Origin of the sequence: Marinomonas ostreistagni (assembly GCF_016461785.1) — a bacterium.
In the GTDB taxonomy this organism is placed as follows: Bacteria; Pseudomonadota; Gammaproteobacteria; order Pseudomonadales; family Marinomonadaceae; genus Marinomonas; species Marinomonas ostreistagni_A.
On sequence record NZ_JAEMUH010000012.1, the window covers coordinates 57,672 to 171,526 of the forward strand.

Genomic DNA, 113,855 nt, shown 5'->3' on the forward strand with positions numbered 1-113,855 from the left:
TTGTTCTCTCTACATTAGAAAGCAGACACATCTTGCCGTACAACTGGCCTTTAGATGTGTCTTCTGTTGCGAAAAAGTCGGCTTAGTTAATGCCGCCCATGCATAGATATTTCACTTCCACGTACTCGTCGATACCGTACTTGGAACCTTCACGGCCACTGCCAGACTCTTTCACACCACCAAATGGCGCAACTTCGCTGGAAATAATGCCTTCGTTAATACCGACCATGCCGTATTCCAAACCTTCAGAAACACGCCAGATACGACCGATATTTTGGGAATAGAAGTAAGATGCCAAACCAAATGGGGTATTGTTTGCCATCTCAACTGCTTCTTCTTCTGTGCTAAAGCGGAACAACGGAGCCACAGGACCAAAGATCTCACTAGAGAAGATCGTCATGTCTGGTGTCACACCCGTTAGGATCGTTGGCTCGAAGAATTGCTCGCCCGCTTGCTCTGCTTTCGCGCCACCAACCAATGCTTTCGCACCTTTGCTAACGGCATCGTTCACAAGCTCTTCAACCTTGTTAACCGCCGCTTTATTGATCAAAGGACCGATGTTTACGCCTTCAGTGAAACCGTTACCTGTTTTGAATTCGGCTACGCGCTTCGCCAGTTTCTCAGCAAAGGCATCGTAAACGCCGTCTTGTACAAGGATACGGTTCGCACAAACACATGTTTGGCCTGCGTTGCGGTATTTTGATGCGATAGCGCCTTCTACAGCGGCATCAAGGTCTGCGTCGTCGAATACGATGAATGGTGCGTTACCGCCCAGCTCCATTGACGTACGTTTAACCGTTTGTGCACACTGAGATAGCAACAATTTGCCCACTGGCGTTGAACCAGTGAAGCTCAATTTACGCACGATTGGGTTGCCGGTTAGGACGCCACCAATTGACTTTGCATCAGTACCTACCACGACGTTTAGAACACCTGCTGGGATGCCCGCTTGGTGCGCAAGTTCAGCCAGTGCAAGCGCACAAAGAGGTGTTTCTTCAGATGGCTTGATGACGATCGTACAGCCCGCAGCTAGCGCTGGACCTGCTTTACGAGTGATCATGGCAATTGGGAAGTTCCAAGGTGTGATCGCTGCAACAACGCCAACAGCTTGCTTAACCGTCAAAACGCGCTTGTCGTTTGCGAAAGTTGGGATCACATCTCCGTACAAACGGCGTGCTTCGTCAGCAAACCAGTCGATGAAAGACGCGCCGTACAGCACTTCGCCTTTCGCTTCAGCGAACGGTTTACCTTGCTCTAGAGTCATTAGCTTTGCTAGATCTTCTTGGTTATCAAGAATCAGCTGGTTCCACTTACGTAGAAGCGTTGCACGCTCTTTCGCCGTTTTGCCTTGCCAAGCTTTTTGTGCCGCATTCGCCGCTTCGACAGCACGAGTTGTTTCGTCCGCTGCGATATCAGCCACGTCAACAATGTGCTCACCTGTTGCAGGGTTGATCACCGCGAACGTTTTACCAGAATCAGCCGCTACCCACTCACCGTTTACGTACGATTGGTTTTTCAGTAGGTTTGGTTGAGCTAATGTTACTTGCATAATAACTCCAGACTCATAATGAGATGTCAGTGTTCGAACCTTTACAGTTCGTAATGGATTGATAGTAGGAGATCCACCTTGGTTGGAAAATGTGAAGCTATCAATGCTTTGTTTGGTGTTGTTCAAACTTTTACACAGAATCTTCAAGGTTGGAGTTATCTAATCTGTATTTTGATATACTGCCACGAATAATACTGTGCGATAGGTTGAGAGGGAGTAGCGGCCGGACAGCGTTATCGTATTGAGAGTTTAAATTAAGAGGTGAGTTAAGTTGGCCCAAAAGAGAGCTGTTGTTCGTCAAAGTTTACCCGATGTGATCGTTGCCGATTTGCGTAAACGTATTCTCTCTGGCGAGTTAGAAGAAGGCGCTCTGATTCGACAGGAATTACTTGCTGAAGAATACGATGTATCACGCATGCCCATTCGTGAAGCTCTAAAACGTTTGGATGCAGAAGGTCTATTGGTGTTCAAAAATAACCGCGGCGCTACAGTAACCAAACACACCCTCGAAGAAATCGCAGAAATCTTCGATGTTCGAACCCTACTTGAAGTGGACTTGTTTGCCCGTGCCATTCCAGCAATGACTGAAACACACTTCTCTGAATGTGAAGCCATACTTAAAGAAATGGATGATTCTTATAAAACGGGAAATGTCGCCGACTGGGGGCCATTAAATGCTGAGTATCATGGCAAATTGTACGAAGCGGCGGGCCGTCATTTAACAGAGCAGCTGTTAGAGCGTGTGACATTACAAGCAAACCGCTATGTGAGTATGCACATCGGTAAGCTTGATAAGCGCGATAATGCAAGTCATGACCACCATTCATTGCTCAAACTGGCTCGCCAAGGTGATATTTTGGGTGCTACTGCGTTACTACGTACGCATTTGGTGAATACTAAAAACCAAGTGATCGAACTGATCACGCAGACTCGCCAAAACGATTAACCCGCTTTATTAATTTCTTACAAATGAGCTTCTGAGACGGCCCGCGCTGAGAAGCTCTTCTCCTTTCGATTTACTTGCCACCTGTACTGTGTGAATAAGGCTTGTCAGGCATGGCAAAATAGTGAACAATTTAATTGGATACAAAATACATTAAAAATTGGAGTGAAAACTCATGTCGTTCACGCCCCATGGAAAACATCTAATCGCCGGCCAATGGGTCAGCTCAGCGCAACAATTTAACTCAACCCCAGCCAATGGAGACGCTTTCTCATTCTCTGTTGGGTCTGTTGACCTTGTCGGTCAGGCTGTACAAGCCGCTGAAAGTGCCTTTTACGAATACAGTGCCACGTCTAGAGCGCAACGTGCAGTATTTTTAAATACTATTGCCGATGAGATCGAAGCTCGTGCGGAAGCGGTGACTGAAATCGGTACATCGGAAACGGGGTTACCTGTGGCGCGACTAGAAGGTGAGCGTGGTCGAACCTGTGGTCAACTGAGATTGTTTGCGCAGCATATTCTTGATGGTGAGTACTTGGATCGTCGTCATGACCAAGCCTTGCCGGAGCGTCAGCCGTTACCGCGAGCGGACCTTCGTCTAATCCAGCGTCCGGTTGGCCCTGTTGCTGTATTCGGTGCCTCGAACTTTCCTCTTGCCTTTTCAACGGCGGGGGGGGATACCGCTTCTGCGTTGGCGGCGGGTTGTCCGGTCGTCGTAAAAGGACACCCTGCACACCCTGGGACAACAGAAATCATTGCCGAAGCGCTTCATGCTGCGGTGGAACGTTGTGCCATACCTGCTGGGGTGATCAGTGTGGTTCAAGACAGTGGTGAAAGTTTCGATGTCGGTAAGGCTCTCGTAGAGCATCCACTCATTAAAGCAGTTGGTTTTACCGGATCGCTGCGTGGTGGCCGTGCTTTATTTGATTTATGTGCCGCACGACCTGAACCAATTCCATTCTTTGGTGAGCTGGGCTCTGTTAACCCTATGTTTTTGTTCGAGAATGCCATCTCAAATCGAGGTGAAACTCTGGCCAAAGGCTGGGCGGGGTCATTAACCATGGGCGCGGGTCAGTTCTGTACCAATCCTGGTGTTGCGGTGTTGGTCAAAGGTGAGGCGGCGGATAAGTTTGTTACTACTGCAAAAGAGGCATTAGCATCTGTACCTGCTCAAACCATGCTGACTGACGGTATCGCCGACGCTTACCGTTCCGGTCAAAAGCGCATTGCCGCAAGCGCTGGTGTACGTGAAGTTCTGTCTACTAGTTGTGATTTGCGTGATGCAACGCCCTACTTGTATCAAACCACTGCAAAAGAATGGCTCGCAAATGAAGCCTTAGCGGAAGAAGTGTTTGGCCCATTGGGAATGATCGTAATCGCCGAAGACCAAGCAGAAATGCTGGCCATCGCGTCAAACTTAGAAGGGCAGCTCACCTGCACAGTGCATTTAGATGATGCCGACATTGATGCCGCAAAACGCTTTATGCCAATCCTAGAGCGTAAGGCTGGCCGTGTTCTGGCGAATGCGTTCCCGACAGGTGTAGAGGTGTGTGACAGCATGGTTCATGGCGGACCTTACCCTGCCTCTACTAACTTTGGAGCAACGTCTGTTGGTTCGATGGCGATTCGTCGCTTCCTTCGTCCTGTGTGTTTCCAAGATATTCCTGCGGCACTCTTACCGGAAGACTTAAAATAGGTCAGAGGTAAGTGCTTGATAAGGCGCCGTCATACTGTGACAGCGCCTTTTCCATCACTTAGACGTTAGATTGACGATTGATACTGATCTAACAGGGTCTTCAAATGCCGTAACCCTATTTCAAAGTGTGTTTGATCTGGGATCGACATGAGCGACAGCCGAATGCTTTGGCTGTAGCTTTCGTTGTAACAGAAGAAGCGCCCGTTACTCAGAAACATGCCTCGTTCTTTGGCAGTGTTCACAAACTCATCCGTATTGACGTGCTCTGGTAGCGTCAGCCAAATGTGAAAGCTGTTGTATTGGCTTTCTAGTCGCTCTCCCTCAAGAATAGTACGAGCAATGACTTGCCTTTGTTCAGCAATTTTCTTTTGATCTTTTGCCAACTCAAAGGCGACACCTGAGCTAATCAGTTGTGCGGCAACTTCGAAAGTCATCGGTGAAGCCAGCCATACCATAGAGCGGATATGAGCGGCCAACTTATCGACTTGGCTTTGTGGCGCTTTGACGAAACCAGTTCGCAACCCAGGACTAATCGCCTTTGATAAACTGCTGATATAGAAGCTTTTCTCAGGGATGAAATTCGTGATTGGAGCAATCACTTCGGTATTGAGAAAACTGTAAATGTCGTCTTCTACTAGCCATGTATGATGTCGTTGGATCACACTAGCAATGGCTTTACGTCGCTCCAGAGACAGCGTTCTAGTCGTTGGGTTTTGGTGTGATGGCACAATCACCACCAAGCTGGGTTGATGTTGCGCGCAGACAGCTTGTAAGTGACTAGGTGACATTCCTTGTTCGTCTAGTTCTACGCCAACCGCTGTGCGTCCAAGCATGTTGATGATCGATAAGATACCAGGGTAGGTTTGTGCTTCTACGGCAATACTGTCACCCGGCTTGGAATAAAGCTCAATCAGTGTCGATAACGCATGCTGTGCACCATTGGTTAGTAAGACATGTTCTGCTGAGCGGATTTGCAAACCACTGGATTGTTGTAACCACTTCATACCTGCTTGCTTATGGGCGCTGCAGCCCGTATTTTCAATGTAACCAAAGAGTTCTGGCTTTAATGCTTCGCGGAAGCATTGACTCATCGCATTGTGTATCTGCTCCATTGCGCTGCCCAAGCACGGTTGGAGAATCGAAAAATTCCATTCATCTTCGACCAGTTGCGACTGTATTGCCTGTTTCAGTGTCGAGCGGCTTTTGACAAAGCTACCACGGCCGACAAATGACTCGATATGTCCCTGCTCTGCAAGGTATGAGTAAGCCTTCGCGACGGTGACTGCGGTGGTGCTGTATTCTTCTGCGAGTGCCCGATGGGCAGGAAGTTTATGCCCTTCATGGTAGTGACCTATGTCAATTTGATGAATGATGGCATCTGCAATTTCCAGATACTTAGCCTTTGCCATAAAAGCTCCACAGAGTTAAAGATGAGTGTGATCATAATAAAGCAATGATGTGAACTAGGCTTTAGGTCGAGATAAAATTTTTCAAAAAACTAAATTGACATATGTCATTTAATTGAATTAACCTTTGTCATTATCAACGTGATATTTAGTAAAGGAGTCCACTATGAGCAAACAGCAGGTCGCATTTTTAGGATTAGGAGTGATGGGATTCCCCATGGCGGGCCACTTGGCAAAGGCTGGATACAATGTGACGGTTTATAATCGTACTTTCAGCAAAGCAGAACGTTGGACAGAAGAGTACAACGGTCATGCTGCTAAGACTCCTGCGGAAGCCGTCCATAATGCTGACATTGTCTGTATTTGTGTGGGCAATGATAATGATGTTCGAAGTGTCGTATTGGGCGACGATGGTGTTTTAGCCGGAGTAAAAGCTAATGCTATTGTCATCGACCATACGACGACCTCTGCAGTATTGGCAGAAGAGCTAGACAAAGCGTGTGAAACCGCAGGCGTTCATTTCATGGATGCACCTGTTTCGGGTGGACAGGCTGGTGCTGAAAACGGCGTATTGACAGCCATGTGTGGTGCTCAGGCAGCTGTTTTTGATACAGCGGCTCCAGTTATCAGCAGTTATGCGCAAAAAGTTGAGCGCATGGGGCCGGTTGGTCAAGGGCAGCGTTGTAAAATGGTTAACCAAATTTGCATTGCTGGGATTTTAAATGGCTTAAGCGAAGCCCTAGCGGTGGCTCAGAAAGCCGATTTGGATATCAGGAAAGTAGTGGATACATTGCAGCATGGCGCAGCAGGCTCGTGGCAAATGGTTAACCGCATGGAAACCATGGCCAAAGATGAGTTTGATTTTGGTTTTGCCATTGATTGGATGCGTAAAGACTTGGGGATTTGTTTGGATCAAGCGGCCCGTTATGGCCTTGATCTGAAAATGGTGAAAGAGGTGGATCAGCACTACGCTTCTTTACAACAAGAAGGCTTGGGTCGAATGGACACCTCTGTATTGGTTAAAGCCATCATTAAGTAAAAGAAAAGCGGTGTGGGATGTCCTACACCGCTTTTTGGTTGCCCCTTCCATTCCTACCTGTCGGAGCAACGAACCTGGTATCCTGCTTAAGTCGATGGATTTAAGCCTTGAGCGCGACTAAATCGTCGTAAAGCGCTTTGGGGATTTCCACTGCGTCACGTTCCGTGTTAAACGCCTGTGCGGCTTGGCGACGCTGAGAAGGTAGACGTGCCCCTTGGTCGATGACGTCCGCAAATAAGCGTTCCGCTCGGTCATTGTTTTCGGCCACTCGACCGCCACTCAATAAATATGGATCGAAGGCAAGGATGATTTCACCATGATAAGGTGCTTCTGGTTTGCCGCCAGCAGCTTCCATACTTTCTTTGCTGGTGAGGTCATCGATCAATGGGCCAGCCATCAATTCAATCATCAGTGAAAGCGCAGAGCCTTTATGGCCACCAAAGGTCAACATGGCACCGTCCATTGCAGCCTCGGCATCGGTGGTTGGTTGTCCGTCTTTATCTATTGCGACACCTTCTGGTAATGGCTTACCGGCGCGTCGATATAACTCAATTTCACCTCGTGCGAACTGACTGGTAGCAAAATCGAATGTAAACGGTGCTTTACCTTGGCGTGGCCAACTGAATGCAAACGGATTTGTACCCAATAAGCCGCGTGTGCCGCCAGCTGGAGCCACCCAAGCGTGACTTGGCAGCATGGCCATGCCGGCTAAGCCTGCTGCGGAGAGCATTTCCACTTCGGGCCAAAGCGCAGAAAAGTGGAAGCAGCGATTGATGGCCAGAGCTGCGACGCCGTTTTTCTTCGCTTTTTCAATCAACATAGGCATCGCGGCTTTCATTGCCAGTAATGAAATTGCGTCATTCGCGTCGGCTCGAACCACTGCGGGGCCAGCATCGGTAATGGTCGGTTCTGCTGTACCGCTGGCACGTCCGGAACGAATGCTTTCTATACACATAAATAAACGATACAAACCGTGGGAATGACAATCGCCAAGTTGGTTCGTGTAGATGATGTCGGTAATGGCTTGAGCATGAGCTTCATTGAAGCCATTGCTGGTTAGTACAGACTCACTTAGCTTGCGTACTTCCGCCAAGCTAAGGGTAATGTTCTCGCTCATGGAATCTCCGTCCGTCACAGGGTGTTGTTATAGGATTAAAGCATACTACGTATACTGGATACAAAGTTTACGAAAAGCGTTGTGCGGAGTACGCAGACATCGAAATACTGGGATTTTGTCCCATGGCTAAGTCGTAAACCAATTCTGCGGTGCCTGCTGCTTGAGTCAGGCCCAAATGCCCATGGCCAAAAGCATAGATAACCCTCGAACAGTCTTTGGCGAAGCCGATCACTGGCAAGCTGTCTGGCATTGAGGGACGAAAGCCCATCCATTGTTCGCCCTGCTCTGTTTTGAGCCCTGGCAAAAATTTCGCCGCTTTATCCAGTAGGACCTTAGAACGTTGGTAATTGGGCGAGAGAGAGAGTCCACCTAACTCCACTGCCCCACCAATACGGACACCGTCTCCTGCTTTGGTCACCACAAAGCCATGATTACTAAAGGTAATGTGGGTCTTCAGCTCAAAAGCACCCGCTGGCAAAGTTGTGTTGTACCCTCTTTCTGTATCAAGGGGCACATTGTCACCTAATTGCGAAGCGAGTTGCTTTGACCAAGCGCCCGCAGCGACCACCAGTTGATGTCCTTGGAAGCAGTGGCCTTCGGTAAATACCACTACGTGATCGGTTTGAGGTGCGATGGCGTTAACCTTATGACACTGGATCTCACCACCTTTCTCTTTAAAAGCGTTAGCAAGATGCTCGGTCCAAGTTTTTGGATGGACAACGTTTTTCCACTCTGGGGTAAAACCCGCATGAGTAAAGCGTGGATCAATGCCGGGTTGAATCTTGGCGATGGCTTCTGGGCTCTCGAGTAGCTCAAATTTGACACCATGAGCCTTGCGCGTTTGCCAGCTTGGCCAAGCGGCTTGAAACTCGGCTGCGCCTTCATATAGCTGTAGCTGGCCTTCTCTGCGAATGAGGTGTTCCCCATCAACCGCTTTAATTTGACGTTCTAAGGCGGCTTTTGACAGTTCCATCAAGTCGGCTTGGGCTTTGAGCGCCGCGGCATAACGGTCCTTCCAGCTAGCACGCCAAAAATGCAGCATCCAAGGTAAGATTTTAAAAGCATAGGCTGGGCGAATCGACAAAGGCCCAAGTGGGTCGAGTAACCATTTTGGGGCTTTGCGCATAATCCCCGGTGTCGCTAATGGAATGACATCGGCAAAGGCAAACGCACCTGCATTGCCTGCGGAGGTTTCAGCGGCGACACCTTTGCTGTCTAACACCAGAACTCGCTTGCCTTCTTGTTGTAATTTTAACGCACTACTAATGCCGATAATGCCGGCACCAATGACGATCACGTCATACATAGGAAAATCACTCACAGCCCACCTCAACGAGAAAAATCCGATATAAAAACGATTAACCGCGTGCCATCACACGGTTAATGTCACTCCATGGCGCAGTGGATCGGTGGGGTTCACGACCATTTTCGCCTCACGAGTAATAAACGCTTGGCCAGTGATGGAAGGGATAATACCGCCCACTTTGCTGCCTGGTTGGTAACATAAGGTGTAGCCACTGCCAATGGTGCTTTCTTGGTAAATTTCCTCGCCAGGCGCTAAACGGTTATCGGCCGCCAAACAGGACAAGCGCGCTGAACTACCCGTACCACAAGGCGAGCGGTCATAGGCATCATCTGGACACAATACGAAGTTACGGGTGTGACCCTTATCCGTTAACGCCGGTCCATAGAACACAATATGGTCAATAATGCCGCCATGTTCCCCTTCGATGCCGTTGGCATAGATGGTTTCACGAACTTTGATACCGACTTCTGTGAGGGTGCGGATATTGTTGGGCAGAACAGGGGTTGGACTGTCATCGACAATAAAGAACCAGTTGCCACCGTAGGCAATGTCCCCTACTACTTTTCCCACGCCTTCTACCTCCAGCTCGATGCCTTTCTTAAAGCGGTAACTTTCGATGTTTTGCACAGTAACGGTGTTTTTGTCGCTTAACGTGACTTCGACAATGCCTACTGGCGTCTCGATCTTGTGGGTGCCGACACCGATCTTGCCAATATGAGCTAGCGTTGCGGCTAGGCCAATGGTGCCGTGACCACACATACCAATAACGGCCGCGGCATCAAAGTAAATCACGCCGGTGACACAGCTCGGATCGGTAGGCTCTACCAATAGCGCGCCAACCATGGCTTCTTGTCCGTAGGGCTCTACTACTAAGGAACGGTAAAAATCCTTATGTTCTGTTGCAAGACGTTTCGCCCGATCAGACAAAGGCCCTGATCCAAGATCAGGGCCTCCTTCTAAAATAACTCGGGTCGGTTCACCTTCTGTATGGCTATCGACAACTGTTAGCATTCAGCGATCACTCCACCTTGTTTAGACCAATCGGCAAACCAAGCTTTGAACAGCGAGTACTGTTGCTCACAGTAGTGACGCTGAGCATCGTTCAGTTCATCCGTTTCGTTGAAGTGTAAGCGATACTCTTCTTCACCGTTTAGCACAAGTAGATATTTGAAGAACAACACCAATTCAGGGCCTTCGTCGAAGCTTGCTAATACGCTGAATGCTTCTTCTAATTCCTTCGCGCGAACACGAGCTTCAGCGTTGCCTTTTGCTGCTAGGCGAGAAAGATTTGCCAGTAGCAACACCTCTTTTGGTAATGCCGTACCGATACCCGTGATAGCACCCACCGCACCACAGTTAACGAAACCATGGAACACGGCCGTATCCACACCCACCATCAACAAGACTTCATCGTCTTTCGAGGTAATGTTTTCTGCTGCGTAACGCAAATCTGCGTCGCCACCAAATTCCTTGAAACCGATGAGGTTTGGATGCTCAGAACGAAGGCTGAAGAATAGGTCTGCGCGTGTTGCAAAGCCGTATACTGGGCTGTTGTAAATAATGGCTGGCACATCTGGCGCGGCGTCTAGGATCGCTTTGAAGTGATGACGTTGAGCTGCAATCACGGAACCGCGAGACAATACGCGAGGAATCACCATCAAGCCGGCTGCGCCTACTTTCTGAGCATGTGCAGCATGCGCCACGGCAGATTTCGTGTTGATCGCCCCTGTACCCACAACTACTGGAATGCCTGCTTTGACTAGACGCTCCACTCCTTCCATACGCTCTTCATCAGTCAATAGAGGCCAATCCCCCATGGAGCCGCAGTAAACAACGGCTGACATACCCGCAGCGATCATTTCATGACCTTTTTTAACCAATGCATCGTAATCTGGTGTGCGGTCTGCTTTGCAAGGTGTCATTAGAGCTGGCATTACGCCATTGAATACGTCTTTGTTCATGGAGGCATCCTCAAGGGAAAAGTAATTATGTATTTTGTATCCAAAATTACGCTTCAGTCATATCAGAGTCAATAATGTTGTCCGAAAAAATTAAAAATAGGCAAAGTTGAGTAACAAGGTCGTCTTTTAAATGGGGTATTTATCTGTAGGAAAGTCTGAAAAATTAATCATTTAGCCTAGAAAGTAGGATTATTTCTCTATCTTCTGATAGGGTTTTAATGGTTAAAAAATGATTAAGCACAGCATAAGGAGCGAGTGAAATGGATATGCAGTCCACCTTAGATGCCCCTACAAAACCAGAGAACCCGACAAGAGTTAAGATTCTGGATGTGGCCGAACAAGCGATCATTCAACATGGCTATAAGTCGATGAGCTTTCGCGATGTGGCAGCTGCGGTGGGGATCAAGAGTGCAAGTGTTCACTACCACTTTCCAACTAAAGGTGACCTGGCTGCTGCCGTGATGCGTCGTCATAGAGAAACCTTTGAACAAGGTTTAAAGCAGCCTAAGAAAAAACGACAAGCGGCGCAAAAAGCGCTCAATAAGTTTATTGATGCCATGGCAAAAGAAACGGTCAAGCAAGATGTCTTAGGTCTATCAACGGTTCTGACGGCAGAGAAAAGCTTGTTAGATAAAGCAACCAAAGCGGAGCTAATGGCTTTCTATGAACTAAAAATGGATTGGTTATCTACCGTGGTGTCGTACATGAAAAAAGACTGGATGCCGACCGAAGAAGCGCGCGCCTTCGCTAGCCAAATTCTTGCCAGCTTACATGGTGCGACAGTTGTGGCGTGCGCGACTGGGAAGGTTGAAGAGTTTGAATTAGCGGTTGCTCCTTGGCGTACCTTGGTGGATCGTATTTAAGCTTATTGCATTTCAGTCATTCTGTGTTGCCCGGTAAGAATGCTAGAATGCTGAGACTTTGTATGAACGGATTGGAGCCCAGTGTGAGTGTATTAACTGAGGATAAAATTGCTGCCGTCAAAACCTATTTGATGGGATTACAAGATCGAATCTGTCAGCGTCTTGAAGCGTTTGAGCCGGAGGCTCGCTTTCATGAAGACGCTTGGCAACGTGATAACGGTGGCATGGGGCGTACACGCGTGTTAGCGGGTGATGTGATCGAGAAAGGTGGGGTCAACTTCTCCCACGTCCGAGGCGACCGTTTGCCACCGTCTGCTACAGCAGATCGTCCAGAATTAGCTGGTGGCAGTTTTGAAGCCATGGGCGTTTCTTTAGTCATTCATCCGAATAACCCTTATGCCCCAACCTCTCACGCTAACGTGCGCTTGTTTGTGGTTCACAAAGAAGGTCTCGATCCCGTATGGTGGTTTGGCGGCGGCTTCGATCTGACACCATATTACGGTGACGATGCAGACTGTATCCAATGGCACCAGCAAGCCTTTGACTCTCTCGCACCATTTGGTGAGGAGTATTACGACCGCTTCAAAGCCTGGTGTGACGAGTATTTCTTCTTGAAACATCGCCAAGAGCATCGTGGCATCGGCGGGGTTTTCTTTGATGATTTCAATGAGTTACCGTTCGAAGAGAGCTTTGCCTTGATGCAAGCGGTCGGCAACGGCTACATCGAAGCTTACGAGCCAATCCTTGCTAAACACAAAGATACACCATTTGGTGAGCGCGAGCGTGACTTCCAATTGCACCGTCGCGGTCGTTACGTGGAGTTTAATCTGGTGTTTGACCGTGGTACCCACTTTGGTTTGCAAAGCGGCGCAGGACGAACAGAATCGATCCTGATGTCGTTGCCACCGGAAGTAAAATGGACATATGGTTATGAGCCTGAAGAAGGCAGCCCTGAGGCAGCGTTGACGGATTATTATCTCACCGGACGTGATTGGCTAAATCGCCACACAGCGTAAAGGGTTTTACTAAGTAATATTATTCTGAGTTAGAGGTTCTAAAGTGCAACAGCTTGCGGTTATTGGTAATCCAATCGAACACAGTAAATCCCCAGAAATCCATCATGCGTTTGCTGAGCAGCTGGGGCTGGCGGTGAACTATCGTAAAATCTTGGGCGATTTAGAAGGCTTTGAGCAGCAAGTGCGTGACTTCTTTGCCGACGGTGGGGTGGGCATGAACGTCACCGTTCCTTTCAAGCAGCGTGCCTTTGATATGTGCGAAAAGCTGAGCAAGCGCGCTGAGCAGGCCGGCGCCGTGAATACCCTGATGATGGGTAAAAATGGCGAACTCTACGGTGATAACACGGATGGCGCAGGTATGGTACGCGACATCGTCAAAGTGCTTGAACAACCACTGAAAGACAAACGCATTTTGGTAATCGGTGCCGGTGGGGCTGTGCGCGGCGTGTTAGGTCCAGTGATGGCACAAAACCCTGATGTCGTAGTGATTGCGAACCGAACGGTCGCGAAAGCCGAAGAACTGGCACAGCTTTTCAACTGCGACTTTTCAAGCTTTGATGACCTAAAAGGACCTTTCGATATTATTATCAATGGTTCTTCTGCCAGCCTTGGCGGCGAGCTTCCTCCTTTGCAAGATAGCCTCGTGAACGATAAAACTTGGGTCTACGACATGGTCTATGGCGCGGAACCAACCGTATTTATGCAGTGGGCCTTTGCTCGTGGTGCACAAGGTGCCGACGGTTTAGGAATGTTGGTTGGCCAAGCGGCGGAAGCCTTCTTTATGTGGCTGCACCAGCGCCCAGCTCAAGCACCAGTGATTGAAAAGCTTCGTGCTGAGATGTAAGGCAGTCGGCTGACTTTTAGATCACAAACTCTCTTTGTACTGACTGAACGGCACATCCATGTGCCCATCAGTCAGAGCCGTCATCCTGACGACTGTGCTCAGATGAGTTTATGATCTTATCTCAGCATTGCTTATAACACTGCTCGAACCAATAAAATGCTTTTTGGCTTAAGCAATCAATCGTAGAGCCGCCGTCAGGATGACGGCATCGGCTAATCAGCACAGGGATGTGCTGTTGAGCCGACTCGTAGATGATTGTTAAGACAGAGTGCAAAAGTCATTCTCGGAGGTACTATGAAAGCACAATGGTTCGCATCGGTAGCCGATATTGGCTACGAGCGCTGGCAACAAGCCATTGGCGAGACCTCATACCCTTTTGCGCAATATGCGTTTTACCAAGCTTTGGAAGAACATGCCTGTCTAGGCGATGGCACAGGGTGGTATCCAGAGTACTTATTGGTGATGGAAGACGATGACGCGCCATTAGCCATTGCCCCAACCTTCTTGAAAACCCATTCCCATGGGGAATTCGTGTTCGATTGGTCCTGGGCCGATGCTTATCAACGCTACGGTTATCAGTACTATCCTAAGCGTGTGTGGGCGGTGCCTTATTCTCCTGTGACGGGCCCACGCTTATTTACCCATCTTGATCCTACCGGGCATTCCGAAGAATACGTCGCTTTGTACGCAGCGTTGGCACCGGTGCTGACTCAAGCCAACCAAGAGCGAGAGTTTTCCAGCTGGCATTTGCTGTTTTGCCACGAGCACTTGGCCGAGCATCTAGGACAATCCGATGAGTATCTGCACCGTATTTCTTGCCAGTTCCATTGGTTTAACAAAGGTTATCAGTCCATGGAGGACTACTTTAGCCACTTCTCCAGCCGTAAGCGTAAAAGCGCCCGCAAAGAGCGTGACAAAATCGCTCAGCAGGGCCTTCGTTTAGAGCGCAAGCTTGGTCCTGAATTAACGCCTGAAGAAGTGCAATTCTTCTATATTTGCTATCAAAGCACCTATGCCAAACGCGGTCAGACGGGTTATTTAAGCGAAGCCTTCTTCCAACAACTGGTGAAAAGCATGGCCGAGCAGATCCTATTGGTGCTGGCGTATAAAGGCGATCAACCGGTAGGAGCTTCTTGGTGTTTCTTCGACGATCACTCACTTTACGGCCGATATTGGGGTTGTATCGAAGAATTTGACTGCCTGCACTTCGAAGCCTGCTACTACCAAGGCATCGAGTTCTGCATCGAAAAAGGGTTACAGCATTTTGATCCAGGCACTCAAGGGGAACACAAAATTGCCCGTGGCTTTGAACCTGTGTTTAGCCACAGCGTACACTATATCGACAACCCCGGCTTTCGTGATGCGATCGGCAATTTCTGCAAAGAAGAAGCCGAAGCCGTGCGTGAGTACCATCAAGATACCCACGAACTATTGCCGTTTAAAAAAAGTGTCTAACACTCGTGCTTTAACTCGTTCAGTCGCCTTTTGACAAAAGAGGTAAGCTCATTCTGAAGAAGAAGATTTTCCTCAGATGTACCTACTTCTATGAGGAAGTCCCCATCTGCGATATTGTAATCGCAAGAGGTGCCCGAAGAGCCTCCAGGTACTGCCTGCGAACTACTGCAATAACCTAGATAATAGTCATCCAGTTTATCTGGAATAGCTCTAGTGAGAAAAGGCTGTTGCGATAGCGTATGCCAAATGATGAAAGGAGGGGGGGAGCTAAATGAGCTTACTCTGTAAACGCCAAGCTCTTCATCATGCTCAATAGATGCTTCGCTGTAAGACTCAGAAAGTCTTAAAACATCTGCATGGTAATTTGGACTGGTGACACGCTCTTGCTCGAAACTATTGGACATCATCACATTGACTTTTAAATTCGCCTCAAACTCACCATTCTTCGCATTATAAGATTTGATAGCCTGTTTGACTTCGACAGCTGGGATAAAGAACTGGAAAGAGCCTCGATGAGGCTCATCGTCAAGTCCGATCATGGTAAAGAGCGATCCCTTCGTTAGATCCAAGGTGTCGTAATGGCTAGGAAGGCAAAATGTTTCGTAGCCAAGGTGTAACTCCTTTGCTACTAGTTGAGAGGTTGTGACAGATAGTATGGCGACACTACTCAGTATTGTGCGGATCATAAGTTAGTTTCCCTGCGTCGCGCCCACTTTAGGGCCTGTAAAGTCACAGGCACGGCACCAAATTGGACGATACAAGCTTGCAGGAAGATTAAAAAGCGTGCCGCCAAACAACCAAGAGCCATCTGAACCGAGTAAACTGGAACCAATACCATGTTTCAGAAATACGTCGTGGTGATATTGAGCGACTTGCTCTGGATTTAATAACCCAGGAACATTGCCACTGCACTTTTCATAATCTCTAGTGACCGCCTTACCATGCTCGATCATTAAATCCACGCCCAGCTGATTTAGCTTAATCGGATCATTGCTTAAGCCAGTTAGTAAGTTGGCTACTCTGCCATTTACACCGGAATTATTGAGGATGGGAAGCGCAACATCGGCGATAGGATCTCCAACTTGCTTACGTAGAGTCCAAAAGGTTTTACGGTCCGCTCGCAGAATGGCTTGCTCTTGCTCAGCAGTGATTCGTTGATCCTTGTATTCGAACAGCCGGTGGTTTTGTTCTGTGAGTGCAATATCACCATTTTTATCCATATAAGCATTCGATAATGCCCGTTAATCTAATTAACTCACCAGAGCTAATTTTTGCTCTATGGCATGAATAAACAAAATTTCCAACTGTAATTCCTTTTACTTAAACTGATCATTTAACAACCGAATATATTAGATGGGCAAGCCTAAGCGAGTGCTCTGGGGAGGTCAATTGTGTACGGGCGTCTTTACTATTTCTTTGTAAAACTTGAGATTAGATGAGAAGCGGATAAGAAATAGCCTTTCAAACTAGAAAGGCTATTAAAACGCAGTCCATTCCCGCGGGAACCGCGGTCCTACAGTAAGTTTTTTTGCTTTAAAAACTTTGATGTGGGCCAAAGACTTCGTAATGGATACGATCATCGCTGACACCAAGACCTAGCAGCTGCTCTTTGATAAACATCATAAAGCCTACTGGGCCACACAAGTAGAAATCACCCTCCGCCAATGGCAGGATTTCAGAGATCTGTCCTAGCTGCATTTGGCCCGCCAAGACACGCTCTGCGTTCTCTGGTGCGCCGTGTTCCAACCAAGTGTAGTGCGTGAGGTTCAGCGTCTCAGTCAAACCTGCCACATGCTCTGCAAACGAGTGTTGCTGTGGGTTACGGCAAGCGTGTAGGTAGAAAATTGAGTTCTGGCTACCTTGACTTAAGGTATCAAGCATGGCATTCATTGGAGTTAAACCAACGCCTGCGGAGATTAAAACCACTGGGCGCTGGCGTTCTTGGTAATGGAAGTCACCCGCTGGTGGCATGAGTTCTACTTCATCGCCCTCTTCGATGCTGTCGTGTAGGTAGTTGGAAACCACGCCATTTTTTACGTCTCCTAGCTCACGTTTGACGCTGATGCGGTAGCTTTGACCATTTGCAGCCGTAGAAAGACTGTACTGGCGGATCTCATCAAACTCATGGTTGTTCGGGTGAACCTTGATACCTAAGTACTGACCAGGCAGGAAGTCCACCACATTACCACCGTCAACGGGTACAAAAGTAAAGCTTGTGACCAATTCAGATTCAGTTTGCTTTTTGGCAACGCGGAATTTTCGGAAGCCCTCCCAGCCACCGTTTTTCGCAGCATTGGCTTTGTACAGGTCGCCTTCGATTTGGATAAATATATCAGCCAGTTGTTGGTAGGCCGCGCCCCATGCTTCTTCAATCGCTGGGGTGAAGGCGTCGCCTAGTAGCTCACGTAGGGTTTCAATCAGATGGTGGCCGACGATAGCGTATTGATCCGCTTGAATGTTAAAGCTGGTGTGTTTATGAGCAATGCGCATCACCGCGCCAGTGAGCACTTCTAGGTTATCGATATGAGTAGCGTAAGCGGCAATAGCATTAAATAGCGCGGCTGGCTGGCGGCCTGTGGCTTGGTGTGACATGTTGAACACGTCTTTTAGCTCAGGGTTATGGGTAAACATACGGTTGTAAAAGTGTTCAGTAATGGCGGTGCCAGCGGATGCTAGAACAGGAATGGTTGCCTTAACGGTATCGATATGAGTTTGAGAAAGCATTTAACGTCTCCACTGTAAGTAGGTGCTTCAAGGGCTCTAAACATGAGCTATTTGATTTACTTATAGCGAATTTAATGCCAAAAAATAAAACCTATAAAAATCATATATTTAATGTTTTTTTAAAGTCTGATTTATGTCAAATTGACATTTTTTATAAAGTGTCATTTCAAATCTTTCGAGTCATAATGACTCTTATCTGATAAATACGAGTAATGTCATGATTTCCACGGATGCTTTGCTGCGTTTTGCTCTGGATTTGGCCAGCGCTGTTACCCTAGAAGATCGCTTTGAGCGACTGATTCGCGCTATACGCGCAGCTGTTGATTGTGATGCGGTGGTCTTGTTAGAGCGTAAAGGTGATTTGCTATTGCCACTGGCCCAGCAGGGCTTGATGGACGATGTGATGGGGCGTCGCTTTAACATTAGCGAGCATCCACGTTTTACTGAGATCTGCGATGCGTATCAACCGGTACGCTTTCCGACTGGCTGCACCCTTCCCGATCCCTACGATGGCATGGTGTCGGGTTTTGATGATGGCCTGCCCGTCCATGCCTGCATGGGCATTCCTTTGTACGTGCAAGGCAATATGCTTGGGGTGGTGACGCTCGACAGTATGACGCCTGGAGCGTTTGATTCGATTGATGCCCGAGCGTTGGAAATCGTCGGTACCATGGCTGCGATGAGCTTAAATACCGCCATGTTATTGGCGCGTTTGGAGCGTAAGTCGAAACATGCCGAAGAGTTGCTTGTTGAGCTCAGTGAAGACGCCTTGAACAAAGAAGCCACGGAAATGATCGGCCAAAGTCAAGCCATGCTGACTTTGAAGCAGCACTTGGAGCTGGTCGCTCCTGCGGATTTGGCAGTATTGATCGAAGGCGAAACCGGTGTGGGTAAAGAGTTGGTCGCGCGTACCCTGCATCGTGCTTCGAAACGCGCTCAAGCCCCCATGGTGTACGTAAACTGCGCTGCGATACCAGAAAACCTGATTGAGAGTGAGCTGTTTGGTCATGTTAAAGGGGCGTTTACTGGCGCGGATCGTGACCGTGTTGGTAAGTTCACCTTAGCTCACGGTGGCACTTTGTTTCTTGACGAAATTGGTGAGCTGCCTTTGGAAGCCCAAGGCAGCCTGTTAAGGGCGATTCAAAACCAAGAAATCCAGGCAGTAGGCAAAGACAAGGTCGAATACGTGGACGTGCGCATCATCGCTGCCACTAACCGAGATCTCAAACAAGAAGTGGCGGAAAAGCGCTTTCGTGCCGACCTGTATCATCGCTTGAGTGTGTTTCCGATTGCTGTGCCGCCGTTGCGCGAACGCAATGGAGATGTGCTTCTATTGGCGGGATTTTTCGCAGAACAATTGCGTCGTAAGTTCGGCCTGCAGCAATTAACCCTTTCCCCTAAAGCCAGTGAGTGGCTGAAAGTGTATCGTTGGCCAGGCAATGTTCGCGAGCTAGAACATGTCTTGTCTCGTGCGGCGCTATTGGCAAAAAATAATACTAATCAAGGGATTACAAGAATTGAGCCCATGCACTTAACAGGGCTAGTGGATGCGTTTGAGGTGCCAAAAGAACCCTTTCAAGAGCTACCCGACAAAGTAAGGTTAGATACAGCTGAGATTCAAGATCTAAAACAGGCAACAGAAGATTTTCAACGTCAAACCATCCAACAGGCGTTGGATCAGGCGGGGCTGAATTGGGCTCAAGCTGCACGATCGCTGGCGATGGATCGCGCGAACTTGGTTCGTTTGGCCAAACGTTTAGGCATTGAAGTCACGAAACAACGTAACTCATAACACTAGCGCGCTTATTCAGGCCCTTGGCCGTGCATCGCTTGGCTAACCTGTTGAATACGACCTGCCGGTACGCTAAACGCTGAGATTAAATAAGCTCGTAACGCTTCCGGATAGCCTAGATCACTGATGGCATCGGACATGCAGTTAAGCCACATCAGGCGCTCTTTATCGTTCACCTTTAAATGGGCGTGGGCCCGTGGCAAAGCGATTTGACCGTATTTTTGAGCGTACATTCGCTCACCGCCCATCCAGCCGTGCAGAAACAACACCAATTTATCAATAGAGGTATCGATAGGCTGTGGGTGCATATCAAATAACGGACGGTAGTCTGATGTTTCCGCCATGATGCGGTAAAAGTTATGCACCAGCTTCGTTAAGCCTTCCATGCCCCCTACTGCTTGCAGAGTCGCATCGCCCTCACCGAATGCCGGCTGAGTTGAAGCCTCAGTCATCTTGTTTGTTCGCCGCTGCTTTTTCTGACTTTTCTTTATCCATTTTAATCGAGTTACGGTAGCCACCGAGCGCCGCCAATGCACCGATGATTAAGCTCATGTAAAATGGAATCTCAAACAGCATGGTAATACTGATAAAGACACAGCCTACTGCAAGGCCTTCTAAAATCGGCTTTAATGTTTTTTTCATAACCATTCCCCAAAATTTTCGCCGCCGAGTTTAGCAAAATACCGACCATTTTAAAGCAAATTGTGGAAAAAACGCTCAGTTATCCAGATGTCAATACATTTTGATACAGACGAAATTTTTTCTGCGTGTTTGTGGATAAGGGCGCTTTTGTGGATATAAAACCACGAAGTTATTCTATTAGCAGTTGAAAACTGTCTAATATAAGCGATTTTGTGTATAACAGGCGATAATGTCCACAGGCTGATTGTTGTGTTAGTGGCGAATAGAGAAAATTAGTTATCCACAATTAGTGGGTATTCACAGATTAGCAATTTTCGAGGCTTAGCTTGAGTTTTCAACAGCTTGTAAAACGCTTTAAACGAGACGGTGAATTGAACCGCAAGATCTGGCATATGGCGTGGCCACCAATGGTGTCTAACATCACTACGCCTTTATTGGGTTTAGTCGACACTGCGGTGGTGGGGCATTTAGGTACCGCAATTCATCTTGGTGCGGTTGCGATTGGTGCGAGCATCTTTAGTTTCTTGTTTTGGGCATTTGGTTTTTTGCGCATGGGCTCTACTGGACTAACGGCTCAAGCGCTGGGCCGTGAAGATGGCCAACAAGTGCGAGCCTTGTTATTGCAGTCCCTTGCGATGGGGATTGGGATTGGTTTGCTGCTGATTGTGTTCCAAGCCCCCATTATCGAATTGGCGATCTACTTTATGGCGCCGAGTGCAGAATTAGAGCCTTGGGCACGCGCTTATTGCGAAGCTCGTATTTACAGTGCTCCTGCTGTGCTGGCGGGTTATGCCTTGATGGGGTGGTTCTTTGGCGTGCAATACTCCAAAGGCCCTCTTTGGATGCTATTGGTGATTAACTTAGCCAACATGGTGCTCGATTATGTGGCGGTATATCAATGGGAAATGGCCAGTGTTGGTGTTGCCTGGGCGACTGTCGTGTCGCACTATTTGGGTGTGGTGTTTGCGCTGGTATTGGCTGCGAAGCAGTTACAGCGTTTTGATGGTCATGTACCACTAGTTGATCTTTCGAAGTGGCTGACTTATATCGAATTGGTACAGGTAAATCGTTACTTGTTTGTGAGAACGGTCCTGCTACTGATAGTAATGACTTTTTTTACTGCTCAGGGTGCACGTCAAGGGGACGCCATACTTGCGGCCAACGCAGTGCTGATGACCTTTTTAATGATTATTTCCAATGCCTTGGATGGTTTTGCCTTTTCCGTGGAAGCCCTATGTGGCGAATATCTTGGCCGTAAAAACCGCGATCTGTTTCAAAAAGTTATCCGCTTATCAACCTATTGGGCAGTCGTCGCAGCCGTATTTCTGATGCTGATCTTCACTGCCTTTGGCGGTTTAATCATTGATTTGCTGACCAGCGTGGAGTCGGTTCGAGCGCAAGCAAAACTGTACCTACCTTGGTTGATTGCTTTTCCTCTGTTGGGTATTTGGTCCTACATGCTCGATGGCATTTTCATCGGCACCACTAGTGTGAAGCAGATGCAAAACACCATGATTATCAGCGTGTTAGGGATCTTCTTCCCATTATGGTTTATCACCCAAGGGCTGGGTAACCATGGCTTATGGCTCAGCATGGCACTGTTCTTTATTGCCCGCGCCGCGACACTGTGGTGGTGTTATCGTTGTAACCTTATAAAAGGCTTGTGGTTCAGCGATTAGCGTTTTCACTGCGTCGCAGGGAGCGTTGTATCCGCGATTCCTCGCGGCGCATCTTCAATAAATGGTCTTCGACAAAGACTAAATGCGAGTGCACGGCAGCGCGGGCTTCTTCAGGTTTACCTGCCATGATCGCTTCATAAAGCGCTTTGTGTTGTGTCATGACTTGCCCGCGAGCCGCTTTCTTCTCAAACAAATTGCTTAAATTGGCGGAAATACTGTTCTCTAAAATCGCGAATAAGCTGCGTAGGGTGTGCAATAACACGACATTGTGGGCGCATTCTGCGATCGCCATATGAAATTCAGCGTCTAGCTTGGATTCTTGCTGAGCATCCTGCTGGCGGTTTGCTTCTAATAAGGCTTCATAACGCTGAGTGAGCATCGCCTTGTCCGCATCGGTCGCACGCAGCGCCGCATAGTAAGCCGATAACCCTTCCAAAGCATCGCGAAACTCTAATTGATCATACAAAAACTCATCATGTGAACTTAACAGGGCTTGCAGCGGGTCGGTAAACGAAGAACCGATCTGGTCGGATACGTAAGTCCCTCCACCGTGCTTGGTGGCCACCACGCCGCGAGCAGCCAGTTTTTGTATTGCTTCTCTTAACGATGGGCGTGACACCTCAAAGCGTTCTGCTAATTCTCGTTCTGGCGGTAATTTTTGCCCTGCTTTAAACGTACCGTCCAAAATCATACTTTCTAGCTCTTGCATGATGAGATCGGATATTTTGGTCTGTTTTGCTCGCTGAAAGGGGCGCTGAGTCATATTTTTCTCTTACTAGACGTATTGTTTTAAAAGATAAAATCATTATTGGTATGACCAATATTAAGTTTATCAACAGGGAAATAGGATTTTGTTAATAACCATAAAATTGGTAAAACCAGTAAAAATATAGCCTAAAAGTCGCTAATTTCTTATAAATATGGAGTTTGACAATTTATAAAAAGCTTTCTATTGTCATGCAAAATAACAAAGGTAAATTGGTATTACCAATTTATTTGATAAGGAATGCCAACCCTTATCTTATGACGGATGCTTCTATGAAATCGCAATATCAAGCCTTGTACACCCAACTCGCTCAACGCATCGACGAAGAGCGTTTGATCCATGACCCTTTGCGTACCCTTGCCTACGGAACCGATGCCAGCTTTTATCGTATGGTGCCGCAATTGGTGGTGCGCGTGCACAACGAAGATGAGGTTCGCTTCGTACTGCAATGTACCCGAGCGCTGGATATCCCAGTCACGTTTCGTGCAGGAGGGACGAGCTTATCAGGTCAAGCGGTGACGGATTCGGTGCTGATTCAGCTATCAGATCAATGGAAAGGCTACCGCATTCACGATCATGGTCATGCCGTATCGTTACAGCCCGGCATCATCGGCGCTCGTGCCAATCAATTACTGGCGCCTTATCAGCGCAAGATCGGCCCTGATCCAGCGTCGATTAATGCCTGCATGATCGGCGGTATTGCGGCGAATAACGCCAGTGGCATGTGTTGTGGTACCTCGCAAAACAGCTATCACACTGTGAAAAGCATGCGCATTATCTTTGAAGATGGCACATTGCTCGATACGGCGGATGAGAACAGTTGTGCAGCATTTCGAGAAAGCCACGCAGATTTGCTATCAGAATTAGAAACACTTGCTTATGGTGTGCAAAATAACAGCGATTTAGCAGATAAAATCAGACACAAATATAGGCTTAAAAACACCACTGGGTACAGTCTTAACAGTTTGGTGGATTTTACCGATCCATTCGATATTCTGATGCACTTAATGATCGGCTCAGAGGGGACTTTGGGCTTTATCAGTGAAGTGACCTACCACACGGTGGAAGAGCATCCGATCAAGGCGGCAGCTCTGATCTACTTCCCCGATATGGAAACCACGTGTCGTGCGGTGACTGTGTTGAAAAGTACGCCCGTATCCGCAGTGGAGCTGATCGACCGTGCTGGCCTTCGTACCGTAGAAGGCAAACCTGGCATGCCAGAGATGCTCAAAGACCTTGGCGATGAGGTAGCGGGGTTACTGGTGGATGTACGTGGCTCAACAGCGGCAGAGCTAGAGCAAAAAGTGACTGAGATAACACGGTCTCTACAGGGGATGAATGCACTGTATGAGATTGAATTTACTCAAGAAAAAGGCTTATACGACACCTATTGGAAGATCCGAAAAGGCATGTTCCCAGCTGTCGGTGCGGTACGTAAAGTCGGCACTACGGTGATTATCGAGGATGTGGCGTTTCCCGTGGAACAATTGGCGGAAGGCGTATTGGAGCTTCAAGGTGTGTTCCAAAAATACGGCTACAGCGAAGCCATCTTGTTTGGCCATGCATTAGAAGGCAACCTGCATTTTGTCTTTACTCAAGGGTTTGACGATCCTGCGGAAGTAAAACGCTACGAAGCCCTAATGGACGAAGTCGCCCAGTTAGTCGCGGTGAAATACAACGGCTCCTTGAAAGCGGAACACGGCACTGGCCGCAATATGGCGCCGTATGTGTTGCTTGAGTGGGGGCAACAAGCCTACGACATTATGTGGCAATTGAAAAAAGCCTTTGATCCTAAAGGCTTACTCAACCCTGATGTTATCTTGACACACAACGCCAACATTCACGTTGAGAACCTTAAGCCAATGCCACAGGCAAACGATAAAGTGGATACTTGTATCGAATGTGGCTTCTGTGAGCATGCATGTCCTTCCAGAGCACTGACCTTAACGCCGCGCCAGCGTATTGTATTGTGGCGTGAAATTCAGCGTTTGGAGCGCTCAGGTGAATCGCCAGAACGTCTGGCAGAGCTACGCGAAGAATACGCTTACCAAGGTATCGACACCTGCGCCGCTTGCGGTCTATGTTCGATGCAATGCCCCGTTGGTATCAATACCGGCGATCTGACCCGTGAACTGCGTCATGATCGCTATGATGACACCAAAGTCGGCTACTGGGTGGCGGATCACTTTGAAGGTGTCACTAAGACTGCTCGTGCTGGCCTTGCGGTGGCTGGCGGCATGCGTAATATCTTGGGTAACGGTGGTATGAAAGCCGTGACTGGCGTTGCCAATAGTTTAACGGGCGGTGTGGTTCCAAAATGGCACCCACAAATGCCAAGCGCTGCGTCCATGCCAAAGCAGCGTATTGCCATCACCCAAGCAGGCCGCCCAACGGTGGTCTACGTGCCGAGCTGTGCTACCCGAGTCATGGGCGCAGGGCCAAATGCCGAGGACAAACGTCCGGTGATGGATGTGATGCTATCTGTACTGGAAAAAGCGGGCTACAACGTGATTGTACCTAATGGTATTGAAAGCCAATGCTGTGGCATGGCCTTCCAATCCAAAGGGCAATTCGCCGCCGCGGAGCAAAAGTCTAAGGATCTCAACACGTTACTGATGAAGGCTAGCCAGCAAGGCGCACTGCCCGTTGTCTGTGATACCAGCCCATGTTTGCTGCGGATGAAAGAATCCTTGGACCCTGCTTTGAAGCTATACGAGCAAGTGCAGTTCCTATCCGAGTTCGCCATGGCGAATCTTAAGATCGAGCAGAAGATTCCGAAAATGGCACTGCACATTACCTGCAGCACCACGCGAATGGGCTTGGGAAACACCTTTGTGAACTTAGCAGAACAACTGGCCGACGAGGTGGTTATCCCCCCAGACATCACCTGCTGTGGCTTTGCCGGGGACAAAGGATTCAGCACACCAGAACTCAACCAAAGCGCCCTGAAGACTTTGAAAAACGCCGTACAAGACTGTGAGGTTGGCTACTCCAACTCCCGTACCTGCGAGATAGGCCTAACCGAGCATTCGGGGATTGAGTATCAATCGATAGTGTATCTAGTGGATCAGCTTAGTACCTGATACCTGAGTTTAATCCTTCATAAAGATCACTTAGCCATTGCCCAATGTATCGTGAGTCGTGGCTATTTGATTCTTTGAGTAAACTGCTGAGAAAAGGCTCGCTTTGCGTTGTTAATACAGCATTTAAAGGGCTTCCTTGATGATGGATATTGCCTTGTATGAAGAGCGTATTAGTGATGCGGTCGCCAACTACTATCAAAAGTTGGCAGAAAAAGAGATTAATAGGGGGCATAAAACAGCCTACCAAGAAGCGGGTAAGCAGCTACGCAAAATGCGAGCAGTGTTAGAGAAACATGGTCTTTTAAACGAATGGCATGAGCATATCGTTAAACTACAAACTGAGCATAAGCGTAAGATTCGGTTAATGGAAGTTTTGGAACGTATTAGTGTTCCAAGTAAAAAGCTGATTGATTAATCAGTAGCTCTACTCTGGTTAATATTTTTCTTGCATCATTCGTACATACCATACAGTATTGTATGTACGAGTTAACTAAAGGAGTTAGTGTATGTCGTTTCTTTTCTCGCAAATAAAATCGATGCCAATTCCGGAGGGGGATCGTTTGTCCTCCTTGGCACAAGCGCCCTACTTCCGTGACATGCTCTCGGCATCGCTGAAGCAACCAGAGCTGGTGGCGAGCCAACTACAATATCGCATTTTTAATTACTTACCTCTGTGGGTGAATGGCTTGATGGGGTTACGGAATCGATTGGTGAAACGTTTGGGCTTTGAAGTCGGGCAAACGACGATGACGCCTAAAGAAGATCATTGGCAAGTCGGAATCAAAGCTGGCTTTCTGACAGTAATGGAAATCTCTGATGATGAGGTGATCAGTGGTGCTGAAGACCGACATATGAGTTTTTTCATCAGTGTGAAGAAAACGAACGACGCGGTGACTGTGTCGACTTTGGTGAATCAAAAAACATGGATCGGTCGCCTATATGTGAACGCGATCTTACCATTTCACTATGTCATTGCTCGAACGGTGATCAACAATGCGATGAAAGCGGGAAGAATATGAAATCAGAGACTAAAAATAGTCGCATAGACTGGCTAAACTTTGCTTTTGAGGTCTTAGTTAAAAAAGGCCCAGAGCATTTAAAAATTATCCCTTTGTGTGAGCTAAAAGGTGTCACGAAAGGCTCCTTTTATCATCATTTCAAAAATAGAAAAGTATTCATTGATAGCTTGATGGAGCATTGGTATCAAACCACTACTCAGGGCTTTATCGATCAGGTGAATCCTGACGCGCCCGCTTTACAGCGCTTAAAAGCGCTTGATCAGATCATTGCAAAGAATAACGTGGAAGCTGAGCATCATATACGCGCTTGGGCGCTGAAAGAGCCAACTATCCGACAGCATCTAGAGAAAATTGATGGTCAGCGACAAGAGTATTTAGCTGAATGTTATCAAGAACTTGGCTTGTCGCAACAGCAGGCGAAAGAGGTTGCTCTCATCGCTTACTCAAGCTTCTTAGGCATGGCGCAGATTCGACCTACTCCAACGGCTGATGAACTCGGCCGAATGATGCTAATGATACTGACGGCCTTTATTCCGAATCTATCAAACGGAATCGATTTATAACGTCACAACCAAAACGTCGAGTACATGCCGAAGGCACAGACCAGTAACAACGCCCAGCCGATAAATTTAAAGAAGGTGGGCGTTTCAGCTTTTTGGATGCGCTCATGGAAATGCTGCCCCATCAAGTGGCCGACAAAGGCACAAGGTAGCAACCAAAGTTGATGAATGAGCTGTAAATCGACTCCCGCGATTAGGAAAGACGCCATCTTGATACATACCAAGATAAACCAGAGTACGAATAAGGTATCGCGCAGCTGATGGCGAGGCACCTTGGTGGCGAATACTGAAACGATCAGTGGTGCACCGATCAAAGATGTGCCGCTAACGTAGCCGCCCATCATGAGTAGCCCCGTGCTGACGATGGGGTTCTTGCTATAGAACGGTTTATTGATGATGTACGACACCGCAAATACCGCGACGATTACGAAAATTACACCAGTGACAATGTCATTAGGCAGAGTTAATAAGCCAAATACACCAATCAACTTGGGGACGATCATGATACCCAATGCTTTTCGCAGATAGCCCCAAGCAATATTACCCTGCTCTGCAGAGGGCTGTTCTGATTCGCTAACCGTAGCTCTTTTTTCTGCTTTGGCTTTTTGCGCACCTCGCCAAGCGATCCAGCTGGAAAAGATCAGCAGATGAATGGAGATAATAGGCAGGAATACCAAAGGATCGTTATGTACTAATAGCAAAAAAGGCAAAGCCAATACTGCTCCGCCGAAGCCCAACCCCGTGCGAACAAAACCACTCCAAATGAAAATCCCTGCGATGGCGACGTACTGCCACCAGAGTAACTGTTCCATAGAGTGTGATCCTTATTGGTTAGGTTTGGGTGATAAGCCTAAATTATGAGGGGATAAACCACGCTTGGCTATGGAGAAACTTGGTTAATTCGTCCCGTAGAAGTTTGGCTCTGACTGACAGGCTACGTCGATAGGGCCAGACCATATAGATTTCCCGGCTTGGACCTTGCCATTCCGGCAGCACTCGAAGCAAATTCCCTTGTTCTAAATCGCGATACACCATCCCCTTAGGCAGCAGGCTGATCCCTTTGCCGCGTAGCACAAGGTTAAGAGCAACGCGCATATCGTTGCTTTGAAAGTGATGATGTTTCTGAATGGTTTCATGGGCGCCGCTTTGGTGGATTAACTGCCAGTCATTAAAGATATGTCCCGCCACACTAGGAGTATGCTGTATATCCGATAACTCAGTCGGTAGTTTTGCAAAGCTCGGCGAAGCTACCACAACACTGTAGACCTCACCTATTTTCTTTTGCACCAGCGATAAGTTGCTGTCTTGCCCCACTCTTAAAGCAAGGTCTGCTTGTGTGTCTTGCAAGCTTTGATAATCATTGTTTAATTCAATACGCAGGGAGATATCAGGAAACTGCTGCGCAAAATACGCCCAGAAATCATCGAGTGCCCCAACGCCTAGATTGGTTGGAGCCAATATTTTTACTTCCCCTTCAAGGCTATTTAGCGTGTGATCTAAATTGGAAATCCGCTGATCTAACGCTTCGATAAATTCTGCACATTCTCTGTGATAGCGCTCTCCAACCGTTGTCAGAGTTAAACCCTTGGTGGAACGATGCAGTAACACCGAGCCTAACTTAGATTCCAGTGCCGCAATCCGTCGTGACACCGTGGCGATGGTCATCCCCAGCTTATCTGCGGCAGCGGTCAGACTCTTAGTGTCTGCGGCGGCTATAAAGATTTTAAGATCATCGAGCATTTTTGCATTTTTGTAAAAAAGGTTATTGAAACTGTCTATTTTTACCAATATAGCGGTTTGTTAAGCTTGCTGTATAGAATTAAGTGGTTGAGCAAAGAGGTTTTCCACATGAAACATCGAATTATATTCGCGGCATTGATGTCATTCGTTTTATCACTACTCATGACAGCTTGGGTGACCTTTGTGAACTTAGGCATGCATCCTGACTTTGTCTCATTCTGGATGAAATCTTGGGTACTCGCATGGCCCGCAGCAGGCGCTATCTCGTTTATCTTTGGCCCCTACTTACACCAGCTTGCTACCAAACTAGCAACCAAGTAGGACCGCGCTGCGCGCGGGAAAAGCCCGCGTACGACCTGGCTTAAGTATCTAGGGGTCAGATTCCTTATAAATAAATTTATCGTTTGCGAGAGATGAATCATTAAAGGAATCTGACCCCATATATGCACGGCTTTTTCAACAATGCACTTCGTACGGACACAAAAAAACCACGTCAGGGTTGCCTCTGACGTGGTTTTTTTAACACTTCTTCCGATTGAGAATCTAAACCGGTATCTGTTGTGTAATGCAGTGCAGGTTGCCGCCGCCTAGTAGGACTTCACGTGCTGGAATACCAACGATGGTATGAGACGGGAAGGCTGTTTGCAGTACTTGCTCCGCTTCGCTGTCTTTTTCAGTATCCAATTGCGGGTAGAACACGGCGCCATTGGTAATCAGGAAGTTAGCATAGGACGCACCTAGTCGCTCCCCCGCTTCGCGGGCCATACGATCCGGTTGCACGAGGCCGTTGGCTTCTTCCTCACCCATAAACAGTGGTCCCGGCATTGGGATGTTGTGAATGATTAGCGAGCGCCCTTTGGCATCGGTGGTTTCGAACAATACTTTCAATGCTGCTTGGCTGATGTCGTATTGCGGGTCACTTGGATCATCACAGATGGTTAAGATGACTTCCCCTGGTTTGACCACATGCAAAATGTTGTCGATGTGACCATTGGTTTCGTCGTTAAACAGTCCAAGGGGGAGCCAAATGACTTTCTCAATCCCTAAATACGCCTGCAGCTGCGCTTCAATGTCAGCACGGCTAAGATCTGGGTTGCGACTTGGGTGCAGCAAACATTCTTCCGTGGTGTACACAGTGCCGTCGCCATCACTGTGGATGGAACCACCTTCTAGAATAAACGGTGCGTCGTAGCGTTTTACGTCTTCTAATTCAGCGATTCGAGAGGCAACGATTTCATCATCTGACCAGTCATCGTACAGACCATCCAGTTTGCCACCCCAAGCATTAAAGCCCCAGTTAATGGCGCGTTTTTCGCCTTGGCCATTGATCACCATGGTTGGGCCAATGTCTCGCATCCAAGCATCGTTATACTGCATTGGGAAAAGCTGTACCTGAGACGGTAGCATAGCTCTCGCCTGTGCCTCATATTCTGGTAATACAGCAACTTTCACCGTGACATAACCGCTTAATCGCTCAATAAAGTGGGCAAAGGTCGCCTGCGCTGGCAGTGCTTGCTCGCGCCAGTTGTCTGGACGAGTCGGCCAAGCTAACCAAACGCTTTCCTGTGGCTCGTGCTCACCTGGCATCCAAAAGCCGTCCTGCTGTGGCGTTGTCATAGTGCCTCCTGTGTTAGTGAGCGGTCTTTACTTGGCCGTCTAGGGTTTTTAACACGTCGTAGTGCTCTGGACGACGGTCACGGAACAAGCCCCATGCTTTACGCATAGTGCGCACTTGGTCTAGGTCGAAAGTATGCAACAAGATGCCTTCGGATGTACGATCCGCTTGTTCGATAAGCTCACCACGTTCATCACAGATAAATGACGAACCGAAAAAGGTCAACTCAAGATCGCGGTGTTGTGCCGTTTCTGTACCAATGCGGTTGGATGCGATCACAGGTACTTGGTTGGCTGCCGCATGACCACGCATGGTGTTAGTCCAGTGTGGCATACTGTCCATCTCTGGTTGGCTTGGTTCAGAGCCAATTGCCGTGGGGAATAATAAAATATCTGCACCCATCAAGGCCATGGCGCGAGCGGTTTCTGGGAACCATTGATCCCAGCAAATGCCAACGCCCACACAGCCAAACTTGGTGTGCCACACTTTGAAGCCCGTATCCCCAGGGCTAAAGTAGTACTTCTCAAGGTAGCCATCGCTATCAGGGATGTGTGTTTTACGGTAGACACCTAATAGTTCACCGCCTGCATCAATCATCGCCAGAGAGTTAAAGCGTACTTGTCCGGCACGTTCGTACCAGCTGAACGGCAGTACAACGTCTAATTCTTTAGCAAGAGCTTGGAAACGTTTAAAAGCCTCGTTCTCTTCTAATGTGGTGGCGAGATCGTGGTATGACTCATGGATTTCGATACAAAAATACGGCGTTTCAAATAACTCTTGAATAAGAATAACTTGTGCGCCTTGAGCCGCCGCTTGACGAATTAGCTTTTCTGCTCGGTCAACGTTTTCCTGTTGGTTCCACGTGCAGTGCATTTGCGTGGCTGCCACCGTAATTTTTGACATGGTGTGTTCTCCAGTTAGCTACCCTTGTGGGTACGTTATCGTTATCAAGTCACAGAAGTACAGGATGTGTCATGTGAGCGCTTCATCTTAGTTTCCCATGAAAAAAACGATATACCCCCACGGGGATATGGTGCGATAGGATGACGCTCAGTTAGTTTAGATTGATCACAACTCATGACGCGTTTTGATAAACGCTAGAGAAAGGAATTACCTATGAAGACCTATCAAGAATGGCAAGCCCTGCGTTCAGACGTTCGTTTGCACTCAGACGCCTACATTAATGGTGCGTTTACCGCGGCACAGAGTGGCGAAACATTTGATTGTATCAACCCGACCGATGAGTCGTTGCTTGCCAAAGTGGCCAGCTGTGATGAAGCCGATGTGAACCTTGCCACTGAGGCTGCCAAAGCCGCGTTTAAGAGTGGTGTTTGGTCTGAAATGGCGCCAGGTAAGCGCAAGCGCATTCTGCAAAAATGGGCGGATTTATTAGAAGCTCACCAAGACGAGCTAGCGCTGATTGATACCTTAGACATGGGTAAGTCGATTTCAGAGATGGTCAATATTGACGTGCCAGACTCGATTGATTGTCTACGTTGGTCAGCAGAATGCATCGATAAACTTTATGGTGAAATCGCACCGACCAACCCAGATAATTTGGCGCTGATCAGCCGTGAACCACTGGGCGTGGTAGCGATTATTACGCCTTGGAACTACCCACTGATGATGGTGATGTGGAAGATTGCGCCAGCCTTGGCTGCGGGCAATAGCGTGATTTTAAAACCATCGGAAAAATCGCCTTTAAGTGCGTTAAGAATAGCCGAGTTAGCAACGCAAGCGGGGGTCCCAGATGGTGTCTTCAATGTCCTCCCCGGTTTTGGTCACACAGCTGGTAAAGCCCTTGCGTTGCATCATGACATTGGCACCCTAGCTTTCACGGGATCAAGCCGTGTAGCGGGGATGCTGATGGAGTATGCCGGACAGTCGAATATGAAACGGGTCTGGCTTGAGGCAGGTGGTAAATCCCCTTGCTTAGTGTTCGCAGATTGCAAAGATGTAAAAGCAGCGGCGCAAGGCGCGGCAACAGCGATCTTCACCAACCAAGGTGAAGTATGTATCGCGTGTTCACGCTTATATGTTGAGAACAGCATCAAAGACGAGTTCATGGCCGCGCTATTAGAAGCCGCTAAAACTTATGTGCCGGGTGATCCACTGGATCCTGCGACCAAAATGGGGCCAATGGTTGATAAAGCACAACTGGATACCGTGACGCGCTTTATTGAAAGCGCCATAGCCGATGGCGCAACCCTTGCGCTGGGCGGCGTGCCAGACTACCAAGCGGGTAAAGGTTACTACGCGAAACCCACCATCTTTACAGATGCCAACCACGAGATGGAATTCGTGCGCGAAGAAATCTTTGGGCCAGTATTGGCGGTGATGGGCTTTGACACCGAAGAAGAAGCCATTGCCCTAGCCAATGATTCCAAATATGGCTTAGGTGCATCGGTTTGGACCAACGACTTGGGCCGCGCGCACCGTGTTAGTCGACGTCTTGAGTCGGGCATGGTGTGGGTTAACACCTGGGGTGATGGTGATACCACGGTACCTTTTGGCGGTGTTAAAGCGTCTGGAAATGGCCGTGATAAATCTTGGCACGCATTGGAAAAATACACCGAGATTAAAAACACTTGGATTAGCTTGAAGTAACAAGCCCCCCCACTTTCATTGATTACCATACAGGGTCGTCACAGGACCGCCCTGTTCACACAAAGTTCGCGTACCAATCGGGTCGCCTACGTGTATAGGAGAGGTTTTATATGTCATCCCCTACTCATGCAAATTCATACTACGCAGCGTCTGCCAACGACAAGGCGCTACGTCCACAGCTTACCGGCGAACATCGTTGCGATGTTTGTGTTGTGGGGGCGGGTTTTACTGGCATATCCACGGCTTTAAGTTTGGCCGAAAAAGGGAAGCGTGTGATCGTTGTAGAAGGTAGCCGTATTGGCTTTGGGGCTTCTGGGCGTAACGGTGGTCAGATTGTTAACAGCTTCAACCGAGACATTGATTACATATTCAAAAACTACGGGGACGACATTGGTCAGAAAATGGCGAAAATGGCCTTTGCTGGCTCAGAACTGATTCGTCACCGTATTGAAAAGTACAATATCGACTGTGATCTTAAGCATGGCAACGTATTTGCAGCCTGCAATAAGAAGCAATTCGAGGAACTAAAAGCCAAAAAAGCCCTATGGGAATCCCATGGCCACAACGAGCTTGAGTTACTGACTGCCTCATCGATTCAAGATCACATTGGTACGGACCGCTATGCCGGTGGTCTGTTGGATCGCAAAGGCGGCCACATCCAGCCGTTGAACTTGGTACTTGGCCAAGCGCGTGCGTTTGAAGAGTTAGGCGGTCAGATCTTTGAAGATTCTGAAGTGGTGCGTTTAGAGAAAGGCGTTCCAGGTAAGGTGGTCACCAAGCAAGGTACCGTGATTGCCGATAAAATCGTGGTGGCGGGTAACGCCTATGTGTTTGGATTGCTTCCAGAAGTTGAGAAAAAAGCCATGCCATGTGGCACGCAAGTGATCGCAACAGAGCCGCTTCCAGAGGACCTACAAAAGCAACTGTTACCAACAGATCGCTGCGTAGAAGACTGTAACTATCTTTTGGATTACTACCGTTTATCGGGCGATGGTCGCCTGATCTACGGCGGTGGCACGACGTATGGTGCCCGCGATCCAGGCAAGATCGAATCGATCATCGTGCCGAAAATGCTGAAAACTTACCCGATGTTAAAAGACGTGAAAATCGACTTTGCATGGACCGGTAACTTCCTACTGACCATGATGCGTATGCCTCAGGTAGGTAAAATCGGCGAAAACCTATACTACGCACAAGGCTACTCAGGTCATGGCGTGACAAACTCTCATTTAATGGGTGAGATTTTGTCTGATGCGATTGATGGAGATATGGAACGTTTTGACGTATTCGCCAGCATGCCGCAATACCAATTCCCAGGTGGTCGTATGCTACGAGTACCGTACACAGCGATTGGCGCAGCGTACTACAACATGCGTGACCAGCTAGGTATTTAATGCATACTAAGCGTTAAGGTTCTCATAGAAGCCGCTTTCGAGCGGCTTTTTGTTGTCTAGTAGGTGATTATGAATGCTCTACTTAATGTCTAATAATAAGCCTTGATCCATTGCGTAACGAATTAGTTCGACTGAATTATTAAAGCCAAGTTTTCGCTTAATATTTGCTCGATGATTATCCACGGTACGCTTACTCAGGCTTAGTCTAGAGGCAATGGCATCACTTCCGTGTCCTTCTGCAACCAATGTAAGAACTTCTTGTTCACGGATGGTGAGAGGTGACTCTTGTTCGCTTCGTGAGCTTTCCCATGCCATCTCTTGGGCGATGGCTGGACTAACAAATCGTTGGCCTTTGCGTGCGCCTAAAATGGCAGCTACTAAATCTTCTGAGGCATCCAATTTCAAAACATAGCCATCGATTTTTGCAATAGCAGAAGCTCGCTTAAAGATTTTCAGCTCTGTATGCATCGTCAGCATCACAATAGAACCTTGATAGCCTCGGGAGCGGAGCCTTTCTGCTAGCTCAACACCATTGCCTTGAGCGAGCGAAATATCCAGTACGCAGACATCCGGTTGTTTGCCTATGATAATTCTCTCGCCATCTGCAGTATTGGTGGCCGTATCAATGACCGTTATTTGATTAGACTCTTCCAATAGGGCTTTGACGCCCTGCTGGAATATTATGTGATCATCAACGATGACTGCCTTAATCATTGTAGGGGACCTCTAACCGAACAACCGTGCCTTGAGTGACGTGGTCTTGGATGCTTAATGTTGCGCCAATTATCATGCTACGTTCCTGCATTGAACTCATTCCATAACTGTCGTGTTGCGAGTGGCTTTGCGCGACGCCTTTTCCATTATCCCTAATCGTGGCAATAAATTGATGTGTCTGACCTTCCAACTTTAGGGTGATCATGCTGGCGTCACTGTGTTTAATCGCGTTATTCAGTGCTTCTTGTGCAATGCGGTAAACTTGATAAGCACGTTCTTGTGACAGCTTTACGGAATCATGCCGCTCAACAACCAAGGTAATGCTAGCCAAATCACAGTTGTGTTTTGCTAAACTGATGATGGATTGCGTAGGAGAGCCAGAAGACACTTCTATGGGTTTTAGATTGCGAATCACGGACTTCAGAGTATTGGAGGTACTCGCTACTTCTGATTTCAGCATTTCGCTCAGCTCTGGTTCCAGCTTTTTAGCATTGAGATTGATCAGTAGCTTGAGGGTAGATAAGCCTTGCCCAACACCATCATGGATATCTCGTGTTAAGCGAGCGCGTTCTTTCTCTCGTATCGATACCAACCTATTTGATAATGCCAACAGCGACTTCGCCATGTGCTTAAAACGTAGAGCAACGTTAAACAGTAAGCCAAATGCCACTATAAACAGAGCCATTTCAAGAGGTTTAACAGGGCTGTAGTCCATCGCCCAGAATAGCTGAAGAAGTGCGCTGATCAGTACAATTAGAATGCTTATTTGCTCAATACCTTGGGATCGCGAGGTTCTAAACTTGTGCCAGCCAGCGTCAATGAGAGCGCTGATTATAATAAGTTGGCAAAGCACACTTAAATGTCGGCTAACGGCGCTTTCTGTTGGCTCTATCAAGAGCAGTGAAAGTACTAACAGGCAGAAAAGCAACATGCCTTTCACAAACACGGAAAGTCGCTGCTGCTCTGAAAACAGTCCGACGAGGGTAAAGACAGAGATTGAGGAGAATATCCAAGGAAAAGCTGAGTGCGCGAGAGCATATCCCAAGGAATTAGGGAGTAAAAGCGAGTTCGATAAAATAGCAAATGCCGTACTTGTTACGAATAGACCAAACAATGCATTTTCACGTTCTTTGAACCCTACGGCTCTTAGAAATGCGGAAAAGAACCCAAATGACACGAGTAGCCCAATCATGGCTCCTTGGGCAATTTTTAACAAAGTGTCAGAGTCTTTTGCTTTCAGTGCTAGGAAATCATAGTTGTCGATTAAGACAGCTTCTGGGCTGATGGTCAGAGGCTCCTGATCACCTTTTAGGTGAATCAGAAGTTCGTTGTCTTTTTGAAAGTCTAAAAAACTGTACCAAAGTCTATGGCTTGGCAGGGAGAAAACTTGAGTTTGAGAGCGGCGAAAATGCTCTGTGTGACTATTTTGAAGAGGGCTGACACGTACGCCATTTACGAATACCTCTGCCGACGCAAATAAAGACCCTAATGTCATGGCAAGAGGCGTGGTTTTGTAGTGCCAACCAACTCTAAAGTTAGCTTTAAACCAGCGACTTTTTTGCTGTGGTAGATGCCAAAAAGGTGGGCTCCACTTCTGGAGGCTTTGCCAGTTAGAGCTAGGTAAAGGAAGTGCTTCTGTTCCATCGATAGGAGCATCCATGACCTGCCAATGAGAAATTTTGATATCGAGTTGGGGCGTGGCTGTTTCATTCGCACAAAGCGTGAAACTGATGAGGTAAACAAGTGCCATTGCTAAACATTTATACAGCCACATCATAGTGTTCTCATCAGTTCTGCCTGCCAAACTTCGAGCATTCCGGCGATACTTGGTACGGGGCGATGAGCAAGACTGTTTTGCCAAAGGGCTGACAATTCTGACAATTGCAGAATCTCCCGTTGCCTATTTGAATAACGTTCCTCTGTGGTTTTATAAGGCGAAAAATTACAAGTCGGGCCGTTATAAGACAAGAGAAACGTAGACGATTCTGAGCCGGTATGAATCACCCAATGTTGGCTTAGTGCTTCGTGTGCTTGATACCGGATTGCAGCAGACCCTTCCGTCCAGATGATGCATTGTGGCATGCCGTTACGAATACGTGGAACAGTCGTTTTTATCTGAGAGAAGCCTGCTCTTCGCATTGCAGACGTAAGGTAAGTACCTGTTCCTACTAAGGTGTGCACACTGCCGTCTAACAGTGCTTTTTGTCCTAATGCAACGTCAGCAATAAAAATAGGCTGATTCTGAAAAAGGGCGTGAAAGGCATCTTGTAAATGTCGAATGGCGTAATGGTCTAATGGTTCATAGGGGTTGATTCCTAAATACAGGGCGATTGGCAGCATGGGCCAATCGCCCCAGTCCATAATGCCAACTTTGCCTCTATTTTTACGGCTGAAGCATGGAGCATAGCTTTGATAATCAGCCTCGTTAACAAAGTCAGTATTAATCGTCAGACCTATCCAGCCCCATTGTGTGGGGAGCCAATTCTCGTTGTTGTTTTCATTATCAAAAAACAACCTAGAGAATTCAGGGTAGTAGTGCTTTTTTAGAGTTTCAAACATGCCTGTAGGTAACGTTGAAAGCAGTCCGTCATGGTTTAAGCGCTCAAGCCAAGGGCTATCCATTGAGACAATGTCGTACTGACGATGTCCTCCTTGATTAAGCTTGGCGAAAGCGGCGGGACTATCACTGATGATTTCTGGTCGAATGGAGCAGTTAAATTGGTTTTCAAAGGGAAGCAGCAGGTCTGGTTGGTCATATCCGTCCCAGCAGAGGTAGCGTAGCTCGATGGATGTAGAGGTCCCAAACGAAAGGCTCGAAACACCCATTAATCCCGAACCATAGACCAGAAATTCACGTCTTGATATCACTTATTTTTACCCCTCTTTGGGGTAGTTTGGCGTCTGCTGAGTGATTCCGCAATAGGTATAACTACTCATGCCAATTGCAGTTCTGCATCATTTATTTCTGTACGAATAATGGCCAACAATGAAAACAACATTGGCTAACGTAACGATTTAACTATGAAGATCACTATCGCTCAGCTTGATATCGCGGATCATCGCTATAAAGAAAATGCGGAAAAAGTGGTTCGGATCATTGCCGAACATGCCCATTCAGACATCATTTTATTCCCCGAGCTTGCGCTCACAGGTTTCCCTAAGGTGAACGAAGTTCAGAATGCATTTGAACACTCGCAAGCCGCATTAGCACAGATTGCTAAAGCGTCGAAAGCGGTTTACGCAAACGTCATTTTAGGCCACATCGAACAGTATGAAGGCAAGTTCTATAACAGCGCTTACTTGTTCAGCAATGGCGACACCAGCATTTTGCATCGTAAAGCTCATCTATGGCTGGATGATGTCGGCGTCTTCCAAAAAGGCCATCAATGCCCACTAGTTAATCTCCAAGGGGTCATGTGTGGCGCACAGATCTGTTTCGATCTTGAGTTCCCAGAGGGCAGTCGAGCGCTCGCGCTGGCGGGGGCTGACTTGATCCTAATGCCAAACGGCAACATGCATCCTTATGCGAATACCCATTTTGTACTGACGCAAGCGAGAGCCATTGAGAATCAACTGTTTGTTGCCACCTGTAATCGCGTGGGAACAGGTCATGGCGGAAGTTTTGTTGGCGAGAGCCTTGTGGTGTCGCCTTTTGGTGAAGTGCTAATGCAACTAGGGGCTGAGGAAGTAATACAAACCATAGAGATCGACTTAAAGCAGGTACAGAAATCTCGTTCTGAGTATCGATACATCCAAAACGTATAAAAAAAGAGGTCATCATGAAAGGCAACATATCTTTAAAGAAAACGTTAGGCTTAGGTGGTCTAATACTATTTGGTCTGGCGTATATGACGCCAATGATTGTATTTGGCACATATGGTGTGATTTATGAGGAGTCAGGTGGTCAAGTCGCAACATCTTATCTAATGGCAATGGTGGCGATGCTGTTTACAGCGATTGCTTATGCGGTGATGGCGAAGAAAATCCCCGAATCGGGTTCATCGTATGGTTATGTGACCAAGGTATTTGGTGACAAGTTAGGTTTTCTGGTGGGCTGGGTCATCTTATTGGACTACCTGTTTTTACCAATGGTTATTTGGTTAATTGGCGGCGTTTATCTTGAGGCCTATGCCCCGAGTGTCCCAAGTTGGTTCTGGTTATTAGCCTTTATTGCTCTCACAACCGTGCTCAATATTGTGGGCTTTGGAGTCGCAAAAAAGGTCAATCTAGTACTGATGATTCTGCAGCTGGCAGTGATCATTGCATTCTGCGCTATGGCGATCACAATTATTGGCGATCAGCCTGTTGAAACGTCAGTGGTTCCGGATATGAATTTGGCTTTTGTGGGGGCTGCAATTGCGTGTTATTCCTTCTTAGGATTTGATGCGGTATCGACGATGGCAGAAGACACGCAGGAACCACAAAAAAATGTGCCTAAGGCCATTATTTGGGTCACGCTATTAGGTGGCACAATATTCGCGGGAGCGTCTTATATTCTAGGCGCGGCATTTCCTGATATTTCTCTGTTTGCATCTGACTCTGCGGCGGCCGACATGGCGACTCAGATCGGTGGCATTGCCTTTTCGTCGATATTTGTTGCGACATTAGTCGTTGCTCAATTCACGTCAGGTGTTAGCGCTCAAGCGGGCGCTTCGCGACTACTGTTTGCGATGGGCCGTGACGGTGTTTTACCTAGTAAAGTATTTGGTGTGTTGCATGATAAATTTCACACGCCCTGGGTCAGCATTATTCTAGTGGGCCTTGTAGGATTATTAGCTCTTAAAATGGACATCACTACATCGACGTCATTTATAAACTTTGGTGCTTTCCTTGCGTTTATCTTTGTGAATCTATGCGCGGTGTTTACGTATTTACGAATGGCGCCTGCGGAACGAACGCTTATCAGTTTGTTCACTCACTTGGTTGCGCCAGCGCTAGGCGTCATCTGTATTGCAAAGTTGCTTGTAAGCTTGGACTCTCATGCTATTACTCTAGGAATGTGTTGGTTAGCAGTGGGTGCTGCATTGATGATGTTTCTAACGAAAAGAGGCACAAAGCTCGAATTAGAAATGGAATAACAGGTATTTGAATAAAAGAAGCCGCTTTCGAGCGGCTTTTTGTTGTCTATAGCTTAGGCTTCAGTTCGCTCGACCAGTGACTGTGGCAGGATATCGGCTTCCACTAGACGTTGTAGGCTTTGCTGGGTGTTTTTTCGCAGTGCGTCTCGTAGTAGGCGCATGCTCGGAGTGATGGATTGGCGACTTGGGCAGATTAACCAAAGTTCGCCGCAAGGGACGGTGTAGTCTGGTAATAGTGAAATAAGCCGACCGCTTAGAATGTCATCTGCCACGTCTAATGCGGATTTCATGGCGATGCCATGTCCTGCCACACACCAACGTCGCACCATATCACCATCGTTGGCAGCACGATTAGCTTTTGGTTTGATTTTGTAGCGGCGCTGTTCATCCTGAAAATCCCAGGCATCGTTAAGTATGTCACGTAGCTGATAGAACAAAGCATTATGTTGCATGAGATCGTTTGGGTGCTGTGGTTTAGGATGCTTGGTTAGATACTCTGGGCTGGCACATAGTAAGCGTGGCACATTACAAATTTTAAAGCCGTATAGCGAGGCGTCATTAGGTGCGCCGTAGCGCAGTGCCATATCTAGTGCATCACGATAAAAGTCGATGTTGCTGTCGCTTAGGTGCATTCTCAGGGTGATGTCAGGGTGCTCCGCCATAAAAGCATCGAGCCAAGGAGCGATAACGTTACGTCCTAGGTCTGATGACACTGCAATGCGCATTTCTCCTGAGATGGTTTCACTATCTGTGGTAACCGCTTGTTTGGCCTGTTGCCATTGTTCTAAAGATTGAGCGCATAAAGGCAAGAAGCGTTCCCCTGCACTGGAGACCCGCAGCTGTCGTGTTGAGCGGATGAATAACTCCGCGCCAAGGGCTGCTTCAACACGCTTTAGCGCAGCACTGGCGGTCGCGGATTGCATATCCAAATGGGTGGCCGCGGCGGTGATGCTCCCCAGTTCTGATATCTTTAGAACCACTTCTAAATCTTCAATTTGCACAGACTTTTACCTATCTAATAGATTGTGAATACAGTGTTCATTGTCAAATATTTTTTGATAATGATTCAATCTAAAGCGTGTTTTTCTCTCTTATTCAGGACGCTAGTATCTCGTTTATTCCAAGGCCCTCAAGGCTGGTTACTGATTATGAGGATACATTATGTCGCACTCTATTATTGAAGATTTAAGCAAACGCTACACAACCAAACACTACGACGCGAACAAGCGAATCCCAGCGGCAGAGCTGGAAGTGATTTATGAAGCTTTGCGCTTGTCTGCGTCGTCGATTAACTCTCAGCCGTGGAAGTTCGTGGTGATCGAGAGTGATGAAGCCAAACAACGTTTCCATAACACCTTTGCGAATAAGTTCCAGTTTAACCAGAAGCACGCCAAAACAGCGTCGCATATCATCTTGTTTGCCCACAAAACACACTACAAGCGCGACGATTACGCAAAAGTAGTGGATCAAGGGATTGCTGATGGCAGAACGGCTCCTGAGCAACGCGAGCAGGCATTTGGCGCGTTTGCCTTTGCTGAGCTAAATACCGATGAGCAAGGCAATACGGCGGCATGGACAAAAGCGCAAACCTATTTGGCACTAGGGAACACTATGCATACCCTTGCACGCCTAGGCATTGATTCAACGCCGATGGAAGGTGTTGACCCTGAGCTAATTGGTGAGTTGTTCGCGGATGAATTGGCTGGTTATCAGTGTGATGTGGCGTTAGCAATGGGCTATCGTGATGATGCGGCTGATTACAATGCGCCACTGCCTAAGTCACGCTTGAGTCGCGAGCAAGTGATTACCGTTCTATAAGCGTTTTGTTAGGGCAAGTGTACAGGCAGAGAAGCTAATGCGCTTCTCTGTCGAGTGCATCCAAGTGGCTGAGGAATAAGGTAAAAATCTCAGATTGGGTAGAAGTATCCAAGCGTGCGTGAATGTTCTTGCGGTGTACTTTAACAGTACCGGCGCTGATGCCCAATTCATTGGCGATAGACTTAGATGAGTGACCTTTTAGTAATAGCCCCAAAATTTCCTGCTCGCGGGTCGTCAGTACCCCATGGGCAAATGTCTTCAGTGCTTGCTTCAATGGACCTGAGCTTGGCGCACGATCCACAAAACCACCGGATTGAGCCAACCAGAATTGGTTAATCAAGGCTTCTATCATTGGGAAAACTGTTTTTAAATTGTTTAGTTCAGTGCGTCGAATCGAACCGACGGCCTTTTGACGTCCCAGTGATACTGCAAAAGTCGTGGTCTTATCCAAATCCACCAAAATATTGATTTCATCCACCAGATCAAAGTCGCGATAGCAGGTTTGGTAGTATTCGGTTTCTTCGAACGAATCTGGAGCCATATCGACTAGACGGTAAACGCCTGGGGTAATGCCATGCTGAAGCGAGTTAAACAATGGGTCGAGCAAATAGGCTTGATTGAGATACATGCGCAGGGTGTTGCTCTGCTCAGACAGGTCGCTTGGATGAATCAGCAGTGGTTTCAGTGCTTTTTTATAGGTCACCATGATGATGGTATCGAAGTAGCAGAGCTGGCGCAGGAAATCTTCTAGCACAGTTGGGAAACTGGGAACGCGAACATGGCTGGTTAATTGCCCCAAGTCTTTCATCAACTCGGGTAAGGCCAATTGCCCTCGTAAAGTGGAACTGTGCATTGTTTTGTATCCTCTCCTGTGCGCGTTGTTATTATCGTGCGCTATCTTGGGGCGCTAGCCATTACTTTAAAACAAATGGATACATTAAAAGCAATTACTAGGCCAGAAATCGTCTTAATGAAACATACACTAATTCGACGCTTTTATCGGTTTTAATTATTCAATCCGATGGCAATTTTTTCTCACATCAACGTAAAAATTTCGTCGACTTTAAGCTCCTAGATAGTGTAAAACTGTGAACAATAACCCGAATAATGCTTCGGCTTATGAGTTGCCAGATAACACCTAGAATGCATGAATCAATCATTTAACCATTATTTATCAGCAAGATAGGTTTTCTCTCAGATAATTCGTGGATTGCCTTAGAAGAATATTTATCCAATTTTCTCTTTGTTTGCATATACCCACTCGGGGATAGTTACTCGCATCGTTTGCTCGGGTTAAGGTGATTTTCATAGAGAGAACTTGATCTAGAGCAACACTTCCAAAATCAAAAAGCGAATGAAGTGTCGGCTATTACAGTGTTCAAGTTCTCCAGCGGTAAGACTAATTTCATGAGAGAACTTTCTATGTCGGATATGTATGAAGGGAATAACGAATTTGATCTGTTTATTACGGATTTAAACGGTAACTTGCGCGGTAAGCGCATCCCAGCCAGTGGTTTAAAGGGGGTTATGACACAGGGAGTGAAATTGCCTCACTCTGTGATTGGCTTTGACCACTGGGGCGATGACGTACTCGACAATGGCATGGTGTTCGAAACGGGTGACAGTGATGGCATCTGTTTAGCCGTTCACCCTGAACCAATTCCTGTGCCATGGGCTGAAACCGCTCGTGATCAAATTCTTGCCATGATGTACAACGCCGATGGCACACCATTCTACCCTGATCCACGCCAAGTACTGACGCGCATCGTGAATCGCTTTAAAGAGCTTGGCTACACACCTGTGGTAGCGACAGAGCTTGAATTTTACTTGCTCGACGGCACTTCCGAAGCCCAACGTCGCCCTTCTCCACCAATCATAGTGGAAGGTAATGGTGTGCGTTTGAATAAAACCGACTGTTACTCCATCGAAGAGATGGACGGCTTAGAAAGCTTCTTTGCAGAGGTACGCCAAGCCTGTGAAGCGCAAGGGATTCCTGCAGACACTATTATTTCAGAATTAGGCCCTGGTCAATTCGAAATCAACATGAAGCATACCAACGATGCGGTATTGGCGGCGGACCACGCGATCATGTTCAAACGTCTGATCAAAGGCGTGGCGCGTCAGCATGACTTCGGCGCAACCTTCATGGCGAAACCTTATGCAGATAAGAGCGGTAACGGCTTTCACGTTCACTTCAGCTTACTTGATGAGCAAGGCAACAACGTTTTCGACAACGGCACAGATGAAGGATCGGGCTTGTTACAGCAAGCTGTTGCTGGCCTGCTGAACCACATGTCGGATTCGATGCTGGTCTTTGCGCCACATATGAACTCTTACCGTCGTTTCCAAACGGGAGCTCATGCGCCAACGTTTGCAAGCTGGGGCTATGAGAATCGTACGGTCGCGGTACGTATTCCTGAAAGTGAAAGCATCGCACGCCGCATCGAACATCGCGTCGCCGGTGCAGATGCTAACCCGTACTTAGTGCTTGCTGCGGTTCTAGGCGCAGCACTGCATGGCATTGAAGCCAAAATGTCGCCGCCACAGCCAATTGAAGGGGATGCTTACGCTATGTCTGAGCGCTTTGAGCCACTGCCTAATCGTTGGGAACTGGCCACAGAAACTTTCAATGACAGCAGCTTCTTACGTGACTATTTAGGCGAAGAATTCGTGCGAGTGTTTGGCGCAGCCAAAGAGCAAGAACAGCAGAAGATTCATAGCCGAATTTCAAACGTGGAGTACGAAGCCTACTTATAGATAGGCTTCGTACTCATAGGAATAAAAGATAAGAAAGCCCGCTAAAAAGGGCTTCATTCAACGACTTCAATCACCTCACAACTGGAACAATGGCCTAACTGGGCCAAATAGGAGAGCTCTACATGAAACGTAATGTATTGAGTGTATTAATTGCAGGTAGTGCGTCAGCATTTGCTGGCAGCAGCTTTGCAGAAGATGTGATCAACATTTACAACTGGTCTGATTACATGGCACCTGGCGCGCTTGAGCAATTCACCAAAGAGACCGGTATTAAGGTCAACTACGATGTGTACGACAGCAACGAAGTACTGGAAGCGAAGCTGATGGCGGGCGGTTCTGGCTACGATGTTGTGATGCCTTCTAACTCTTTCTTTGAACGCCAAGTGAAAGCGGGCGTTTATCAAACCATCGATAAGAGTCAACTGAGCAACTATGCTAATGTAGATCAAACCCTTGCCAAGCAAATCGAAAAACATGATGCGGGCAACCAGCATAATATTCCTTACGCGTGGGGTACGATTGGTATTGGCTACAACACCAAGATGATCGAAGAGCGCTTGGGTACGGCGGATATTGATTCTTGGGATGTACTGTTGGACCCTGCGGTGGCGGCTAAGCTGTCTGACTGCGGCATTGCGGTATTAGACTCCCCTGCTGAAATCATGTCTGTGGTCAATAACTACCGTGGCGTGGATCCAAACTCTGAAGACAAAAGTGAGCTGGAAGCGTCGACTAAGCTGATGTCTGGTACCCGTGATAACATCAAATACTTCCACTCAAGCAAATACATTTCTGACCTTGCTAACGGTGACGTGTGTGTCGCGATTGGCTACAACGGCGATATATTGCAATCGCAAAGCCGTGCCGAAGAAGCGGGACAAGGCGTGGATATCAACTTCGTCATTCCAAAAGAAGGCACCTTGGTGTGGTTTGACCTAATGGCCGTACCAGCGGACGCGCCACATCCAGAAGCTGCGCATAAGTTTATCGACTTTATTCTGAAGCCTGAGATTGCCGCTGCCATTTCGAACTACGTTTACTACGCTGTGCCAAATACAGCGGCTGAACCGTTGCTTGATCCTGAAGTGGCAAACAATAAAGGCGTTTATCCAACGCAAGCGGTAAAAGAAAAACTGTATGTTCAAGTCGCCCACACGGCGCGTTTTGATCGCACTTTGACACGTGCTTGGACCAATATCAAAACAGGTCGCTAAGTTCGATATCTTTACCTCGCGGAGTTTAATAGCTCCGCGGGCCTCTCTTTTATTGACTGACAGGTGGGTTATGTCTGTATCTTCTGTTGCGCCTCAAATCGTGCCGAAAGCGGCACCAACATGGCGTCAAAGCACGTCTGAACCGTTTGTTCGTATTGAGCAGATTAACAAGCAGTTTGGCGAATTCACAGCGGTCAACAACGTGTCGCTGGATATCTACAAAAATGAGTTGTTCTGTCTATTGGGTGGTTCAGGTTCTGGTAAAAGCACCTTGCTACGTATGCTGGCTGGATTTGAAAAACCAACCTCGGGGCGCATCTTGATTGATGGTGTCGACATGTCGAATACGCCCCCTTGGGAGCGTCCAGTCAATATGATGTTCCAATCTTATGCTTTGTTCCCTCACCTAAGCGTGGAAGCCAACGTTGCGTTTGGTTTGAAACGGGAAGGTCTGCCCAGTGGCGAAGTGAAAAAGCGTGTTGCTGACATCTTGGACATGGTGCAGCTGGGGCATTTAGCCAAGCGCAAACCGCACATGCTATCAGGTGGCCAACGCCAACGTGTGGCGCTGGCGCGCTCATTAGTGAAGCGTCCTAAACTGTTGTTATTGGATGAACCTTTAGGCGCATTGGATAAGAAATTGCGTGAAGAAACGCAGTTTGAGTTGATGCGCTTGCAAGAAGAGTTGGGTATTACTTTTGTCGTGGTCACCCACGACCAAGAGGAAGCCATGACTCTCGCCACCCGTATTGGTGTGATGAACAACGGGGTGATTGTGCAAACGGCGGAACCTCACGAAGTATATGAGTACCCGAACAATCGCTTTGTCGCGGAGTTCATTGGTAACGTAAATCTCTTCGAAGGTACGGTGGTAGGTGATGAGCGTGACAGCGCGTCCATTCATTGTGCCGACACGGAAAACTTGATTCATGTGGATCATGGCATCAGCTGCGCGCCCAATCAGCAGGTGAGCGTGGCGATTCGCCCAGAGAAATTCCGAATTACTCGAGAAGCGCCAGCGTCTTTGGTGAATACTACTCAAGGTATTGTCACGGAAGTGGCTTACATGGGAAGTCAATCAATCTACAAAGTGCGCTTACCTTCAGGTAAAGAAGTGCGTATTACTCAGCCAAATGTTCAGCGTGATGCCGATGATCGTTTTACGTGGGATGATCATGTGTATCTTGCATGGGACGCGGACAGCAGCGTGGTACTGACCTCATGATGACGACAACCGCTTCCTCAGATTCGACTCGCTTAAGTGTGATTCAACGCCTGCGCCAGATTCGTCTGGGACGTTGGTGTGTCATTTTGATCCCCATGCTTTGGTTAGCAGCGTTCTTTTTTATCCCATTTTTAGTGGTATTTAAGATCTCTCTAGCGGAGGCCATGATTGCTGTACCGCCTTATTCCCCGCTTATTGAGTGGGATCCTAGTAATGCTTATGCCACCCTGAAAGTGACCTTTGGTAATTACTTATTTTTGTTTGAGTCCCGCTTTTACCTAGATGCGTATTTAAGTTCTTTACGTATTGCAGCGGTATCGACCTTTTTTACCTTGTTGATTGGTTTTCCGATTGCCTATTTGATTGCACGCAGTGGACCGACTCAGCGTACGATTTTATTAGCGCTGGTTATTCTGCCGTTCTGGACCTCCTTTTTACTGCGTGTTTACGCGTGGATGGCCTTATTGAAAAAGAATGGTTTGGTGAACGAAGCCTTGATGGCAATTGGTCTGATCGATCAGCCGCTACAAATCTTACAGACAGATTTCGCGGTGTATCTGGGCATCGTCTACACCTACCTGCCCTTCATGATTTTGCCCCTTTATACCACCCTAGAAAAAATGGACATGAGTCTTATCGAGGCGGCGCAAGATTTAGGCGCTAAGCCTTGGCGAGCGTTTTGTCTGGTGACTTTGCCATTGGCGAAGCCAGGCATCATTGCCGGTTGTTTGCTGGTCTTTATCCCAGCCGTAGGGGAATTCGTTATCCCTGCATTGCTAGGCGGATCGGACACGTTAATGATTGGTCGAGTGTTATGGGACGAGTTCTTCTTGAACCGAGATTGGCCATTGGCGTCGGCGGTGGCGATCATTATGCTGATTGTATTGGTTGGACCGATTATGTTTATGCGTAACGGCAATAAGGAGGCCATGTAATGAAAGGCAACTCTTGGGCGCTTAAATTAAGCGCGGGCTTTGGCTTCATATTCCTTTACGCACCAATCATTGCCCTGATTGTTTACAGCTTTAACGAGTCTAAGCTGGTGACTGTCTGGGGGGGATGGTCGATTAAATGGTATGTCGAGCTGTTTCAAAACGAGCAGATTATGAATGCCGCGTGGGTTAGCTTAAAAATTGCCTTTATCAGCGCCTCCCTCGCGGCAGTGTTGGGGACGCTGGCAGGATTTGTTTTAAGCCGTATGGGCAAGTTCACTGGTAAAACCATCATGGCGGGTTGGGTGACAGCACCGCTGGTGATGCCTGAAGTCATCACGGGGTTGTCGTTGTTACTGTTGTTCGTGGCGATGGAAAGCATGTTCGGTTGGCCGGCTGGTCGAGGTACGACCACCATTGTCATCGCTCACACAACGTTCTGTTTAGCCTATGTGGCGGTGGTGGTTCAATCCCGCTTGGCCTCAATGGATGAAACATTAGAAGAAGCTGCGATGGATTTGGGGGCCAAGCCTGTGTCGCTGTTCTTCTTGGTGACACTACCACTGATTGCGCCAGCGATATTGTCTGGCTGGTTGCTGTCGTTTACCTTATCCCTAGATGACTTGGTGATTGCGAGCTTTGTGTCAGGGCCAGGGAATTCGACACTGCCGATGGTGATCTTTTCCAAAGTTCGCTTGGGTGTAACCCCAGAGATTAATGCCCTAGCGACCTTGATGATCTTAGCGGTGTCTATTGCCGTGATTGCAGCGATCGTCATTATGCGTCGCCAAAATCGCTTTCAGGGACCGTAACGCTGTATGTTTGAGGTAAGTAATAAATGAAAATAGGTGTTCTTGCGGCGGGTATTACGCCAGATGCATTGCTTTCTGAGTATCCGACTTATGCTGAGATGTTTGCTCAGCAAATCTCGGCCTTGGAGCCTTCGCTAACGTTTGAAATTTTCGACGTGCGCCTAGATGAGTTCCCAGAGAGTACGGACAGCTGTGATGGCTGGTTAATCACTGGCTCTAAGTCGGATGCTTACGGTGATGATCCTTGGATTCTCAAATTGTGTGAGTTCATCCGTGAAGTGGATACTAAAGGCCAAGTCTTAGTGGGTATTTGCTTTGGGCATCAAGTGATTGCCCGTGCGTTAGGTGGTCGTGTGGCGAAATTCGACGGTGGCTGGGGCGTGGGTGTTCATCACTACCAAGTGCTGGAAGAAATCCCGACTCTGCCGGCAATGGAACAAGTGGCTTTTTGTGCTTTCCACCAAGATCAGGTGTTGGAAAAACCAGAAAAAATGACGACCTACTTAACCAGTGAATTCTGCGAACATGCTGGTCTGATTTACAAGGATCAAATTTTGACGTTTCAAGGGCATCCAGAGTTTTCTAAAGCTTACGAGAGCGAATTGATCGACATGTATGATGGCGTGAAATTAACCCAAGAAGTGGCCGCGAAAGCTCGTCAAACGGTTGAGCAAGACAGTATTCAAAATCAACAGCTAATGGCTTGGATCGGACAATTTTTAGTAGCTAAAGGTTAATCCATTGGCTGCCTAATGCCTAAATCGAGTCATTAAAAAAGCCCGGTCACAGTGATGTGACCGGGCTAAAATATAACAAAACTAGAGGGGAATCTGGTTTTGATCAATTAGTTTGACATGTGTGCTGAGTCAAATTGACCTTGCAACTCATCAATTTTAGTTTCGTAAGCATCAAGTTTTTGAGATAGCGTTGTTGGCTGTGCAAACTCAACGTTTGGATTAGACTCAATCCCCATTGTTTCTAGTTGAGCAGACAGAGCTTTTGCTTGTGCTTGTGCATCATAAATGTCGTCTTGGATATTATGATCGCTCGCTGCAAAAGAAGCCGATGCGGATAGAGTTAATGCTGCAATAAGTGCTGATGTTTTAATGTTCATGTTATTCACCTTTAAATATTTAAATACGATTTAATTCTGTACAAAGATTTAACTAATTAGTTTGCCGAATACTGTGTGTTCAATAAATCTTTTAGTTCAGCGTTCTTTTCTCCGATCACATCAAGCTTCTGAGAAGTCGTCATCGGCTCGCTGTATAGGTCGCCTACTTGGTAACCCTCTGCTGAAGCCTCTGCAGCCAATGCGTTGTAGCGTGATTCAGCCATACGAAGATCATCATTGATATTGTCGGCGAATGCTGCAGTTGATAGTGCAGAAGTTGCTAGAACAGCTGATGTGATAGCGATTAGTTTTTTCATTTTGAGCCTCCTTTAAAGGGTCTCTTTTAAAATTAATAAAGCGTTTAAATGTGTCTGCGAAATGTGTTTCGCGTTTCGATGTGATTAATATTAGTCGGGATAAAAAATAAAAAAAGAGCTAAAAATTCTGTTCCAAAGTTCTTCCCTCAATATTAAAAAACAGTCTAAATCGGCAATTAAAGAACCAATAAAGGACAACTCGGTTGGTTTATTCTTAATCAATAAAAATTCGCAAATACTAATGACGTTATGCGTCGTGTTCTGGTCAATTCGGTACAAAAAATATGCGACTATGCAGAAATACTAAGTTGCAGCATGCACATTGAAAGCACACTTCAGGAAAACTTTTGGTTTTAGCCGCAGACATATGCTTAATTGAAATCGATTAAATCGATAACCTATGATCGAATTCATCGATAGATTGCGCTATTTATGTGGGATGGACCGATTAAAGGGGATAGATATGAGTAAGAAAGTCGTGCTGATTACAGGAGCAAGCCGTGGCATTGGTGCCGCCACCGCAAAATTATTTGCACAGCATGGTTATGATGTGTGCCTAAACTACAAATCAAACCGACAGGCCGCCGAATCGTTGCAGAGAGAGATTTTAAGCCTAGGAGTAAAGTGCGTATGCGTGGCGGCTGATGTGGCCGATGAAGCACAAGTGGTTAGTTTATTCGAAGCCATGGATTGCTCTCTTGGACCCATTTCGGTACTGGTGAACAATGCGGCGATCTTGCAACCACAAGCGCGATTAAAGGATATGTCGGCAGAACGAGTGAATCAGATGTTCTGTACGAATGTGACCAGTGCTTTTATCTGTGCTCGTGAGGCCGTAAAAAGAATGTCTACGCAAATGGGGGGCCAAGGTGGAGTGATTGTGAATGTTTCTTCGGTGGCTGCCAGAACAGGTTCTCCGAATGAATACATCGACTATGCAGCTTCAAAAGGAGCCTTGGATACTCTAACAAAAGGTTTAGCGATGGAAGTTGCAGCGGAAGGGATTCGTGTGAACAGCGTACGTCCAGGATTAATTTACACCGATATGCATCGCGACGGCGGTGAACCAAATCGTGTGGACCGTTTGGCCAGTAAGCTGCCGATGCAACGAGGTGGGCAAGCGTCTGAGGTAGCAGAGGCCATTTATTGGTTGGCGTCGGATAAATCTTCCTTTGCTACCGGCAATTTTATCGATCTGGCTGGTGGATTGTGAGTCAACAAAGCCACTTACTTTATCATCAGAGGTGCTATGATGGCGTCTTGCCAGCCTCAATGAGACTTTTATAAATGGTGTTGTTTTTCCCTAATCAACAAACGTTGGATTGTATAAGTGATAGTGGCCAAGTGCTTGGTCAAATCATTTTTCAGGCTGGTCGGGATGAATACAGCTTTGCTGTCGCCCAATCGGTACAGTTAACTGAAGCCGAACAGTCGGGTATTGCCGCCAAGATAGCTCAGCTCATAATAGGACAGTCCAGCATTCCGATGCAGGATGATGACTAACGCGACGCGTCAGTATTATTCGAGTTCAATAGCCGTTTCAAACTTATCCCGCTTCATCGAAATCAGAGTGCGAAACTTCCTCACGTTCGGATTGCTGTACAGTAGACGATCACATAGCTTTTCGTAAGCTTCCATATCTCGCACCATGATGATCAAGACAAAATCGACTTCCCCAGTGACTTGGTAGCACTGCTTAATTTCAGATGTAGCTTGGACGCTTTTCACAAACTCCTGAAATAGCTGCTTATGATCTCTTTCCATAAACACTTCCACTACCATGTGCAGCATAGGGCCGAGCTTATGCGGTGCGATCAGTGCGACTTGGCGACTGATATAGCCCTCTTCAGTGAGACGTTTCACCCGCTTTAAACACGCCGGAGGCGACAGCCCTACTTGTGCTGCTAACTGTACATTTGTCAGGCGGCTATCTTGTTGTAGTTGCATCAAGATATTACGGTCGATTCGATCTAAAGCGTTCATGGTTAATAATATTTTGTTAGTTGCTTAACAAACAAATTAAATGAAATGTTTTATAAGTAAAGCGTGACATTATTTTTCTTGGCGTCTTTACAATGATTGTCTCTGTTAAATGATCTTTGTGGAACGTTATGAAATCGGTATTAAGCGTTGTTCTGACTTTGCTAAACGAAGCGGCTAAGGTGTATTGGGTACTGTTAAAAGTTATGGTGCCCGCCTTAGTTATTGTTAAAGGGCTGGAAATGGTCGGTGGCGTGGAACTGCTCGGTGAAATGCTATCGCCCATGATGCAATGGGTCGGACTGCCAAATGAGCTGGGTTTGGTCTGGGCGACCTTGATGCTCACGAATATCTATACCGGTTTGATTGTTTACTTTAACTTGGAGCTGACGCAAACCTTGAGCGTTGCGCAAGTCACCGTATTGGGCGTGCTGGCATTGTTATCGCACTCTTTACCTGTAGAAGGGGCGGTGGCGAAGAATATGGGCGTCAGCTGGCGCGTTACCCTAGCACTTCGTTTTGGTGGAGCGGTGATCTTAGGCGGTGCCCTACATTTCCTGTACAGCTCAATGAACTGGTTGCAGCAACCGGCCAGCTCTTTGTGGCGTCCCGATGCGCCTGTAGATGATAGCTTAGTGTCATGGGCCTTGGGCCAGATCGAAACCTTAGCTTGGATCTATGTGATTATATTTGCCTTGATGGTGTTGCTAAGAGTCCTTAGAGCCATTGGCATAGAGCGCATGATGCATACCTTGCTTTACCCTGTGCTGCGCTGGCTGGGTATCGGCAAAGACGCTGCAAACGTGGCGGTGATCGGCGTGGTGCTTGGTCTGACGTTTGGTGCAGGGCTACTGATTAAAGAAGCACAGTCAGGCCGTCTGAGCCAGCGAGATATTTTCTTAACGATTGGTTTTTTAGGGCTGTTTCACAGTGTCATCGAGGACACCATGTTGATTCTTCTGATAGGGGCGGATCTTTCCGGCATTCTGTGGGCGAGATTGGTGTTTGCATTAGTGGTCATTGGTGCCTTAGCTCGTTGGTCGTATGTGACTCGGAAATTAAACGATCGCCAAGAAACACCGCAGACGTAATAAAAACATGTTGCTTGATGAGACAAAGGGCCGTTATGCGGCCCTTTGTCTAGATGTGCTGTCTAGTTATTTGCCAAATGATCAGACGCTGTACCCTAGAATAATGAAAAGGGTAAAGCTCAGAACCGCACCCAATGCGGTGTAAGGTAACTGGGTCATAGCATGAGCCATGGGCGAACACCCTGCTCCTTGCGCGGCCAAGACGGTGGAATCACTGAAGAAACAAGCATGACTACCAAACGATGACGCAGACAGCAGGGCACCAATTACTAAGGCCATATTAGCATCCACACCCAAGGCAATCGGCACAACAATGGGAATAGCGATAATAAATGAGCCCCAGCTCGATGCCGTACCGAACACAATGGCCGCCATGACGACAAATACTAGAGCAGGCATCAGTTCAGCGGTCATGATAGGAGCGACCACGCTCACGATGTAACTTGTCATACCCAGTTCGTCGTTGACGCTTTTCAACATGAAACCGGCAATCACTGTGGACAGTGGATAGAGCATGACCTTAAAGCCTTCAAAGACGCCTTTGAACTGCTCTTCTAGCGATAACAGCCCTTGCAAGTAATACATTGCCACGGTAATCGCTAAGGTCACCAGAACGCCTTTTAATAGGTCGATATCGTAGTAGACCGTTGCCGCAATCAAAATCAACATCGGTACGATAAAGTTCAGCATGCCCACTAGACTGCTAGTTTTGCGATGGTTGGTAGCGGCCGCTTCCATGGTATCGCCAGTATAGTCTAAAGGCTTAGGTTGTCCGCTTGCTGCTCGTGCTTCCGCCTTTTTCATTGCACCAAGGTTACCGACCACACCTAATGCCACCAAAAATACGAGTATCAACGCCACCCAGCCATAGACCATAAAGGGAATGGCTGAAATATACGTTGCGAGACCTTGACCGTCGGCAGCGAGCCCGTTTTCTTCGAGCAGGCCAGCAAAGAACACGGCCCATGTAGAAACGGGCACTAAGATACACATTGGCGCGGCCGTTGAATCGATGATGTACGCCAATTTCTCACGGGAAACTTTGTAGTGATCGGTCACTTGTTTGACGGAAGAGGACACCGCCAAACAGTTTAGGTAGTCGTCGATGAATACGACTAAACCAATAAAAAAGGTCGTTAACAATGATTGGCGGCGAGACTTAATGCGACCTTTCAGCCAATCGCTAAAGCTATTTAAACAGCCGCTTTTTTCTAAGAGAACAATCAAACCGCCCATCAAGCCACAGACCAAAACAATCCAAATAATGGTTTCATTACCCATCACTGTAGAGAGTGTGTCGGCAAGGGATGTGACCACTGAGGTGTGATCAAGCATGATCAGGCCCGCGACCACGCCCGTTAATAAGGATTCAAACGGTGCACGAGAAATGAGAGCAATGGAGAGGACAAACAATGTGGGCAGTAAGGATTTGAAGCCCCAGTCTTCACCAGGTTGATGTGCGTAAGACAATGACCAGAAGAAAGCGATGGCGCCTAGTGTCACCATGACGGATAGCAAAAGGGAGCGTTTAGGGTGAATAGTATTCAACGCTCTTATAACTTGTTCCATAGAGTGTTCCCGATTTTAAAGCATAGTTCTTATAAGGAATTAAAATACTCTGAAACAAACTCGAAAACATATATCCCCAAGGGGTTAGCTCATAGGGGGTATAAAAAAGCCAGCTGGGTAGCTGGCTTTTGGGAGAGAAAACGATCGTTAGACTTTGAAACGATCCAGAATCGACTTCTGTGATTCCGTATGAGTGCGTTGCTTTTCCATCGCATCACTTGAATCTTGGGCGAGATCAACCACTGAAGTAGACAGCGTTTTAATCTTCACTGCGTTCTGATTAATCTCCTCCGCCACATGACTTTGTTCTTGTGCTGCAGAAGCGATTTGCGCATTCATATCGCTGATTTGTTCAATAGATTGACGAATACGGTCGAGCGCGGCATCTGCTAATTGAGCATTCTCGACGGCTTTCACAGCGGTGTCTCGGCTCTCGGTCATTGCATGGGAAACCGCTGCGGAACCGTTCTGCAATTGCTCAATCATGCCTCGGATTTCAGTGGTGGATTCCTGAGTGCGCTGCGCTAGGGTACGGACTTCATCAGCAACCACGGCAAAACCACGACCGGACTCCCCTGCTCGAGCTGCCTCAATGGCGGCGTTCAAAGCAAGCAAATTGGTTTGGTCTGCGATCTCATTAATTACGGCCAAAATGGTTTCGATGTTACTGGTGGCAAGCTCTAAACCTTTGACTTGTTCGACCGCTTGATCGATGCGAGCGGATAAAGCATCAATGGATTTCGCCGTATCACTGACGACAGAAGAACCTTCTATCGTTGTACGGTCAACTTCATTCGCGGATTCCGATGCGCGTTGCGCGTTTTCAGCTACTTCGTTGGATGCCAGAGACATTTCGTGAATAGCTGTGGCCAACATCTCAAGCTCTTTCAACTGATCTTGCATGGCTTGCGAAGATTGACGTGAGCTACTGACCGTTTGTGTACCGCTTGCTGCGACTTCGTCACCTAACAGTTTAAGGTGCGTAATACGCTCCTGCAGGCTTGCTGCAAACTGGTTAAAGCCTTGAGCTAATTCAGCAAACTCCGGCGTATTGCTAGGTTCAATGCGTTTGGTTAGGTCACCCTCACCGGTAGCAACGTCCTGAATAGCGGCATTCAGTTCAGCAAGTGGGCGCAATAATGCTTTAATCAGTACCGTCATAACCACAATGCTGATCAGGATACCCAGAAGGCCAAAGATAATGGCGTTAGTGCGCAGTTTCGCTAGGGTAGCGTAAGCGGTTTCTTCATCGATTATGGCGACGACATACCAGTCTTGCCCTTTCTCATGAGTAACGCTGACAAGGTTTCGATCACCATCAATGTCAACTTGCTGTAGCCCCTCTTTCAAAGAAACCGAAGGCAGCACTTCAGATAGTGCTTTGCCGTTACTTTCAGCATTTGGGTGCGCAATGATTTGACCTTTACCAGTGACAAGAAATAAGTAACCGGCATCAAAGATGTTGACGGAATTGACTAGCTCAGACAGGCCGCCAAGTTCCAAATCATAGAACATAGCACCGACAAACTGGTTGCCGTCCATAACAGGGTTACCGATAGAGATAATTGTTTGCTTGGTTGAAACATCAATATAAGGTGCCGTCACAACCTGCTGACGTTCGCGCTTGGCATCCATGTACCATGGACGTTTGCGCGGATCGTAGCCTGCATCCGGTTCCCAGCCGTCGTCGTTTTCGACCACAGCAGCATCGGATTCATAACCTAGGCCGATGGCTAAAAAGCTGGTTTTGATAGCAGGCTTCTCAATCAGCTGCTTGACGTAATTTCGATCATTGGGGTTTAGCTCAATGCTTTCCGTCATACTCTGCGCCAGCGCTCGTTTGTTGGACAGTTCAGCGCTGATTGTATTCCCTACCCCGACAACCATTTCCTTCAGGCTGACTTTTACTAGACCTTCGACTTCCGAGCGAACAGTCATTAACTGTTGAACGCTTAATAAGCCAACGGTCAAGGCTAACAATAGCGATGACATCGCAACGATTTTGTGGCTGAAACGCATGCAGGCTCCAATTTATTATTAGTTTGAATGAGTGGTATATCAAAGACTACTGATATAGCCACATTATTTGCATTATAGATGACAATTCCATTAACGGCAGGTTCATTTAATTCTTTATTAGGACGTCACTTAATTAATAAAGTAAACCAGCCCTGCCAAATGATTAGAATGGCAGGGAAAATGCCTTATTCTGGAGAGTTAAGGTGGTGTTCTAGAAGGGATTGTAGCATCAGTTTCAAGTCATGTAACGTGCGCGCAGCGCGTTGTTCATTTTGGTTAACGATCACCAGATAACTACTGTGTGTGACCTCAAGATAATGGCGCGCAATACGCTCTCGCTCACGAATATGTTTGTTCACACCAAGGCGTTTAAAGACTTTTGCCATTTGTGAAATCACCATGTCATCGTGACGTTCATCCAGCTCTCTTAACTCAGGTACAGAAAACATGGCTTGAACCAACCTGAGTACCGCCTTTTGCTGTCGATAAGTGCGTAAATTGATGTCAACGATCTGGTTGATGAAATCTGCTAGAGACAGTGTTTCAACTGGCCACTCTTGAATCTCCTTTAAGACATCTTCAATGCTGTCAAGCCAGCTTTTTCCCATGGCGTAGAGGATGGCGTGCTTATTAGGAAAGTAATGATAGAGGGACCCCACAGAGATCCCAACCTCTTTGGCGATGATGGCAGTATTTAGGTCGTTTAAACCAACCGTTTCCAGTAAGTTGCTGGTCACTTCTAAAATTTGCTGGGTACGCTTAATAGAGCGTGATTGCACCGGCTCGCTTCGAGGAGAGACCGGCTGCATAGTTTTCATCGTCGTAGGTGTTTTTGCCATGATTCGTGAGGGTTTCCTTCCATCTATTAAGACATTGCTTACAAACGCTGCGTTTTACTGCAGGTTTGGCTACGGTAACCGATCCAGCATGGAATAGTACAGCATTCCTGCAACCAATCCTGGCCAGCGTAGTAAGGTGCCACCAGGGAAGTCGCGCATGGGCAATTTTTCAAACGCATCGACCGTTTCTAACGAGCCTTGTACTGCTTTCGCAAAGACGGCCCCAGCAAACGTAGCGAGGGCGACGCCGTGGCCTGAATAGCCATGGGCAACAAAGATATTCTCTGTTTGACGCGCGATTTGTGGCATACGATTTAACGTGATGGCAAGCGTCCCACCCCAAGCATAATCGATACTATAACGGTCAAGTTCAGGGTAGGTTTCCAGCATATGTTTCTTCACAAACCCTGCAATGTCTCTTGGGAATCTTGGGCTGTAATTCTCACCACCGCCCCACAGCATGCGACCATCGGCCGACAGGCGATAGTAATTCACCACAAACTTGGAGTCAGCGATTGCAATGTTGTCAGGATTAATACGCTCAATCACCTCTTGTGGCAGTGGCTCGGTTGCAATAATAAAGTTATTGATCGGCATGATCTTACGGGCCGCTGGGCGATTCAGGTGGCCTAAGTAACCATTGCAGGCAAATAAAATATAGCGACAGGTGACTTGTCCTTTGGCCGTGCGGACGACCGGTCTTTCACCCGCTTGATAGTTAATCACAGCAGAGTTTTCATAAAGCTTCGCACCATGTCCCTCTGCTGCTTTGGCTAATCCCAAAGCAAAATTCAGTGGGTGCACATGGGCGCCCTCTGAATACCATTCACCACCATGATAACGATCTGTACCCAGCTTCTTGGCAACCTCGTCTGCACTGAGAAAGGAGACCCCTTGATAGCCCAAAACGTCTCGCTTGTATGCAACCGCCTCTCGAATATCTTCTGCATGTTTTGACTTATTAGCCACGTGTAGTACACCAGCGCTTAAGTCACAGTCAATTTGATACTTTTTCACCAAGTCCTTGACCAGCGAGACCGAATCGACTGAGGTTTGCCATAATAGATCTGCGGTCTCTTTGCCAACGTGTTTCACCATGTCTTCATGGCCCATGTTATGGCCTTGGCATATCTGTCCTCCATTTCGTCCAGAGGCTCCCCAGCCAATTTTATGAGCTTCCAGTAACGTAACCTGATACCCCGCTTCGGCAAGATGCAATGCTGCGGAGGTCCCAGTAAAGCCTCCGCCAATAATGCAAATGTCACTCTCGTGATCCCCAACGAGCTGCGGGCGATCCACTAATGCTTTGGCCGTAGCGGCGTAGTAAGACGCTTCATGTGTGCTCAATGTGGCACTCCTATATCACCTGTTAACCGAATGATTAGTCGGTTTTACAAAAAAATGAATTTTTTCAAAAGCTATTTTTAACTAAGTGTTGATTTAATAATCAAACTGAAATATGTTTTTAAACCGAAGTATTATTCGGTTTAGAGCAAAGAATAACCGAAACAAAAAAGATCGCAATAGAAAATTTTAGATCCATCCAAACCAAGGTGAGTTATGACAGAGCTTGAAGCTTTTTTAAAAGAGCATGCAATTACAGAAGTCGAGTCAACGTTAGCAGATATGACGGGTAATGCGCGGGGTAAGTTCTACCCGACGTTTAAGTTCCTAGCAGAAAAGACAGGCCGAATTCCTGAGACAGTTTTAGTACAAAGCGTGACAGGGGATTGGGCCGACAACCACTATGATATTGTTGATGCCAGCGACCGTGATATGGTGCTTAAGCCAGATCCAAACACTATACGAATGGTGCCTTGGGCGGATGAACCGACGGCGCAAGTGATCAACGACTGTTACACCACGGATGGTGAATTACACCCATTGGCAAGTCGTAACATCTTGCGTCATATTCTGTCTCTCTATGAGAAAGAAGGCTTGAAGCCAGTCATCGCTCCAGAAGTTGAGTTTTACCTAATTCAGCCCAATACCGATCCTGATTATGAACTAAAACCCGCTGCGGGCCGTTCAGGAAAACGTGAAACATCACGTCGCTCCTACAGCATTGATGCGGTGAACGAATTCAACACCATCATCGATACGCTATACGCCTACTGCGAAGCACAAGATCTGGACGTGGACACCTTGATCCACGAATCTGGGGCGGCACAGATGGAAATCAACTTTATTCATGGTGATCCGCTTGATCTAGCTGACCAAGTGTTTGTATTCAAGCGCACATTACGTGAAGCAGCCATGAAGCACGGTGTCTACGCGACCTTTATGGCGAAGCCGATGAAAAATGAACCGGGCAGCGCGATGCATATTCACCAAAGCTTGGTTGACGCTGAAACGGGCCAAAACGTGTTCGATAACAAAGGCGAGCCGAGTGAGTTGTTCTACCACTACCTAGGCGGCTTGCAAAAATACACGCCGAACGCGATTTCATTCTTTGCGCCGAACGTTAACTCTTATCGTCGTTTCTCCCCTGAAATGGCAGCACCGATCAACATGCAATGGGGTTTTGACAACCGCACGGCGGGTCTTCGTATTCCGTATGCACCACCACAAGCGACACGTATCGAAAACCGTTTCCCTGGGGCAGACTGTAACCCTTACCTAGCCATCGCCGCGACCTTGGCCTGTGGTTACTTGGGCATGAAACAAAAACTGCGTCCTACCGAACCAACCAAAGGCAACCAGCCTCCTTCTGAATACCAAGAAGTGGAAATTGCCCGCACTCTAGAAGAAGGCCTACGCCTGTTAGAAGACTGCGAACCATTATGTGAAATTTTGGGCATGGACTTTGTCACCGCTTACATGGGCGTTAAACGCAGTGAGTTCGAAACCTTTAACCGTGTGATCAGCTCTTGGGAGCGTGAACACTTGCTATTAAACGTGTAACAACTTTCAAACCGTGATGCTCAATGACTTGGATAGAAAAGCTAAGCGTGGGCATTTCTATGACATCACCAAAGGAATTAACCATGACACACCCACAACGAAAAATGCGACGTGTAGTACCCATTGCAAGCTTAGTCTGTGCGTTGAGCGCAGGTGCAGCGCCTGCCATGGCCGAGACACTTAAATTTTACAACTGGTCTGACTACATTGCTGAAGACACCATCGAACGTTTTGAAGCCGAAACCGGCATCGACGTGATCGAAGATGTATTCGACAGTAACGAAGTGCTAGAAGCCAAACTATTGGCAGGCCATTCTGGCTACGACCTAGTCGTACCGACGGCTTCGTTTATGGGCCGCCAGATCCAAGCGGGTGTGTTTGATACTTTGGACAAGTCAAAACTGTCTAACTTACATCGTGTTGATACCGAACTGCTGTCTTTCCTAGAAGCAGTCGACCCGGGCAACCAATACGGCGTACCTTACCTTTGGGGCACCACAGGGATTGGCTACAACGTTGATAAAGTGAAAGAAGTGCTGGGCGAAGATGCGCCAGTTAACAGCTGGGATCTAGTGTTTAAACCGGAAAACATGGAAAAACTGCAGTCCTGTGGCGTCATGTTCCTAGACTCTCCTGATGAGCTTTACCCACTGGTTTTAAACTACCTTGGCAAAGATCCAAACAGTCGCACCCAATCGGACTACGCACTGGATAGCGAAGGGGTTGAACTGCTAAAAAGCGTGCGTCCATACGTTAGCCAATTCCACTCGTCTCAATACATCAGCGCCCTAGCAAACGGCGATGCTTGTGTTGCCATCGGTTGGTCGGGTGACGTGATCCAAGCGCAAGATCGCGCCATCGAAGCGGAAAACGGTATTAACATCGAATACAGCATTCCAAAGGAAGGCACACAAGTCTGGTTCGACATGCTAGCGATTCCAAAAGATGCCAAAAACAAAGACGCAGCACATAAATTCATCGACTTCCTGCTACGCCCTGATGTTATCGCAGATATCTCCAACTACGTCGCCTACGCCAACCCGAACGTTGACGCGATGGATCTACAAGACGAAGAAATCCGAGACAACGAAGGCATCTACCCACCAGCGGATGTGAAAAAGAAACTGTTCGCACAGAAAGTCCGCGGCATGCGCATTGAACGCCTAATGGTCCGCCTCTGGACCGACATCAAAACAGGCCGCTAAACGCCCACAACCCACTAAAACGGAGGCTTCGCCTCCGTTTTTTCATTCAGCAATGGTCTTGTAGGACCGCGCTTTGCGCGGGAACAACCTAGCATCCTCTGCAACAATGAGCTTCGCCTGATTGCTGCTGGCCTGAGCTTCCATGCAATTCAAATAGTAAAAAAGCACGCGAATCAAACGCATGGAATCTCTGCGGAAGTATGGTTGGGTCGGACTTTGTACGACCCGATTGCATTCGGGGAGCGAGCCCCGTCCTAGATGATAAATCGTCAACGCTTTGATCTTAGAACATTGGCAACATCATCAGAAATAGCTTAGTCTTTGAGCAACGCAGTCAAGGATGACCAGAACACACCTTTCTTACCTCCTCCTGCCCCGCGCGGTTATTTAGCAAAATGAGCATGCATTTTTTACATTCTCGAAATGCTCGCTATTTTAAAAATAGCCAATGATTTCAATTGACTATGGTCTTTTCAGTTAAAAGGCTAAAACATAATAACGTTCACGCAGATTTATTGGATAAACACGCATGCGTATTAATAAAATAGCTTGAAAAGGAGGTCTGAAATAATGAACATTATCACTGCAAGCATCAACGACTCGGAAGAGATAGCAAAAATCGTAGCAGTCTCAAACAGAGATGTTGCTGAAATGTTCAATCTCAATCGACAAAATAATCCCAAACATCCATCGTTCTACGATAAAGAATGGGTTTTGTCTGATTTTGAAAGAGGAGAAGAGTATTTTCTCTATAGAGAGAATGAAAAACCTGTAGGTTGCGTTGCTTTCGAGCAACCCAATTCTCATGTTGGGTATTTAAACAGGCTCTCAGTATTGCCAAACAACCGCAGAAAAGGCATTGGTGAAAAATTAGTAGCCCATACCCTTGATTACGCAAAATCTAAAGGTATTGAAGAAATTAGTATTGGTATTATTGCTAAGCACGAAGTTTTGAAAGACTGGTATCTCAGTCTTGGGTTTATCGAAAATGGGGTAAAGGAGTTCCCACATTTACCATTCGATGTTTTATTCATGAAATACAATCTGGCTTAAAATATGGTCAGCAAAGAAATTAATTTGATCGTTTTAATCGAAGTGCAACCTGGTAAGGCTGAAGAGCAAAGCAATTTATTCAAAATAACTTCAGCCATTAGTCCTAAATGAAAAAGGCTGTATTGAGTATAAACTCAGCAAAGTGGCCGGCAGTGACGTTGAGTTCATAATAACAGAGCGTTGGGCGTCCTCTGAAGATTTGTCAGTACATGACTTGTCGCCACATATGCAATAGGCAGATTTAATAACCCCTAAATTTAGGGCAAAACCTGCAACCGTTCTGCAATTAAGCGATGTGTGAAACTTTACAAGCTAACAAAGCAATTTCAAGTGGATGGAAAAAGCGCAAACAAACGTTCAACTTGCATCGCAGTTTATGTGGGCGTTGAGTAGGATTAGGAAAGATGAAATATATTGTACTAGTTTTTTCTTATGCACTAAGTAGTTTAGCTTACGCTGGGATTTGTAATGCTGAAATTGAAAAAGCAACGTCAGGAATTAATTTTGGGCAAATCATTGGGCTAATTGAGAAAGAAAGCGATGGTTACGACACTTTTACTCAGTCATTGCGAGCCATTGAGCCTGTAGTTGATCTTAGGAGAGATAATCAGTTTTATCTTTCAAACGGCCAGTTTAAACGGAAAACGGTAAATTTGAATGGTGATGCCTTAGAGGGTGAGTTTGCTGGTTTGTACTTTAGCGGCACATCAAGTTCAAGTTCACCTTTTGGTTTGTTTATTAGTTTCGATAACAAAAGCTGTAAGGTAAGGTCTGTCTCGTATGATGTGCCGTTATAGTATTTCACGTAAGCTTTGTGCCCCAACGATCTAGCAACCTCTACTGCCTCAAGTTTTGTAATCCCTAAAACTCCCGCGCGCAGCGCGCTCCAACAGGGGGGAATCCGCATCATCCCCGATTGGAATCGGGTCGTACATGTCACAGATCCCGCGCGCAGCGCGGTCCTACAAGGGCTTAAACCAACGCCCAAAACGCCTCAACCAGTGGGTTTTTCAAGCTCTTCTTCAGGGTAAACAAGCCGATATCGTAAGGCTCTAGCTCGGGCTGTACGTCGAGGATTTGGACGCGGTCCATCAGTGGACTGTTGTCGAGTACGATCTTTGGTACGACGCCGATGCCAAAGCCCAAGCTGACCATGCTGACGATGGCTTCGTTACCCGCGACCTGTGCGTAGATATTTGGGGTGATGTTTTGCTCGCTTAGCCAGTCGTCCACGCGAATCCTTGAAACCCCGCCTTCGGATAGGATCATCGGCACTCGTTCCCAATCACTTGCTGAGGCAGGTGAAGTGGTGGGGACGTTGGGTTGTTGTTCAACGGGGGCGATAAAGACCAACGGTGACTTGGTGATCGGTGCGAACGCTAAGCCTTTGTGCATGGAGGATGGGCGTGCGGCGATGGTGATTTCTTCGTTACCGTCCAAGATGCGAGTAATGGCTTTATCGGGGTCGCCAGTGTGCAGTTTGATTTCGATGTGCGGATGCACTTGGCGAAAGCGGTTTAGCAGTTCAAACAAGAAGCTATAACTGGCGGTGACGGAGCAGTAAATACTGATTTCACCGCTCAGTTGATCCGAGTGGTCGGTGAGTTCGTGGCGAATCAGGTTCCACTGGCTGGTGGTTTCGCGGGCGTATTTCACAAAACGCTGGCCTTCGCGGGTCAGTACCACGGTACGGTTGTCGCGGCTGAATAGGTCTACCCCCACTTCTTCTTCCAAATGGCGAATGTTGCGCGACAGTGCAGAAACACTGATGTTGCACTCGTCGCTGGCGCGGCCAAAGTGCAGTGTTTCAGCTAAGGCGAGGAATTGTTTGAGGGCTTTTGTATTCATAAAAGCCATGATAGCTCTGTTTTGCAAAAAATGGGACGTTATATTGCAAATATATCAATTTACGAAAGGATCGCTCTTCTATACATTGAACTTACTTCGCAACACAGCCCTGCTTTTCAGCGTTGTGTATGTGTCACTCTTTTTTAATATCGACGTGTTTTGATGTCGGTACTTTAATCATAAAAATTTAGGATGTGTTAACCATGGCTAACTACTTCAATACTTTGCCGCTACGTGAGCAACTGGCTCAACTAGCAAAATGTCGTTTTATGGATATGTCAGAATTTGCTGATGGCGTAGAAGCGCTTAAAGGCAAAAAAATGGTAGTTGTAGGTTGTGGTGCACAAGGTCTTAACCAAGGTCTTAACCTACGTGACTCTGGTCTAGACGTTTCTTACGCGCTACGTCCAGAAGCAATCGAGCAGAAGCGTCAATCTTGGAAAAACGCGACTGAAAACGGTTTCACAGTTGGCACTTACGAAGACCTAATCCCAACAGCTGACGTTGTTCTTAACCTGACTCCAGATAAGCAACACACGTCTGTAGTAAAAGCGGTTATGCCTCTTATGAAAGAAGGCGCTTGCCTATCTTACTCTCACGGTTTCAACATCGTTGAAGAAGGCATGCAAATCCGTGATGACCTAACTGTAATCATGGTTGCGCCTAAGTGTCCTGGTTCTGAAGTACGTGCAGAATACGTTCGTGGCTTCGGTGTACCAACGCTTATCGCTGTTCACGAAGACAACGATCCTAAAGGCGAAGGTCTTGCACTAGCAAAAGCTTACGCAGTAGGTACTGGCGGTCACAAAGCAGGCGTTCTAATGTCTTCTTTCATTGCGGAAGTTAAGTCTGACTTGATGGGTGAGCAAACTATCCTTTGTGGTATGTTGCAAACGGGTTCGATCCTTTGCTTCGACAAAATGGTTGAAGAAGGCATCGACGCAGGTTACGCATCTAAGTTGATCCAGTACGGTTGGGAAACCATCACTGAAGCACTTAAGTACGGCGGCGTGACAAACATGCTAGATCGTCTTTCTAACCCAGCTAAGATCAAAGCATTCGATCTTTCTGAAGAGTTGAAAGTGATCATGCGCCCTCTATACAACAAGCACCAAGATGACATCATCGACGGTACTTTCTCTCGCGTGATGATGGAAGACTGGGCGAACGACGACGCTAACCTTCTAAAATGGCGTGCAGAAACTGCTGAGACTAACTTCGAGAAAACTCCAGCAGGCGACGTAGAAATCTCTGAGCAAGAGTTCTTCGACAACGGTATCTTGATGGTAGCAATGGTTAAAGCAGGTGTTGAGCTAGCATTCGAAACGATGACGGCTGCAGGCATCATTGCTGAATCTGCTTACTACGAGTCTCTACACGAAACTCCGTTAATCGCTAACACGATCGCTCGTAAGAAACTTTACGAAATGAACGCGACGATCTCTGATACAGCTGAGTACGGTTGTTACCTATACAACCACGCTTGTGTACCACTACTAGCGGACTTCATGAAAGGCATCAAAACTGACGTAATCGGTAAAGGCCTATCTGTAGAAGACAACGGCGTAGACAACGCTCGTCTAATCGAAGTAAACGCTGCGCTACGTTCTCACCCAGTTGAGGCAGTAGGTGCGGTTCTTCGTGGTCACATGGCTGACATGAAGAAGATTGTTTAATTTTTTCTAAAAATTAAACACTTAGAAAAGCCGAGTAGTTCGAAAGAGTACTCGGCTTTTTTGTCGCTTTCTTTTTGCAATTAGTTCGACATCGGTAAGGAATCACTCATGGACTCTCGTATTTGCCTAGAAAATCTCAGCGTGAACTTTGATGAACGCTTTCGTCTGAACAACATTGATTGGACGATTGAGCCAAGCCAGCATTGGGTGATCACGGGCACGAACGGGTCGGGTAAATCAGCCCTTGCAGCGGTGCTTGCGGGTGTGGGTGAGATCGAGTCAGGTCAGTTATCGGGCCTACCAAGCCGTGTAGGGTTGGTGTCTTTTGAAGCGCAAGCGGAGCTGATCGCTAAAGAGTTAAAGAAAGACGACGCCGACATTATGGATGTCATTGCCATCGGTACGCCGGTGCAAGAAATGATTTTTGAAAACTGTGCGGACCCAGAACTGGCCGCAGAATTGGTAGAAAAATTTGGACTAAGCCACTTGCTTGATCGTGCGTTTCGTAAGCTCTCGACCGGCGAAACCCGCAAGGTAATGTTGATCCGAGCATTGTCGAGCAAGCCGGATTTATTGATCCTAGATGAGCCATTTGATGGCTTAGACGCGGATACTCTAGCGATGCTGCAACAGCACTTAGCGTCGATTATCGACACTACACCTATGGTGATGGTGTTGAACCGCTTTGATGAAATGCCGAGCTTTATTACCCATGTGGCCTACTTGGAAAAAGACGGTCACGACGGCGGCAAACTAGCGTTTAAAGTGGATCGTAACGACGAATCGGCATTTGCAGAGCTTTACCAGTTACTGCATTTGAAAACCACGGATCTACAAGTCCCAGAGACCGATCCTGCCAGTAAACTGCCTGCATTAGACCCACAACAGCCATTGGTAAAACTTACCGATGCGACGATCAAATACGGCGATACCGTGATCGTCGATAAGCTGAATTGGACCATTGAGCCCGGTAAGCACTGGCAGCTCAGCGGCCCGAACGGCAGCGGTAAAACTGGCGTCTTGTCGTTGATTACTGGCGATCACCCACAGTGTTATGTGAACGATATTTTTGTGTTCGGCTTCCAACGTGGTAACGGCGAAAGCATCTGGCAGATCAAGCAGTTTATTGGATATGTCTCCACGGCGTTGCAGTGGGAATACCGCGTGAGTGTCAGCTGTAAAAACGTGATTATTTCTGGCTTCTACGACAGCATCGGCATGTATACCAAATCGACTGATAACCAGAAAAAGATCGCCGATGAATGGTTGGCGTTATTAGGCATGAGTGACCGTGCCGATCAACCGTTTAACAAGCTTTCCTACGGCGACCAACGTTTGCTATTGATTGCCCGTGCCATGGTCAAACACCCGCCTCTACTAATCCTAGACGAGCCGTGCTTAGGCTTGGACGACATGAACCGCCAGCTAGTCTTGGCGTTGATTGAAAAGATATGTGCCGGCAAAGAAACCACCGTGCTGTACGTAAACCACCACGCAGAAGATCAAATCGCAGGGATCGAACACTATCTAGCGCTGAAGAAAAATACTTAAAACATCTGTATACCCCGATTCTATTGGGGATAAATCTGCCTTGTAGGACTGCGCTGTGCGCGGGAACAACCTCGCATACTCTGCTGCAATGCGCTTCGCCTTCAGCTTTTGTAGATATGAGCTTCTAAGCAAGTCAAATATTTAAAAAGCACGCGAATTAAACGCATGAAACCTCTAATGAAGGTCGCAATATCAGTCTTTGTACGACCCGATTGAATCGGAGAGAAAAACCGCTAGTTCCTCAGAGCTGGCGGTTTTTGTTGTTGGGTTAGGTCTGTTTTAAAAAGAACGTTTCACGCGTGTGACTTTATAGATTACGTCTTCAGCATTGGTTACGCCCGCTTCGGCTTGTTTCTCAGCCCATTGGCGTTGAATACTTTGGTAGTGGGTCATATGAGCCCATTGTTGCACTTCTTCATCTGTCATAAAGCGAATATTCGTGCCTTCTGAACGGAGCTTGCTGACCATAGCGTCAAACTGCTCTTCCATATTCTGCCCTTGCTGCCTGTAAGCGCGTGACGCAGCACGTTTGATCGCATCCTTATCCATTTGATCAAGCTCGTCATACTTTGTTTTGTTCATTGCGACGACATAAAGGTGCCCAAGCCACATATTCTTGGAGATGAGAGCATAAGGGGCTTTTTCATGCAGCTTTAGGTTGTAGGCGCTATCGATATTGACGTAAATACCATCTAAACGGCCATCTTGCAGCATATCGTAGATCTCTGGGCTCCAGTGAGTTCTAAGCGGTTCAGCTCCGGCTTCCCGTAAAAAATCTAAATGCCAAAAGCTTGCTGAGCGCCATTTTTGACCTTGAATATCATTGATGCTGTCGACTGGTTTCGTGCCAAAGAAACCAACAGGATACCCTGTACTTAGGAAAATGGGCTGAAGGTTATTGGCATGAAATTCCTGCTCAAACTCGGGAATGCTCTCGAAGACATCTCGGAAGAAGGTGACTTGATCTTGGCCGCTTGGCCCTACTGGGAAGCTTTTGAATATTTGAGATAAAGGCAGCTCTTTGGCTGTGTATTCTGGCACGATGGTACTGATATCAACCGTCTTACCTTCTGTCAGAGTTGGCAGTGCTTCATAAGCAATGGCCAGTTCTCCATTCCAATGATTGTTAATATTGAGACGCCCGTTTGACTCTTGTTCTATCGCTGGAAACAACACGTCCTTCAAAAAATCAGTACGCATTTGCCCTATAGGTTGATGATCACTGTAGGTAAGTTCTTCTGCGAAGGCCCCGAGGCTTAAAACACTTAACATGGTCAAAGTAGATGATGTTGCGATGACTTTTTTCCAACGGCTCATTGCTGTATTTCCTCAAATGTAGTGGTTAACTTAATTAAATGAACATTCATTTAATTAAGTTAACAGCGTTCTTCCTCCTTGCCAATTTCTCACCATGTAAATCTGTGTAAATTTTATACGTTAGAATTAATCAGAGATTGCATCCCAGGCTAATGAGAAAGCTTGGTCTAAATCATGGGCAGAGTTATCTAAACTGGCACCTAAGCGAGATCGAGCTAAAAATACGACGGGCGCTAAGATGAATGACAGCATCATTGGTTTAGGAATATCTTTGAGAACGCCCTGCTCAATACCGTCACTGAGTGCTTTATGAAATTCTTGATAAGGCGCCTCTAAGGCATTGGTATCTACGTGTTGTATTAAAGGCGAATGGGAAAACTGATCAATGTACTGATAGTCATCTGGATAGTTAGAAACGTAGTCGTAGAGCCTAGTCCAAAAGGCATGAACGTTATCCTTTAGGGATTTCGCGGAGTCAAAGTCGCTCAAGATGTAGTCACTAAGCTCTGTTTTAGTGACCATAAATGTTGAAGTCAGCAAGTCGTCTTTATTACTGAAATAGATATACAAGGTCGCAGGTGCAACGCCCGCTTTTTTCGCTATTTTATTAACGGATGCAGAGGCAAAGCCCTCTTCTTTCACAACTTGTATGGTTGCTTTGTGCAGTGCTTGCTTCTTTGTCTCGTCTCGATGTCTCATTACTTACTCAGATCTCATCATTAGCAGGTACCTTGTGCTGGGGATACTACTGCGTATGGATGAAAATGGGAACCAATGTACCTAATGATCGTTATGTCTCGTAGCTTAAGCTTTTGCAGGTATGCGCTTCCATGCAATGCAAATATTTAAAAAGCACGCGAATCAAATGCATGGAATCTCTTGTAGGACTGCGCTGCGCGCGGGAACAACCTAGCATCCTCGGCGGTAATGAGTTTCGCCTAATTGCTGTGGGGTGGAGCTTCCAAGCATTCAATTCGCTTGCGCAACTTCTTCGCCTCGTTCCTCAGATCGAAACGTCAGCGCGAATCAAACGCATGAAACCTCTAATGAAGGCCGCGATATTATTTTTTGTACGACCCGATTCTATCGGGGATAAAGGCTTTTGTAGTACCGCGCTGTGCGCGGGAACAGCCTCGAATCCTCCGCGGCAATGCGTTCCACCTGAATACAGTTGGTTTGAGCTTCTATGCAATTCAAATATGTAAAAAGCATGCGAATCAAACGCATAGAATCTCTGATAAAGGTCGCAATATCTGTCTTTGTACGACCCGATTTTATCGGGGAGCAGGTTCGCAGCCTCGGTTAAGAACCGCTAAGAATTTGATCTAAGAACATTGGCAACAGCATTAGAAATAGCTTAACCTCTAATCAACACTGTCAAGGATGACTAGAGCACACCTTTCTTTTTTCCCTCTGACAGATGCGGTTATCTATCAAAATGAGCATGCGTGTTTTTACATGCTTAAGATACTTGCTTTGCATGATAGATCTAATTTCATCATTAGCTTCTGGCATATCTGATCGGTATCCAAATACAGAAGAACGCGCACATGTACTAATAAAATTTTAGCACTCAGAATCACATAGCAAGGAGGTTTCGTGTTTCCATTAGAGATATTTGTTACTTATACATTGGCTTGCTTGCTGTTAGTTATCTCACCTGGGCCAGATAATTTACTCGCAATCGGTCGTGGTTTAAGCCAAGGTCGAATAGCTGCAGTAATATCAGGCATGTCTTCTGGAGCGGGGATATTGTTTCATGTCGTTGCAGCTACCTTCGGACTCACTCTTCTAATTCAAACCTCTGAACTTGCGTTTTACGTAGTAAAATTCGTCGGTGCTGCTTACTTAATTTGGTTGGGTGTGAAAGTTCTTCGTTCGAGAAACCTGTTCTCATTGGAACCAGCGAAAAAACAGTCTCTGAAAGTTATTTTCTCAGCAGGCTTTCTATCAGCCGCGCTTAATCCGAAGCCTGGAATGTTTGTTCTTGCTTTTGTTCCTCAATTTGTAAACCCAAGCCTAGGATCAGTGACGACTCAAATGATCGGCTATGGAGTTTGGTTTGCAGTATTAACTGCGGTTGGCTTTAGTTTAATGGGAGTGTTCTCGTCACAACTGTCTGAGTGGTTTAGGAACAAACCTAAACTGGTGTCAGGATTAAACATTGGTGCGGGCATCACATTCGTTTCTTCTGGGTTAGCAGTCGCGTTTATGAAACAGCGATAAAACATGATCACCGTAGAGGGTAAGTCCGTAGACTATATGTACCGAGACGAAACGATTAATTCTTAAGATAGCGGTTGGTGTTTTATGTCTGGCTACGGATCTCAGTAATATATGAATGACCCGAGCAATCATGTAATTTGCGAGTAATGGAGGTTCTTCTAAATCATGGAGCTAATTACAAACATAAAAACAAGTCTGGAAAAACAGCTAGAGATTACGCAAAGTCTAGAGGTGAATCCGACAAAGTAGAACTTCTAGATGGATTCTAAAACGTGTAAAAAGATCGTATTTTCCAAGTTACATGATTGCACACGGCATGGGATCATTTACAAATTCAGCGACAGAAGGCTCGTTAATTAAAGATTTTGATTCTCGTGATGCTTGGTCAAAATCGATGGTGTTCATCAAGTGCAGTAACTAACCTAAAGCGCGCATGCGTATTAATAATTTACGTACCGACAGGAATATTATGATGGAATTAAGATTCGTTTCAGAAAAAACCATTAACGGAATATCGATCAGAACAAATAATGCGGTAGAAATGAGCCCCAACGGGAAAATACCCGCATTATGGCAATCTTTCGATGAAAGTGTTCCTGTTGACTATAAAAATGGTGAACGTGTCTACGGCGCTTACTACAACTACGAGTCAGACCATAACGGGATGTTCACGGTTCTCGCTGGTTTTGATGGTCAGTCATACCCTTCAAATGTAGATATTGAGCAATTAACTATCCCTAATGGTAAGTACCTAGTGTTCACCCATAAAGGGGAAATGCCTCAAATCGCCATCGATGCATGGACAGAAGTTTGGGAATACTTCTCTAATGAAAATTGCGAGCATCAAAGGCTGTTTTCAATAGACTTTGAATATTATCCAAACGGTAATGAAATCGAAGTCCATATTGCGGTGCAATAGTTCTATAAAAACCTATTAACAGCGGAGCGGACTTACAGCCAAGCTTTGTTGCGCAACTTTTGCGGGCACTGCGTACTTTGACGGGAAATTAGAGATTTATGGATGAGAACACTGAAATTTGGCGTGCGTACTACGAAAAGGCACTGTCTCGCCCCCATTCAGAACATACTGAATTTGCAGTCCAGCTCAATGAATCAAATCTCAAAATAGCCACCGACTGTGGTTGTGGAACAGGTAGTGATATCGAATACCTAGCGCAACAGGGCTTTCAAGTTCATGGCTTTGATATCAACCCTGACGCGGTCGCTATTTGTCGAGACAGATTCAGGGCAAAGTCATTGGTGAATGTTACTGAGTCTTCGTTTGAGTCGTTCGACTATCCAAAATCTGGTGTTGTTATCGCAAATTCTAGTTTGTTCTTCGCTGACCCAAACCAATTTGAATCGACTTGGCACAACATTAAATCTTCCATTGAAATCGGTGGGGTGTTTGCAGGTGACTTCATGGGCTGCGAAGACAGTTGGGCTCATAGCTATCGCAGCCCAACAGCACCCTTATCAGAATCAGAAGTAAAGGCTTTGTTCTCGGGGTTTGAAATAATTAAGTTCTTTGAACGCGATGAAGCTGCAAAAACCTCATTGGGTAGAATGAAGCACTGGCATACATATTCCGTGATTGCGGTAAAACGTACATAACAAATAAATTAAGCAGATTCACTGCGTTCGATATTCTGGGCTTGAATCATATTCAGTGGTTTTGGTGCAACGACTTAGATTGGCAATAGCGTTGCTCATTATTTAATGTGGCTTAAGGGACAAAGCATGACATACATCCAACTGGCTTATTTGCACCTGATAACTGTTGTGCCCGCTTTCTTTATTGGTGCTGTTCTATTGGTCAATCGAAAGGGTACTTTGAATCATAAGCTTCTTGGAAAAATGTATATGGTTCTAATGTTGCTGACCGCTTTTATTACTCTTTTCATGTCAGCAGAAGTTGGACCAACCTTGCTAGGGCATTTTGGATTTATTCATTTGTTTAGTGTTCTGGTTTTATGCGCTGTTCCTGCTGCCTATCTGGCAGCAAAAAACAAAAATATGAAACTGCACAGAGGCTATATGATAGGCGTGTATGTTGGTGGCATATTAATCGCTGGAGCATTTGCCTTTAGTCCAGGAAGACTTCTACATACGTGGTTGATGGCACTCGAGTAAGCCTGATCGACTTGTACGACCCGATTCTATCGGGGATAAATCCGCGTTGTAGGACTGCGCTGCGCGCGTGAATAAAAAAAACCGCTAATTCCCTCGAATTAGCGGCTTTTTATCATCTAAATCAGGCTTATTTCAAAACCGCCTGAATATCTCGCCAGTCGACGATTTTGAAGTTCTGGTTTTCGGTTTTGTATTGGCTATCAATGTTGTACCAATCCTGTGCTAAGAACAGGCCGTTCGGGAATTCTTCGCCTAGGTTTTGTGATACCGCATGGATGCCGTCGGTGTCGGTAGCGCCGTCTGTGCCGCGTTCGTCATCGCCGATGATGGCGAAGCTTTTCACGAATTTGCCTTGGTCATTTAGATCAAACGCCGCGTAGGTGTTGTTGCCTTGGCTTGAGGCGATCAACAGATTCTGCTCTGTTGTTTGGTAAAGGGTCAGGCCTTCGATGTCGTCGATTAGGTGTTTACCATCGACTTTGGCGAAGACTTTACCTTCGGTGTTGCCGTCTGCTCGAGCATCGAACGTCCAGATCGCGTGGTCTTCTTCGCCCACATATAGAGTCTGAGTTCGGTCATCCACCACACAACCCTCTGGCTGTGATGGCACGTTTAGCGTGCGTACAACGGTGCCTTGAGCTTCGCCATTCTTCACGCTGATGCGCCATTGCTCGATCTGTCCGTCTTTGCCGTTCACGAACACATAAGGTGTGCTGTCTTCACCGCGTGACATACACAGGCCGTAGACTTCATCGACGCTGGATAGAAGCTCTGGGGCTTTTGGATGCACTGTGCCTTGAGTGGCAGGCAGTGGTTTGATCGGTGTGCTAGAGCCATCGATGGTGTAGAGCGTCACGGTATTTTTCTTACGGTTTGAAGCCGCTGCTAGCGCGATTTGATTGCCATCAGCATCGATTACATCTTGGCGAATATCGACGTTGTTGGGCTTGCCGCCTTCTAGGTATTGGATCTCGTTACCTTGCAGGTCATAGGCCATCAAGCCGCCCTTTTTATTGGTCGCGATGATCAGGCTGTCTTTGGGGGATTCGACGTTGTACCAAAGGGCTGGGTCGTCCGCCGCATCGCCATGGTTATCCACGGCTTTGGTTTCACCGTGAGCACGCACCAATTCCACGCCTTTGATTTCAAGCTCACGAGGAGACAAGGTGTTTTCTGCTTTGTAGCCCGAAAGCTTTTCAAGCTCGTTCCAAGAAAGCGTTTGGTAAACCGGCTCGTCTAGCTCGGTATTTCCGATCCAAAGCTGTTGAGTTGATGCGCTGACCAGCTTGGCTTCTTCAACGCCTGCGACATCAAACTTGCCAAGGAATTTATGGCTAACACGGTCGTACAGCACAAAGCCTTGCCCTTCATCGGCGATGACGATGGCACCTTTGCCATGTGCTTGATAAACAATGTCTAGGTTTTCAATTTCTTCTAAATGACCAAGCGGCTCAACCACATCAAGCAACGCGCGGTCTTTGACATTCTCAGGGTCGGCACCGTACACCCAGACACCGACGTTTTGCTCTGCTACGTATAAGGTGTTGGTTTCATCATCCATAGCACAACCACTTAGCTCACCGCCCACATTCATAGAGCGAACAAACGTTGGTTTGCCGTTATGTTGAATGGCACTGATGACCTGTTTGCCATCAAACGCCAGTTTGTATTGCACGAGGTTGCCTGCTTCGTCGTAACTGGCGACAAACATATCGCCCGAAGTAGCATTTTTGCCCAAACAGACGCCTTCTGGCGTGATCTCCAGTGGCAAGCGCCCTACTTTTGTTAGCGGTGCTTTGGCTTTACCGTTGATCTGGTAGAACGCGATGGCGTCTTCATCGGGCAGGCCAACGGCTACGATGTCGGCTTTCTTACCACCTTTTGAACGCAAGCCATAACGCACGTCTGCGCCCAATGCTTCGATACCTTCAATATGCTGAATCTCTTTACCTGACGCGTTGTACACCGAGATACCGTCGCCTTCTAAAGAGCTGATCAATAAAGATTGCTGACCGTCTGCGGATTGCCATGCCGCGCTGTCGGCAATGTCTTCATAGCTAGTGGATGTGGTCGCTGCGTAGGTGCTGCTGGCCGCCAATAAAGCGGTGGCAATCAGAGTGTGTTGGAAACGAGGCATAAAGGTTCCTAATCATGAAATAAGGGTTGGTCATAAGAATTAGGGGCACTGTAAAAAGTTTGTGTGGCAGATTTGTGACAGACTTTTTTGAGACTCTTGAAATAAGGTCGATGCGTGTAGTTTGGAAGACTTTTGAGCTTTTTAGCGGCCATTTATCCACTTTTAATTGGTTTTTATAGTCACATTTATCGTCCGTTCAGTTCATTTGGAAGAAAGTTCACCCCTTATGTGAGCTGATCGGACTTTGCTTGTCATATAAGTGTCACATGATGCGCGTACAAACGTTGCTGTCTTGAGGAGAGCTAAATGATTCGTCGCGTTCGCTACACACTGCTACACACTTATGTTTTTGCCAAAATGCTGATGCCACACTGGCCGTGGTTGATCGGTCTGCCATTGAGTATGGCGTTTATCGTCTTTTTGAATAAAACCGCTGGTACGACTATCCCATATGCTGATTGGGTTTGGATGGACATTATTGGCGAAGGCGGTTTAGCGCTGTTTATGGTGACATGGATGCTGATTGTACTGGCGACCCGTGAGCCGGGCTTTATCACCAATTGGATGGCATTTGGTTTCTTGTGTCTGTGTGCTTCCAGCTTCCAAGACATGCTGGATGAAGTTTATGTGCTGCCAGACACCGTCTCTTGGGATAAATGGATCGAGTCGGCACCAGTAGGTTTAGTCTCTTTGGTAATCGGATTGATCCTTTGGTATCGCGAGCAGCGCCAGCTTAAGAAGTATTTGAATAATCGGTCTGGAGCGCTACAAAACGACTTGGCACTGCATGAAGACAGCTTTTTGCCACAATGGTCGGCGCTAGCCAAAGCTGTACAAGGCGCTCCTGCGCATCAGCCTACCTTGGTTGTGTTGCGTGTTGCCCCCGAAGTACGTAGCCAACTGCCATTATCGCTGCAAGATCAAAGCAAATTACGCTTTTTAATCGCAGAAATGCTGCTTTGGAACAGTCCTGATGCCAGCCAAGTCTTTCAACTGACGGGGGAAGGTTACGCCCTGTTATCGGCATCCCCGGTTTCTCAAGAACAGATCAATGATGTGGTATTACTGCTGCGCTCCATGCGTTTTCGTGGCAAAGGCCACAAACAGGCAACATTGTTAGAGGTGAAATCGCGTACTTTGATATTTGAAAATGCCTTGTCCGATTCAGAGCTACGCAGCAAAGTACAAGAGGTACAAACCGACCTCGCCATGACCTGCGATGGCATTCAGAATAGCCAGTCGATTGCCAATGTTCATGTGGTGTAACGATGGCCAAATCTTGGTGTGAATCCCATGAGGCGACCACCGCCCTGCAAGCAGGTGTCCTGCAAATGGGCGATGTGGCGCTTCAGCGCGCGATACCGATGGACGTGTTGCTGAATAAAACCAAACTGTTCGCCACGGATCTACAAAATCCGAGTACGCTATTATCAGCGAAACAGCTGGCGCAGTTGTTTCGTAACGCCAGCTTTCTATTATCCCGCCCAGACTTACCCTTGGTCATCGGCCAGCAGCTGTTGCCCATCAGCCTGCAACACTTTGGTTTAGGGGTGATGCATGCTGCAAACGTGGCGCAGGCGCTGGACTATCTACTGAAAGCACAAAGCCTTTGGTCGCCTCTATTGCATATGACTTCACTCAAACACGAAGGCTATTTATCCCTGTATTGGAGCGATGCGGGCGCTCATCTTGACCCAGAGGAATTCACCTTAGCGGTACTGATGGAAATGGAAGCCCTACGCTCTATATTGCTCTGGTTAGGCGTTGATCTGCATGCATCTGAGTGGGTATTTGAGTTGAAAAGCCTACCTACCAATACCCTTTCTGAATGCCAAAGCCGATGGGCTGCTAGTCCTATAAAGACAGATTGTGAGCGCTTTGTACTGACCTTACCTAACTCATTACTGCACGAACCGCTGAAACAAGCATCGAGCAGCCTTTTTCACGTCAGTGAACAGCAAGTCGCCCAACTCCCGCTGAGCTTTTTAGGCTTTATACAGCAACGCTTACTGCAAGAGATACGCGAGATGCCATCGTTAGAAACCTTGGCAGAAGAAATGGCCATCAGCCCCGCGACGCTTAAGCGTAAACTCAAAGCCCACGGCACCAGCTATCAAAAACAAATGGACCAAGCGCGCAGCTTAATGAGCTACTACTACAGCCATAAACTCGGCTACTCCACCGAAAGAGTTGCCGAATGCCTCAACTTCTACGACACCAGCAACTTCCGCCGCGCCATGAAACGCTGGATCTTAGCCTCCTAAACCCTAGGCTTCAGCTCTTGTAGGACCGCGCTGCGCGCGGGAACAACCTAGCATCCTCAGCGGCAATGCGCTTAGCCTAATTGCTGCGGGTTGGAGCTTCCATGCAATTCAAATATTTAAAAAGCACGCGAATCAAACGCATAGAATCTCTGTGAAATATCGTTGGGCTGGCCTTTGTACGACCCGATTCTATCGGGGATAACACACCTTGTAGGACCGCGCTGCGCGCGGGAACAACCTCGCATCCTCCGCGACAATGCGCTTCGCCTAATTGCCGCGGATTGGAGCTTCCAAGCATTCAATTCGCTTGCGTATCTCTCGGGTCGTCCCTCCCCTCGACCGTCAGCGCGAATCAAACGCGTGGAATCTCTGTGAAGCATTGTTCTATTGGCCTTTGTACGACCCGATTGTATCGGGGAGCAGGTTCGCAGCCTAGGTTAAAATCGCTAAGACTTTGATCTCAGAACATTGGCAACGGTATGGGAAATAGCTTAATCTCTAACCAATACTGTCACGGATGACTAGAACACACCTTTCTTTTCCCTTCCTCTGACAGACGCGGTTATCTATCAAAATGAGCATGCGTATTTTTACATGCTTAAATACTTGCTCTGCATAATAAATATAATTTAATCAATAGCTTAGATTTTTTGATTGATAACCAAGTACAGAATAACGCGCACGCGCGGTTTATTGGATAAACGCGCATGCGCATTAATAATTGTTAGCTGTGAAACGAAAATGAAGAAACCAGATATTGTTATGTACTGCAATGTGATGGAAGAAATCAAACGCCGCACAAGCGTGATTGACTTTTTTCACAATGGCACTGGCCATGCTTTGTACGAGCCAACAACTTTAGAGTCAATTGCATTGCAAGTAAGAAAAATCCTAGAGCTAATCGCAATGGCTTCACTTGTGGCAAATAAAAAAGAATATGAAAAGGTTTATTCCAATTTCGCTAACGCATGGAATGCAGAATATTTGCTCAAAGATTTAGAGCGGGTCAACGCCGATTTTTATCCGAAGCCGGTAGTAGAAGCACCCTCCGATGACCCTAAGGTTAAAAACCATCTGGTTGATCGAGATGAAGATTATTTAACCAAAAAAGAATTTATCAAGGTGTATAAGAAATGCGGCGCTATCATGCACGCAAGCAATCCCTTGGGGCGGAAAATTGGATATGAATACTATAAAAAAAGCATTCCGGAATGGAGGCAGAAGATTATTAATCTGCTTAACAACCATCAAATTCGCTTACTGGGACACGATGGGTTTTACCTCATCCACATGAAAGAGGATCGAGATGATAAGGTTCATTTTTATGAATTTGCGCTTGCAGGACAAACAGACAGCTAACAAGGCAAATTCACTCGGACAGCCAAAAGCTGCGTCGCTCGTTCCTCGCTATGCAACTTTTGTCTGCCGGTGATTTGCGGCGTTAGGAACTCCCCCCCCCAAAAAAAAACAAAGCCTGCGCGAGGCAGGCTTTATCAGCAGATCCAACTCTCAACAGACCTTAAACACGATCAATCCTGTTTAGGTTTTTCGTCCCAAACACTTAGGTCGATGTCTTTCTGTACTTCAGGGTAGTCGTCTGAGTTAAAGATCGGTGTACGAGTCTTGTTCTGAGCGAAGTAGTCTTTGGTCAGTTTCACGACCAAACCAGACAGCAATACGATGGCGATTAAGTTGATGGTTGCCATAAGGCCCATCGCTGCGTCTGCCGCGTTGAAGACCATTGCTACGCTTTCGTACGCGCCCCAAGGGATCATCGCTAGCGCTAGGACACGCAAGATGAAGATACCTGGTTTGCTCGCCCATTTCAGGTACGTCAGTGCGTTTTCCGCGTAGCTGTAGTTACCGATGATCGAGGTGAAGGCGAAGAAGAAGATCGCGATGGCGACAAAGTAATGACCAAAGCTGCCGACGTGGTGCGACATCGCGGTTTGCGTCAAGACGATGCCTGACTCACCGTTGCCAAGTACACCGGATAGCAAGATCATCAAGGCAGTTGCGGTACAGATAAGCAATGTATCGATGAACACACCGAGTGATTGCACCATGCCCTGAGAAGCTGGGTGGTGTGGGTTAGGTGTTGCGACAGCGGCGATGTTTGGTGCAGAACCCATACCGGCTTCGTTAGAGAATAGACCGCGTTTAACACCGTTTAGCAACGCTCCGGCGATACCGCCAGCGGCTTGTTCAATACCAAAGGCACTTTTGAAGATCAGCGCAAACATGGCGGGTACTTGCTCGAAGTTCACCGCGATGATGTACAGCGCCAACGCTAAGTAAGCAATCGCCATAAAAGGCACGACGATCTCAGCGAAGCGTGCGATTTTCTTGATGCCGCCAAAGATAACAATCGCGGCCAACACCATAATCACCAGACCTGTCGTCAATTTAGGCACACCAAATGCGCCTTCCATTGCTCCGGCGATCGAGTTGGCTTGTACCGCATTGAACACTAGACCGAAGGCAAGGATCAGCGCTAAGGAGAAGATGGCACCCGCCCATGGTGCTTTCAAGCCTTTGCTGATGTAGAACGCCGGACCACCGCGTAGCTGGCCGTGTTGGTCACGCACTTTGTAAAGCTGTGCCAAGGTGCTTTCTGCGTAAGCGGTTGCCATACCGATCAAAGCAACGACCCACATCCAGAAAATAGCACCTGCGCCGCCCAATGCTAACGCAACGGCGACACCTGCCATGTTACCCGTGCCGACACGGGACGCTAGGCTGGTACATAAGGCTTGGAAGGGGGATATGCCGCCACGGTCGCTTTGTGGGGCTTTGAATACGGTGCGGATAAATTCAGGAAAGTGGCGGATTTGGATAAACCCTAAACGCAGGGTGAAATACACACCAACGGCCAACAGACCATAAATCAGAATATAGCCCCAAAACAGCGTATTGAGGGAATCAATTAAAGTGGCCATACGGCACTCCCATTATGTTGTGATTATTTGTGAGGGGGGTAAGGGCTCGGGTAGAGCCCCCAGAAGAGGCGCATTTTTGATGCGTCTCCTCTAAAAAGGGAGCAAGACTAGCGGTTTGGTTAAATTTGGCAAGGCGAAATGGGTAATAAATGCGCACTAATGGTGCATCTTAATAGAAAAAGATCATTTATGGTGCGTTTTTTGATCTAAGTATTTTCAAGCCAAACTGGGTAATTTCACCTGATTTCACTTCACGAACAGTCAGCTCTATTTCACCGAAACGACAGCGGTCCCCCACGACGACTCGGCCATGGAACTTGTCGATAAAGACGTCACGAACGCTACAGTCTAGGTAGGCATCGTCTACGGTAAAGAAATACAAGTACGCCAAATCACGCATTTTGGCGTCGCTATTGACCACAAAGTCCCCATAGAACTCACTCATCGAACTGCGTTGCTGATGCTGACTAGGTGTGAAGTATTTGTTTAACTCGGCGTCGCTTTCTACTTGGGAGAAAAAGGCCGCTTTATCCGTGGCGCGAAGTGATTCATCAATGTCTGTTAGCAGTTGCCCACCGCGCATCACGCCCATCGGGCGTGAGAAGGTCGTCGACGGCAAGGACTTCGCGGAGCAATCAATAAACTCATTACCCTCTGGTACTTCATAAATCAGGATGTGACGGTTGTGGAAGTCGTCAAAGTTAATACTAAAGGCATTCGGCGTGGCTTCTTTATCGGGCAGTTCCACTTTGAGCCAACGAGCCATGGCCGGGATACTCCATCCTTGGAGCACGAGGGACATAATCACCACGACAAACACAAGGTTGAAGTAAATCGGTACCTGCTCCACACCGGAAAGAGATGGATACATGGCCAAGATAATCGGTACCGCTCCCCTGAGACCACACCAGCTGATAAAGGCTTGTTCTCGCCAAGGAAAGTGGAACGGCAACAGCGACAAGATCACAGCAATCGGACGGGCAACGAAAATTAGCACCGCACCAATGGCCAGCGCTGGCAGGATCACCGGCCAAATTTGGCTCGGTGTGACCAACAAGCCCAGCATTAAGAACATGCCGATTTGGCTCAGCCAAGCCATACCATCATGAAAGCGGTGAATATCACGCTTGTAAGGCATGTTGTGGGCATTACCCAAGGTAACGCCAACGATGTAGATGGCGAGGAAACCACTGCCGCCCCAGACGTTGGTGATGCCGAAAATACTCAAACCAGCACTGGTGACCAAAAGAGGATACAAGGAGCTAGCAAGCTGTAGTTTAGGTAACAGCTTCTTCAATAGGTAGCCGCCCGCGACGCCCATTGCTAGCCCAAGACCCATTTGTTGGATCAATTCGGTTAATAAAGACCAGCCTATCCCCCCTTCTGGTTGGCCGATCAGTTGCACCATGGTGATGGTCAAGAAAATCGCCATTGGGTCGTTGGCACCGGATTCGACTTCCAGTGTGGCGCCGGTTCGCTCTTTGATACGCAGCCCTGCATTACGAATCAAGCCAAACACGGCTGCGGCGTCCGTCGAACCAATGATGGCACCCAGAAGCAGGCTCTCTTGCCACGATAAATCCAGCCACCAATACACTGCGCCCGCAGTGATCCCCGCGGTCACCAGTACACCTAATGTGGCCAGTAAGAAGGCGGGCCGTAAACTGATGGCAAAGGACTCTTTTCGTGTTCCTAAACCACCATCTAGCAATATGGTCGCCAGGGCTAAGTTGCCGAATAAAAACGCCAGCCCGGCGTTATCAAATTGAATACCGCCAATACCGTCTTCACCAGCGAGCATCCCGACTAATAGAAATACCAAAAGCAAAGGCGTACCAAGGCGGCTAGAAAAAACACTGGCAAGGATACTCAGTAATGCGAGTAATCCAGCAAGGAAAATATATTGGCTTGAGATTTCTATCGTCATAAGGCGATCTACATGAGAGGTGGCTGATCAGGTGCTTCAATATTCCAGTGTATGAAATGCCATCTGAGCGAGCTACAGCAAGGCCTAGGCTTCTGCTGGATTTCCGCAATTGTAAATCGATGATCGTTAGATAGGGGTTTAAGGGGTTGGCATGCTCCCCTTGTCGGGGAGGACATTATCTCATTAGATCACTGTAAGGGGAGCGTGCCATCCAAGGGGCTATTTTGCGTTTGGTGCGGTGGGCAACGGGTATTCTTTGTTTTGATCGGCGTTTTGCTGCGGTGCTTGCCATTGCTTTTCTAATGGTAAGACACCTGCCCAAACCGGCCAATCAAAGTCTTCGTCGTCATCAATTGCGCCCTCTGCGCGCATTTTGACACTGGCTTCTTCGATCTTGATGCGTACCAAGCCAGTGGCTTTCACTTCAATGTCTTTTACAGGACGCAAACTGTCCCAACGCCCCGGCGAGACCTTATCGAGAAACAGTTTAAAGTGATGCACTTTGACATCGTAATCTTCAATCGGCTCCGGTACACCAAACAGGGTTACCGAACGGTAGTTAACCGAGTGGTGAAAGGCCGAGCGTGCTAACACCAGACCGTCTAGCTCACAGATATTGATACAAACCTTTTGCCCTTCTTTGACCGCGCCGTGGGTATTACGGGCTTTGCTATGGGCATGCCAGTACAAGTATTCCCCTTCTCGCCAGTGACAAGTAGGTGTGACAAAGACTTGGCCATTTGCTTGCTGACCAATGTGACACATTAAGGTGTCATCAATGATTTTATAAACGCTGGCTTGATCGTATTGGGCGCGGCCTGCCCCACGTTTTACGGTACTGGTTGGTGTTTGCAATGAATCTGACATCTGGCTTCCTAACTTCAAAGGTCATCATGGATGAATTTAGATTACGCTCATTTGGTGTTGTCAAAAATAGCCAGATTTGTATTTTTATTGCAGTCCAGATTAGGGTGGAGATATAAAAAAACGCCTACTCACACGGGTGCAAGCAGACGTCCACAGGAACGGTTATGAAACGTTAAAGCTTAAAGGCCTAGGGAGTTTTTGACGGCACTTAACCCCGATTGACCTGATGTTGTTGTGACGCCATCCAACCACTTATCAAGCACGGCAGGGTTTTTCTTCAACCAGGTGCTAGCAGCTTCGTTGGCAGACATGCCTTCATCCGTCATAGAGATAACGGTGTTTTCCATATCCAATGAAAACTCCATATTTTGCAGCAACTTACCGACATTGCCGCATTCTTGGCTGTAGCCTTTACGTGTAACGGTGTGAATCGTTGCTCCACCGTAGTTAGGACCAAAGTAATCATCGCCACCGGATAGGTATTGCAGATCAAAGTTTACGTTCATTGGGTGTGGCTCCCACGCAAGGAAGACGATGAACTTATCGCGCTTCACCGCACGGGCGACCTGAGCCAGCATGGCTTGCTCACCAGACTCCACCACACGCCATTCGCCTAGACCAAAATCGTCTTTCTCGATCATGCCCATTAGGTTTTGGTTGGCTGGAGAGCCTGCGCCGATGCCGTAAATACGTTCACCAAACTCTTTGCTGTGTTTTGCCAAGTCAGCAAAGTCCTTAACGCCTTGGTCGGCAACATATTTTGGAACCGCTAGAGTGAACTTCACCCCAGTTAGATTGGTACGAACAACATCTAAGTCGCTTTTATACTTATCAATAAAAGCTGTTTGTGCAGGCATCCAGTTGCCTAGGAATACATCGATTTCACCGTTTTTGATGCTTTCAAAACCAATGGGAACCGCAAGCAATTTAATATCCGTTTTATAGCCCAGCGCTTCTAGAACTGTGGTAGCTAAACCGTTGGTGGCACCTATGTCCGTCCAACCTGGGTCGGTCATGGTGACGGTTTGGCATTGCTCTGGAACGGCAGCTAACGCTCCGCTGGAAATGGCGGCGGTGGCAAGAGCTGTGAAAAACGTTTTCTGTAAGCGCGAATTTTTCATGAATCGGTTCCTTTGTAATAGCGAGTTATTAGTGAGTGAAACGAATTAGCTCAGACAAATCAGAGTCATTGCTCTTGAGACAGGTAAGAACCGTCCCAAGAGCATAACATTACACTTTTGGGTAACGCGACTTGGCTTCCAGATCATCGAGGTCAATATGGTTTCGCATGTACATCTCCGTCGCCGGAAAGTACGGTTGATGATCCCAAGCGATGTTGGTTTCTCCTTCGCCCATGGCTCGAACGATTAAGCGACGGCGACGTTGGCTGATTTTCACTGTCTGAGTGATGGCCTCAGAATCCCAACGCTGTAACGCCTCTTCTCGGAATGCTTTGATAACCTCTGCAAGCTCTGGGTCTTGAGCCAAGTTATTCAGCTCCAGAGGATCTTTCTCTAAATCGTATAATTGATCTGGATCGATGCTGCAGTGGACGTATTTGTATTGACCACGACGGATCATAAATAAGGGTGCAATGGCACCTTCACCGCAGTATTCACCGATGACTTCATCATGCCCGCCCTCTTTTCCTTCTATGTGAGGGACTAAGGTACGGCCATCAATCGGCATCGCGTATTCGGTTCCTTTGCCATCGGTTGCCCAATCCACAAATGTTGGCAGCAGATCCATGGTCGAGACAGACTCTTTTACACGCTTAGGCGCAAAGCGATTAGGCGCACAAACGATCAAAGGCACGCGAGCAGAGCCTTCGAAGTAAGACATTTTGTACCAAAGGTTACGCTCGCCCAGCATGTCGCCGTGGTCGCCCGAGAAGACAATGATGGTCTCTTCGTCTAGGTTACAATCTTGCAACGCTTTCAACAGGCGGCCCACTTGATCATCGACATAACTGCAGGCACCGTAATAAGCATGGCGTGCGTTACGGATGTCTTCGTCGGTGATCTCTTGATCGTAGTAGGCGTATACGTCTTGCAGACGACGAGAATGTGGGTCCTGTTCAGACTCTGGGATGCGTACTTTTGGTAAGTCGATTTCGTCATGATCGTAACGGTCCCAGTACTCTTGAGTAATGGCATAAGGGTCATGAGGATGCGTCATCGATACCGTTAGGCAGAAAGGACGATCTTGTTTGCCGCGAGCATAGTCGTATAAGTAACGTTCAGCGTGGAACACGACCTCGTCGTCAAAGTCGAGTTGGTTGCTGCGTACACAAGTGCCAGCATCCAATACAGAGGACATGTTGTGATACCACGTTGGGCGTGTGTCTGGGTCATCCCAATTAGGGAACCAACCATAGTCGGCTGGGTAAATATCGGTGGTGAGGCGCTTTTCAAAACCATGCAGTTGATCTGGACCACAGAAATGCATTTTGCCAGACAAAGCGGTTTGGTAGCCCTTTTCACGCATGTAATACGGGAACGTTGGGATGTCTGCCGGAAAGTCCGCGGCATTGTCCCAAGCACCAATGCGGGTTGGCAACTGGCCCGTCATCAGGACATAGCGCGACGGAGCGCACAAAGGACTGTTTGTGTAAGCAGAGTCAAATACCACCCCTTTCTCTGCCAGTGCTGCAAGGTGAGGAACTTTAGCGGTTTTACCTCCATAAAAAGGTAACGCCGATGCGGCCATTTGATCGGCCATGATAAAAAGAATATTGGGCGTTTTGCGGATTGTCATGCAACACTCCATATGGCTCTAAAAATAAGTTGAAATAATGTTACTGCGCAGCGTTTAAACCAGTTATAACTAGGTTGAACCTTATAAAGAGCCTTGTAAACTGACTGAAAAATTATGAATGGGATAAGCTGAACTTATGTTAACTGAAAACGACATGCCGCCTTTGCAAATGTTGGTTGTGTTTGAGTCTTCTGCACGGCATCTTAGTTTCACCGCCGCAGCACGGGAACTAGGTACGACTCAGCCGGCTATAAGTCAGCAAATTAAAGCCTTAGAAGCTTTTTTAAATACCCAATTGTTTCGCCGAGTCTATCGCGGTGTGGAGCTTACGGACGATGGTCACTTGCTACTAAAAACGACACAAGCGAGTCTCAGTGAGCTGCAAAAAACCTTGCGATTTATTCGTAAAAAAACCAAAACACCGCGCATTAATGTCGCAACAGACTTCGCTTTTGCTGCGTATTGGTTGATGCCCCGCTTACCTGAGTTTCGTAAACAGCATCCAGAAATCGAGATTCGGCTGCACACCGCACAGAACAATGTAGACGTAGGTTTGCAAGACATCGACCTTGCCATTGTCTTTAGCGATGGCATTCACAAAGGTTTTGTTTCAGAAAAACTGTTCGAAGAAGATGTCTTCCCAGTGTGCAGCCCAAAGCTCCTTGAAGAGTACGGCCCCTTTCATCAACTAACGGATATCAGCAATGCGCCGTTGTTGAAATTGCATGCTGAATCGGACGAAAAGTGGATGATTTGGGAGCGTTTGTTTGAGCAGCACAATAAGCTTTGGTCACCTTCCCAAAGTGTGATGGAGTTTGATAACTATACCTTAGTGCTACAGGCGGCCATTGCCGGCCAAGGTGTCGCGTTAGGCTGGGGCTCATTGGTCGATGATATGCTGGACAAGCAGTTGTTAGTGTCTTTCCCAATGTTTAGAAAACGCTCTTCAAATGGCTACTTCACTGTCATACCGAACTCGCGAATGGATGATACGGTCGTCACTATCTTTAAAGACTGGATTCATCAACAACATCAGCAACACTGAGGGGTGAACATGATCGCGAGCCTTTCATTTAGTTTGGAGTCCAATGAGACACCAAGGTATCAGCAATTACAGCAGCAGCTAATTGAAGCCATTGAGCAAGGCAGATTAAAGGTGGGAGATAAATTGCCGTCCAGCCGCTCATTATCGCAATCGTTAGGTGTGTCGCGTAGTGTCGTGATTCAAACCTATGAGCAGCTGATTGCGGAAGGGGTACTGCGCAGTGAGCCAAAACGTGGCATTTTTGTCGCGCCTGTGGCGCGTATTTCGGTCAGTGCGGAGCCTGCTGCCACATTGGTTGAGTCGACTCGAAAAGGCGGCTTTGATTCTGGTGTCGATGTCAGCCAGTTTCCGAGTAAAGAATGGGCGGCCAGTATGCGCCGTGCTTGGTTAACCCCTGATCCAAATGTCCTGACGGGCAGTTATCGAGCAGGCTTACCCGCACTGCGTCAAGCGATTGTCGCGTATTTGTACGCTCTACGTGGCTTATCGTGCTTACCTGAGCAAGTGGTGATCACTGCCGGCAGCCGAGATGCGATGGCGTTGCTGACTCACGCCTTGCAGGCTAGTTGTCGACACTGGTTCTTAGAAGAGCCAACCTACCCTCCTCTGCATGCGAGTTTGGCCAATATTGCGGTGCAGCCTTTGGCGGTTCAGACCGATGGTGCTTTGCCTCCTACTCAAGTATCCGATTGGGCGGCAGTGCTTACCCCTAACCGTCAATATCCTCTGGGCATCAGTTACAGCTCACCCGTTCGAGAACAATGGCTGGATGCATTGCAAGCTGGACAGGGGGTTATCATCGAAGACGATTACGACAACGAGTTCTTGTATCAAGGTCGCGCATCGGTGCCTTTGATGCAGTTAGCGCAACATCGAGGCTCAGCCCAAGAGCGTATTTTCTACGTTGGGAGCTTGTCCAAGGTGTTGTTTCGAGGATTGCGTATGGGGTTTATCATCGCACCGTTATCCCAAGTCGATCGCCTGCTATCCAGTCAGCAAGCCTTAGGTGTGTCGGCTTCTCTACCAATGCAGCCTGTTGTGGCAGACTTTATGACAAATGGCAGCTTTTATCGGCATTTAAACCGTATGAGACGTCATTATCGTGAAAAAAGGGATACTCTATTGGCTCTGTTGTTACAGCATTTAGAGCCTTGGTTTGAGTGGGATAAGCCGAGTGGCGGTATGCATGTTATCGCGTATTTCAAACCCCATATCCGCCAGCCTGAACAAACATGGAAGCAGCTTGATCAGGCCTGTGCTGAGCAGGGACTCGCCTTGTCATGGCTGCATCAGCACTATCATTCCCTGCCTGAGTCATTACCGAGACCAGGTTTGTTGTTCGGTTTTACTGGCCCAAGTACTGAGCAGCTGGATCAATGGGTGCGCTTAATTGCCCTGCATGCGAAAAAAATAATGCTTTAGCGCTAGACAAATACAAATGATAGTTATTATCATTAATGCGTTGCTCACACTTAGCGAGGGTTTTCCATGGAAGATTGGAAGCGTGTCATTGTTGCTGGTAATCAAGCGTTTCAATGTGGTGAAAATGCCAAGGCTGCTGATTATTATCAGGAAGCGTCTGATATGGCTATGCAGATGATTGACTGTTGGTATGACACCGAAGCCGCCATCAATGCGCTGGTCGTTAGTGAGCTGAACCTAGCAGAAACGCAATGTCGGCTTGAGCAATATGAGCAGGCGATCGACACCTATGCATCCTTAAATCTAGCACTGCGTAAATTTCAGTGTAGCTTTGCTCCCAGCAACCCTATTGTTGGTATCGTGGCGCGATCACTTACTCGCATTAAACAAGAATTTCTTACGCTAACGAAAGTCTACGCTTACGACATCTTGGCCATCCCTCGTGCCAAGGCGGCATCTCATCCGTTATTGGACTTCGTGACCTAAGGCTGCAACGTCTAGAGCTAGTAAGAAAACATCGGACGTGTCAGTAACACCTGTAGTGACTGAACAAGCATTATTACAAACTGCTCAGCAAAATACTGGTTTCACTGTTTAAAATCCCTTCCACTTCACGTACTCGTCTAAGCACGCGGTCAAACTCTCCAAGGCTAGTGGTTTGCAATTCTGCCACTAAATCCCATGCACCGTTAGTGGTGTGCAGTTTTATGAGTTCAGGGATGCCACGTAATTTCTGAATCACTTGAGAGGTAGACCGTCCTGCAACTTCGATCATCATGATGGCGCGTACGGTGTCTTGTTCTAGCTCTTCATGAACGCGAATGGTAAAGCCCAAAATAGCGCCACTTTGCGTTAATCGATCTAGACGATTTTGCACTGTTGCTCGAGACACATTTAACTGACTGGCCAATTGTGAAATGGAAGCGCGGCCATCTTTGCGTAGTTCGGCAATTAGGGCGCTATCCAGCGAGTCATAAATATACGGTTTCATCGAAGTACCTTTTGGCTTAGGCAAAATGTTTATTGAAGGTTAACAAAGTGATAAATATTAGATCAATTTGCATAAGTTATTGGCATTTTAACTGGCAGGCCTGATTTCTAACATAGTGTCCCTACACTTTTTAAAAGAGGGACTTCGATGAGTATTCAAGCACCAAAGCAGGTTGTGATGGTTCGCCCCCATCATTTTCGTGTCAACGATGCCACCTTAGAGGACAACGCCTTTCAGCGCTCTGTTCATCATACTGATGTGTCTAAACAGGCGTATATTGAAGTGAGCCAAGTCGTCGAGAAGCTGCGAGCTCATGGCATTACGGTGCATCTATTTGAAGATAAAAGTATCGACACGCCTGACTCTGTCTTCCCCAATAATTGGTTTTCGACTCACCATAACGGCACCTTGATCACCTATCCCATGCGTGCGGAAAACCGCCGCAAAGAGTATCGACAAGATGTGTTGGAAACGCTGTGGCAGCAGTATGGGCTTGAGCACGCCAAAGACTTGCGTCACTTTAAAGACCAGCAACGCTTCTTGGAGGGAACGGGTTCGATCGTCTTTGATCATGTGAATAAATTAGCGTATATGGCTCGCTCACAACGTACTGATGACGATCTGTTGAAGGACGTGTGTGACTTTCTAGGCTACGAAGCCGTGATATTTGACGCTTATGATGTGCAAGGTACTCCGGTGTACCACACCAACGTCATGATGTGCGTTGGGACGCACTTTGTACTGATCGGCTTAGACATGCTTGAGGCGCCCCAGAGAGCGTTGTTGTGCCAACGTTTCGAGCGCAATCAGCAAACGGTGATTGCATTAACCCATGAGCAAATACAGCATTTCTGTGGCAATGCTATCGAGCTACAAGGCAAAGAGGGCGCGCTGTTGGCACTTTCGCAAACGGCTTACGATGCACTAACGACTGAACAACGAGCAACGATTTCACAGCACGCTACCTTACTACCGTTATCGGTGAACACAATTGAAGCGGCCGGCGGCTCCGTACGCTGCATGATTGCCGGAGTGCATGGTAAAACGGGAATTTGATGAGGCCAAATCGTTGCTGCTAACGTATAAGGGCTGACGATTAGGAGGTCAGTTTATGTTTCGTTCAGTATGGGGTTTATTGGTGGTGTTGCTCGCAGGGTGTACGTCTGCACCAAAAGGCATTGAGCCGGTGCAAGAGTTTGAGTTGTCGAAGTACTTAGGCACTTGGTACGAAATCGCTCGTTTGGATCACAGTTTTGAGCGAGGTTTGTCTAATGTCACCGCGGAATACAGCTTACGCGAAGACGGTGGTGTGCGAGTGATTAACCGAGGTTATTCGGCAGAAGAAGGGAAATGGGAGCAGGCAGAGGGAAAAGCCTATTTCGTTGAAGATAGCGACACAGGGCACTTAAAAGTGAGCTTTTTCGGTCCATTTTATGGAGCTTACGTTGTGTTTAATTTAGATGAAGACTATCAACAATCCTTTGTGTCTGGGCCTGATCGATCTTATCTGTGGTTCTTGTCTCGAACCCCAACGGTTTCTGAAGCAGATAAGCAACGCTTTATCCAAGCTGCGCGAGCTAAGGGATTTGAGACCGATGAATTAATCTTTGTTGAGCAGTGAAAAGAGCGTTTATAGACAGTGTAAGTTTGTGCAAAGTAACGCAAATGCCGGAACATCACGTTATTTTAGTGCTCAAATATAGCCATAACCCAACAGTTAAGGATTATGGCTATGAATCTAAGTAAATTGCTTAATCAAGCGCTCAGCTCATCAGCATTGAAGCAAGTCACCCAGAAAGTAGGGAGCTCAAGCTCATCTTTGGGTGGCAGCGATACATTGAAAAAAATGGGTATGGGCGCAGTGGGCGGCAGCCTACTAACGTCTTTACTGAAATCAGGAAAAGGGTCAACCTTACTAAAAGTTGGCGGGGCGGCGGCCGTCGGCGCCTTGGCATATAAGGTCTACAACGATTACCAAAAAGAGAAAGCCCAACCACAGCAAACCGAAGTCTTTCGCGAAACGGATCAACAGCATCCTACCATCATCTTAAAAGCCATGATTGCCGCTGCCAAAGCTGACGGTCATATTGATGCAACGGAAATGGCGCATATCCATGAAGCACTGGCTCAGGCCAATATTGGCGCTCATGAACAAGCCTTCCTCGAAGGGGAAATCAATAAACCTCTCGATCCAACGGAGATCGCCGCGTTAGCGACAACTCCGGCCTTAGCATCCGAAATTTACCTAGCGTCATTACTTGTGGTAGATGAACAAAACGCTATGGAAACCATGTACTTAAATGAACTCGCGCGTCAGCTAAAGCTCGATACAGAAATGCAGAAGCGCTTGGCCCTTGCTAGCGCTGAATAGATTGATCTCGTTATAAAGTGAGTGGCTGGCTTGTTTTATCGAAGAGGCTTTACTAGTATCACTTAAGTATCACTTTGGGTGTTTAAAATGAAAGTAGAATTAGTGACCTCTTTAAAGCGACAAGCGACCAAAATTCTTGCGGATCTTCATGAAACGAAGGAGCCAGTTCTTATTACGGAGCACGGCAAACCTTCTGCTTACCTTGTTGATGTGAGCGACTATGAGTTTATGCAAAACCGTTTGACCATTTTAGAAGGTATCGCTCGCGGTGAACGAGCGGTACAAGAAGGCAATGTGCTCAGTCATGCCGAAGCTCAGGATAAAATGTCCAAATGGCTGAAGTAATTTGGACGGAAGCTGCGCTATCTGATCTGTCTGAAATCGCTGAGTATATCGCTTTATCGAATGAGTCCGCTGCCAAAAAACTCGTGCAAGAGGTATTTCACAAAGTAGAGCGTTTAGAACAGCTCCCAGAATCAGGGCGGACTCCACCTGAACTCGAACATTTAAACTATCGAGAAGTTGTCACCAGCCCATGCCGAGTATTCTACAAATGCGAGCAGAGCAAAGTTTTTATATTGCACGTGATGCGACAAGAAAGAGACCTGCGCCAATTTATTTTGAATGGTGTTAATTAAAAGCCTATCGCACTCATTTTCAGCGACTACTTTGAATCACTACCTTTAAACTAAGGGTTGCTTGAGTGACGTTTTCAGCATGGCTAATCGCGGAGACCAGTGCGATACCGTGTACGCCTGTGGCGGCGATGTCGGCTAGGTTGTCGTGCCGAATCCCGCCGATGGCGACGATGGGTTTATCGTAGGCCGCTAAGGCTTCTTTTAGACCATCTAGGCCCCAGTGGTATTGGGTGTTGGTTTTGGTCGGTGTGGGGTAAATAGCGCTTAAGCCAATGTAATCAATGGGCAGGTGTTGGGCTTCTTCCAATTGCTGCCAGCTCTCGATTGAGAGCCCTAGAATTTTCTCTGATCCCAACAAAAATCGCGCATCATGCACGGGCATATCACTTTGTCCTAGGTGCACGCCATCCGCATCCACAGCTAGGGCAACGTCGACACGATCATTGATAATAAGCGGAACCTTGGCGGCTTTGAGTATCGGTTGAATGGCGCGGGCACGACGAATAAAGTCACGTACATCGTGATGCTTTTCCCGAAGTTGCACCATGGTCACCCCACCGGCGACCGCTTGAGTGACGACTCGTACTAATGTGTCGAGGTCTTGGTTGTCGTCGGTAACGAGATACAGTTCATAGGGTGACATGGTGTTTCCTTCTAAAGCATTAGGCCAGTTGCGACAGTTTAAGGCGCTGAGTCAGTGTGTTTTCATCCAAATTATACAGGGCATCGAGCAGGGCCACTTGAAGACTGCCAGGGCCTTTGGCCTGCTCTGCAGCGATTTCACCTGCCACCCCCATAACCGCTGCGGCGGCTAATCCACTGGTTTCGCCTATGGCTGCGAATGCCCCAGTGATTGCACTGAGTGAACAGCCTGTGCCAGTCACTTGCGTCATCATAGGATGGCCATTGTTAAGCACAAAAGTACCATCATTGCTGACGATGTAGTCGGTTGCGCCAGAAATCACTACTTGCGCTTGGTATTGCTCAACCAATTGTTTGGCCGCCTCTAATGCGGTTTCGCTAGGGTCTTGCGAATCAACACCTTTACCTTGTGAAGCCTGTCCCGCTAATGCAATGATTTCCGACGCATTGCCACGAATGGTCAAATGCTTGGCAAGGGCGGCCAATTGACGTGCGGTGTGGGCGCGTAAGCTGGTCGCACCACATCCTACAGGATCAAGTACCACTGGTTTGCCCGCCGCATTGGCTTGTTCCACGGCAAAGGTCATGCGCTCAATCCAAGTACGATCCAAGGTGCCGATATTGATCACCAAGGCGCCAGCAAAGGCCATCATCTCAGTCATTTCTTCTCGCGAGTGCGCCATGATGGGTGAGGCGCCGATGGCGAGCAATGCATTGGCGGAGTTATTCATCACCACATAGTTGGTGATATTGACGACTAATGGCGCTTGCTCACGCAGTTGCGCCAGTGCGGTACAAATAGCGTTTACATTCATAGGTTGGCTCCGGATTGGTTAAGGCCCTGTTGCCAAAAGGCAATTTCCATACGCGTGGCCGTGCGGAAGGTTTCAATTAGCTGCTGGCCCTTTTGGCTGGTCAGCTCGATATCAGCGAGCAATTTATTAAAGTGCGTAGCGCCTTGTGCTACATGGGATTGGAAGTCATCGCCACTGTAGAGCTTGAGCCATGTTTGAAAGGGATTACCGTCCCATACAGTGTCAGATTGTTGTGCCAGTTGACGACCGATGGCGGCGTAACCAATGGAACAAGGTGCTAGGGCTGCATAGAGGCTAACCAAATCGCCACTCATGCCAGCGTCCAACACAAAGCGCGTGTAGGCCACAGTGCCAAAGTCCTCTGGCTCTTGTTCCATATCTTGTTCGCTAATACCCCATTGCTCGCACCATGCCACATGGTGGGCGATTTCACTGTCGAGCAACGCGTGTACGGTTGGCAACGCTTGGCGCATGTCTTCTAGGCTGTTGGCTTTATAAATGGCCAAAGCATAGGCTCGCACATAGTGCTTGAGGAACAAGAAGTCTTGCTTCAGATAATGCAGAAAGCTTGGCTTTGCTAAGGTGCCTTTGGCCAACTGCTGTACGAAATCATGTTCCGTATAGGCTTGCCACTCTTGCTGGCATGCCTCAATCAGATCTTGATACTGCATAATGGTTCCTAGTTAAGGTTTGGCACGTAGTCTTGGGCTTTTGGTAGCGATTCGATGATGCCGTGCTCAAACATAAACTCGGCGTAGTCGTCGTAACGGGCCAGATCAATCGCTGCTGGGCGTAGGGCAAAACGCGTTAAGGTGTCTTTCCATGCTAGAGCATTCAGCTCGTTATCCAAGGTATCAGGAGAGTAGGCGATGAATTCTTTCCAAGCCGCTTCTGGATGGTTCACGATGTAGGTGGTGGCTTTTTCGAGAGCTCGGTTAAAGGCTTGAATCGACTCTTTATCGTAGGTTTTGCTGTTCGTCACAAACACCAATTCATCGTAGGCCGGAACACCGTGTTCTTCAGGAAAAAACGCCGTCGCAGCGTAGTTTTCAAGCTTTAGTTGATTGGTTTCAAAGTTACGCAGGCCACCCCAAATGGCGTCCACTTTGCCAGAAGCCAACGATGCTGACAGAGACCAACCGACGTTGATGATCTCGACCTCATCCCACATCACACCGTGATGTTTAAGCATGGTGCCAACGGTGGCTTCTTCAGTGCCAGCAATGGCAATACCGATCTTCTTACCTTTTAAATCTGCTGGCGATTCAATCTTGCTATCGTCCATTACCATCAAGGTATTCAACGGTGTCGCAATCAAGGTAGCAGAACGGATCAACGGTAAGCCCGCCGCCACATCAATGGTCAAAGTCGGCTGATAGGAAATCGCCATATCGACTTTGCCCGCAGCGACCAGCTTGGGCGGCATACTTGGGTCAGCTGGCTCTTGGATGGTGACGTCTAGGCCTTGTTCAGCAAAGTAGCCTTTTTCCTGTGCAATCACGATAGGGCCATGGTTTGGGTTCACAAACCAATCCAGCATCAGCGACAGTTCATGGTCGGCTGCAAACAATGAAGAGCTGGCAGAAAGGCCAAGCAGGGCAGTGGTGCTTAAACGTGTAACAATATTCATAGAAATCATCCATCCTTATTGGGAATGCCAAGGTAACGAGCGTTTTAATAACCAATCGACACTGAAATACAGGGCGACCGAAAACAGAGAAAGAATAAACAGCGCAGCGAACATTTCGTCGATGCGCATGCGGGCATTGGCCTGTAACATCAGGTAGCCAAGGCCTGCGCTGGAGCCAACCCATTCGCCCACCACCGCGCCAATCGGTGCAACCACCACCGCGACTCGTAGTCCTGAGCCTAAAGCAGGTAAAGCGGCGGGCAGTTGAATGTGCCAAAGGGTACGCCAGCGGTTCGCGTTCAGGGTTTGGGCGAGATCCAGATAACCGGACGGCGTGCTGCGTAGGCCATCGAAACAGCAGGTGGTCACGGGGAAGAAGATAATAATCGCCGCCATGGCGACTTTTGAGGCGATGCCATAGTCCAGCCAGAGCATCAAAATCGGCGCGATGGCAAACACTGGAATGGCTTGACTGGCAATCAAAATCGGCAGCAACCATTGCTTTACCGGACGAAACAGCAACATCAACAGTGCGAAGTACAAACCAATACTGACACCGAGGGCGAGCCCGATCAGTACTTCTTGTGCCGTGACCCAGGTATGTGACCAAAGCATTGGCCAGCGTGAGATCAACACCTCAAACACAGCCATGGGAGCAGGCAAAATAAAGCTGGGTAACGACCAGATCAGGATCGCCCCTTGCCATAAACCCAGTATCACAAGACTTGCCGTGGCACCACGAAGCCAATTAGACATGCTCACCTCCAAGTCGATGCAGAATATCGTTTTGAAGTGCGGCGCTGTGTTCATCCAATTGCCGTGGTGGTGTGGATGCTAAACCCGCTAAAAGGTGCGCGTTGGCGGGGGAGCCTTCCATCACATAGATCTGATGTCCCAAACGCACCGCCTCTTGCGGGTCGTGGGTCACCAGCAACACGGTTTTGCCTTGTAGCAACTCGAATGAAAGGCTTTGCAGCTTGTGGCGCGTGACCGCATCTAAGGCAGAGAACGGCTCATCCATTAATACTATGGGGCGTTCTTGCAGTAAGGTTCGCGCTAGGGCAACCCGCTGGCGCATGCCACCAGATAGCGTGTGAGGGTAGTTATCGGCATGTGCTTTGAGACCTACTTTGTCCAGAAGTAACAAGGCTTTATCACGCAGGTCTTGGGTCAAGCTGCGACCTTGTAAGCGTTCGGCAATGCAGACGTTATCAAGTACAGACAACCAAGGCAGCAGTAAATCCTGCTGCGCCATGTAAGCAATATTGCCAGACAGTGGTTGGCCGTCTGTCTCGATTTTTCCTTGCCATTGGGCATTTTCCAGTAAGCCCGCCAGCTTGCGCAAAATCGAGGTTTTACCGCAACCGCTACGGCCTAATAAGCACGTCCATTGCTGAGCTGGCAGCTGCATGACTAAGTCCTGCAATACTGGCTGCGCTTGTTTTGTGTAGCGCAGAGCATCGGCCTGAATCGAGATCGCAAATCCTTGGCGCATCGGCTAGCGCTGCCATTGATAGAAATGATGAACAGGGCCATGACCTTGACCAATCTGTAACTGGTTCGAGGCAGCAATGGCACCGGTTAAATAGTCTTTGGCCTGCTGAACAGCCGACGTTAGATCCGCCCCTTGAGCGAGATATGAAGCAATCGCTGACGACAGCGTGCAGCCCGTGCCGTGGGTGTTTTGTGTATCAATGCGAGGAGTGGTGAAGGTTTGCACATCGCCATTTGTAATCAACCAATCGTTGCTGTCTGGCAAACTTTCAAGGTGTCCACCTTTTAGCAACACCGCTTTGGTTGGCAATTGCTGTAACGCTGGGATCAGTTCTCTTACGGCTTGCTCGGAGTCTGGAACGTTTGTGTTCAGCAGAGTGGCTGCTTCAGGCAGATTAGGGGTGATCAAAGTAGCTAACGGCAGTAGCTCGTCTATTAGGGTTTGAATGGCGGTTTGTTGCAGCAATAAATCGCCACTGGTCGCCACCATCACTGGGTCGAGCACCATGTGTTTTGGTTGATATTGGCGCAGTTTGCGGGCGATAAGCTGAATGATCTCTGCGTTCGCCAACATGCCGATTTTGACCGCTTGCACGTTGAGATCGGTAAAGACCGCATCCAATTGTGCCGCGATATGATCTAGGGGGATGGCGTGGACATCGGTTACACCAAGGGTGTTTTGAGCCGTGGTTGCCGTGATCACCGTGCAGGCGTAACCGCCCGTGGCAGAGATGGCTTTGATATCGGCTTGAATGCCTGCACCACCGCCGCTGTCCGAGCCCGCGATGCTTAACGTAATAGGAGTGTTTGTCATGATATTCCCCTCGGACGAAGGGAAAACGGGGGCGAGATGCACGGAGTGCAGGAGCAAGCGACAGAGGATTAAAACATCGCAGAACTCAACTAACTTTGTCCCCATAGTTCCCTACGCCAGTGCTAACTGAATCAGGTTCAACGGGTCTCGCTTAAGCGATCTCAGCATTACTGCCCCCCGACTATGTGATCACGATGTTATCAGCTCTTTGCCCCAGACACTAGCTACCTCTTAGGCCCTCGATTTTTGCAGGACTGTGCTTTGCGTGGGAACAGTGTAAACGCATGGAATATCGTTTAGGCATAATTGGACCCTTCGCATAAATAAGCTAAGTTTGTTTATGAATCATTCTCGCGGTATGAATTTGATAAACGAGGCTTTTTGTAGGACCTTGGTTTCGAGGGAACGGCCTGCAAATTAGATAATTTTGCTAGGATTATTAACTAATCGTCGTTTCCCGCGCACAGCGCAGTCCTACAAGGCTTTTATAAGCGCGTGATCAACATTATGAGGACGTAGCGTTTCACCTCTCGGTAATTGAGCAAAGATGTTACCTAATTAAAGGAATTTTCGTATGACATTTAGCGAACAAGAAAAAGCAGCCTTACTTGGCGTAAAAGGCGTCGGGCCTACCGTCGTGAAGCGTTTTGAGGAAATCGGTATTGATTCTTTTGCGGAGCTGGCGAGATATGAGCCAAAGGAAATTGCTGAAAGAGTTGCCTCAATGCTCAGAACTACCTGTTGGAAAAACAGTCCTCAAGCTCTATCAGCAGTCAAATCTGCGATAGAGCGGGCAAGGCTAGGACTGTAGATTCCAGCACGCATATATAGCAAGGTTTGGCGTTATGTTATGTGGATGAATAGGTATCTTTCATGGTGTCGAACAATAAACTTAAAAGATTACATGCGAGTAGGGATTATATTGCCGACAACTTTCAAACAAGTCTTAGCTTGTCTGAAATGGCAAGTCAGTCCTATATGTCTCAATATCATTTTTTACGTGCGTTCAAGGAAAGTTATGGGGAAACACCTAACGAGTTCCTGATTCGGCTTAGGGTCGAACAAGCGAAAAACATGCTTATAACAGAAAATTTCAGTGTTTCAGAAGTATGTGAGAAAGTGGGATACACGAGCTTAGGTAGCTTTTCTTCATTGTTTCTGAAACAAACGGGAATGGCTCCTACTTTATATCGCCGTAAGCTTTGGGCTTTATCTTCTGAAGCATTCCGTTTCCCCTCTCAGGTGATACCTGCATGCTATGCCTACCGCTTTTTGGGGAAATGGCCTAGATGAGCAATATTGGAGAAATATCATTTTGATTCTTTTTATAGAATAAAGATGATTAAACAACAGGGAGTATGAAAATGATTACATCCATAGCGCATGCAACGATTTATGTCCTCAATCAGGACGAAGCACTAGACTTTTACAAAAACAGGCTCGGCTTTGAAGTCGGGGATGATATGCAAGTAGAAGGGGGATTCCGATGGCTTACGGTATACCCTACATCTAAACCACAACTTCAGTTGGTATTGGCAGAGCCGAAAGAAGGACCAATGTTTAGCAAAGATGCCGCAGAAAAAATACGAGGCTTGATAGAAGAAGGTGCATTTGGAGCGGGTGTTTTTGAAACAGAAGATTGCCGAAAAACATATGCAGAGCTTTTGACTAAAGGGGTTGAGTTTATCCAACCACCTACAGAGCAGCTTTATGGCGTTGAAGCTATGGGGCTAGATAATTCTGGAAACTGGTTTAGCTTGGTCCAACGGAAAAAATAACTCTCACTAGAGGTAGTCGTTTGTTATCGCTAATCGGGACTTGCGACATTTAAAATATGAAATGCTTGATACTGTGTTTCAGAGCTGGGGAGCTTCTATCGTTTGCCCAAGCAAATGCCTAGCTTTGGCAACACAATTGGACGAGTTATCATTTGACCCCATATATGCTTCAATACGGGCCAATTTTTGATCTACCTGCAAGGATAGTGTGTTTCATGGATGAAAAGTACGAATATAAAGTGCGCCAAGTTGAAAAGAATCCGGCAAAAGAGTTCCGTTTTGGCGAAGGCCGGATCAGTGGTGTGGCATCTGTTACATTAGGGATATTAAGTGTTTTAGCAGTATTTGCGTATTTATATCCCTCTCACCTAACTACGACTGAATTACGTCGTGTATACGATGCTGAACAATTGCAGGTCGTGCTGAAGTATGGCATGTATTTTTCATTGTTCTTGGGAATATTGACCTTTCTTCTGAATAAAGCCAAATACAAGTCCCTAGGGATGTGTGGCATCGGACTAACATTATTGGCGTTTGCACTGGGCGGCTATAGTGTGCCTGTGGGGCCAGTAGAACCAAAAGCACTTTCTCTTGGAGTGGATTGGTTAATTCTGGCGTTTATGGGGTCGATCTTTATTTTTATGGTGCTGGAAAAGCTATTCCCTCAGTACCGTGATCAGCTCATTCTGCGGCCAGAATGGGACATGGATATGTTCTACTTCTGTTTTAACCACTTGGCTATTTCAGCCATTTTGTTGTTCGCAAACTATCATACCAGCCACTTTAGCTGGGCTGTGAACTCTTCATTTCAAGATACCATTCAATCCATTCCTGTGTGGATGCAATTTATCTTGATCGTGCTGTGTGCTGATTTTGTTCTGTATTGGGAACATCGTTTGTATCATGAGGTCACATCGCTCTGGCATATTCATGCGGTGCACCATTCGGTAGAGCATATGGATTGGCTAGCTGGTTCCCGAGCGCATTTTATTCAGGTGTTTTCAGAGCGGGCGATGGTCATGGTGCCTTTGTATTTGCTTGGTCCAGATGAAGCTGCATTGAATGCCTATGTTGCCTTCGCTGCTTTACAAGCGATTCTAATCCATTCCAATCTATCGGTCTCGTTTGGGCCATTGAAATATATCTTTGTGACTCCTCAGTTCCACCACTGGCATCACAGTTCTGAGAAACCTGCGCTCGATACGAATTATTCTGCCCACACTATTTTGTTTGATGTGCTATTTAACACGATGCATTTGCCCGGTAAGCACTGGCCTGCTAAGTTTGGTACGACTGTGCGTTTACCTGCATCGGTAATTGGGCATTTACTGTATCCATTAGTGGCGAACATGAAAAAGTTAAAAAGACGAAAGCAGCGGTGACATATCGTTAGGGTGATGTAGAGTTCGTAGCTAAGTGGTATTAAATCAAAGTATTCATTTAGCTACGTGCAGAAAAGTTGCCTCGTAAATGCCTTTGAACTTTTTATGAGTCTCTACAGAGAACTATTCGATAAGACGTAAGTCAGCATTTTTATACTGAGCAGAAGGCACAGCACTCCAAGAATCTTTTTTAAATGCTCCGCTGGAAGGCGTGTACTACAAGCTACACCCAAGGGCGCGGATATATAGCTGGCTACAGCAAACAAAGCAAAAGCAGGAAGATAAATATAGCCTAGGGTAAGTTGTTCAGACGAACTGTTTTGCCAACCATTAATGAGATACCCCAATGTTCCTGTGATGGCTAATGGAAAACCTATCGCGGCAGAAGTGCCGACGGCATGTTTCACATTAAGATTTTGTTTCATTAGATAAGGGACAAGCATTCCTGCACCACTGACGGAAACCAATGTTGATATAGAGCCTATCAAAGTACCAATAAAGACGTTGCCCGTTGTGGTATGAGGTGATTTATTCGGTTTATTGTTTCTAGGACGGAACATTTTATAAGTGATATAAAACATAAACAGGCTGAAGAACAGAGCCAGAATAACGCCATTAATCTCGGCTGCGATGGTGGTGGCGACGAACGTGCCAAGTATGACGCCAGCTGTCATTTTTATGGTAAGGGAACTATTCACATTTCCTTTAGTGTAATGGGTTCTCATACTGCTGAAGGTTGTAAAAATCATTGCTGCCATGGAGGTACCGAGTGCCATATGGACGATCTCATGATTAGCAATACCCTGTGCGGTAAAAAGCATCGTGAATGCGGGAACGGTCAAACCGCCGCCCCCAACACCGACTAACCCAGCAAGAAACCCCACACCTACCCCTAACAAAGCGTAGTAAACAGCAAAACTAAAATCGATCATTAGTAGATACCTCAAAGTAACAAATTAGACAGCGGTACTTTAGAGGCATACTGTTCTGGCATGTTAATCGATTATGGCTGTAATATAATGCAAAGTGGCCAAGTTTTAGAGTTTAATAATGAGAGTAAGACAGGTAGGCGATAGCGCAGCTGGTGCCGAGGTGATTACATGTGAATGGTCGAACAAAGCCCATTTAGACAGCAAAGCTCAACAACCTTATCGATGGCACAGTCATTTAAGAGGGCAGCTGCTGTGTATACAATCAGGCGTTGTTCAAATCAAAACAGTCTCTGGAACCTGGGTTTTGCCTCCCAATAGAGCTGGCTGGATTCCTCCAGGTGCGCAGCACAGTATTCTTTTTTGCAGCGAAGTTTCGGGCTATTCAGTTTTATTTCAGCCTAATCTTTGTGAAGCGCTGCCAGGCAAACCTTATGTACTAGGAGTGAATCCGCTTTTAAAGTCTATGATTATTCGCAGCCAGACTTGGTGCAAAGATCTACTTACAGAGGAGAATATGCGTATCGCGGATGTCATGACGGATGAAATACGTAACGCAGAATCTGAAAAACTCTACCTGCCTATGCCAAGGGACTCTCGTTTGTTACGAATAGCGGAAGCGGTATTAAATGAGCCAGGGAGCCCTAAGACGGTGGAACAATGGGCTGAGTTTGGGGCTTTGTCTGCACGTTCGCTAAGGCGTCTAATGCCTGCGGAGACAGGATTGACGTTTGCGCAATGGCGTACTCAGGTTCAGTTAAATCATGCTTTAGCACTGTTGTCTCAGAATGTTCCTGTTGGGGATGTTGCTTTTTCATTGGGTTATACAACTACTAGCAACTTCATCGCGATGTTTAAAAAGATGATGGGGGACTCACCAGCACATTATTTCTCTCGTACAAAAGAGCTCTGATATCACTACACTAGTGTCTATCTGCAAGCGTAAATATAAGGCTCTCCATGACCAATCCTCTTGAAAACCCGTTCGCAAATTACCCTAGAATTGTCCGCGCGCGTGTAGAGGTGCAGGAGCTTCAGGGGGATCGCACCATTGTCTTGTCTCTGTCTGATCAATGCCAAAAGATACTTTACAATATTTTTTAGAATGGGCTCTAATCTACCAAAAGTAAAAGCACTTATCGTTGTTAGGGGGGAGCATGTACCTTGTCATAATAATTTGTACAATCTTAACCCCAATATCCGTGTCACTTTTCCAAATCACGACCATTCGCCTTCGAGGTTTCTTATGATCTACCGAGCTTTTTATGCTTCTCAGCAAACCGAAGTTGTTGGACTTTTCTCGTCTGTATTTGCCGCTTCCGAAGGAGAAAAAGAAGGGGTGATGTTGGCTCATTTGACGGAGCAGCTGTCATCGCTTTTAGATGACGAGTCGGTGTTAGGTTTTGCTGCTTACGAGGATGAAACGCTGATTGGGGCGATTTTCTTTTCGCGCCTGCAGTTCGAAACGCCAGTTACGGTGTATATGCTATCGCCTGTGGCCGTGGCAACTGAGCAGCAAGGGAAAGGCATTGGGCAGGCACTTATTCAGTTTGGCTTGAAGGCGTTGAAGGCGCGTTCAGTGGAAGTCGTGATTACTTATGGCGATCCAGCATACTATTCGAAAGTCGGCTTTGAGCCCTTGTCTGAGACGGTGATACAAGCTCCTGTGAAACTTTCGATGCCATTTGGCTGGCTAGGGCAGTCATTGGACGGACAGCCGATCCCAGTCATGGCAGATCGACCCTCTTGTGTGGAACCATTCAAAGACCCAGTTTATTGGTAAAGGCGAGAGTGAATCACTGAGACTTCTGTGCGTCGATGGCTTTGATTTGTTCGTGCACTTCTTCCGCTTCCGCTGTCAGCATGGAGTAGGTTCTGATATCGCCTTTGCGCTGTGCTTGCATGGCCTGCTCAAGCAGTTCTGAATAACGCTTTTCAAGTTTCTTGGTCGGGTTGGATTTGAACAATGACAGCATTAAAGGGCTCCTTTATTTAAGTTGCCCTTGTTCTACGAGCTAGCGTCTAGATTGGTTCAATGCGAGACGCTGCACTTCGAATGCCGCGTATGTCACCGCTTTAAACAACTCCCAATAACGGTACTTGTTTCTACATCAAACTATTGATCTTAGACGTCATAAATCGTGTGCTAAGCATTGAGAGATGGCGTGATTGGCATAGCAGTGATGTGAAATGCCCGCTAACATGGCCATGACAAAATAGGGAGATGGATATGGATTGGATTAAGTGGAGCATGGGCGGCGCAGCGATGGTGCTCGCGATTGCGGGCTTTGTACCTTACATCGTGCAGATTTTAAATGGACGTGTAAAACCGCATGTGTTTTCTTGGCTTATCTGGGGCCTGACCACGACGATCGTCTTCTTCGCACAGCTGCAAGCGGATGGCGGTATTGGCGCGTGGCCAATTGGTGTGTCTGGTTTTATCACCCTGTATGTCGCGTTTCTAGCCTATTTGAAGCGAGGAGATGCCTCCTCCACGGCGTTAGACTGGTGGTTTTTGGCTGCGGCACTCGCGTCTTTGCCTCTCTGGTATCTCACCCAAGACCCTCTATGGGCGGTCATCATACTTACGGTCGTTGATGTGCTCGGTTTTGGTCCCACTGCTCGAAAAGCCTATCACCATCCGTTTGAAGAAAGTCGAGCCTTTTTCTTATTAATCATATTACGTAATGCCTGCGCAATCATCGCGTTAGAGGCGTATTCCCTTGCCACCGTGCTATTCCCATTTGTGATGGCACTCGCCTGTGTATTGCTATTGGCCATGATGCAATATCGACGTATTACTCTGATGCCTAAAACCGTGTAATGCTTGCGGTGTTTTTGAGTAAGTTATTGGTAAGGCTAGTGTAAAGGTATGCTCTAGAGGAAGCGCTAATCTCGTAACTATTTTTATTTGAATGTTATGATCCTATATCAGGAAAAATACACAGGATGTAGCGATGGAATTCAATAAAACTAGGGATTTGGTCCTTTCTAGGCAAGCTCGTAAAGTAAACAACCTCCAAAAAAGTATGAAAGCCAGAGAGGCTATTCGCTATCAAATTATCAGCGATGAGTCTGGTCAGTGTCGGATGACAATCGTCGAACTCTCTGTGGGCTGGCATAAAGGATTGCAAGATAGGCAGGCAATATTGGATGTCACAGCAGAGGCTATTGCAGGCTTTCGGTACACTAAAAAACCAGAAGAACCGCTCGACGCTGATGTATTTACAAGAGCCTCCATAGAAGCAAGCTCAAATTTGGGCAATGGGGTAGAAATGTCTCTAGGGAAAGCGGAAGGTAGTGTCGAGTATAACGCCATCAATGATGATTGGAAGAATGACGTAACTGTGTCTAAACCACAGATTCGAGGTAAAGGAAAAGGCTTTAAAATAGATGCTGAAAAAACAGTAAGCTACGATGTTAATGCCAAAATTGTAGGCTTAAGTATTAAAAGAAAAAACTGTAATTAAGGTTGTCATGAAGAAACTATTTTTTCTATTAAGCTTTTTTATCTCAGAAGCTTCTTTTTCGAAAACCTCCTTTGAAGTTGAAAATTACTTTTACGATATTATTTTTTTGAATGCTCTCCCTTTGGCTGGAGAGGCTGTAGAATTTTGTAATGATAAATCGAAATATGTAGATGATGATCTTCTTTTTTGTGAGGTGTTTTCCAAGCTAGACGGGAAGAAAATCTCTTTGATGTTTTCTGAAAATGAGTTGAAGAAAACATCTAAAGAAGACAAAACTGTATTTTCTTCTTATTCAGAAGAAGACTTTTCATTTCATAATACTAAGGTTTATACCCGGGGTGGAGAGAGCTTTGATGCAACGATAGATACGTCTTCTTTTATGAGTATTGCGGACATTAGTCCTAATCTTGTTGATTCGATATTTCATTTCAAAGACCCGTTTGGACAGAAAATAACTGCAAGTTTGGCAATAGTGGATATGAATTCAAATGTAAGTGGCATGAGAAATAAGATTATCATTACTCAGGAAGGACGTAGTTCAGGAGTGCTAGGCGTTGATTTTATTGGTCAATATGGGCAGTTTTCTTTTTACTCTGATGGTATTTGGATTCAGCCAGAAAACATAATTTGTACTCATAAATGCATTTCCTATGATGCGGATTTTGACGGTGAGAACCTTCATTTCTATTACCCATTCAATGATGAAACCAAGCGTCGCGTGAGTTTCGAAACGGGTAGCTCTATTTCAACCGTCCCCTTTTCTGTCAAAGAAAGCTGTGTGTCGGAAAAGGTAGACTTCTCTGAGCTTGAAGAGCGTGGACTGGATGTGGGTGATGATGCTCGGCTTTGTAAAAAAGAGTTTAAGTTTGGCGACTACAGTATGCATAGCTCAGTGGTCACACACGCGAGTCGTGAAATCGATGGTGAACCGTTACCTGTGATGGGAATGAATATGATCAATGCATTTGATCATGTCACTGTGGATCTCCCTGCTGGCAAAATATATTTCTACTTTCCATAAGATTGTTGCTGGGGTTGCTAAGCCTCAGCGCTCTTTCTTACCGTTCAGAAATTAATGAACACAATGTCCTTAACTGCAGAATTGGAGAATTGCCTGCCTGCACGTAATGGAGAGGCCAGCCGCAGTTAATTCTGAAGCAATCGTTGTAATCTGGATGCGTACTAAAGCAGCTGCCGCGGCGAATGTCGATGCCTTGTTGTGATGCTTGCTCGGCGAGAGCATTGGTATCTAAATTTGGAACACGCAGCCACAGTACAAGCCCTCCTTGTGGTGCGCTGATCTGCGCAGAGTCTGGTAAATGCTCAGCTAAGAACTGTCGATATTGATGCATTTGTGACTGTAAAATGGGCCTAAGTGCATTGAGGTGTCGACGGTAATCCCCGCACAACAAAAACTCTGCGATGCAGTCTTGGACCAAGCTGTTTACCCCCATGCTGGTGCTGTGATGCTGTTGATAAAACCGATCAAAATAGCGTCCAGGTAAACACCAACCAAGGCGCAAGCCTGGAGCAAGCGTCTTCGAGATGGAGCTGCACCACAGAATATAACCTTCCTTATCCCAGTACTTCGCAGGTAGGGGCTGAGCCTTGTCGTGGCCAAGCTCAAAGTAGACATCATCTTCAATCACTGGCATCTGATATTGCGCAGCAAGCTTTGCAATGGCCTGTTTTTGCTCGGTTGGCAGCGTAATACCCAGAGGGTTTATGTGAGTGGTACTTAATAACGCCGCAGAGACTTTTTGTTCCGCAAAGCAGGCTTCGAGTAGGCTGAGATCAATGCCCTCATGGGTGACGGGGATTTCGATAATCTGACGCTGTAAGGTGGATAAAAGATCGAGCAGGCCGCTAAAGCAAGGCGAACAGACGGCGATGGTATCGTTTGGCTTGCTTACACTTTCTAGAGCGATCCGAACCGATTCTAAGCAGGAGTTAGTGATGACCAACTCCTCTGGGTTAAAGGCAAAATGCTGGCTTCTAAAATGTTCCGAGAGGGCATCACGCAAGCTGGCGGCGCCTTGGGACTCTGGGTAGCTAAACATACTCTGGCTAGCCCGTTGGGTGACGCGTTTAATAGTTCGAGTTAAGTCCGTTTCTGGCAGTAACTCGGGCGCAAGCAAAGACGTTCCAAGCGGAGCAAAGCCCGTCACCGCAGCATCATAACCTTGCTGTGGCGCAAAGAGGCTTGGATCTCGGGGGACTAAAGACTGATTAGAGAGAGCTGGGAACGCGGTCTTCTTGCTTCGATTGGCAACGAAGTAGCCTGCTTGGGGACGCGCGTAAATCCAGCCTCGATCTTCCAAATACGCGTAGGCTTTTCCGGCGGTCGTCAAACTAATCGATTGCTGTTTGGCCAATTTCCTAAGAGCGGGCAGTCGAGAGCCAGTTGGTAAACGCTCACTTATGATGTCGTCAATAAACGTCTGTGCGAGCGTTTCATATAAAGTCATCGTGCGACCAGACCCTTTCAAAATACGGTTGTTAAAATTGTACTCTTAATTTTATTAAAAATTGAATCTGCTCTCTTGGCAAGCATCGTCTCATACTTTGTCCTCATTCGGATCAGAACGGCTTAATAAACGAGAGGGCCATATCATGAATCAAAGAGACAGTTTGTTGCTGGTGTTACTGATGGCGCTGTGGGGCTTTAACTTCAGCGTGATCAAGCTGGGGGTCAACAATATTGATCCCTTTTTACTGACCGCGTTGCGCTTTACCTTGGCTGTATTGCCGCTGATCTTTTTTATTCGTCGCCCCAATGTACCGTGGCGTTATCTGATGGCCTACGGCTTAACCTTTGGCGTTGGGGTATGGGGCTTGACCACCTTGTCTGTTGGCGCGGGCCTTTCCTCTGGCTTGGCGTCCTTGCTGTTGGATATGAGTGTAATCAGTAGCTTGTTAGTGGGTCGTTACTTACTCAAAGAACAAGTCACCTTGAGTAAAGTTCTAGGCTCGATACTCGCTTTGATCGGCTTGGGCATTATTATCTGGAATCAAGACGGTACGGTAACGGTGCTAGGGTTAGCCTTGGTGCTCAGCGCTTCGGTGTTTTGGAGTGTGAATGGCTTAATCGTCAAACGCTCCGGTACCCGCGAAATCTTCGCTTTCAATATCTGGGGCATGGCCTTTGCACCGGTTCCATTACTGTTGTTAGCAATGGCTGTCAGTGGCCCAAGCTCAGTGGCGCAATCTATCTTAGAAATCAACGGCTCGGTGCTGTTCTCCGCCGCTTTCCAAGCTTATCCAACCACGCTGCTAGGTTACTGGTTCTGGAACAAAATGATCGTCAAATACTCCGTCTCAAGCGTCGCTCCTATGACCTTGCTGGTACCGGTATTTGCCCTAATCGGCGGCTATCTTTTCTTTGGTGAAAGCCTCGATGCGGCGCAGTCTATCGCCGCAATAGTGATCCTGCTCGGTGTCGCAGTGAGCGAAATCAAACTGCCGAAGAGGCGGGTAGTAGTGAAGGTTGGGTAGATATTGAAGGGGTCAGATTCCTGAACCATCTAACGCAACTTAAGCTACGTTATTTAAGGAATCTGACCCCTGTTAGTGTTGGATGATAAAATTAGTGAAATAGCATGATTAATTAAGTGCTTACTACTGAAGGACAACCCATGACGCTTTTAGCAAAGACCCCCACACCGCCTTACTATGCGGTGATTTTTACATCGGTTCGAACTGCTGGGGACAACGGCTACGGTGAGGTAGCGGACAGGATGGTTTCGCTTGCTGAGCAGCAGCCAGGCTTTTTAGGGATGGAGTCGGCGCGGGAGGAAGTGGGGATCACTGTCTCCTACTGGCTAGACTTGGATTCGATTAAGCAATGGAAGCAAAATGTAGAGCATTTAGGCGCTCAGAAAATGGGTCGTGAGCAGTGGTATGAAACCTTCAAAGTTCGTATTGCAAAGGTAGAACGAGATTACGGCCTTTAGGGATTACCTTCTCAAAAATCGGCGCTTTTAGGCATGTCTTTAGTATGTGTTTTGTATTATAAAAAGCATCCTTTCAGCGCTCCGATGAGTGTTTATAAAAACAATATTGAAAGTCTTAGAAGCCTTAAGCATTTGGGCTTTGTGAATGGTGTTGTCTGAGTTTTTTCGGTCATTTTTTGCTTTCGTTTGTTTTTATAGAGGTAGGTCATGGTTGTTTACCCCAATCATAATTGGATCGTGGTGCTGACCACGCTGAAAGGCGCCATTTTAATGCGCATTGCACCGCGTATCTTGATGATTACGCTGTTGGCGGTGGTGATTGTTTTTGTCGAGAAGCTTTACCCAGATGTGTTCATCAATGTGAGTGCGACGCCGTTGACGTTGTTGGGTTTGTCGTTGTCGATCTTTATGAGTTTTCGCAATAGCTCCTGCTACGAGCGTTGGTGGGAAGGGCGAAAAATGTGGGGGTTGGTTGTGATCGAAGCTCGGGCAATGGGGCGTGAAACCGTGAGTATAGCAGGGCACCCGTTACGGGAAGAGATCATGAAGTTGATCTGTGGTTTTGCTCATGCGTTGAACGCTCATTTGCGTCGACAAGATGAGTGGGAAGCGGCTAAGCCTTGGGTCGCTAATAAAGACTTTGAGTACGTTGATAATTTGTCTGATACGCTTCTGAACGCGATCGCGAAGCGCTTTGCCATGTTGCAGGCCGAAGGCGCCATCAGTGAGTTACGTTACTTGGAGCTGGAGAAGCGCCTCAGAAGTTTATCCGAAGCCCATGCCAACTGTGAGCGCATTAAAAATACGCCACTACCTTTCCCTTATACTCTGATGCTACATCGGACGACCTTTATTTTCTGTTTGTTGTTGCCATTTGCGATGGCACAGCCATTGGGTTGGTTAGCACCATTTATTACCGCAGTGGTGAGCTATACCTTCTTTGGCTTGGATGCGATTGGCAATGAGTTAGAAGACCCATTTGGTAACGATGTGAATGATCTACCGACCAATGCGATGGTTAGGGTGATCGAACGTGATGTGCTGAGGTCATTGGGTCATGAGGACTTACCGCCAGCATTAAAACCCGTTGACCACGTGTTGAGTTAGTAAAGGAAATCCCTTTACTAACTCTTGCCATGACAGCTAAAGCGGCTGTTCTTCTTCTCGAAGGGTTAACACTTCGTAGCCTGTATCGGTGACGAGGATCGTGTGTTCCCATTGGGCGGATAGCTTGCGATCTGCGGTGATAACGGTCCAGCCATCTTTCTTGGTTTTTGTTTTGGCTCGGCCCTGATTAATCATGGGTTCGATGGTAAACGTCATGCCGGGTTTTAGTGTTAAGCCTTGTCCTCGGCGTCCTACGTGCATGACTTGTGGTGCTTCGTGCATTTCTCGGCCAATGCCGTGGCCGCAGTATTCTTGTACGACGGTGTAGCGATTCGCTTGTGCGAAGCTGGCGATGGCATAGCCGATATCCCCTAGTGTTGCGCCAGGCTTCACTTGTTTGATGCCTTGCCACATGGCCTCATAGGTGGCTTTAACGAGGCGTCTGGCTTCAGGCCCTGCACTAGGCATCACGTACATTTTGCTTGAATCAGCAATAAAGCCATTCTTTTCCAAAGTGATGTCTAGATTAATTATATCTCGCGGGCGTAGGGCATAGTGTTCACTGGGCATGCCGTGGCAGACGACTTCGTTGACGGATGTGTTGAGTGAGTACGGATAATCATATTGGCCAAGGCTGGCTGGTCGAGCATTGAGCTCCTGACGAATGTAGCGCTCTACTTCATTATTGATGGCCATGGTGGTGACATCTTCTTTGACAAAACTGTCTAGGTGCTTAAAGACCTTCGCAAGTAGTCGGCCCGATTCGCGCATTAGCTCGATTTCCGCAGGGCTTTTGATATGAACGGTTTCTCTGCTCATGCTAGGGCCTGCTGATCGATCATTTCAGCCGCTTCTAGGGCATCGGCTTTATCTAACTCCATTTGAATGATTTCCGAGAAGCTCATGGTTGGATTCCGTTCAGCAAGGCGGCCAATCTTAATCCAGAACTCAGCTTGGGCATTGATGGAGCGTGACATGACTTGAGAAGCGCGGCGCACATCGTTATGCACGTCGTCGGAGATTTTGATGATTCCCATAATATGGTCCATATATAAAACGTATATGGATCATATTATATTAAGTCTCGCAATTGAAATGCGTAAATCAAGAGAAAATGGGGGCCTATTTTTGCAAACAGGACAGCATTTGTTGTTCTAATGCTTCCCAGTCCAGTTCCCGTGGGCTGATGATTTCAATACGTGAATCGCGGCGGTAGGCCACTTTGTCGAAGTCGTGTTCATCGTTCACTCGGTTGTAGAACACCCAAGCATGACCAATGCGGATCACCCCTTTGATGCGACTGATGCCTTCGAGGCCGTTTAGGATTTCTTCCAGTTGCCAATAATCGAAGCAATCGTCTCGATGGAAAATCCAACCACAGCTGAATAAACCACTGCCATTGCCCGTTTTCCGAATCGGTTTGCCAGGTTCTGCGATGGCTTCTGGCGCATGGTGATGATGCTCATGTGCGTGATCATGGCTATGTGAGTGACTGTGATCATGATGAGTATGAGAATGGGCTTCAGGAAATTGTGCCTTCAGCTGACCATTGCGTACTAAGTCCAATAGCGCTGGGTCGATCTCGCCTTTGATGCTTCGACCAATATGCTGTCTCGGTGGAAACATGCCATGCAAGCTGGTTTCCACAAACTCGACCAGCTCTGGCTCTGCGATATCGCATTTATTGATGATCACCACATCGGATAAGTTCAGCTGATCGTGGAGAATATTACTGTTGGCGACGTCTTCCAGTTCAAGCGAACGGGGATCAAGGATACAAATGGTGGCGCGTAGGTCGAGTTTGTCCTTGAAAGACGGCCCCATTAACGTATCGATAATCCCCTCTGGGTGGCCGATACCAGTGGGCTCGATGATCAAGCGGTCAGGTTTTGCATGCTCAATCAGAGACTTCAAGGTGGGGGTTAAGGATGCGCCCATGGTGCAACAGATACAGCCACCCGCTAGCTCTTTGATATGAAGGCCTTCTTCATTGGGCATCATTTCTTGGTCAATGCCGACTTGGCCAAACTCATTGACCAGTACTGCCCAAGACTCGCCCTCGGGCTTATTTGCCAAAAGTCCGTTAATGGTCGTGGTTTTCCCCACACCAAGAAACCCAGTGATGATGTTGGTAGGAATGGCGTTGGCTTGCTCGTTCATAAAATCTCTTCGTTTATCAATGGTACGGGTGGCGACGGCTATGACGAATAGTTTGAAACGTTTTACGCGGGCGGACTATCCCTATTCCGACAGTTTTTTCATGATCTTCAATACC

The 113,855-nt window shown here is 47.3% G+C and carries 112 protein-coding genes, 1 pseudogene and 1 riboswitch; of the genes and pseudogenes, 62 read left to right on the top strand and 51 right to left on the bottom strand.

Annotation, left to right across the window (positions count from 1 at the left end):
• Window positions 1–82: 82 nt before the first annotated feature.
• Complete coding sequence (locus JHD44_RS13010; RefSeq protein WP_199463211.1) at window positions 83–1,549, bottom strand: NAD-dependent succinate-semialdehyde dehydrogenase; 1,467 nt, start codon at window positions 1,547–1,549, stop codon at window positions 83–85.
• Window positions 1,550–1,820: 271 nt separating this feature from the next.
• Here JHD44_RS13010 and JHD44_RS13015 point away from each other — a divergent pair, with 271 nt between their 5' ends.
• Both JHD44_RS13015 and JHD44_RS13020 read left to right on the top strand, forming a co-directional pair.
• Window positions 1,821–2,495: a GntR family transcriptional regulator gene (locus JHD44_RS13015; protein WP_199463212.1), complete on the top strand. Its 675-nt coding sequence runs from the start codon at window positions 1,821–1,823 to the stop codon at window positions 2,493–2,495.
• Window positions 2,496–2,667: 172 nt separating this feature from the next.
• Window positions 2,668–4,188 carry an aldehyde dehydrogenase (NADP(+)) gene (locus JHD44_RS13020; RefSeq protein ID WP_199463213.1) on the top strand — a complete coding sequence of 507 codons (1,521 nt, stop codon included), beginning with the start codon at window positions 2,668–2,670 and terminating at the stop codon, window positions 4,186–4,188.
• Window positions 4,189–4,253: 65 nt separating this feature from the next.
• On the opposite strand, the gene JHD44_RS13025 is transcribed toward JHD44_RS13020, so the two are convergent.
• Window positions 4,254–5,597, bottom strand: coding sequence for a PLP-dependent aminotransferase family protein (locus JHD44_RS13025; RefSeq protein WP_199463214.1), 1,344 nt, complete (start codon window positions 5,595–5,597; stop codon window positions 4,254–4,256).
• Window positions 5,598–5,760: 163 nt separating this feature from the next.
• Between JHD44_RS13025 and JHD44_RS13030 the strand changes: the two genes are divergently transcribed.
• Window positions 5,761–6,633 (top strand): NAD(P)-dependent oxidoreductase, encoded by an 873-nt coding sequence (locus JHD44_RS13030; RefSeq protein ID WP_199463215.1) that lies wholly within the window; start codon window positions 5,761–5,763, stop codon window positions 6,631–6,633.
• A gap of 100 nt (window positions 6,634–6,733) precedes the next feature.
• On the opposite strand, the gene JHD44_RS13035 is transcribed toward JHD44_RS13030, so the two are convergent.
• The 4 genes from JHD44_RS13035 to JHD44_RS13050 form a co-directional block, all read right to left on the bottom strand.
• Entirely contained in the window at window positions 6,734–7,750 is a 1,017-nt protein-coding gene (locus tag JHD44_RS13035) for an Ldh family oxidoreductase (RefSeq protein WP_199463216.1), read from the bottom strand.
• A gap of 67 nt (window positions 7,751–7,817) precedes the next feature.
• A complete protein-coding gene (locus JHD44_RS13040) occupies window positions 7,818–9,071 on the bottom strand; it encodes an NAD(P)/FAD-dependent oxidoreductase (RefSeq protein ID WP_325097101.1) in 1,254 nt (417 codons plus the stop codon).
• Between the two features lie 51 nt (window positions 9,072–9,122).
• Window positions 9,123–10,067 (bottom strand): proline racemase family protein, encoded by a 945-nt coding sequence (locus JHD44_RS13045; RefSeq protein WP_199463217.1) that lies wholly within the window; start codon window positions 10,065–10,067, stop codon window positions 9,123–9,125.
• Window positions 10,061–11,017, bottom strand: coding sequence for a dihydrodipicolinate synthase family protein (locus JHD44_RS13050; protein ID WP_199463218.1), 957 nt, complete (start codon window positions 11,015–11,017; stop codon window positions 10,061–10,063). Before JHD44_RS13050 ends, JHD44_RS13045 begins: the two co-directional genes overlap by 7 nt.
• Before the next feature lie 260 nt (window positions 11,018–11,277).
• Between JHD44_RS13050 and JHD44_RS13055 the strand changes: the two genes are divergently transcribed.
• The 4 genes from JHD44_RS13055 to JHD44_RS13070 all read left to right on the top strand — a co-directional run bounded on the left by JHD44_RS13055 (window position 11,278) and on the right by JHD44_RS13070 (window position 15,195).
• Window positions 11,278–11,880 carry a TetR/AcrR family transcriptional regulator gene (locus JHD44_RS13055; RefSeq protein WP_199463219.1) on the top strand — a complete coding sequence of 201 codons (603 nt, stop codon included), beginning with the start codon at window positions 11,278–11,280 and terminating at the stop codon, window positions 11,878–11,880.
• Window positions 11,881–11,963: 83 nt separating this feature from the next.
• A complete protein-coding gene (hemF, locus tag JHD44_RS13060) occupies window positions 11,964–12,896 on the top strand; it encodes an oxygen-dependent coproporphyrinogen oxidase (RefSeq protein WP_418903732.1) in 933 nt (310 codons plus the stop codon).
• 43 nt (window positions 12,897–12,939) lie between these two features.
• On the top strand, window positions 12,940–13,740 hold the full coding sequence (gene aroE / locus JHD44_RS13065; RefSeq protein WP_199463220.1) for a shikimate dehydrogenase: 801 nt from the start codon (window positions 12,940–12,942) through the stop codon (window positions 13,738–13,740).
• 294 nt (window positions 13,741–14,034) lie between these two features.
• Window positions 14,035–15,195 carry a GNAT family N-acetyltransferase gene (locus tag JHD44_RS13070; RefSeq protein WP_199463221.1) on the top strand — a complete coding sequence of 387 codons (1,161 nt, stop codon included), beginning with the start codon at window positions 14,035–14,037 and terminating at the stop codon, window positions 15,193–15,195.
• On the opposite strand, the gene JHD44_RS13075 is transcribed toward JHD44_RS13070, so the two are convergent.
• From JHD44_RS13075 to hmpA, 3 genes are all read right to left on the bottom strand, one after another.
• A complete protein-coding gene (locus JHD44_RS13075) occupies window positions 15,192–15,881 on the bottom strand; it encodes a hypothetical protein (RefSeq protein ID WP_199463222.1) in 690 nt (229 codons plus the stop codon). The genes JHD44_RS13070 and JHD44_RS13075 overlap by 4 nt on opposite strands.
• A 3-nt stretch (window positions 15,882–15,884) precedes the next feature.
• Window positions 15,885–16,415, bottom strand: a complete 531-nt coding sequence (locus tag JHD44_RS13080; RefSeq protein WP_199463223.1) for a hypothetical protein — start codon at window positions 16,413–16,415, stop codon at window positions 15,885–15,887.
• 313 nt (window positions 16,416–16,728) lie between these two features.
• Entirely contained in the window at window positions 16,729–17,919 is a 1,191-nt protein-coding gene (hmpA, locus tag JHD44_RS13085; RefSeq protein ID WP_199463224.1) for an NO-inducible flavohemoprotein, read from the bottom strand.
• Between the two features lie 217 nt (window positions 17,920–18,136).
• Between hmpA and norR the strand changes: the two genes are divergently transcribed.
• Entirely contained in the window at window positions 18,137–19,711 is a 1,575-nt protein-coding gene (gene norR, locus JHD44_RS13090) for a nitric oxide reductase transcriptional regulator NorR (RefSeq protein ID WP_199463225.1), read from the top strand.
• Window positions 19,712–19,722: 11 nt separating this feature from the next.
• Here norR and JHD44_RS13095 read toward each other — a convergent pair whose 3' ends face one another.
• Complete coding sequence (locus JHD44_RS13095; protein WP_199463226.1) at window positions 19,723–20,163, bottom strand: globin; 441 nt, start codon at window positions 20,161–20,163, stop codon at window positions 19,723–19,725.
• Window positions 20,156–20,353: a hypothetical protein gene (locus tag JHD44_RS13100; RefSeq protein ID WP_133561460.1), complete on the bottom strand. Its 198-nt coding sequence runs from the start codon at window positions 20,351–20,353 to the stop codon at window positions 20,156–20,158. The genes JHD44_RS13095 and JHD44_RS13100 overlap by 8 nt, the downstream gene beginning before the upstream one ends.
• A 392-nt stretch (window positions 20,354–20,745) precedes the next feature.
• On the opposite strand from JHD44_RS13100, the gene JHD44_RS13105 reads away from it, so the two are divergent.
• A complete protein-coding gene (locus tag JHD44_RS13105) occupies window positions 20,746–22,032 on the top strand; it encodes an MATE family efflux transporter (RefSeq protein ID WP_199463316.1) in 1,287 nt (428 codons plus the stop codon).
• On the opposite strand, the gene JHD44_RS13110 is transcribed toward JHD44_RS13105, so the two are convergent.
• Window positions 22,022–22,795 (bottom strand): FCD domain-containing protein, encoded by a 774-nt coding sequence (locus JHD44_RS13110; RefSeq protein WP_133561458.1) that lies wholly within the window; start codon window positions 22,793–22,795, stop codon window positions 22,022–22,024. The two genes, JHD44_RS13105 and JHD44_RS13110, sit on opposite strands and share 11 nt — an antisense overlap.
• 275 nt (window positions 22,796–23,070) lie before the next feature.
• On the opposite strand from JHD44_RS13110, the gene JHD44_RS13115 reads away from it, so the two are divergent.
• The 4 genes from JHD44_RS13115 to JHD44_RS13130 all read left to right on the top strand — a co-directional run bounded on the left by JHD44_RS13115 (window position 23,071) and on the right by JHD44_RS13130 (window position 27,463).
• Window positions 23,071–25,881, top strand: coding sequence for an FAD-binding and (Fe-S)-binding domain-containing protein (locus JHD44_RS13115; RefSeq protein ID WP_199463227.1), 2,811 nt, complete (start codon window positions 23,071–23,073; stop codon window positions 25,879–25,881).
• Window positions 25,882–26,020: 139 nt separating this feature from the next.
• Window positions 26,021–26,296 (top strand): hypothetical protein, encoded by a 276-nt coding sequence (locus JHD44_RS13120; RefSeq protein WP_199463228.1) that lies wholly within the window; start codon window positions 26,021–26,023, stop codon window positions 26,294–26,296.
• Between the two features lie 91 nt (window positions 26,297–26,387).
• Window positions 26,388–26,900: a DUF2867 domain-containing protein gene (locus JHD44_RS13125; RefSeq protein WP_199463229.1), complete on the top strand. Its 513-nt coding sequence runs from the start codon at window positions 26,388–26,390 to the stop codon at window positions 26,898–26,900.
• Window positions 26,897–27,463 carry a TetR/AcrR family transcriptional regulator gene (locus JHD44_RS13130; RefSeq protein WP_199463230.1) on the top strand — a complete coding sequence of 189 codons (567 nt, stop codon included), beginning with the start codon at window positions 26,897–26,899 and terminating at the stop codon, window positions 27,461–27,463. The genes JHD44_RS13125 and JHD44_RS13130 overlap by 4 nt, the downstream gene beginning before the upstream one ends.
• 2 nt (window positions 27,464–27,465) lie before the next feature.
• On the opposite strand, the gene JHD44_RS13135 is transcribed toward JHD44_RS13130, so the two are convergent.
• Together JHD44_RS13135 and JHD44_RS13140 are read right to left on the bottom strand one after the other, a co-directional pair.
• Entirely contained in the window at window positions 27,466–28,272 is an 807-nt protein-coding gene (locus JHD44_RS13135) for a sulfite exporter TauE/SafE family protein (RefSeq protein WP_199463231.1), read from the bottom strand.
• Between the two features lie 43 nt (window positions 28,273–28,315).
• Window positions 28,316–29,200, bottom strand: a complete 885-nt coding sequence (locus JHD44_RS13140; RefSeq protein WP_199463232.1) for a LysR family transcriptional regulator — start codon at window positions 29,198–29,200, stop codon at window positions 28,316–28,318.
• Window positions 29,201–29,308: 108 nt separating this feature from the next.
• Here JHD44_RS13140 and JHD44_RS13145 point away from each other — a divergent pair, with 108 nt between their 5' ends.
• A complete protein-coding gene (locus JHD44_RS13145) occupies window positions 29,309–29,521 on the top strand; it encodes a DUF2798 domain-containing protein (protein WP_199463233.1) in 213 nt (70 codons plus the stop codon).
• Window positions 29,522–29,743: 222 nt separating this feature from the next.
• Here the strand turns inward: JHD44_RS13145 and aguA are convergent, their stop codons facing one another.
• On the bottom strand, window positions 29,744–30,817 hold the full coding sequence (gene aguA / locus JHD44_RS13150; RefSeq protein ID WP_199463234.1) for an agmatine deiminase: 1,074 nt from the start codon (window positions 30,815–30,817) through the stop codon (window positions 29,744–29,746).
• Between the two features lie 13 nt (window positions 30,818–30,830).
• The gene (gene aguB / locus JHD44_RS13155) at window positions 30,831–31,718 is read right to left on the bottom strand and encodes an N-carbamoylputrescine amidase (RefSeq protein WP_199463235.1); all 888 of its coding nucleotides are present in this window, start codon (window positions 31,716–31,718) and stop codon (window positions 30,831–30,833) included.
• A gap of 213 nt (window positions 31,719–31,931) precedes the next feature.
• Between aguB and JHD44_RS13160 the strand changes: the two genes are divergently transcribed.
• The gene (locus tag JHD44_RS13160) at window positions 31,932–33,422 is read left to right on the top strand and encodes an aldehyde dehydrogenase (protein ID WP_199463236.1); all 1,491 of its coding nucleotides are present in this window, start codon (window positions 31,932–31,934) and stop codon (window positions 33,420–33,422) included.
• A gap of 110 nt (window positions 33,423–33,532) precedes the next feature.
• Entirely contained in the window at window positions 33,533–34,816 is a 1,284-nt protein-coding gene (locus JHD44_RS13165; RefSeq protein ID WP_199463237.1) for an NAD(P)/FAD-dependent oxidoreductase, read from the top strand.
• Between the two features lie 78 nt (window positions 34,817–34,894).
• Here the strand turns inward: JHD44_RS13165 and JHD44_RS13170 are convergent, their stop codons facing one another.
• Genes JHD44_RS13170 through JHD44_RS13180 form a run of 3 tightly spaced genes read right to left on the bottom strand, consistent with a single transcriptional unit; the run spans window position 34,895 to window position 38,398 of the window.
• The gene (locus tag JHD44_RS13170; protein ID WP_199463238.1) at window positions 34,895–35,530 is read right to left on the bottom strand and encodes a response regulator; all 636 of its coding nucleotides are present in this window, start codon (window positions 35,528–35,530) and stop codon (window positions 34,895–34,897) included.
• A complete protein-coding gene (locus JHD44_RS13175; protein WP_199463239.1) occupies window positions 35,523–37,307 on the bottom strand; it encodes a sensor histidine kinase in 1,785 nt (594 codons plus the stop codon). The genes JHD44_RS13170 and JHD44_RS13175 overlap by 8 nt, the downstream gene beginning before the upstream one ends.
• Window positions 37,304–38,398 carry an ABC transporter substrate-binding protein gene (locus JHD44_RS13180; protein WP_199463240.1) on the bottom strand — a complete coding sequence of 365 codons (1,095 nt, stop codon included), beginning with the start codon at window positions 38,396–38,398 and terminating at the stop codon, window positions 37,304–37,306. Before JHD44_RS13180 ends, JHD44_RS13175 begins: the two co-directional genes overlap by 4 nt.
• Before the next feature lie 153 nt (window positions 38,399–38,551).
• Here JHD44_RS13180 and JHD44_RS13185 point away from each other — a divergent pair, with 153 nt between their 5' ends.
• Both JHD44_RS13185 and JHD44_RS13190 read left to right on the top strand, forming a co-directional pair.
• Window positions 38,552–39,295: a nitrilase-related carbon-nitrogen hydrolase gene (locus tag JHD44_RS13185; RefSeq protein WP_199463241.1), complete on the top strand. Its 744-nt coding sequence runs from the start codon at window positions 38,552–38,554 to the stop codon at window positions 39,293–39,295.
• 14 nt (window positions 39,296–39,309) lie between these two features.
• On the top strand, window positions 39,310–40,608 hold the full coding sequence (locus tag JHD44_RS13190) for an APC family permease (protein ID WP_199463242.1): 1,299 nt from the start codon (window positions 39,310–39,312) through the stop codon (window positions 40,606–40,608).
• A 53-nt stretch (window positions 40,609–40,661) separates the two neighbouring features.
• Here JHD44_RS13190 and JHD44_RS13195 read toward each other — a convergent pair whose 3' ends face one another.
• A complete protein-coding gene (locus tag JHD44_RS13195; protein ID WP_199463243.1) occupies window positions 40,662–41,609 on the bottom strand; it encodes a LysR family transcriptional regulator in 948 nt (315 codons plus the stop codon).
• Between the two features lie 160 nt (window positions 41,610–41,769).
• Between JHD44_RS13195 and JHD44_RS13200 the strand changes: the two genes are divergently transcribed.
• Window positions 41,770–42,426 (top strand): nitroreductase family protein, encoded by a 657-nt coding sequence (locus tag JHD44_RS13200; protein WP_199463244.1) that lies wholly within the window; start codon window positions 41,770–41,772, stop codon window positions 42,424–42,426.
• Between the two features lie 34 nt (window positions 42,427–42,460).
• Here JHD44_RS13200 and JHD44_RS13205 read toward each other — a convergent pair whose 3' ends face one another.
• A complete protein-coding gene (locus JHD44_RS13205) occupies window positions 42,461–43,279 on the bottom strand; it encodes a helix-turn-helix domain-containing protein (protein WP_199463245.1) in 819 nt (272 codons plus the stop codon).
• Window positions 43,280–43,833: 554 nt separating this feature from the next.
• On the opposite strand from JHD44_RS13205, the gene JHD44_RS13210 reads away from it, so the two are divergent.
• From JHD44_RS13210 to JHD44_RS13235, 6 genes are all read left to right on the top strand, one after another.
• Window positions 43,834–45,183 (top strand): glutamine synthetase family protein, encoded by a 1,350-nt coding sequence (locus tag JHD44_RS13210; RefSeq protein ID WP_233402116.1) that lies wholly within the window; start codon window positions 43,834–43,836, stop codon window positions 45,181–45,183.
• A gap of 122 nt (window positions 45,184–45,305) precedes the next feature.
• Entirely contained in the window at window positions 45,306–46,397 is a 1,092-nt protein-coding gene (locus JHD44_RS13215; protein ID WP_199463246.1) for a polyamine ABC transporter substrate-binding protein, read from the top strand.
• Window positions 46,398–46,467: 70 nt separating this feature from the next.
• The gene (locus JHD44_RS13220; RefSeq protein WP_199463247.1) at window positions 46,468–47,622 is read left to right on the top strand and encodes an ABC transporter ATP-binding protein; all 1,155 of its coding nucleotides are present in this window, start codon (window positions 46,468–46,470) and stop codon (window positions 47,620–47,622) included.
• Window positions 47,619–48,557, top strand: a complete 939-nt coding sequence (locus JHD44_RS13225; protein WP_418903733.1) for an ABC transporter permease subunit — start codon at window positions 47,619–47,621, stop codon at window positions 48,555–48,557. Before JHD44_RS13220 ends, JHD44_RS13225 begins: the two co-directional genes overlap by 4 nt.
• Window positions 48,557–49,366, top strand: coding sequence for an ABC transporter permease subunit (locus JHD44_RS13230; protein ID WP_199463248.1), 810 nt, complete (start codon window positions 48,557–48,559; stop codon window positions 49,364–49,366). The genes JHD44_RS13225 and JHD44_RS13230 overlap by 1 nt, the downstream gene beginning before the upstream one ends.
• A 26-nt stretch (window positions 49,367–49,392) precedes the next feature.
• Window positions 49,393–50,103, top strand: a complete 711-nt coding sequence (locus JHD44_RS13235) for a glutamine amidotransferase-related protein (protein WP_199463249.1) — start codon at window positions 49,393–49,395, stop codon at window positions 50,101–50,103.
• A gap of 107 nt (window positions 50,104–50,210) precedes the next feature.
• On the opposite strand, the gene JHD44_RS13240 is transcribed toward JHD44_RS13235, so the two are convergent.
• The gene (locus JHD44_RS13240) at window positions 50,211–50,480 is read right to left on the bottom strand and encodes a hypothetical protein (RefSeq protein ID WP_199463250.1); all 270 of its coding nucleotides are present in this window, start codon (window positions 50,478–50,480) and stop codon (window positions 50,211–50,213) included.
• A 56-nt stretch (window positions 50,481–50,536) separates the two neighbouring features.
• Window positions 50,537–50,797, bottom strand: a complete 261-nt coding sequence (locus JHD44_RS13245) for a hypothetical protein (RefSeq protein WP_199463251.1) — start codon at window positions 50,795–50,797, stop codon at window positions 50,537–50,539.
• A gap of 463 nt (window positions 50,798–51,260) precedes the next feature.
• Between JHD44_RS13245 and JHD44_RS13250 the strand changes: the two genes are divergently transcribed.
• Window positions 51,261–52,010 (top strand): SDR family oxidoreductase, encoded by a 750-nt coding sequence (locus tag JHD44_RS13250; protein ID WP_199463252.1) that lies wholly within the window; start codon window positions 51,261–51,263, stop codon window positions 52,008–52,010.
• Window positions 52,011–52,084: 74 nt separating this feature from the next.
• Window positions 52,085–52,300: a hypothetical protein gene (locus tag JHD44_RS13255; protein WP_199463253.1), complete on the top strand. Its 216-nt coding sequence runs from the start codon at window positions 52,085–52,087 to the stop codon at window positions 52,298–52,300.
• Between the two features lie 15 nt (window positions 52,301–52,315).
• On the opposite strand, the gene JHD44_RS13260 is transcribed toward JHD44_RS13255, so the two are convergent.
• On the bottom strand, window positions 52,316–52,780 hold the full coding sequence (locus JHD44_RS13260) for an Lrp/AsnC family transcriptional regulator (protein WP_199463254.1): 465 nt from the start codon (window positions 52,778–52,780) through the stop codon (window positions 52,316–52,318).
• A 128-nt stretch (window positions 52,781–52,908) separates the two neighbouring features.
• Between JHD44_RS13260 and JHD44_RS13265 the strand changes: the two genes are divergently transcribed.
• On the top strand, window positions 52,909–53,868 hold the full coding sequence (locus JHD44_RS13265) for a hypothetical protein (RefSeq protein ID WP_199463255.1): 960 nt from the start codon (window positions 52,909–52,911) through the stop codon (window positions 53,866–53,868).
• An 81-nt stretch (window positions 53,869–53,949) separates the two neighbouring features.
• Here the strand turns inward: JHD44_RS13265 and JHD44_RS13270 are convergent, their stop codons facing one another.
• The 4 genes from JHD44_RS13270 to JHD44_RS13285 all read right to left on the bottom strand — a co-directional run bounded on the left by JHD44_RS13270 (window position 53,950) and on the right by JHD44_RS13285 (window position 59,642).
• A complete protein-coding gene (locus tag JHD44_RS13270) occupies window positions 53,950–55,437 on the bottom strand; it encodes a Na+/H+ antiporter NhaC family protein (protein ID WP_199463256.1) in 1,488 nt (495 codons plus the stop codon).
• 147 nt (window positions 55,438–55,584) lie between these two features.
• Window positions 55,585–57,456, bottom strand: coding sequence for a methyl-accepting chemotaxis protein (locus JHD44_RS13275; RefSeq protein ID WP_199463257.1), 1,872 nt, complete (start codon window positions 57,454–57,456; stop codon window positions 55,585–55,587).
• A 185-nt stretch (window positions 57,457–57,641) separates the two neighbouring features.
• Window positions 57,642–58,295 (bottom strand): TetR/AcrR family transcriptional regulator, encoded by a 654-nt coding sequence (locus JHD44_RS13280; protein WP_199463258.1) that lies wholly within the window; start codon window positions 58,293–58,295, stop codon window positions 57,642–57,644.
• A gap of 69 nt (window positions 58,296–58,364) precedes the next feature.
• Window positions 58,365–59,642 (bottom strand): NAD(P)/FAD-dependent oxidoreductase, encoded by a 1,278-nt coding sequence (locus tag JHD44_RS13285; protein WP_199463259.1) that lies wholly within the window; start codon window positions 59,640–59,642, stop codon window positions 58,365–58,367.
• A 213-nt stretch (window positions 59,643–59,855) separates the two neighbouring features.
• Here JHD44_RS13285 and JHD44_RS13290 point away from each other — a divergent pair, with 213 nt between their 5' ends.
• From JHD44_RS13290 to JHD44_RS13310, 5 genes and pseudogenes are all read left to right on the top strand, one after another.
• Window positions 59,856–61,199: a glutamine synthetase family protein gene (locus tag JHD44_RS13290; RefSeq protein ID WP_199463260.1), complete on the top strand. Its 1,344-nt coding sequence runs from the start codon at window positions 59,856–59,858 to the stop codon at window positions 61,197–61,199.
• A 104-nt stretch (window positions 61,200–61,303) separates the two neighbouring features.
• Complete coding sequence (locus tag JHD44_RS13295; protein WP_199463319.1) at window positions 61,304–62,404, top strand: extracellular solute-binding protein; 1,101 nt, start codon at window positions 61,304–61,306, stop codon at window positions 62,402–62,404.
• A gap of 570 nt (window positions 62,405–62,974) precedes the next feature.
• Entirely contained in the window at window positions 62,975–63,457 is a 483-nt protein-coding gene (locus JHD44_RS13300) for a GNAT family N-acetyltransferase (RefSeq protein WP_199463261.1), read from the top strand.
• A 112-nt stretch (window positions 63,458–63,569) separates the two neighbouring features.
• Window positions 63,570–63,692 (top strand): annotated as a pseudogene (locus JHD44_RS19240) (putative quinol monooxygenase); the annotation flags it as partial.
• 169 nt (window positions 63,693–63,861) lie between these two features.
• Entirely contained in the window at window positions 63,862–64,254 is a 393-nt protein-coding gene (locus JHD44_RS13310) for a hypothetical protein (protein ID WP_199463262.1), read from the top strand.
• Between the two features lie 175 nt (window positions 64,255–64,429).
• On the opposite strand, the gene ilvY is transcribed toward JHD44_RS13310, so the two are convergent.
• Window positions 64,430–65,305: an HTH-type transcriptional activator IlvY gene (gene ilvY, locus JHD44_RS13315; RefSeq protein ID WP_199463321.1), complete on the bottom strand. Its 876-nt coding sequence runs from the start codon at window positions 65,303–65,305 to the stop codon at window positions 64,430–64,432.
• A 203-nt stretch (window positions 65,306–65,508) separates the two neighbouring features.
• Between ilvY and ilvC the strand changes: the two genes are divergently transcribed.
• Both ilvC and modF read left to right on the top strand, forming a co-directional pair.
• Window positions 65,509–66,981, top strand: a complete 1,473-nt coding sequence (gene ilvC, locus JHD44_RS13320; RefSeq protein WP_199463263.1) for a ketol-acid reductoisomerase — start codon at window positions 65,509–65,511, stop codon at window positions 66,979–66,981.
• A 108-nt stretch (window positions 66,982–67,089) separates the two neighbouring features.
• Entirely contained in the window at window positions 67,090–68,532 is a 1,443-nt protein-coding gene (modF, locus tag JHD44_RS13325) for a molybdate ABC transporter ATP-binding protein ModF (RefSeq protein ID WP_199463264.1), read from the top strand.
• Between the two features lie 279 nt (window positions 68,533–68,811).
• Here modF and dctP read toward each other — a convergent pair whose 3' ends face one another.
• Both dctP and JHD44_RS13335 read right to left on the bottom strand, forming a co-directional pair.
• Entirely contained in the window at window positions 68,812–69,849 is a 1,038-nt protein-coding gene (gene dctP, locus JHD44_RS13330) for a TRAP transporter substrate-binding protein DctP (protein WP_199463265.1), read from the bottom strand.
• Between the two features lie 126 nt (window positions 69,850–69,975).
• Window positions 69,976–70,548, bottom strand: a complete 573-nt coding sequence (locus JHD44_RS13335) for a TetR/AcrR family transcriptional regulator (protein ID WP_199463266.1) — start codon at window positions 70,546–70,548, stop codon at window positions 69,976–69,978.
• A 900-nt stretch (window positions 70,549–71,448) separates the two neighbouring features.
• Here JHD44_RS13335 and JHD44_RS13340 point away from each other — a divergent pair.
• The 4 genes from JHD44_RS13340 (at window position 71,449) to JHD44_RS13355 (ending at window position 74,208) form a co-directional block, all read left to right on the top strand.
• Complete coding sequence (locus JHD44_RS13340; protein WP_199463267.1) at window positions 71,449–72,075, top strand: LysE family translocator; 627 nt, start codon at window positions 71,449–71,451, stop codon at window positions 72,073–72,075.
• Window positions 72,076–72,547: 472 nt separating this feature from the next.
• Complete coding sequence (locus JHD44_RS13345) at window positions 72,548–72,994, top strand: GyrI-like domain-containing protein (protein WP_233402130.1); 447 nt, start codon at window positions 72,548–72,550, stop codon at window positions 72,992–72,994.
• A 98-nt stretch (window positions 72,995–73,092) separates the two neighbouring features.
• Window positions 73,093–73,689 (top strand): class I SAM-dependent methyltransferase, encoded by a 597-nt coding sequence (locus JHD44_RS13350; protein ID WP_199463269.1) that lies wholly within the window; start codon window positions 73,093–73,095, stop codon window positions 73,687–73,689.
• Between the two features lie 126 nt (window positions 73,690–73,815).
• Window positions 73,816–74,208: a DUF2306 domain-containing protein gene (locus JHD44_RS13355; protein ID WP_199463270.1), complete on the top strand. Its 393-nt coding sequence runs from the start codon at window positions 73,816–73,818 to the stop codon at window positions 74,206–74,208.
• 127 nt (window positions 74,209–74,335) lie between these two features.
• On the opposite strand, the gene JHD44_RS13360 is transcribed toward JHD44_RS13355, so the two are convergent.
• Window positions 74,336–76,345 (bottom strand): phytase, encoded by a 2,010-nt coding sequence (locus tag JHD44_RS13360; RefSeq protein ID WP_199463271.1) that lies wholly within the window; start codon window positions 76,343–76,345, stop codon window positions 74,336–74,338.
• A gap of 306 nt (window positions 76,346–76,651) precedes the next feature.
• Between JHD44_RS13360 and JHD44_RS13365 the strand changes: the two genes are divergently transcribed.
• From JHD44_RS13365 to JHD44_RS13375, 3 genes are all read left to right on the top strand, one after another.
• Complete coding sequence (locus JHD44_RS13365; RefSeq protein ID WP_199463272.1) at window positions 76,652–77,611, top strand: hypothetical protein; 960 nt, start codon at window positions 76,652–76,654, stop codon at window positions 77,609–77,611.
• Window positions 77,612–77,613: 2 nt separating this feature from the next.
• The gene (locus tag JHD44_RS13370; RefSeq protein WP_199463273.1) at window positions 77,614–78,609 is read left to right on the top strand and encodes an AraC family transcriptional regulator; all 996 of its coding nucleotides are present in this window, start codon (window positions 77,614–77,616) and stop codon (window positions 78,607–78,609) included.
• Window positions 78,610–79,350: 741 nt separating this feature from the next.
• Window positions 79,351–79,968: a hypothetical protein gene (locus JHD44_RS13375; protein ID WP_199463274.1), complete on the top strand. Its 618-nt coding sequence runs from the start codon at window positions 79,351–79,353 to the stop codon at window positions 79,966–79,968.
• A 170-nt stretch (window positions 79,969–80,138) separates the two neighbouring features.
• Here JHD44_RS13375 and JHD44_RS13380 read toward each other — a convergent pair whose 3' ends face one another.
• The 5 genes from JHD44_RS13380 to betC form a co-directional block, all read right to left on the bottom strand.
• Window positions 80,139–81,548 carry an alanine/glycine:cation symporter family protein gene (locus tag JHD44_RS13380; RefSeq protein ID WP_199463275.1) on the bottom strand — a complete coding sequence of 470 codons (1,410 nt, stop codon included), beginning with the start codon at window positions 81,546–81,548 and terminating at the stop codon, window positions 80,139–80,141.
• Window positions 81,549–81,735: 187 nt separating this feature from the next.
• The gene (locus tag JHD44_RS13385; protein ID WP_199463276.1) at window positions 81,736–83,475 is read right to left on the bottom strand and encodes a potassium/proton antiporter; all 1,740 of its coding nucleotides are present in this window, start codon (window positions 83,473–83,475) and stop codon (window positions 81,736–81,738) included.
• A gap of 219 nt (window positions 83,476–83,694) precedes the next feature.
• Window positions 83,695–84,342 (bottom strand): pyridoxamine 5'-phosphate oxidase family protein, encoded by a 648-nt coding sequence (locus tag JHD44_RS13390; RefSeq protein ID WP_199463277.1) that lies wholly within the window; start codon window positions 84,340–84,342, stop codon window positions 83,695–83,697.
• 179 nt (window positions 84,343–84,521) lie between these two features.
• Window positions 84,522–85,463, bottom strand: a complete 942-nt coding sequence (gene choX / locus JHD44_RS13395) for a choline ABC transporter substrate-binding protein (RefSeq protein WP_199463278.1) — start codon at window positions 85,461–85,463, stop codon at window positions 84,522–84,524.
• A 109-nt stretch (window positions 85,464–85,572) separates the two neighbouring features.
• Window positions 85,573–87,099: a choline-sulfatase gene (gene betC / locus JHD44_RS13400; RefSeq protein WP_199463279.1), complete on the bottom strand. Its 1,527-nt coding sequence runs from the start codon at window positions 87,097–87,099 to the stop codon at window positions 85,573–85,575.
• Between the two features lie 136 nt (window positions 87,100–87,235).
• Here betC and JHD44_RS13405 point away from each other — a divergent pair, with 136 nt between their 5' ends.
• From JHD44_RS13405 to JHD44_RS13415, 3 genes are all read left to right on the top strand, one after another.
• Window positions 87,236–88,144: a choline sulfate utilization transcriptional regulator gene (locus JHD44_RS13405; protein WP_199463280.1), complete on the top strand. Its 909-nt coding sequence runs from the start codon at window positions 87,236–87,238 to the stop codon at window positions 88,142–88,144.
• Between the two features lie 9 nt (window positions 88,145–88,153).
• The gene (locus JHD44_RS13410) at window positions 88,154–89,566 is read left to right on the top strand and encodes a PLP-dependent aminotransferase family protein (RefSeq protein WP_199463281.1); all 1,413 of its coding nucleotides are present in this window, start codon (window positions 88,154–88,156) and stop codon (window positions 89,564–89,566) included.
• Between the two features lie 66 nt (window positions 89,567–89,632).
• Window positions 89,633–90,052 (top strand): hypothetical protein, encoded by a 420-nt coding sequence (locus tag JHD44_RS13415; protein WP_199463282.1) that lies wholly within the window; start codon window positions 89,633–89,635, stop codon window positions 90,050–90,052.
• A 73-nt stretch (window positions 90,053–90,125) separates the two neighbouring features.
• Here JHD44_RS13415 and JHD44_RS13420 read toward each other — a convergent pair whose 3' ends face one another.
• On the bottom strand, window positions 90,126–90,557 hold the full coding sequence (locus tag JHD44_RS13420) for an Lrp/AsnC family transcriptional regulator (RefSeq protein WP_133561336.1): 432 nt from the start codon (window positions 90,555–90,557) through the stop codon (window positions 90,126–90,128).
• Window positions 90,558–90,704: 147 nt separating this feature from the next.
• On the opposite strand from JHD44_RS13420, the gene ctlX reads away from it, so the two are divergent.
• The 5 genes from ctlX (at window position 90,705) to JHD44_RS13445 (ending at window position 93,566) form a co-directional block, all read left to right on the top strand.
• On the top strand, window positions 90,705–91,613 hold the full coding sequence (gene ctlX, locus JHD44_RS13425; RefSeq protein WP_199463283.1) for a citrulline utilization hydrolase CtlX: 909 nt from the start codon (window positions 90,705–90,707) through the stop codon (window positions 91,611–91,613).
• 55 nt (window positions 91,614–91,668) lie between these two features.
• Window positions 91,669–92,178, top strand: coding sequence for a lipocalin family protein (locus JHD44_RS13430; protein WP_199463284.1), 510 nt, complete (start codon window positions 91,669–91,671; stop codon window positions 92,176–92,178).
• Window positions 92,179–92,289: 111 nt separating this feature from the next.
• On the top strand, window positions 92,290–92,928 hold the full coding sequence (locus JHD44_RS13435; protein ID WP_199463285.1) for a tellurite resistance TerB family protein: 639 nt from the start codon (window positions 92,290–92,292) through the stop codon (window positions 92,926–92,928).
• 87 nt (window positions 92,929–93,015) lie between these two features.
• Complete coding sequence (locus JHD44_RS13440; protein WP_199463286.1) at window positions 93,016–93,273, top strand: type II toxin-antitoxin system Phd/YefM family antitoxin; 258 nt, start codon at window positions 93,016–93,018, stop codon at window positions 93,271–93,273.
• The gene (locus JHD44_RS13445) at window positions 93,261–93,566 is read left to right on the top strand and encodes a type II toxin-antitoxin system RelE/ParE family toxin (RefSeq protein WP_199463287.1); all 306 of its coding nucleotides are present in this window, start codon (window positions 93,261–93,263) and stop codon (window positions 93,564–93,566) included. The genes JHD44_RS13440 and JHD44_RS13445 overlap by 13 nt, the downstream gene beginning before the upstream one ends.
• Before the next feature lie 19 nt (window positions 93,567–93,585).
• Here JHD44_RS13445 and thiE read toward each other — a convergent pair whose 3' ends face one another.
• Genes thiE through thiD form a run of 7 tightly spaced genes read right to left on the bottom strand, consistent with a single transcriptional unit; the run spans window position 93,586 to window position 98,961 of the window.
• Window positions 93,586–94,209, bottom strand: coding sequence for a thiamine phosphate synthase (gene thiE, locus JHD44_RS13450; protein WP_199463288.1), 624 nt, complete (start codon window positions 94,207–94,209; stop codon window positions 93,586–93,588).
• Window positions 94,210–94,228: 19 nt separating this feature from the next.
• A complete protein-coding gene (gene thiM, locus JHD44_RS13455) occupies window positions 94,229–95,023 on the bottom strand; it encodes a hydroxyethylthiazole kinase (protein ID WP_199463289.1) in 795 nt (264 codons plus the stop codon).
• Window positions 95,020–95,694, bottom strand: coding sequence for a thiaminase II (gene tenA / locus JHD44_RS13460; protein WP_199463290.1), 675 nt, complete (start codon window positions 95,692–95,694; stop codon window positions 95,020–95,022). Before tenA ends, thiM begins: the two co-directional genes overlap by 4 nt.
• Before the next feature lie 8 nt (window positions 95,695–95,702).
• Window positions 95,703–96,653, bottom strand: a complete 951-nt coding sequence (locus JHD44_RS13465; RefSeq protein ID WP_199463291.1) for an ABC transporter substrate-binding protein — start codon at window positions 96,651–96,653, stop codon at window positions 95,703–95,705.
• Window positions 96,654–96,668: 15 nt separating this feature from the next.
• On the bottom strand, window positions 96,669–97,409 hold the full coding sequence (locus tag JHD44_RS13470; protein WP_199463292.1) for an ABC transporter permease: 741 nt from the start codon (window positions 97,407–97,409) through the stop codon (window positions 96,669–96,671).
• Window positions 97,402–98,148: an ABC transporter ATP-binding protein gene (locus JHD44_RS13475; RefSeq protein ID WP_233402118.1), complete on the bottom strand. Its 747-nt coding sequence runs from the start codon at window positions 98,146–98,148 to the stop codon at window positions 97,402–97,404. Before JHD44_RS13475 ends, JHD44_RS13470 begins: the two co-directional genes overlap by 8 nt.
• A 3-nt stretch (window positions 98,149–98,151) precedes the next feature.
• Window positions 98,152–98,961 (bottom strand): bifunctional hydroxymethylpyrimidine kinase/phosphomethylpyrimidine kinase, encoded by an 810-nt coding sequence (gene thiD, locus JHD44_RS13480; protein WP_199463293.1) that lies wholly within the window; start codon window positions 98,959–98,961, stop codon window positions 98,152–98,154.
• Window positions 98,962–99,052: 91 nt separating this feature from the next.
• Window positions 99,053–99,151: riboswitch (TPP riboswitch) on the bottom strand.
• 384 nt (window positions 99,152–99,535) lie between these two features.
• On the opposite strand from thiD, the gene JHD44_RS13485 reads away from it, so the two are divergent.
• The 4 genes from JHD44_RS13485 (at window position 99,536) to JHD44_RS13500 (ending at window position 102,121) form a co-directional block, all read left to right on the top strand.
• Complete coding sequence (locus JHD44_RS13485; protein ID WP_199463294.1) at window positions 99,536–99,772, top strand: helix-hairpin-helix domain-containing protein; 237 nt, start codon at window positions 99,536–99,538, stop codon at window positions 99,770–99,772.
• A gap of 62 nt (window positions 99,773–99,834) precedes the next feature.
• Window positions 99,835–100,254 carry a helix-turn-helix domain-containing protein gene (locus tag JHD44_RS13490; RefSeq protein WP_199463295.1) on the top strand — a complete coding sequence of 140 codons (420 nt, stop codon included), beginning with the start codon at window positions 99,835–99,837 and terminating at the stop codon, window positions 100,252–100,254.
• Window positions 100,255–100,325: 71 nt separating this feature from the next.
• A complete protein-coding gene (locus tag JHD44_RS13495) occupies window positions 100,326–100,739 on the top strand; it encodes a VOC family protein (protein WP_199463296.1) in 414 nt (137 codons plus the stop codon).
• A gap of 215 nt (window positions 100,740–100,954) precedes the next feature.
• Window positions 100,955–102,121 (top strand): sterol desaturase family protein, encoded by a 1,167-nt coding sequence (locus JHD44_RS13500; protein ID WP_199463297.1) that lies wholly within the window; start codon window positions 100,955–100,957, stop codon window positions 102,119–102,121.
• Between the two features lie 113 nt (window positions 102,122–102,234).
• Here the strand turns inward: JHD44_RS13500 and JHD44_RS13505 are convergent, their stop codons facing one another.
• Window positions 102,235–103,053 (bottom strand): sulfite exporter TauE/SafE family protein, encoded by an 819-nt coding sequence (locus JHD44_RS13505; protein WP_199463298.1) that lies wholly within the window; start codon window positions 103,051–103,053, stop codon window positions 102,235–102,237.
• Window positions 103,054–103,171: 118 nt separating this feature from the next.
• Between JHD44_RS13505 and JHD44_RS13510 the strand changes: the two genes are divergently transcribed.
• Together JHD44_RS13510 and JHD44_RS13515 are read left to right on the top strand one after the other, a co-directional pair.
• On the top strand, window positions 103,172–103,963 hold the full coding sequence (locus tag JHD44_RS13510) for an AraC family transcriptional regulator (RefSeq protein WP_199463299.1): 792 nt from the start codon (window positions 103,172–103,174) through the stop codon (window positions 103,961–103,963).
• A gap of 333 nt (window positions 103,964–104,296) precedes the next feature.
• Window positions 104,297–104,833 (top strand): GNAT family N-acetyltransferase, encoded by a 537-nt coding sequence (locus JHD44_RS13515; RefSeq protein ID WP_199463300.1) that lies wholly within the window; start codon window positions 104,297–104,299, stop codon window positions 104,831–104,833.
• A 13-nt stretch (window positions 104,834–104,846) separates the two neighbouring features.
• Here the strand turns inward: JHD44_RS13515 and JHD44_RS13520 are convergent, their stop codons facing one another.
• On the bottom strand, window positions 104,847–105,026 hold the full coding sequence (locus tag JHD44_RS13520; protein ID WP_199463301.1) for a DUF6435 family protein: 180 nt from the start codon (window positions 105,024–105,026) through the stop codon (window positions 104,847–104,849).
• Between the two features lie 254 nt (window positions 105,027–105,280).
• On the opposite strand from JHD44_RS13520, the gene JHD44_RS13525 reads away from it, so the two are divergent.
• The 3 genes from JHD44_RS13525 to JHD44_RS13535 all read left to right on the top strand — a co-directional run bounded on the left by JHD44_RS13525 (window position 105,281) and on the right by JHD44_RS13535 (window position 107,541).
• Window positions 105,281–105,874: a hypothetical protein gene (locus JHD44_RS13525; RefSeq protein WP_199463302.1), complete on the top strand. Its 594-nt coding sequence runs from the start codon at window positions 105,281–105,283 to the stop codon at window positions 105,872–105,874.
• Window positions 105,875–106,007: 133 nt separating this feature from the next.
• On the top strand, window positions 106,008–106,520 hold the full coding sequence (locus JHD44_RS13530) for a hypothetical protein (RefSeq protein ID WP_199463303.1): 513 nt from the start codon (window positions 106,008–106,010) through the stop codon (window positions 106,518–106,520).
• Between the two features lie 7 nt (window positions 106,521–106,527).
• Window positions 106,528–107,541, top strand: a complete 1,014-nt coding sequence (locus JHD44_RS13535) for a hypothetical protein (RefSeq protein ID WP_199463304.1) — start codon at window positions 106,528–106,530, stop codon at window positions 107,539–107,541.
• 37 nt (window positions 107,542–107,578) lie between these two features.
• On the opposite strand, the gene JHD44_RS13540 is transcribed toward JHD44_RS13535, so the two are convergent.
• The gene (locus JHD44_RS13540; RefSeq protein WP_199463305.1) at window positions 107,579–108,988 is read right to left on the bottom strand and encodes a PLP-dependent aminotransferase family protein; all 1,410 of its coding nucleotides are present in this window, start codon (window positions 108,986–108,988) and stop codon (window positions 107,579–107,581) included.
• Window positions 108,989–109,133: 145 nt separating this feature from the next.
• Between JHD44_RS13540 and JHD44_RS13545 the strand changes: the two genes are divergently transcribed.
• The 3 genes from JHD44_RS13545 (at window position 109,134) to JHD44_RS13555 (ending at window position 111,580) form a co-directional block, all read left to right on the top strand.
• Window positions 109,134–110,015, top strand: coding sequence for an EamA family transporter (locus JHD44_RS13545; RefSeq protein ID WP_199463306.1), 882 nt, complete (start codon window positions 109,134–109,136; stop codon window positions 110,013–110,015).
• A gap of 140 nt (window positions 110,016–110,155) precedes the next feature.
• A complete protein-coding gene (locus JHD44_RS13550; RefSeq protein WP_199463307.1) occupies window positions 110,156–110,473 on the top strand; it encodes an antibiotic biosynthesis monooxygenase family protein in 318 nt (105 codons plus the stop codon).
• Window positions 110,474–110,680: 207 nt separating this feature from the next.
• Complete coding sequence (locus tag JHD44_RS13555) at window positions 110,681–111,580, top strand: bestrophin family protein (RefSeq protein WP_199463308.1); 900 nt, start codon at window positions 110,681–110,683, stop codon at window positions 111,578–111,580.
• A 36-nt stretch (window positions 111,581–111,616) separates the two neighbouring features.
• Here the strand turns inward: JHD44_RS13555 and map are convergent, their stop codons facing one another.
• From map to JHD44_RS13570, 3 genes are all read right to left on the bottom strand, one after another.
• Complete coding sequence (gene map, locus JHD44_RS13560) at window positions 111,617–112,399, bottom strand: type I methionyl aminopeptidase (protein WP_199463309.1); 783 nt, start codon at window positions 112,397–112,399, stop codon at window positions 111,617–111,619.
• The gene (locus tag JHD44_RS13565) at window positions 112,396–112,617 is read right to left on the bottom strand and encodes a ParD-like family protein (protein WP_199463310.1); all 222 of its coding nucleotides are present in this window, start codon (window positions 112,615–112,617) and stop codon (window positions 112,396–112,398) included. Before JHD44_RS13565 ends, map begins: the two co-directional genes overlap by 4 nt.
• Window positions 112,618–112,702: 85 nt before the next feature.
• Complete coding sequence (locus tag JHD44_RS13570) at window positions 112,703–113,740, bottom strand: CobW family GTP-binding protein (RefSeq protein WP_199463311.1); 1,038 nt, start codon at window positions 113,738–113,740, stop codon at window positions 112,703–112,705.
• Window positions 113,741–113,855 lie beyond the last annotated feature (115 nt).

Excerpts from the sequence above, each read along its gene's own strand:
- JHD44_RS13260 (WP_199463254.1), bottom strand. The coding sequence starts at position 52,780 with ATGAACGCTTTAGATCGAATCGACCGTAATATCTTGATGCAACTACAA.
- JHD44_RS13100 (WP_133561460.1), bottom strand. The coding sequence starts at position 20,353 with ATGAAAAAAACATTAAAGCCGATTTTAGAAGGCCTTGCAGTAGGCTGT.
- JHD44_RS13355 (WP_199463270.1), top strand. The coding sequence starts at position 73,816 with ATGACATACATCCAACTGGCTTATTTGCACCTGATAACTGTTGTGCCC.
- JHD44_RS13295 (WP_199463319.1), top strand. The coding sequence starts at position 61,304 with ATGCGACGTGTAGTACCCATTGCAAGCTTAGTCTGTGCGTTGAGCGCA.
- JHD44_RS13370 (WP_199463273.1), top strand. The coding sequence starts at position 77,614 with ATGGCCAAATCTTGGTGTGAATCCCATGAGGCGACCACCGCCCTGCAA.
- JHD44_RS13440 (WP_199463286.1), top strand. The coding sequence starts at position 93,016 with ATGAAAGTAGAATTAGTGACCTCTTTAAAGCGACAAGCGACCAAAATT.
- JHD44_RS13255 (WP_199463253.1), top strand. The coding sequence starts at position 52,085 with ATGGTGTTGTTTTTCCCTAATCAACAAACGTTGGATTGTATAAGTGAT.
- tenA (WP_199463290.1), bottom strand. The coding sequence starts at position 95,694 with ATGCAGTATCAAGATCTGATTGAGGCATGCCAGCAAGAGTGGCAAGCC.
- modF (WP_199463264.1), top strand. The coding sequence starts at position 67,090 with ATGGACTCTCGTATTTGCCTAGAAAATCTCAGCGTGAACTTTGATGAA.
- JHD44_RS13170 (WP_199463238.1), bottom strand. The coding sequence starts at position 35,530 with ATGATTAAGGCAGTCATCGTTGATGATCACATAATATTCCAGCAGGGC.
- JHD44_RS13115 (WP_199463227.1), top strand. The coding sequence starts at position 23,071 with ATGAAATCGCAATATCAAGCCTTGTACACCCAACTCGCTCAACGCATC.
- JHD44_RS13240 (WP_199463250.1), bottom strand. The coding sequence starts at position 50,480 with ATGAACATTAAAACATCAGCACTTATTGCAGCATTAACTCTATCCGCA.
- JHD44_RS13350 (WP_199463269.1), top strand. The coding sequence starts at position 73,093 with ATGGATGAGAACACTGAAATTTGGCGTGCGTACTACGAAAAGGCACTG.
- JHD44_RS13020 (WP_199463213.1), top strand. The coding sequence starts at position 2,668 with ATGTCGTTCACGCCCCATGGAAAACATCTAATCGCCGGCCAATGGGTC.
- JHD44_RS13570 (WP_199463311.1), bottom strand. The coding sequence starts at position 113,740 with ATGAACGAGCAAGCCAACGCCATTCCTACCAACATCATCACTGGGTTT.
- JHD44_RS13035 (WP_199463216.1), bottom strand. The coding sequence starts at position 7,750 with ATGAGCGAGAACATTACCCTTAGCTTGGCGGAAGTACGCAAGCTAAGT.
- thiD (WP_199463293.1), bottom strand. The coding sequence starts at position 98,961 with ATGACAAACACTCCTATTACGTTAAGCATCGCGGGCTCGGACAGCGGC.
- JHD44_RS13250 (WP_199463252.1), top strand. The coding sequence starts at position 51,261 with ATGAGTAAGAAAGTCGTGCTGATTACAGGAGCAAGCCGTGGCATTGGT.
- JHD44_RS13380 (WP_199463275.1), bottom strand. The coding sequence starts at position 81,548 with ATGGCCACTTTAATTGATTCCCTCAATACGCTGTTTTGGGGCTATATT.
- aguB (WP_199463235.1), bottom strand. The coding sequence starts at position 31,718 with ATGTCAAAAATTACGGTGGCAGCCACGCAAATGCACTGCACGTGGAAC.
- JHD44_RS13110 (WP_133561458.1), bottom strand. The coding sequence starts at position 22,795 with ATGACTCAGCGCCCCTTTCAGCGAGCAAAACAGACCAAAATATCCGAT.
- JHD44_RS13135 (WP_199463231.1), bottom strand. The coding sequence starts at position 28,272 with ATGGAACAGTTACTCTGGTGGCAGTACGTCGCCATCGCAGGGATTTTC.
- JHD44_RS13470 (WP_199463292.1), bottom strand. The coding sequence starts at position 97,409 with ATGTCTAATTGGCTTCGTGGTGCCACGGCAAGTCTTGTGATACTGGGT.
- JHD44_RS13525 (WP_199463302.1), top strand. The coding sequence starts at position 105,281 with ATGGATTGGATTAAGTGGAGCATGGGCGGCGCAGCGATGGTGCTCGCG.
- JHD44_RS13270 (WP_199463256.1), bottom strand. The coding sequence starts at position 55,437 with ATGGAACAAGTTATAAGAGCGTTGAATACTATTCACCCTAAACGCTCC.
- JHD44_RS13225 (WP_418903733.1), top strand. The coding sequence starts at position 47,619 with ATGATGACGACAACCGCTTCCTCAGATTCGACTCGCTTAAGTGTGATT.
- JHD44_RS13495 (WP_199463296.1), top strand. The coding sequence starts at position 100,326 with ATGATTACATCCATAGCGCATGCAACGATTTATGTCCTCAATCAGGAC.
- JHD44_RS13555 (WP_199463308.1), top strand. The coding sequence starts at position 110,681 with ATGGTTGTTTACCCCAATCATAATTGGATCGTGGTGCTGACCACGCTG.
- ctlX (WP_199463283.1), top strand. The coding sequence starts at position 90,705 with ATGAGTATTCAAGCACCAAAGCAGGTTGTGATGGTTCGCCCCCATCAT.
- JHD44_RS13025 (WP_199463214.1), bottom strand. The coding sequence starts at position 5,597 with ATGGCAAAGGCTAAGTATCTGGAAATTGCAGATGCCATCATTCATCAA.
- JHD44_RS13530 (WP_199463303.1), top strand. The coding sequence starts at position 106,008 with ATGGAATTCAATAAAACTAGGGATTTGGTCCTTTCTAGGCAAGCTCGT.
- JHD44_RS13410 (WP_199463281.1), top strand. The coding sequence starts at position 88,154 with ATGATCGCGAGCCTTTCATTTAGTTTGGAGTCCAATGAGACACCAAGG.
- JHD44_RS13070 (WP_199463221.1), top strand. The coding sequence starts at position 14,035 with ATGAAAGCACAATGGTTCGCATCGGTAGCCGATATTGGCTACGAGCGC.
- JHD44_RS13095 (WP_199463226.1), bottom strand. The coding sequence starts at position 20,163 with ATGACTGAGGCTTCAACTCAGCCGGCATTCGGTGAGGGCGATGCGACT.
- JHD44_RS13545 (WP_199463306.1), top strand. The coding sequence starts at position 109,134 with ATGAATCAAAGAGACAGTTTGTTGCTGGTGTTACTGATGGCGCTGTGG.
- thiM (WP_199463289.1), bottom strand. The coding sequence starts at position 95,023 with ATGAATGTAAACGCTATTTGTACCGCACTGGCGCAACTGCGTGAGCAA.
- JHD44_RS13505 (WP_199463298.1), bottom strand. The coding sequence starts at position 103,053 with ATGATCGATTTTAGTTTTGCTGTTTACTACGCTTTGTTAGGGGTAGGT.
- JHD44_RS13420 (WP_133561336.1), bottom strand. The coding sequence starts at position 90,557 with ATGAAACCGTATATTTATGACTCGCTGGATAGCGCCCTAATTGCCGAA.
- JHD44_RS13535 (WP_199463304.1), top strand. The coding sequence starts at position 106,528 with ATGAAGAAACTATTTTTTCTATTAAGCTTTTTTATCTCAGAAGCTTCT.
- JHD44_RS13290 (WP_199463260.1), top strand. The coding sequence starts at position 59,856 with ATGACAGAGCTTGAAGCTTTTTTAAAAGAGCATGCAATTACAGAAGTC.
- JHD44_RS13130 (WP_199463230.1), top strand. The coding sequence starts at position 26,897 with ATGAAATCAGAGACTAAAAATAGTCGCATAGACTGGCTAAACTTTGCT.
- JHD44_RS13335 (WP_199463266.1), bottom strand. The coding sequence starts at position 70,548 with ATGAGACATCGAGACGAGACAAAGAAGCAAGCACTGCACAAAGCAACC.
- JHD44_RS13490 (WP_199463295.1), top strand. The coding sequence starts at position 99,835 with ATGGTGTCGAACAATAAACTTAAAAGATTACATGCGAGTAGGGATTAT.
- JHD44_RS13235 (WP_199463249.1), top strand. The coding sequence starts at position 49,393 with ATGAAAATAGGTGTTCTTGCGGCGGGTATTACGCCAGATGCATTGCTT.
- JHD44_RS13520 (WP_199463301.1), bottom strand. The coding sequence starts at position 105,026 with ATGCTGTCATTGTTCAAATCCAACCCGACCAAGAAACTTGAAAAGCGT.
- JHD44_RS13310 (WP_199463262.1), top strand. The coding sequence starts at position 63,862 with ATGAAATATATTGTACTAGTTTTTTCTTATGCACTAAGTAGTTTAGCT.
- map (WP_199463309.1), bottom strand. The coding sequence starts at position 112,399 with ATGAGCAGAGAAACCGTTCATATCAAAAGCCCTGCGGAAATCGAGCTA.
- JHD44_RS13105 (WP_199463316.1), top strand. The coding sequence starts at position 20,746 with ATGGCGTGGCCACCAATGGTGTCTAACATCACTACGCCTTTATTGGGT.
- JHD44_RS13175 (WP_199463239.1), bottom strand. The coding sequence starts at position 37,307 with ATGATGTGGCTGTATAAATGTTTAGCAATGGCACTTGTTTACCTCATC.
- JHD44_RS13345 (WP_233402130.1), top strand. The coding sequence starts at position 72,548 with ATGGAATTAAGATTCGTTTCAGAAAAAACCATTAACGGAATATCGATC.
- JHD44_RS13160 (WP_199463236.1), top strand. The coding sequence starts at position 31,932 with ATGAAGACCTATCAAGAATGGCAAGCCCTGCGTTCAGACGTTCGTTTG.
- JHD44_RS13430 (WP_199463284.1), top strand. The coding sequence starts at position 91,669 with ATGTTTCGTTCAGTATGGGGTTTATTGGTGGTGTTGCTCGCAGGGTGT.
- JHD44_RS13565 (WP_199463310.1), bottom strand. The coding sequence starts at position 112,617 with ATGGGAATCATCAAAATCTCCGACGACGTGCATAACGATGTGCGCCGC.
- JHD44_RS13385 (WP_199463276.1), bottom strand. The coding sequence starts at position 83,475 with ATGACGATAGAAATCTCAAGCCAATATATTTTCCTTGCTGGATTACTC.
- aguA (WP_199463234.1), bottom strand. The coding sequence starts at position 30,817 with ATGACAACGCCACAGCAGGACGGCTTTTGGATGCCAGGTGAGCACGAG.
- JHD44_RS13375 (WP_199463274.1), top strand. The coding sequence starts at position 79,351 with ATGAAGAAACCAGATATTGTTATGTACTGCAATGTGATGGAAGAAATC.
- JHD44_RS13190 (WP_199463242.1), top strand. The coding sequence starts at position 39,310 with ATGAAAGGCAACATATCTTTAAAGAAAACGTTAGGCTTAGGTGGTCTA.
- JHD44_RS13300 (WP_199463261.1), top strand. The coding sequence starts at position 62,975 with ATGAACATTATCACTGCAAGCATCAACGACTCGGAAGAGATAGCAAAA.
- JHD44_RS13465 (WP_199463291.1), bottom strand. The coding sequence starts at position 96,653 with ATGAATATTGTTACACGTTTAAGCACCACTGCCCTGCTTGGCCTTTCT.
- norR (WP_199463225.1), top strand. The coding sequence starts at position 18,137 with ATGATTTCCACGGATGCTTTGCTGCGTTTTGCTCTGGATTTGGCCAGC.
- JHD44_RS13230 (WP_199463248.1), top strand. The coding sequence starts at position 48,557 with ATGAAAGGCAACTCTTGGGCGCTTAAATTAAGCGCGGGCTTTGGCTTC.
- JHD44_RS13125 (WP_199463229.1), top strand. The coding sequence starts at position 26,388 with ATGTCGTTTCTTTTCTCGCAAATAAAATCGATGCCAATTCCGGAGGGG.
- JHD44_RS13045 (WP_199463217.1), bottom strand. The coding sequence starts at position 10,067 with ATGCTAACAGTTGTCGATAGCCATACAGAAGGTGAACCGACCCGAGTT.
- JHD44_RS13185 (WP_199463241.1), top strand. The coding sequence starts at position 38,552 with ATGAAGATCACTATCGCTCAGCTTGATATCGCGGATCATCGCTATAAA.
- JHD44_RS13120 (WP_199463228.1), top strand. The coding sequence starts at position 26,021 with ATGATGGATATTGCCTTGTATGAAGAGCGTATTAGTGATGCGGTCGCC.
- JHD44_RS13140 (WP_199463232.1), bottom strand. The coding sequence starts at position 29,200 with ATGCTCGATGATCTTAAAATCTTTATAGCCGCCGCAGACACTAAGAGT.
- JHD44_RS13540 (WP_199463305.1), bottom strand. The coding sequence starts at position 108,988 with ATGACTTTATATGAAACGCTCGCACAGACGTTTATTGACGACATCATA.
- JHD44_RS13390 (WP_199463277.1), bottom strand. The coding sequence starts at position 84,342 with ATGTCAGATTCATTGCAAACACCAACCAGTACCGTAAAACGTGGGGCA.
- JHD44_RS13245 (WP_199463251.1), bottom strand. The coding sequence starts at position 50,797 with ATGAAAAAACTAATCGCTATCACATCAGCTGTTCTAGCAACTTCTGCA.
- JHD44_RS13515 (WP_199463300.1), top strand. The coding sequence starts at position 104,297 with ATGATCTACCGAGCTTTTTATGCTTCTCAGCAAACCGAAGTTGTTGGA.
- JHD44_RS13485 (WP_199463294.1), top strand. The coding sequence starts at position 99,536 with ATGACATTTAGCGAACAAGAAAAAGCAGCCTTACTTGGCGTAAAAGGC.
- JHD44_RS13275 (WP_199463257.1), bottom strand. The coding sequence starts at position 57,456 with ATGCGTTTCAGCCACAAAATCGTTGCGATGTCATCGCTATTGTTAGCC.
- hmpA (WP_199463224.1), bottom strand. The coding sequence starts at position 17,919 with ATGCTTTCTCAAACTCATATCGATACCGTTAAGGCAACCATTCCTGTT.
- JHD44_RS13445 (WP_199463287.1), top strand. The coding sequence starts at position 93,261 with ATGGCTGAAGTAATTTGGACGGAAGCTGCGCTATCTGATCTGTCTGAA.
- JHD44_RS13210 (WP_233402116.1), top strand. The coding sequence starts at position 43,834 with ATGAGAGAACTTTCTATGTCGGATATGTATGAAGGGAATAACGAATTT.
- JHD44_RS13050 (WP_199463218.1), bottom strand. The coding sequence starts at position 11,017 with ATGAACAAAGACGTATTCAATGGCGTAATGCCAGCTCTAATGACACCT.
- JHD44_RS13080 (WP_199463223.1), bottom strand. The coding sequence starts at position 16,415 with ATGGATAAAAATGGTGATATTGCACTCACAGAACAAAACCACCGGCTG.
- thiE (WP_199463288.1), bottom strand. The coding sequence starts at position 94,209 with ATGTCACCCTATGAACTGTATCTCGTTACCGACGACAACCAAGACCTC.
- JHD44_RS13360 (WP_199463271.1), bottom strand. The coding sequence starts at position 76,345 with ATGCCTCGTTTCCAACACACTCTGATTGCCACCGCTTTATTGGCGGCC.
- choX (WP_199463278.1), bottom strand. The coding sequence starts at position 85,463 with ATGAAAAATTCGCGCTTACAGAAAACGTTTTTCACAGCTCTTGCCACC.
- JHD44_RS13055 (WP_199463219.1), top strand. The coding sequence starts at position 11,278 with ATGGATATGCAGTCCACCTTAGATGCCCCTACAAAACCAGAGAACCCG.
- JHD44_RS13475 (WP_233402118.1), bottom strand. The coding sequence starts at position 98,148 with ATGCGCCAAGGATTTGCGATCTCGATTCAGGCCGATGCTCTGCGCTAC.
- JHD44_RS13510 (WP_199463299.1), top strand. The coding sequence starts at position 103,172 with ATGAGAGTAAGACAGGTAGGCGATAGCGCAGCTGGTGCCGAGGTGATT.
- JHD44_RS13205 (WP_199463245.1), bottom strand. The coding sequence starts at position 43,279 with ATGCACAGTTCCACTTTACGAGGGCAATTGGCCTTACCCGAGTTGATG.
- ilvC (WP_199463263.1), top strand. The coding sequence starts at position 65,509 with ATGGCTAACTACTTCAATACTTTGCCGCTACGTGAGCAACTGGCTCAA.
- JHD44_RS13075 (WP_199463222.1), bottom strand. The coding sequence starts at position 15,881 with ATGATCCGCACAATACTGAGTAGTGTCGCCATACTATCTGTCACAACC.
- JHD44_RS13280 (WP_199463258.1), bottom strand. The coding sequence starts at position 58,295 with ATGGCAAAAACACCTACGACGATGAAAACTATGCAGCCGGTCTCTCCT.
- JHD44_RS13415 (WP_199463282.1), top strand. The coding sequence starts at position 89,633 with ATGGAAGATTGGAAGCGTGTCATTGTTGCTGGTAATCAAGCGTTTCAA.
- JHD44_RS13220 (WP_199463247.1), top strand. The coding sequence starts at position 46,468 with ATGTCTGTATCTTCTGTTGCGCCTCAAATCGTGCCGAAAGCGGCACCA.
- JHD44_RS13265 (WP_199463255.1), top strand. The coding sequence starts at position 52,909 with ATGAAATCGGTATTAAGCGTTGTTCTGACTTTGCTAAACGAAGCGGCT.
- JHD44_RS13145 (WP_199463233.1), top strand. The coding sequence starts at position 29,309 with ATGAAACATCGAATTATATTCGCGGCATTGATGTCATTCGTTTTATCA.
- JHD44_RS13500 (WP_199463297.1), top strand. The coding sequence starts at position 100,955 with ATGGATGAAAAGTACGAATATAAAGTGCGCCAAGTTGAAAAGAATCCG.
- JHD44_RS13010 (WP_199463211.1), bottom strand. The coding sequence starts at position 1,549 with ATGCAAGTAACATTAGCTCAACCAAACCTACTGAAAAACCAATCGTAC.
- JHD44_RS13200 (WP_199463244.1), top strand. The coding sequence starts at position 41,770 with ATGTCGCACTCTATTATTGAAGATTTAAGCAAACGCTACACAACCAAA.
- JHD44_RS13550 (WP_199463307.1), top strand. The coding sequence starts at position 110,156 with ATGACGCTTTTAGCAAAGACCCCCACACCGCCTTACTATGCGGTGATT.
- JHD44_RS13215 (WP_199463246.1), top strand. The coding sequence starts at position 45,306 with ATGAAACGTAATGTATTGAGTGTATTAATTGCAGGTAGTGCGTCAGCA.
- dctP (WP_199463265.1), bottom strand. The coding sequence starts at position 69,849 with ATGAGCCGTTGGAAAAAAGTCATCGCAACATCATCTACTTTGACCATG.
- JHD44_RS13165 (WP_199463237.1), top strand. The coding sequence starts at position 33,533 with ATGTCATCCCCTACTCATGCAAATTCATACTACGCAGCGTCTGCCAAC.
- JHD44_RS13365 (WP_199463272.1), top strand. The coding sequence starts at position 76,652 with ATGATTCGTCGCGTTCGCTACACACTGCTACACACTTATGTTTTTGCC.
- JHD44_RS13435 (WP_199463285.1), top strand. The coding sequence starts at position 92,290 with ATGAATCTAAGTAAATTGCTTAATCAAGCGCTCAGCTCATCAGCATTG.
- JHD44_RS13405 (WP_199463280.1), top strand. The coding sequence starts at position 87,236 with ATGTTAACTGAAAACGACATGCCGCCTTTGCAAATGTTGGTTGTGTTT.
- ilvY (WP_199463321.1), bottom strand. The coding sequence starts at position 65,305 with ATGAATACAAAAGCCCTCAAACAATTCCTCGCCTTAGCTGAAACACTG.
- JHD44_RS13030 (WP_199463215.1), top strand. The coding sequence starts at position 5,761 with ATGAGCAAACAGCAGGTCGCATTTTTAGGATTAGGAGTGATGGGATTC.
- betC (WP_199463279.1), bottom strand. The coding sequence starts at position 87,099 with ATGACAATCCGCAAAACGCCCAATATTCTTTTTATCATGGCCGATCAA.